The organism is uncultured Ruegeria sp., from assembly GCF_947497005.1.
GTDB lineage: Bacteria > Pseudomonadota > Alphaproteobacteria > Rhodobacterales > Rhodobacteraceae > Ruegeria.
On record NZ_CANMFF010000008.1, the window covers coordinates 1 to 111,294 of the forward strand.

Genomic DNA, 111,294 nt, shown 5'->3' on the forward strand with positions numbered 1-111,294 from the left:
TTTCGCATTCGTTTGCTCCTTCGAAAAGTTGAGCAAACTCTACATCAGAGCGAGGGAAGTTTCGGGGGGCAGGTCAGGCGGTGGAAACTTCAGCCTACGGGCAGTGATGGATTTGATTGATTCACCTGATTGGCTCTCCTTGTCGGGGTCAACCTCAGGATGGGAATTCGGAGAGATTCTCGATGAACTGGGTATCGGGATAGATGCATATGGACGTTTGAGTGGTGAGTTTAACGTTTCGGGCAGTACCGCGTCTGGCAAAGCGTTTGTGAATTCCATGCGCGGCAATGCTTCTTTGTCGATGTCACAAGGCTATGTCAGCACTAGCCTTCTGGAGTTGGCAGGGCTTGGTATTTTCCCTTGGCTGTTTTCAGAGGAACTCCGTCAAGGTTACACGGACATAACATGCGTTGTGGCACCAATTAACATCGATGTCGGCCGGGTAAGCTCAGATTCTATCGTGGTTGAAACGGGTTCTGTTCAATTGGTGGCCAAGGGCCAAGTGGATTGGGTCAAAGATACTATTGCGATCAGGGCAGAACCTCGTCGAGTTGGCAAACCGTTATCCCGTAGCGCGTGGCCGTTTGATGTGGTTGGCCAACTTTCGTCACCGAAGTTCAAGTTGGATGTGGGTGGATCCAGAAACAAGGCTCCGGAAGGCGCTGATGCGATGCCAGCAGACAGGCAACCGTGCGTGCCAGACATCAATCAACTGCAATAGTCGGTCACGACCTAGTTCTTGAGTGGTTCCGGCTGTGCCGACTGACATGCCAAAACGGCCTCGATGGCTTTAGAGGATCCACTCAGATCGAGTTCTACTTCGGTTCCACTTTCACCACTTATCGTGACGCTTTGGCGTTTCCCGAATTCGGTTACAAACGCAGGGTTGTCGAAAAAGGCATACCCCCCGGGGACGCCATTCTTAAAAACACCTACGGCTTCGCCTTCAAACTTTGCGTCACCAAAATCGAAGTTCACGATGCCGGTCGACCCGTCCTCAATCTGAACCCAGGTCGGATTGTAAGCGGCGAAGAAGCCGCCAGCCTGATTGGGTGCGACGCCAATCTCAACTGTCATGTCGCCTTCGAATAGCTTCCAAGCGAGACAGCCATTTCCTTTCTCAGGATCGATTAAAATTGTCCAGTCGCCGGACTCACCCCACCGCTCCATACCAGCAGCAAGAGCGGCACCCGCGAAAAGCACTATTGCGGTCAGCAACCATTTGTTCATCCGACACCTCAATCTAAACCGAGGTTTCAAAACTCGGCCTGGCAATCACTGAAGAATAGTAAAACAATTTCAATTGTACGGGGAAAAATTTAACTTTACAGAGTAACTTAGCACCCATGTTGCTGGAATGAAGCGTTCTTTTCCGCGTCTCGACGAGCATCAGTGACTTCGGTTTTTGCGGTGCACCCGTTCATCAAACTTAAATGCCGGCGATTTTGTTTCCCAGCTTCATCGCAGGATTGCGAATTTTTTAGAGAGTTTTTCTTCTGCCCGCTTCAGATGATTTGAGTTCAAACGTCACGAGAACATTGCTTGTCGAAATTTTTCCCAACCTATCAGATCATCCTTGAAGTCTCGTCCATATGCATAGTCACTGAAGGGATGTTGTTGGGAGAATACTAATGAAACCTTGGATAGCCATCGTTCATGTTTGTTTTGCGCTGGCGCTCGCGGCTTGTGCACCCAAGGTCCGTACTTACGAAAAATCTGTAACTCATGCACAACAACCGCAATTGAACAGTACCCTTGGTCGAGCGGCGAGCAGGCTCGGGAACCCCAAGGATGGACGGTCAGGGGTCAAATTGATCAGCGACGGCGAGCAAGCGCTTGTCTCAAGGCTTGTGTTGGCGGCAGAAGCCGAACAAACGATTGATGCACAGTACTATCTCTTGCACAACGACCCTACCGGTCACCTTTTCGCAGCAAGTCTACTGCAAGCCGCAGATCGGGGCGTACGTATCCGGCTTCTTCTGGATGACATGGATACATCCAGTTATGACGCGATGACAGCTGCGTTGGACCATCATGAAAACATTGAAATCCGCCTTTTTAATCCGTTCTGGAGAGACCAGAGGCTGCTTTTTGCAGGTTTGACTGATTTCAAACGCATCAACCGCAGAATGCATAACAAGTCCATGACTGCGGACAATGTGTTTACAATTGTGGGAGGGCGCAACATCGGAGCCGAGTATTTCCTTGCGAGAGAGGAAATGAACTATGCGGACCTGGATGTTCTTGCCGCCGGACCAGTGGTGAGTGAAGTTTCCCAAAGCTTTGACGCGTATTGGAACAGTGAGTTTGCTGTGCCAGCACGTGCGGTCGTTGGTGAACCAGAAGACTTTAGCTTAACCGAAGCACGACAACGGCTTACTGAACTCGTTGAGGAGGCAAAAAAAACGCAATATGGAGAGGCACTTAGAAAGTCCGCCAAAGAAAATTTCTCCGATGGCGCTTTGACACTTGATTGGGTTTCGGCACGATTGTACGCAGATCCACCTTCAAAAGCCGCAGGCAAAGAAAATCCAGATCCCATTCTCGCTTCTCAATTGTTGCCATATTTTGAGAATGCCAAAAGCGAAGTGAATATCGTCTCTGCATATTTTGTGCCGCGTAATAATGGAGTCAAGTGGATGACAGCGCTGGAAAACCGCGGGGTCGATATCAAAGTTGTCACCAATTCCCTTGCCTCAAATGACGTTGCGCCGGTCTATGCGCATTACGCAAAGAAGCGCAGAGCATTACTTCGCGGGGGCGTTGAACTCTACGAGCTACGTCCTGACGCCTATCAAGTTCAACGCCGCGGCATAAACTGGGCCCACTCACGCTCTGGTTTGCATTCCAAAGCGTTCGCAATCGATGACCGTTACCTGTTCGTCGGATCGTTCAACTGGGATCCACGGTCAGTAATCATTAACACCGAAATGGGCATTCTCGTCGACTCTCCGACATTAACCACGCACACCATGAGTGCACTGGATCAGGCGCTACCCGCATATACCTACAGTGTGACGCTGGAGGATGCAGGCCAACTCAAGTGGAGAACGCGAAATGCGGATGGCACTATCAAAGAGTATGACACCGAACCGACTGGCTCGACCTGGGATCACATCGTTTCAGGGTTTCTGAGTATATTGCCGATTGGCTCGCAATTATAGTGCCGGTGGATCAATCGGATCAAACCAATCGAAATCGATACCAAGATTTTCTTGTTATCGTGGAACAACACGTGGCTACTATGGATTTCACCTACTCGCTGCTTGCGCCAGTTTTCCGTCCCATTCCTCAGTGGGAATCTTGGGACTTGGCGGGTCGGCCATGTAAGACGGTGTCATAATTTGCGTACCGTTCTCGTTGAACACTTCCACGATGTTTTGGTGTAGATCAGACAGAATCTTAGGCAAACACGATCCCCGAGACGTGTATGCGTTAATTTAGTAATTGATTGCGTAGTCGGCCAACTGTGTCCAAAGCACAAAAGGTTCCGGGCTTTTTCTCAATCCCTGTGTGCGATGAGCCGCCTCTATCATCATTGCTGTAATTTTTTTGGCGGCTCCTTGTACCCGATCCCGACCGTTGTGTGAACGACAAGGCCTCGACCATCGACTTGCCGCAATAGCAAAGTCACTGGCACGGCAACCCGATTGTTTCCGCCCACTCGTCGGTCGACAAGTTGCTTGTGATTAGTTGGGGATGTTCTGGCGTCGTTAATTTGCCAACCGATCAAGACCCGCTTCTTGTTATTGCCAATTACAGCGCACTGGCCAATGACAACAATCGGTGTTGCGGAGCGGGTCTTGTTATCTTCTGTCAGCCCTTCGGCTTGTGGATCCCGGAATTCAGAGGGATACGCCACCGCCGAAACTCTCAAACCCGTTTGTTGTTTCGGTTACATCCGCCTCGAAGTGGGCGATCAAGGGCATTACCAAGGGCTCGATATGCTTGTTCCATACGGGTCCTTTGTAGAAACTATCTTTGATCCTGTCTCGTTCCTCGAGCGACGAGAATGCCCGCATCCAGTGGACTTTGTCTGGATTGTCCAGATCCCGCAAAGGGCCAAAGACCAGCATCCCAGCGTCGCGCAATGCAACACGGTTCTCTTGTTCAAAGAACTCGATAAACTCCTCGCGACGTCCGGGTTTTAGTGTGTAGCGGCGAACTTCGATAATCATGCGTGTAACCTGTTTGCTTAGAGTATTCTCTTGGGTGAAGCCTGTTGAGACTAATCCTTGCCGTGCCACCTAACGTATCCTTGTTTGATGCAAGAAGCATGGAACACTCCGACTGATGGAAATGTGGCGCCACAGATCAACTGCCAACCGTCAGATCATCTAAAGTTCCACCGTCGCGCAGGAAGTCGCTCCAAACCCAGGCCATACGGTCCACAAACCAAATCTTGCCGCCCGAGATCACTACTATGCCGAGGCACGTGAAACCTAAGTCGAATGCCCACAGACCATATGCAAATGGCAATAGACCAACGCCGCTGGCAATGGCGACCGTATTTGCGACGCGCTTATGATGTTCCGCAACTTTGTCGCGGTGCCGCAGCCAGACACGCTCGCCAAGAACACCCTGTGCGGACCAACTGTCGAAAGACTCCGGCCGCGAAAAAGCGCGTGGGTTGATCCATATCCAGACAAGAACGATGCCGACCGCAAGCCACGCCCAATAATCAATCCATGCTCTGCTCCAGATTGCAAACGCCAGAAGAGGCAGGGGTGTCAACACACGGGTCCAAACGGACCAAGGGTTTGCATGTCGCAGCCAAACCTCGTCCTTCATGCCCATAAGGCGTTCTGAAAATCGAGCTATGTCCATCTTTGCAACTCCTGGATCCACCTCTCCGAAAATAGGAGGGGTAGGATTGATTGAAGTGTATGACGACGCTGGGCCGCTCGTCAGTTGGTAGGCGTCTGGTTTCTTATTTGAACCAGGGCTTCAGCCCAGGCATTGGGTTGGTCGTACATCACCATATGGGCAGCGCCGTCGATACGGGTAAAACTCTTCGCTGGAGCCTTCAGGTGTTCGTAATATTCCTGTGCCAGATCGGCTGGCGTGTTCTGGTCTTCTGCTCCGGTTATGAAGTGGACCGGTAGATCCAGGACTGGGTGCGAGGTGAAGAGGTCGTATACACCAACAATCTCAGGCTGTTCAATTGCTGTGCTCGATAGCTCAAGGCCGCGGGGATAGTTATTAACCTGTGCGTCCGTGTAGTAGGGGCTCTGCCCTTCTAGCACATAAGAGAGATAGCGATCCCATAGCCCTTCGGTGTTAAAGTCTCCTGCACCGTATTCTGCCAAAACTTCACGCTGAACAGTGAGATCTGCCTCGTCCAATGAATCGAATGGCTCAATTGCCTTGAGCTTCCGCTGAGTTTCAACATCACCACGAACTTTCGCCTGATCCAATACCCACTCAAAACCCATGTTCATACTGCGCACCCACGCGACACGCTCAGACGTTGGGATGAACGCGTGATAGGGAGAACTATCCTCTGCGATAGTCATGAAACCCAGCGCGCTGCCCCACGAATGACCGCTCAGAAATATTTTCTCTTGCCTGAAGCGGTCGCGTAGGAGGTTGGTGAGTTGAAGCGTATCCGCCACCAACTTGGATGGCGTGATGTCCTCTATCGTGAGTTCGTCGTTGAATGAACTTCCGGCTCCACGTTGATCCCAATGGACAACGACAAAGTTCTCTTCCAACAAGGGCGTGTGGAACAGATCGACCCAGGGCATCACGGCACCACCCGGACCCCCGTGCAAAAATAGCAGGACCGGTTGGGACAAATCACAAGTGCGAATAAGTATCGTTTGCTCAATCCCGCCAAGAACAACTATTTCCTGTGAAACGAAGCTTCCGAAACACTCTATAGCTGCAACAACTTCGCCGCTGCGCGTCACGGTAATTTCTTGACGATCCTGGGCAAATGACCACCCGGCAAAATTGGCGGCACAGAATGTCAACAGTAAGAGACGGCGTTGAAACTTGAATGAGTACATTGTTCGCTGTCCATTGGATTAATGCATTGTGGTGGCGTCTCGAATTCGGTTGCGACCTGAACTCAATATCTCAGATAGAGATTGGGCTCGCGCTAGCCATATTCTGGGAGACCAATATCGCGACACATGTGATTAGATAGGAATGCCAGCTTGCCATGTTTGGGCAAACGCGGGGAAACAGGACCGCCCATGAACGCCGGGCGTTTCGAGACCACAAAAGAAAGATAGCCGAGCCAAGCTTTTACTTTAAGTGGTCTTAGGTGTAGCCGCTCATTCATTAAAGTCGATACTTTAGTCACCTGGCGCCTCGTCGAAATTTGAAGGTGGTAGAAAAATGGGGAACCGTTTGAAGTCCCCCGCCATTTTCGAAATCTCGAATGGCTACAGCTAGAACTTGTAGGACACCCGAAGCGCGACAGAGTCAGCCGTGATATCATCACCAGACGTGTCGTACGTGTCTCGTAGGTATTCAAGACCAACCAGAACCCTGTCCGTCGCGCGATAGGTCACGCCAATACCAGCAGAATAGCCGTCTTCGCTCTTGGATCCGCCATCAATGTTTGCGTAACCAATCACGCCATAAAGGTATGTCCGGCCAATTACATGCCCACCTTTGAACTTCAGGCGTACAGTATCGACTTTCTCAGCTTTCCCTCCGGACTCAACTTCAGCGCCCGCGTCATAAGTAAGTTCACCACCAATTACGTAACCGTCAAAATCGTGAAGGTAACCGGCATGGAGACCCAGGGTTGCATTTCCGTTTTTGTTGTTGCCCTCGGAGACATCGATTGTGGATAGCTGCAAGCCCGCATTGAAACCGGTCCAGCTTTCATTTGCCCAGGACAAATTCGGCATCATGGCTGCCAGTGTGATCATCGTGATAGTTTTCATTTAAAAGGTCCGTTCTCTTGATTGTACGGAAAGACCATCTGGTCGCTGGGCATGCATGATGCGCCAGCGGGAGTGATATTCCGTTAGTGGGGGTATTGGAATTAACGCTTTCCGGTTTCCGTCCAGCGGTGATCCAAAGTCGTGATTACAGGATGGGTTTTGGCTTGCTAGTCATTTGAAGCAGTTTCCCTGATTGGTCATATCGGGCAGTCACCAGCACCCGGCGCGCATGTGCTACCTCCAGCGGGCCACCAACTACTTCCCAAAGCCCAAAGGTAAAAAGATCCAGTGTTCCGTGGCCTGCCGCACGGACAAGGTTTGGTTTTGTCCTGGGCTCAACATCATAGATGGCCACCCAGTCTCCATTGGCTTGTTGCCGCAATTCGTCGGGTGAGCCTAACTGGCGTTCAACATTGAACCGGGTGGCCTCCTGGCTAACGACGCTTAAATCAGGACCATCTCTGCCTGTCGCTGCCATGTTGGCGGCACATCCGCTCAGAGCGGCACCAAAGATGAGCGCGACGAACCCTGAACGTACAAACTGACCAGAGCTGTCAATGCGTTGCATTGCAAACCTTCGAACTCGACCTGCCTCAAAAGAAACTGGGTTCTTCTGCCCTATTGATTTATCGGATTTTTTCATAGCCATTCCATATCCTGATTGAATTTCGAGTTGCTTTGGGGGCTTCCGCTTCAGGCAATTTGTGATCAGAATCCCGAGCAATTCGCGAATACCCGCCAGGCGAGACATTCGACGCAACTCGGATGGTGAAGTAATTCCAAAGACAAGAGCATTCATGACATTCGATCCTGCATCGTGAGCACAACTCAACCGGGTCCGCAAAGCACCACCGCTTGCGGAATTAGGCTGCGTAAACGCATCGTTAAATTCGGGTTGGCAGGTGAATTACATTGCTCTGCCAGGTGAGTCGGGGTACAAACCGACCATGGGTCTGTATTTGCAGACCGCCGGTCGGTTTGCAAGAGGGAATTGTATGAAATCTACGAAGCGAAAGAACATGCCACCCGAAGAACGGCGTGCTCAGCTGCTGGGATGCGCGCAGATGTTGTTCTTTTCCAAAGGTTTCGAGGATACGACCATACAAGATGTGCTGGATATGGCGAGCGTCTCAAAGGGCGGGTTTTACCATCACTTCAAATCTAAAGACGAGTTGTTGTTCGGCGTATTGGACGGAATGGCAGAAGGTGTCTTTTCGCAGATGGCTGTTGTTGCCTCTGATGGGACCTCCTCTGCGCTCGACCTGCTACACAGCTTTATCCACCTGCGAGCCAACTACCTACGTGAACATGACTACCCTGGTCAGGTTGAATTTTTCCGGGTCATGAATCAGGACAAAAACATGGTTCTGCTTGAACAGTTCAAGCGCAGGGTCAGAACCGGTGCCATGCCTGTACTGGTCAGGATCATTCAGAAAGGCTGTGATGAGGGCACGTTTACCGTTGCGGATGTTGATACTGCCGCAGAACTCATTTTGTTCCTAAGCACCTTTATTGATCTCGCGCTGTTGCGCGCGATTGAGGCACGGGGAACTGAAACAGCCGATCATGCCGCAGAGAAATTGCAGGCGGCAATCGACATGCAGTTTCTCACACTCGATAGAGTTTTAGGCCTACCTGACGGGACAACGAATTTCGGTTGGCCGGAAGCGGTAGACGTTACAATGGCAACTCAGCCTCCACTGCCTCCTTCGTCCAATTGATGCAGCTCATAAATTGACCAGACAGGCACCAGACCCATGGCAACAGTAATTCTTCTGAATGGCGTTGGGAGCGTTGGTAAAGGCTCCATTGCAAAAGCACTTCAGAACATATCCACGCAAGCGTTTTTGCATGTTGAAATGGATGCATTCCTAGCGATGCTGCCAAGTCGGCTTGAGGGCCAGCCAGACGGGTTGAGCTTTGAAGAGAGTGTCGATGCAGGGAGGGTGACAACCTTTGCCAAAACCGGGCCCGTTGCTAAGCGTGCACTATCCGGAATGCGCCGGTCAGTTGCCGCGATGGCAAGTGTCGGGAACAACCTGATCGTGGACGAAGTGTTATTTGGAAACACGGAGTCTGGGTCAGCGAGCGCAGTGTCTGAATATCGGACCTTACTGGAGCCATATGATTTTTACATGGTTGGAATTTTTGCACCGCTGGAAACCCTTGAGGAAAGGGAACGAAATCGCGGAGACCGAAAGATCGGGTTATCCAGATGGCAATTCGAGCGCGTCCATGAAGGTATGACTTATGATCTGTCTATCAACACCGCAAATACATCCCCGCAAGCATGCGCCGAATTGATAAAAGCAGGCTTAAGTTTGTGATTTCCGCAGGTGTGCCTTTGGTCGCACTGAACACGTCAATACAACCATCTGTGCGTCTGATCATCTGCCCTACGCTTGTCCACTCCAATATCTCTAAACGTGTGGTTGGAAATGACGAACGCACTTCGCGCCGTACCGAATGTCTCTAAATTGGCGCCAGGACGGAGACACATGTCCTGGAAGTTACCCTGATGAGCGTTGACAGCTTTACTCGAAATTTTGGACGGAACTGCCTTATTTTTCCGACGCAAACTTACACACTCATCAGCGATAACATTTCGGGCCGTTACAGATCAGTGTTGCCTGAAGCTGACCAATCCTAAGGGCGCTTGCGCCAACAACCCTCACAACCATTTTGACCACCAAAAGCGCACGACGACACGTCGTGCCAAGACAAGAAAGAAGAAGACATGAGAAACACATCAGTAATGATCGCATCGGTCGTAGCTGTAATGATCGCGCCCAGTATCGCGACGGCAGATGACGATTGGGCCGGGGTATACGCGGGCATTCATTTTGGCGCTGCCGACGGTGACCTTTCAAGTGGCTCAGCCAAGTTAAGTGACCATTCAGCCGTCTATGGGTTGCAACTCGGCTACAACTATAGCCTGGCAAACAACTGGATTGTCGGTAGCGAACTTAGTTATAGCGCCGCTGAATTTTCTGCATTTGGTCCCTCAAAAGACATGGACACGACGCGCTTGAAATTCAAAGCGGGTTACGGCGTGGGCGCAGCCATGTTTTATGGTGTTCTGGGCTACTCGAACATTGATCTTGATGGCAAGAACGAAAGCGGTGTGACTTACGGCCTTGGTGTCGGCTACAAAGCCACAGAGAACCTCGTTCTTAACGCTGAACTTCTCCGGGACAGCTTTGATTTTGAGTCATCGGGTGCGAACGTGGATGTAGATGTAACCACGCTCCTTCTCGGTGTGTCTTATCAATTCTAACCTTGATCCCGTTAGGGTCTTCGAGACCGATATCAATTTAGATGTGGGCGCCTGCAATGGAGATCGTTTCGTTGCAGGCATCCCCTCTAGCCGGCCACCGGCAATGCAAGTGCGATACTCGCGGCCAGAAGGAATTTCGCTGTGGAACCAAGTTCGATTATTCTATTTCCCGGACTCATTGCCAGTACTTGCATCTTAGGTGGAGCAATTTACTCCGGCCTTGCGCGCATCGCCGATGCTCTCAATAGCAAGAACCCGAAGCGGATCAAAAATGTCGAAGACGGGAATGCTCAATAGCTGGGTTGGTTGAATTCAAACATTATCCTTCCCGTAAGAGCGGTGATCGCCGAACAGAGCGATGTAGCCATATCGCAAACTACCAAACACGCTAGTTCGATCCTAAAAAGTGCACTGCCGTCTCAATCAAAGCGTCTGTGCCTACGACTATGCCGTCAGCATCAAATTCAACAAAAATACCGGGTCGGATTCCGATATCCTCAAACGCCTCACCTTGAGCGGATATATATTCCTGGTAGGACAGTCCAAGCAACCAACCGTTCGGCAGCGTAAACTCCAGCACATCGGACAATCCGCCAGACGATCTTGTCCCCATGATCGTGGTTTCCGGACGCTCACGCATGATCAGAGTGAATATCTCAGCTGCACTTCCGGTCATTTCGCTGTCAAAACAACAATTGGTTGCGCGAGATTGGGGCCTTGAGCCGGGTGAACTGTGACCAGAAATGGTTCGGAAAACCCTTCCTGTTGCCACGATCATTTACTAAATGCGGATACCGGGGTTTGCAGGAAATACTCTGCAATCGCCACCGCTACGCTGTCTGAACCACCAGGGTTAAACGCTGGAAAGAGGTCATGGGCCTCATCTCAGAACGTCATGTTGCAGATATGAGCATGGAAGCTTCTCGCGCAGAGGGTGAGAAGACTACTGCTGCACGGTATCTTCTGGACAAGGTGGACTTTGAGTACCTGCCGCGCACCCTCCGAAACGAAATGCCGGAGCATATTAAGCAACTCACAACCTGGAGCAATCAGTTCGCCCGACTGCCCTCACTTGATGAGTTGAACGAGCTTCGTGCAGTTTCCCAAAGGTTCCCTCATTGCAACTTCGTCTTCGAGGGGATGGCCCATGATATCGAGTACCGGTGGAGCATCGGATCTGACATTCTTCATATCCAACCCACCCTACTGGTTGGCGAGCCCGGCGTCGGCAAAACAGCCTTTGCAATGGCAGCCTGTAAAGCTCTCGACCTTTACGTGCAGAGCGCAAATGTCGGTGGAAAATTGGAGAACCATCTGTTCGGTCTCTCCGTCGGATGGAGTTCTGCGCATGCGGGGATCGTCACGGAGGCTGTCGCAACGGCACGCGTCCTTAACCCAATGATCATCCTCGACGAAATCGACAAGACGCACGCGAGCCGCAACGGAGATATCACCGGCGAACTTCTTGCGTTGCTCGAGCCCTCTGAGGCCAGACGATATCGAGAGAAGTACTTAGCTGCTGATGTGGATGCCTCACATGTGAGCTGGATTTTGACGGCAAATGATTTGAGTGGCGTACCCGCCCCTCTTCTCAGCCGTTGCACAATCTATGAAGTCTCGCCTCCGACACCGGAGCAACTGCCTGCGATCATTCAAAGTCTGGTGAGTGAATTCGCCGATGAGTTTGGGTTAAGGCCCGAGTTCTTTCGGCTGGATCTGGGCGATGTTGAAGCTTTGGTGGGCACATACCAGCGGCACAAATCAGTGCGGGTTTTGAGACGGCTGGTGCGCGGCCTTCTGCATCAGAAAACCAAAAACCACGCATGGAACTAGTGCGGGCCCGCGAAGGCCCAAGCGTGCGGACACACCAAAATAGGAAAGACGAAAATGCTAAGAGTTGTTGTTTATGTAAATCGTACCCCAATCGCAGAAGCTCGGGCAGGAAACATGTCCGGGCTTGCGGATATTTCTGACTTCAAGGTCCGAGTATTCGAAGATGAAGCCCCACATCTCGACATCCCGGCTCAGGATGTCACCGGGTGGATTAAGAGTCACACACGCCGCAGCAGCGTTTGGTATCTGGTTCGAAAAATCGCCGAGTTGGCTGTACGGGAGATTGAAGCAACGTCTGACATTGAGCAGGACGTGTCGCCAAATGACACCCAGAAAAACGAGCAATGAAGAGTACCGGAGCCGGTCTCCCGTCCTTCTGCACCATCGCAAACTACTCGCGCTGGAAGACGAGCTTGTTTGCAGAATTAGAGCCTCTCCTGAAGAAGCGCTCGCACGCCCGAGAACTGGCTTTCTGAGGGCGATGAAGTATTATGCAAGGTGAGCCAATTGCCCGAAAGCGTCAGATACAGAGGGGAATGGGAATGTCGGAAGAAGGTCCCAATGAGACTACCGAAGAATTCGAGAAACGCTGCGAGGTAGACGCCATCACGGTGGCCTTTCTCCTACTCAAAGCAGCTCAATTCGCCTCAGAGGATGGGTTAACGCGGAAAAGCATGAGCGCTGATGAGTGGAGCAAACTCGCCCCAAAGCAGCTCTAGCAAGGGTCAGTGCCACCGTTTTCTGAAATGTGCGCTATAGGCCGCTACCAGCCCGAACCGGACGTTCGCTACCAAGCTTTGCAGGTTCCGAGATGCGCAACAAATCGGTCCTTAACAGACTGGCACGAGTTTAAAGCTAGGGCCGTTTGCGGACATTCTATCTGCCCGCAAACTCAACTAGTACTCTTCGGCTATATAGGCACCGTCTTTCGAAAGTTTGGAATTCATGAAGTCCTCTTTCATCATGTGAGCTTTCATGGCCGGTAGGCCAATGGCTTTCAAGCCGATGATTGCTGCGTAGATCAAAGTCGCTGAGGCAAGGGCATCCAAGAACCACCCGATAGGTGTCGCAGCAACACCAAGTTGCTCTGGCAGCGTTGCAAGTGCCGGTATCGTCCAAAACCCGGTCAAGCCATGTAGAACCAGCGCGATCCAAAACCCGGCACAGTACGGGCAATGCCATTGTTCATAGAGTGAACTTAGCGGCCGGGGCAGCGCCGCAATGAAGCGGTTGAACCACGTTCCCCATTCAGGGAGTTTCTCCCAGATCAAGATGTGGATGGCCGTCGCCATTAGGACTAGTTCGAACGTCATATTTCAGTTTCCTTATTATGTTAGTCAGTCTGACTTACTTTAAGCTGCAAAACGCTTGTCAGACCGGTTTCCAATGCTGCCCTACTGCGATTTCAATCGCTCTGACGTCATCTTCGGACAGTTCCTCAAGCAGCGCCTTCGCTGCTGCTTCATAGATCTGCTCGCCAGAAGACAGTAGGTTTTGACCTTGTTCAGTTAGCATTATGTGTTGAGCGCGGGCGTCGTACTGACAAGGGAAACGCACGACTAACCCACGCTCCTCAAGCTTCAAGACCATCGCACTGGCTGATGCTTTTCGAACACCCATATCATCGACAACATCTTGAAGATGTTGCCCATGATCATCTTTGCCCGTTTTTTTGGCTTCCTGATCCTTTATCGCGCGAAGATACTCGTATTCGCTGTGGGTCATCCCCAGATGCCCGCCTGCTTTCGCCCACTGTCTGTGGCCTTGTCTGTGCGCCAGTTCGATCAGCCTTGCCAACTTCATGCTACCATCCTATTTAGTCAGTCACTCTAACTAACCTGTATGCGCGCGAAGTCAATAGTGCTTCCGCAACTTTGCAAGTAATCAAATCGAGGTAGACCCTTTGGAACAGACAAGGAAATTTGAGACCACGCGCTTGCGAGTTCAAAGCTGGTCAGAGACAGTGAGCAATGGTGAACAACGACGCCAATTGACTGATAAACTTAAGAACGTTCTAACACCTGCTGTTTTGCAACATCTGCCTGAACCGTTGCAGATTCATGATACCGGTTCCTCGATAAAGGACTGGATAAACGAACGGGCTGCCGAGAGCGAGGTATTGACGGTTCGAGATCGAGCTGATGATAGCCTTTTGGGTCTTCTGATCTTAGCTGAATTTTTAGAACCCGAAACGCTTAAGACAGTTCATCTGGGGTATCTTTTTTGCGAACGCGCCTGGGGGAAAGGCTATGCGACCGAACTGATTTCGGGTCTCATCACATGGTACAGGGCCGACGGCCAATCGGTGCAGCTTTATGGCGGTGTTGAAACGGGCAACCCAGCTTCTGCCAGAGTATTGAAAAAAAATGGATTTGAGCTGGAAGAAGGGTTGTCAAATTCAACAACAGAGATGTTGGGCCTGTATATACCGTACAACTTCGACAAGCTTTATCGGTCAACGCGCAATGCACTTGGAGAACCCACTCAAGTCTTTGTCGACTTTTTCAAACAATACTCTGGCAAACCACTGCGCGTGTTGGACATTGGCTGCGGTCAAGGCCGTGACGCGTTGTTCATTGCCCGATTGGGTCACAGCGTTGTAGGTGTTGACATCTCTCCCAATGGCATTCGTGATTTGCTTGAAGCAGCACGTCACGAGAATTTAAGTGTTGAGGGCATCGTCGAAGACATAAGGATCTTTGTTCCCGAAGATAAGTTCGACGTATTGCTCATAGATCGCACCTTGCACATGTTGTTGGAAAAAGATCGGCTGGAGGTGCTTAACCGATTGATCGGTAGCGTGTCCGATGAAGGTTGGGTCCTGATCTCGGACGAGCCATCGAATATGCAGGGATTCAAAGACGTTTTTGCTTCAAGCAACGTTGTTTGGGAAATAGTGATTGATAAACCTGAAACCCTGTTTGTTCGACGGCCTATTCAAAAAGAAAGATCCTGATGACTTCCTTTTCAATGAGGTTGACGTCCGTTGCCATGCCGCAAAAAGGCTAAGAAGAGTCAAAGTTGTCTTTCTCAGCAATCAGTTCGGTTGGCTGGTGGCAGCCCGAAGCAGACTTTCAAATCGAGGCTTTGCAATTCCACCTTTGCGGATATACCGGCCTAATGCGGATGCAGCGTAGATTATGACTTCGGCGGGCGCCCCGGACGTACAAGCAATACGACAACAATACGCAAATCCCCGAACAGGACTCTCGCAGTATGTCTAAGCGCCCAAATCCAATCCGACCGACTGCCGCGCCGGTGAACGCAAAACTATGGTTTGTGTAGACAACTTTGCAAATGTTTATTTTTAAATCACACCTGTTGCCCCCTCCGCGGGAGGACGGTCAGCTGGCACTTAGTGTCAGGTGTCAAGCCAGATTTTGTCTATGTGAATTTCAAAAGTCGGATGCATGCCCATGTCCTTCACATACAGCCGATTGTGATTGTAAAGTGAACGCCAATACGGCTGTGTCACGACCCCTTCCTCCAGCATAATTTCCTCCAATTCGGTCATGATGCCCCGGCGTGTGTCCGAGTTCGGAGTAGCCAGGGCAATCGCCAAAAGGCGGTCGAACTCGGCATTGTTGAAGCCCGTTTCGTTCCAGGCTTCTCCAGACCGATATGCAAGCGCGAAGATTTGAACGCCAAGCGGGCGCATGTTCCAGTTAGTAGAACTGAATGGGAACTTTGCCCAATCATTCCAGAAAGACGCGCCCGGAATGACGGTGCGCTTGACTTTGATACCCGCGTCTCGCAATTGCGCTGCCATGGCATCGGTTGTGTTCTTGCGCCAGTCGTCGTCAATCGAGATCAACTCATGCTCAAAGTCTTCCATCCCACACTCTTTGAGAAGCGCCATTGCTCCTGCCGGGTCATAAGGCAACCGGTCCACTTCGGCATATTCAGGATGGATCGGGCAGACATGATGGTTCTGAGCGGGGATACCCAGCCCATTGACACCGAGTTCCAACAAGACCGCGTTATCTACCGCCATAGATAGCGCGCGCCGGACGCGTGGGTCAGAATAAGGTCGCTTTCCCTCCACTTCAGCGAGTTGATTGGGCCGGATGACAATGGTTGCCGCCGTTACCGCTTCGTTCTGCTCCAGGTCCAGCCCGGTCAGCAAGGCGACGAAATCACCACTGGATTCAAAATTCGCGTCAATTTCTTCGGATTCATAGCTTGATAAGAGGACCGCCGGATCTGTTCCTACATCGATGTATTCGATCCGATCCAAATAAGCCCCGTTGCCTTCGTTCCACCATCTGTGCCCCTCTTTACGAACCAGTACCGCCTTCACTCCAACCTCGTGGCTTTCAAGGGTGTAGGGGCCTGTGCCCATCGGGGAACGGAACGGATCCACGTTTCCTTCGCTGGGATGTACGATTGCCGCCGGATAATCGGCCATACCAGCGATCAACGTAATATCCGGTTTGGGCAGGTTCAGGCGAACCGTCAAATTGTCGACGACCTCAATGACCCCAACAGCAGCGACACCGGTATCAGGGTCAATAAGTGTGCCAAACCGGCCTGCCATCGAGTTGCCTTCAGCATCCTGTTCGCACCAGCGGGCAATGTTGTAGGCGATGTGATCGGCAATCAGCGCATCACCGTTGTGCCAGGTCACGCCTGGACGCACATTCAGAATGTAAGTTATTGCGTCTTCGCTGATTTCCCAGCTTTCCAAAAGCATCGGTTCGAATGTGAACGCATGTGTGTAGCGCACAAGGTATTCCAACCAGCCACGACTGATGTTGGCCAGCGGGCTGCCATCATAGGAACGTGGGTCCTTTCCAGCGCTCACAATCATCCCGATCCGGAGCGTTCCTCCGATCCTGGGCACTTCCGATGCTTGCGCTGGAGCACACATGCCCAACATCCCATAGGCGGTTGATGTTGTGGCACCGAATGTTGTCGCAATGGCCAAAAACTCACGTCGGCTGGCAGCGTCTTTTTTGCACCCTTCTTCCAAAGCGGATTCTTCGATGCGTGTTGGCAGAGTGTCGCTACCTGATGTATAGAATTTCATAATCTCCTCACGTGAATGACGAGCATTGTAGACGATAATCAGAACTTTTTGGGGACTTGAAGTTCGTTTCGCATTCGAAATGAACCACTAATCTGTGAATGCGCGATGATAAGGCTTGCTTGAGTAGGTGCACCGCGTAACGGGGTTACGAAGATTTGACACTCGCGATTACTGACCTTCATATTCAGTACGGCGCCAGACAGTATAGGCGCGAACACGGGAAAATTTCGGCATTTTCGGATCCGCCCCAGATACCAACACATTCTCTTCATGCATTCCATGAACTTATTCGGCGGAAGCCCGTTCGGGCCTCCATTGCCTTTTGAATAGTTGGCATCAAAAACCGGCTATGATGTTGTTATAGGACACCGGTACAAACAGGTATTTGATCCGTTTTTGGGATGCAAAGTTGATCGCGCGGCTGGTGTCCATGTCGGGCGTTGCAGCACTGCGAAGGCAAAGGTGGAAAGTCGTACCCACGGCTTCAACAATCCGCGCATCTCCGTGACTAAGTTGGGTTTGCATGCTTCGCACGTAGTAGCCATCAGGATTTGGCATCACATCATCTAATGCGGCAACTTCGTTTATATGGTCCTGCCCACAAAGCTCGCTTATCATCGACTCAGCATGGGCAGTGCTGGTTAGTATGCACAGTGCAATTATTGGTGCAGAAATGTTCATTGTGTTAACCTCCAAGTGTATTGTGGCCCACCCAATGCGACGACCTATCGAATTGAACGGGGCAGCCAGTAGGAACAATTGGACATGTCAGCTGGTGAATTGTCCCGAAACGGGTCCGAAATTGAGACGAAATCACAACCGATAATCTTTCTCGGAGATTTCATATTTGACCCTGAATTGCTGGGACTGTCCGATGCATCCGGAGCGCCCGTCGACCTTCGCAGCCAAAGTCTTGCGGTGTTGTGTCTTTTGGCTGCTCAGGCTGGGAGGGTCGTAAGCAAGGACAACCTGATTGACTCAGTCTGGGGCGATACTTTTGTTACTGATGACAGTCTTGTTCAATGCATCTCTGACATTCGCCGCGCCATTTGTGATCGGGATCACAAGGTAATCCAGACCCTGCCACGACGCGGCTATCGGCTCAACTCGGGCCGCGCGACGCCACATCTTCCAGCCCTTGCCCTGCCCGATCTTGCGGGACGCCGGGCGATTGCGGTCCTGCCATTCACTAACTTGAACGACAATCAGGAGCAGACGTTTTTTGCCGAGGGAATAAGCGAAGACCTAATTGCGCGCTTGTCGATGGTACGGACGCTGACAGTTTTGGCAGTGCCATCACGTTATACGTTTGGCGGAGAATTCATCCGCGCCGAGAACGCGGACACGGAATTTGAGCCCGAGTTCCTGATCAAGGGCACAGTACGGCGGGCGGGTGACAAGGTTCGGGTGACGGTTCAACTGTTGGACAACAGCAACGGAGCCATTGTTCTGTCGAGGCGCTATGACCGGCGTGTGTACGACATCTTCGAAATTCAGGACGATCTGGTCGGTGAAATTATCGCGGAAACCCAGGTCGCGCTTACCGATGGCGAGGTTGCGCACTTGGCCGTTCGGCAGACGCGAAGTGTTCAGGCTTGGGAGTATTTTCATCAAGGCTTGCTGGAACACATCAAATACAGGCCCGAGTCTTTTCAGACAGCCCGTCGCATGTATCGCAGGGCGCTGGACATTGACCCAGATTATTTTGATGCGATGGTCGCTGACGCCTGGGCACTTTGGATGGAGGCGCGCTCGTTGATTGATGCCAGCCAGATTGACGCTCTGCGCGAATGCAGGGTTCTGGTTGATGCGCTGATCTCGCGATGGCCGAACCGTCCTGACGCCCTTCACCTGGATGCTGTGCTTTTGATGATGGAGGGCGAGCATGAGGCAGCTGAAAAGCGGGCCGATCAAGGGCGTAAGGCGGGTCGAAGCTATTTGTGGGGATATGCAATTGTGCATATCTACGGCGGAAGCGTAAAAAAGGCGACGGAGCTTTTTGCGGAACTTATCAACTCGTCGCTCGTGCTCAACAATGACGCGCTGTATTGTTATGCTCAATGTCTGACCCTGATGGGTGAATACGAACAAGCGATTATATTGGCCGAGGAATATCGGTTGCGGGTGCCCGCGACGGTTTACGGCTATACTTTATTGGCCACGGCTCAAGGCATGGCTGGCCAATCCAAACTGGCTGCCGAAACAGTTGCAGCCATGCGCCAGACCCATCCGAGATTCACTCTCGCAATGTTTCGTCAGCACGAACCGTATCGCGACGCCGAAATCCTGAAACGCATTACTGACCTGCTGCGAAAAGCAGGCATTCCGGATTGACTTTATTAGATTTCTTGTTGCTGCGCCGGATGTATTCCTAACAATGGGTAGTGTTCATTTGCCACCATTAGTGGTCTCCCCATCTTATGTAATGTTCTTGGATTTCGGCTAACACTATTGAGCTGCAACCCTTTCCTCCGCGCAACGAATGGAAGAACGACAACGGAAAGTTCTAGCGGGTTTTGAGAAGACAGACGCGTCTCTTTCAGCGGCGAAAAGAGATATTCTTAGCCTGCCCGAAAGCAATCCTATGTGAACTCTAGCCAAAATTGTGCTTTGCCCCGATCTCGAGAACTACAAAGTCCAGTTGTGAATGTCCGCTTCGGGCTGGAAGCAGCAGTCCTCAAGCTTCACGGGGGCCACGACCATGGCATTGGGCCAACCAAAATTTGCACTGTGCGAAATTAGCTTTGAATTCGAAAATCAGTAGGTGGCTATTGCGCCCAACGCTTTGGGCCAAAGATGCAAATCTTTAGGCGAAACGCAAAACTATGGGCGCCCCTACAAAACAGTCAGAAATCCAGATTTTCGACACTCAGAGCGTTTTTCTGGATGAATTCCCGGCGCGGTTCCACGACGTCGCCCATCAGTTTGGTGAACAGGTCGTCGGCCTCAACCATGTCATCCACCCGCACCTGCAACAGCGTACGGGCATCTGGGTCGAGCGTCGTTTCCCACAACTGGTCAGGGTTCATCTCGCCCAAGCCTTTGTAGCGTTGCAGGGAAAGACCTTTTTCGCCTTCTTCCAGAATGGCGCGATGCAGATCCAGCGGGCCGTGGATCAACTGGGAACGATCACGTCGGATCAATGTAGCCGGTGTGTTATAGACCTCTTGCAAGCTCTGCGTGAAACTGCCGGTCTTGCGGGCCTCACCCGAGCGTAACATGGGGCCATCCAGCGTGCGGACTTCTTCGACACCGCGCAGGATGCGGGCAAGACGAATACCATGGTCCTGTGTGATCCGACCCTGCCAGCCGCGCTCGTATTCCAGTGCAATCAGATCGAGACGGGCGGCAACTTTGTCGGCCACGCCTTGTAGATCGGCGTCAACAGCGCCAGGTACAAAGGCACCGGCAACGGCTGCTTGTTCCAGAATGTGGCGCGGGTAATGAGTCGGGAAGGCATCCAAAACACGTTTCAGTTGCCGTGCTTCGTCGACAATGCGGGTCAGGTCCTGACCTATGATCTCTTCCCCGGAACCAAGCTTCAGCACAGCCCCCTCGACACCCTGGTTGATCAGGTAATCATCCAGTGCGGCCTGATCTTTCAGATACACCTCGGATTTACCGCGCGATACTTTGTAGAGCGGTGGTTGCGCGATGTAGAGGTATCCACCCTCGATCAACTCCGGCATCTGGCGATAGAAGAAGGTCAGCAGCAGCGTTCGGATATGCGCGCCATCCACGTCCGCATCAGTCATGATGACGATCTTGTGGTAGCGTAGCTTTTCGACGTTGAACTCATCCCGGCCAATGCCCGTACCCAACGCCATCACGAGGTTACCGATTTCCTGCGATGACAACATCCGGTCAAACCGCGCGCGCTCAACGTTCAGGATCTTTCCTCGCAGCGGCAGGACCGCTTGCGTCAGGCGATCCCGACCTGTTTGGGCTGAACCGCCAGCCGAGTCCCCCTCGACAAGGAAAACTTCGGTCTTGGATGGGTCTTTTTCCGAACAATCTTTCAGCTTGCCAGCCAGATAATTCACATCCATTGCCGTCTTGCGGCGGGTCAGTTCGCGCGCCTTGCGTGCGGCTTCACGGGCCAGAGCGGCCTCGATGATCTTGCCGACGATCGCTTTGGCCTCGTTCGGGTTTTCCTCGAACCACTCGGCCAGTTTTTCGTTCATCAAGCCTTCAACCGCCGGTCGCACTTCGGACGAGACCAACTTGTCCTTGGTTTGAGAGGAGAATTTTGGGTCTGGCACTTTTACAGACAGCACACAGGTCAGACCTTCGCGCGCGTCGTCTCCGGTAAAGCTGATCTTTTCCTTCTTTGCAATCCCACTGGATTGCGCGTAGTTGTTGATCGTCCGTGTCAGAGCACCCCGGAAACCGGCCACATGAGCCCCGCCATCCCGCTGCGGGATGTTGTTGGTGAAGGGCAGAACCGTTTCATGGTAGCTGTCATTCCACCACATCGCGATTTCGACACCGATATCGTCGCGTTCGCCTTTGATATAGATCGGCTCGGGCATTGCCGGGGTCTTGGACCGGTCGAGGTATTTGACGAATTCCTTGACGCCGCCCTCATAAAACAGCTCGGTTTCCAGCCGTTCCGCAGGACGTTCGTCGATCAGGATGATCCGCACGCCCGAATTCAGGAAGGCCAGCTCGCGCAAGCGCTTCTCGAGCGTCTCAAACGAGTATTCGAGGTTCGAGAACGTGTTGGTCGAGGCCAGAAAACGCACTTCGGTTCCCGTACGGTCACCGCACTCACCGACCACTTTCAGATGCTCCGCCGTCTCGCCGCCCTCAAAGCGTGCGACATGCTCCTTGCCAGCGCGCCAGATACGTAGCTCCAGCCAATCCGACAGTGCGTTCACGACCGAAACACCCACACCGTGAAGGCCGCCCGACACTTTGTAGGAATTGCTGTCGAACTTACCGCCAGCGTGCAGCTGAGTCATGATGACTTCAGCGGCCGAGACGCCTTCTTCAGGGTGAATATCGACAGGAATTCCACGCCCGTTATCGCTGACCGAGACGCTCGAATCCGCGTGGATTTTCACAGTCACATGGTCTGCGTGATCAGCCAGAGCCTCATCGATCCCATTATCGACAACCTCATACACCATATGGTGCAGACCCGAGCCGTCATCCGTGTCTCCGATATACATGCCGGGGCGCTTACGAACGGCTTCCAAGCCTTTGAGAACTTTAATGGAATCAGCGCCGTATTCTTGAGGAGCCTGTGCGTCTTCGGACATTCAGTCAGTACCTATATTATTTTGGTAACTTATACGTTTTCTTGTGGGGATTGTCACGCGATCCCCCAATATTTTGTGTTTGTATGAGTCGTTTTTTACCCGCCGGGACCCGGCTCATAACCGGTCGATATCAGACGCAATATCCGCAGCAATTTCCAGCGCATTGACATCCTTGCGTTCCGCCGACAATCGCAGCCCAAGAATGTCCGACTGATACCGCGCTGCCAGCCGATCCGGATCATGTTCGGACCGGATATCACCGGCATCCTGAGCGCTGCGAAACAGTTCAGCAAAACATGCCTTCATTTCCGCCATGTGACGCGCTGCCTGATCCGCGAGTTCATGATCCTTCGCCTGCAACTCGGCATATGTCTTTGCCAACATGCAGGCTTTCGTCGGGTTCTCGATGGCCTCGATCACCAAGCGGGGCTGCGCTTTCAGCGCCTCTTTCGGGCCCAGATTCTCCGCCAGCGCCTTTATGCGTGCGACACCCTCATTCGCATAACTCTCCAGCGTCAGTGCATAGAGCGCATCCTTCGACCCGAAAGCCGCGTAAAAACTGCCGGGTTTCAGTTTCAGTTCCCGCTCCAGATCCTTCAGAGATGTACCGGCCCAGCCTTGGCGCCAGAAGATATCCCTCGCCTTCGCGATCAATGCTTCACGATCATATGCGGGTTTACGTGGCATCAGCATCACCAATTCTTGAACGTTCACTCAAATATATACTTGAGCGATCACTCAAGAAACCCTAAATACGACTCATCGCGCCAGAAACAGGAGTTCCGACATGGCCAATTTCCCGTCTCATCACCTCGAGTCCGCACCCGAAGGATCCAAACCTCTGCTGGAAAAGTCGCAGACCGCCTTTGGCCGGTTGCCCGGTCTGCACAAGGTGATGGCCGAAAGTCCGCAGCACCTGGAAGGTTATCAGGTCCTGCACGGCCTGTTCCTGCAGACCGATTTCGACAATGACGAAAAAACCGTTGTCTGGCAGACCATCAACGTGGAAAACGAATGTCACTATTGCGTGCCTGCGCACACTGGAATTGCCAAAATGATGAAGGTCTCGGATGAGATCTCCGAGGCCCTGCGCAACGAAACTCCGCTGCCCTCAGCCAAGCTTGAGGCGTTGCGCACGTTTACCTTGCAAGTGATGGAAACACGCGGCAACCCGACCGAGGAACAGCTGCAGGCGTTCTTTGACGCGGGCTATTCGCACCGTGCCGTTCTGGACGTGATACTGGGTCTGGCACAGAAAACCATGTCAAACTACGTCAACCACATGGCCCAAACGCCGGTCGATGAGGTCATGCGCGGCTTCCTGTGGGAACGTAAAGTCAACGAACCAGCCTAAGTGACTACGACCGAGCCCCCATCGCCTTCTGTAACGATCAGCGTCTGGGCCCGGTCACCCAACTCTGCAAACAGTTCAGGCCCGGTGCCCGTCATCCAGGCCTGAGCCCCTAACGCACAAATCTCGTCATAAAGTGCTGCGCGTCGACCCGCGTCCAAATGGGCGGCCACCTCATCCAGCAATACAATCGGTGGCGCATCCACCATCGCGGCCAAAGCTCGGGCATTTGACAGGATCAGCGAGACCAACAACGCTTTCTGCTCACCGGTCGAGCAATCCTTGGCCGGAACACCTTTAGCTGTAAACACGCCATTCAGATCCGACCGATGCGGCCCAACTAAAGTCCGGCCCGCCGCCAAGTCTCTGAACCGGCTTTCGCTCAGAGCTTCGCGCAGGTCGTCGACCGTCTCGGGCATCGCACCTTCAGCTTGCACCAATTCCAACTCGGCAGACGGAAAAGCCGTCTCCGCCTGATCTTGCGCTGCCCGCAGATGCGTCAACGCTTCAAGCCGCGCGGCATGGATACGGTGCCCCATCTCGGCCAACTGAGCCTCGAGCGCGGCGTACCAATGCGCATCCCGCACTTGCTCTTTCAGCAATCGGTTACGCTCGCGCATCGCTTTTTCGTAAGTCAGCGATGCCTCTGCGTGAGATGGGTAAAAACTTAGCGCAATGCGATCAAGAAACCGCCGCCGGCCTTCCGCGCCTTCAATCCACAGGCGGTCCATGGATGGCACCAGCCAGACCACCCGTGCAAGTTTTCCCAGATCGATTTGTGTTGCTGATTTGCCATCGATCCTAACTTGGCGCGCGGCGCCGCCCTCTGACCAAGTTTCGATTTCGAAATTCTGCCCCTGCGATCGCAAAAGCCCGGACAGTTTCCAGCCCAATGCCTCGGGCCGTCGCGTCATCTCAGCCGCACTCGCACGCCGCATCCCACGACCGGGTGAAAACAAAGACACCGCTTCCAGAATATTGGTCTTTCCGGCCCCATTCGGGCCGTGAATGGCCACCGGCCGCCCCTCCAGAGACAAGCGCGCCAGCTTATGAGACCGAAAATGCGAGACCGTAAGCTCGGTCAGGGCCAATCCCATGACCCCTCCCTTCGTCTTCTCTTAAATACTCCTGCCGGAGGCATCGTGAACCAGCGCGATCAGACACGCATCGGCATGACAACATAGACCGCGCTTAGATCATTGCCTTCGCGCATCAAGGTCGGATCACCGGCTGAATTGAACATGAATACAGCGTTCTCACGATCCACTTGCGAGGCGATCTCCAGCAGATATTTGGCGTTGAAACCGATCTCCAGCCGCTCATCACCATAGGCGACAGCCAGTTCTTCCTCGGCCGCACCACTATCCGGTGCGTTGACGGACAGGATTAGCTTGTCGCCATCCAACTGCAGCTTCACCGCACGCGACCGCTCGGACGACACAGTCGCCACCCGGTCCACAGCCTGCGCGAACTCGGCAGCATCCACTTCCAGCTTGCGGGTATTTCCTTGCGGGATAACGCGTGTGTAGTCAGGGAAGGTGCCATCAATGACCTTCGACGTCAGCGTGATATCCGGCGTGGCAAAGCGGACCTTGGTTTCGCTGACTGACACGGCGATATCCATTTCATCGTCATCCAGCAGCTTGCGCAGCTCGCCCACGGTTTTGCGCGGCACGATCACACCCGGCATTTCCGCCGCACCGTCTGGCAGGTCGGCATCGATCCGAGCGAGACGGTGACCATCGGTGGCCACGCAACGCAACACTTTGCCGCCTTCGGACCCTTCGGCCACATGCATGTATACACCGTTCAGATAGTACCGTGTCTCTTCTGTTGAGATCGCAAATTTCGACTTGTCGAACAACCGACGCAGCAGAGCCGCTGATGCCGTGAAATTCGATTGATACTCAGAGGATGCCATGACAGGAAAATCCTCTTTCGGTAGCGTCGCCAGCGAGAAATTCGACCGCCCCGCCTCAACCGTCAGACGGCCCGCAGCGCTGTCAGCGGTCAGCGTGACCAACGCACCGTCCGGCAGTTTGCGCACGATTTCATGCAAGGTGGTCGCCGCAACTGTGGTCGCCCCGGCTTTCTCGACCTGCGCCGGAGCCTTGTCGACCACTTCAATGTCCAGATCGGTGGCGCGGAACTGCGCCACATCGCCTTCCGCCTCGATCAGAACATTTGCAAGTATGGGAATGGTATTGCGACGTTCCACAACGGATTGGGCCTGCGAAACGGCCTTGAGAAGGGTGCCGCGTTCGATGCTGATCTTCATACCCTCAGTTCCTCTGACTTGCGTACCGACATGGGCGGGACTGGCACGTTAGCGGTTCCACCCTGAGGTACAAGGATTTTTTACGGATTTCTGGGTTGGATTGCCCTCAGCGTCAAGGGCAGCGTGCCCGACAAGCTTCAGTTCTGGTCTAACCGTGGATTAATGCGCACAAGAAAACGCCCTGGGCGCTAGAACCCGGGGCATTTTCTTGCAATGCCTGCGCAGATCAGGCTTCTAGCGACCGGCGCAGCATTTCCACATCTTCAGCGATCTGACCGTCTGTCAGCTTCAGCTCTTCAATGCGTTTGACGCCGTGCATGACTGTCGTGTGATCGCGCCCACCAAAACGGCGGCCAATCTCGGGCAGGGACCGGCTGGTCAACTGCTTGCACAGATACATCGCCACCTGACGCGGACGCGCATAAGAGCGCAGGCGCTTGGGACCAATGATGTCGGACAAACGAATATTGTAATAGTCGGATACTTTCCGCTGGATCTCTTCGACCGTGATCTTGCGCTCAGACGCGCGCAGCACGTCCGCCAGACAATCCTGTGTCAACTCCATGTCGATCTCACGCCCAACCAGCGAAGCGAAGGCAAAGAGGCGGGTCAATGCACCTTCCAAAACCCGGACATTGGTCGAGATACGATGGGCCAGGAATTCCAGAACGCCGTCTGCAATGGTCAAGTCAGGATAGGTCGAGCTGTATTGCTGCACTTTGTTCTGCAGGATGCCCAAGCGCAATTCGTAATCGGTCGGATGCAGGTCGACCACCAGGCCACATTGCAGGCGGGATTTGACACGATCTTCCAAATCCTTGATCTCGCCCGGGGCGCGGTCGGCCGAGATGATGATCTGCTTGTTCTGATCCACCAGCGCGTTGAACGTGTGGAAAAACTCTTCCTGCGTGGAATCCTTGCCGGCGATGAACTGCACGTCATCAACCATCAAAACGTCAACCGAACGAAACAGGTGTTTGAAATCCATCATCCTGCGCTCGCGCAGAGCCTGCACGAACCGGTACATGAACTGTTCCGCCGAAAGGTACAGAACATTCAATTCCGGATGCTTGGTTTTAAGCTCCCATGCGATGGCGTGCATAAGGTGGGTCTTACCCAGACCAACGCCTCCATACAGAACCAGCGGATTGAAGGTCACCGGGCCACCTTCGGACACACGACGTGCAGCCGCATGGGCCAGTTCATTGGGTTTTCCGACCACAAAGCTGTCAAAGGTAAAACGGGAATCCAGTGGCGCGGCCTGCAACGACTCCAAAGCGTCCTGCGCTGTGTCCGCGACCGGCGCAATGACAGGCGCAGGCTGTGTCTCGGGCACTGCCTTGGCTACAGGTTTCGGGCGAACAGGCGAGTTCGCAGCAACGCGGAAATCCAAGCGCTGCACAGTTTCACCTGCAGTGTTCAGTTCGTACAATATGAGGTCCGCAAAATTTTGACTGACGTAGTTGCCCATAAAATTGGTCGGCACGGAGAAAACCGCCACGCCATCCTGCAGCTCTTTAAATTCCAAAGGCTCAATCCAGGTGGTGTAATTGTTCCGACCGATGGCCTTTAGCAATTTGTTACGCAGTAGTCCCCATTTCTCTTGTGTCATTCAGCGCCTCACGCATCCCATTCTTATTGACCAGTCGGCCTTATTCATACGAAGCCGGTTGCCCGGACATGCATTCACGCGCAAAGGTATCCCTGCGCCAAACCGGACGGTCTGGCGGGATTGTCCCGGAAAGCTCGTACACCCTCGGATTTGGCACTCAGAAATATCTAAGCGCCCCGAAAACCGGGTTGCACAATGCAATCTCAATTTTTAGACAGGGCCGAGATCACCGGGAAAACCCGGGCACCACGGCAGATCGGCAGCCTGGCTCATGCCAGTCGTCGACGATTGTCCCCAGATCGTTCTGATGCCCGTCAGTTCAATCGGGTAAACAGCCTGTCCCCCCAAGCGAGTGAATCGCTGACATCAGTGGTAGCAATTCGAAGCGGGGCGCGGCAATGAAACTCTGATATTGACTCGGTTCTTTGGTCGAAAGAATCTCTCGTTCTCGTGAAGGCGCGGTTTTCTGGCAACACGAATAAAGGCGCCGCAACGCGCGACGCCTTTCAGAATAGTTCAGACTTGCTGACGTGACCTTAGGTCACCCAAAAGCCTTAGCCCAGTGCTTTGACGCGCGCTGACAGGCGCGACATTTTACGGGCTGCTGTGTTCTTGTGGAAGACACCCTTGGTGACGCCGCGCATCAGCTCGGGCTGAGCTACACGCAGGGCCGTGGTCGCTGCGTCCTTGTCGCCGGAAGCAATCGCTTCTTCGACCTTACGCAAATAGGTGCGGATGCGCGAACGACGCGCTTTGTTGATTGCAAAACGCTTGTCGTTCTGACGAGCGCGTTTTTTTGCCTGAGGCGAGTTTGCCATGTGATTCTGACCTTCGTTCGGTACGGTTATCTAATGTTGCGCGCCACGGATATATCCGCACCGGATCGGAAATCACGAGTGTGAGTCGGGCCAAGCGGGCCGCACGCGCATGTATGACGGCGTTCTTTAGTCAAGTTTTCAAGATTTGCCAAGTCGATTCTTGGAACCAGAGTCAGCAACAAAAAAGGCGGGCAAAAGCCCGCCCGTCTTTGATGGTGTCCTGCGCGCTACTTGTCGCGGAATTGCGCCGCACGCTTTTCAAGGAACGCTGCCATACCCTCTTTCTGGTCTTCGGTTGCGAACATCGAGTGAAACACCCGACGCTCGAAAAGCATCCCTTCGCTCAGCGGAAGTTCATAGCTGCGGTTCACCGCTTCCTTCGCAGCAATCGCGGTCAGTTGTGACTTTTCAGCAATTTTCTGCGCCGCGCCCACAGCTTCTTCAATCAGCTTCTTGGCAGGTACAACCCGGCTGACAAGGCCCGCTCGTTCAGCTTCGTCTGCGTCCATGAAACGCCCGGTCAGGTTCATGTCCATCGATTTGGACTTGCCGACAAACCGGGTCAGACGCTGACTTCCGCCCAGCCCGGCAATAACGCCCAGATTGATCTCGGGCTGGCCAAACTTGGCAGTGTCCGCCGCGATGATGAAATCGCTCAGCATGGCAAGTTCGCACCCGCCGCCCAATGCATAGCCTGCAACAGCAGCGATGATCGGCTTGCGGATCGCGGTGACACGATCATTCGCGTCGGCAAACAAGTTGATGTTGTAGACGTCGACAAAGCTCATTTCGGACATCTCCTTGATGTCCGCGCCCGCAGCAAAGGCTTTGTCCGATCCGGTGATCACGACGCAACGTACCTTGTCATTGCTGTCTGCATCTTCCAGTGCGGTGCACAGCTCACCCAGCAACTGGGTGTTCAGCGCGTTCATCGCATCCGGTCGGTTGAGTCTGATAAGTGCGACGTGGTCTTCGATTTCGACGATGATCGTCTCAAAAGCCATGAGAAGAAAGCTTCCGGTTGTTCCGTTCAAGTACGATTCCTTACCACGCGAAAAACTTGGATCAAGCTATCTTTGGCATTGCGCACAATAGAAGGATGAGCGACCGGACTGGGTGATTCTATTGATAGGCGCCCCGCATCCTTCGGTTCGGCAGGCCTCACCCTCGCGGCCATAGACATCAAAGCTATGTTGAAAATATCCAAGTTCTCCATCGGCTTGGCGGAAATCCCGCAGTGAGGACCCGCCGGCTTCGATGGCGTCCTGCAACACCTGCCGGATGATCGGAACGAGCGCCGCGACGCGGGCTGCAGAAATTTGCCCGGCTTTGCGGCGTGGCGACACCTTGCCGCGATAAAGCGCTTCGCAAACATAGATATTGCCCAAACCGGCAACGATTCCCTGATCCAACAGGGCTGATTTGACCGGCGTGTTCTTACCCTTGAACGCCTCGATCAGGTGCTGCTCGTGGAAATCGTTACTAAGAGGTTCAGGCCCCAAGACAGATAGCAGCTTGTGTTCCTCGGCTGTGGCCGTGGGCAGCAGGTCCATCGCTCCGAACCGGCGCGGATCGTTGAACGTTACCCGCGCCCCGTTGGCCATATGAAAGACCACATGGTCGTGTTTTTGCGCAGCAGGGTGGTCGTGCGCGAATTGCCCTAACGGGTCGCCTGACACAGTCATCCGCCCGGACATTCCCAGATGGATCAGCAGCGTCTCGCCACCGCTCAGATCGGCCAAGATGTATTTCGACCGCCGCCGCAACCGATCCACCCGCTGTCCCTTTAGACGCTCGGCCATACGATCTGGAAAAGGCCAGCGCAGGTCAGGGCGATTCACATCCGCCCGTTCTATCACACTCCCTTCCATTGCAGGGCTCAGGCCGCGTCTTACTGTCTCGACCTCGGGCAATTCGGGCATTACACGGCTCCTAATTCAAAGGGCCGCATTGTGCCCCGGTTCCAGAGCCCTATAACAGAGACGAAATCTGACAAACGGCAAGGCAAATGTCCGACAACAGCGACAAGACCACTCATTTCGGGTTTGAAACCGTACGCGAATCCGACAAGGCCGGGCGCGTGCAGGGCGTTTTCAACTCGGTCGCCTCGAAATATGACGTGATGAACGATGTGATGTCGATGGGCATCCACCGGGTCTGGAAAGACGCGATGATGGACTGGCTGGCCCCGCGCCCAGGCCAACGTCTGCTGGACGTCGCGGGCGGCACCGGCGACATCTCGTTCCGGTTCCTCAAGCGCGCAGGCTATGGTCACGCAACAGTTCTGGATTTGACCGAACCGATGCTGGTCGAAGGCCGGCAGCGCGCCGAGGCAGATCAGATGTCGGACAGCCTGAACTGGGTGGTCGGCGATGCCATGTCCCTGCCCTTCGAGGATAACACCTTCGACGTTTACACAATCTCATTCGGCATCCGAAACGTCACCCGCCCGCAAGAAGCCCTGAACGAAGCCTTTCGCGTGCTGAAACCCGGCGGCCGCCTGATGGTGCTGGAGTTCAGTCAGCTACCCAATGACGGGTTGCAGAAACTTTACGATCTTTATAGTTTCAACGTCATTCCGCGCATGGGTAAACTGATCGCGGGCGATTATGACAGCTACCAGTATCTGGTGGAATCAATCCGAAATTTCCCGGATCAGGAGACGTTCCTGAACATGGTTCGGTCCGCTGGTTTTGAGAACGCCAAATACCGAAACCTGAGCATGGGAATCGCCGCGCTGCATTCCGGTTGGAAAATCTGACATATGCGTGGCCCACATAATATCATCCGCCTGATCCGAACAGGCGCCACGCTCGAGCGCACAGGCGCCATGAATGTGGTTCTTGATGCGTTCGAAGCCCCGCGCGCCGTACGTATTCTGGCCCATATGTTAGGCAAACCCTTTCAATGGCTTGGCTACAAGGGCGACCCCGAGATGCCCCCCGCGACGCGTGCGCTAACGGCACTAGGCCCTGCCTATATCAAGTTCGGGCAGGTACTTTCGACACGCCCCGACGTGGTTGGAAATGAACTGGCCGAGCAACTGCGCGTTCTGCAGGACAAGCTGCCCCCCTTCTCCAAAGCAGAGGCCATGGCCGAGGTCGAGAAAGAGCTGGGCCAACCGATCTCAGAGATGTTCAGCGAATTCAGCGAGCCGATTGCTGCAGCCTCGATTGCGCAAGTTCACAAGGCCAAGCTGACCAGTACAGGCGAGGATGTTGCTGTCAAAGTCCTGCGCCCGGGTATCGAGCGCGCTTTCCGCAAAGATGTCGACGCGTTCTATTTCGCTGCCCGCATGGTGCAACTTTGCGCCCCGGGAGCGCGCCGCCTGCGCCCGATGGAAGTGATCGAGCATTTCGACGGTGTGGTGCGCGGCGAACTGGATCTGCGTCTGGAAAGCGCCGCCGCATCAGAATATGCCGCCAATACCAAGGACGACGCGGGGTTCTGGCTGCCTCCTGTTGTTTGGTCACTGTCCGCGCGCCGCGTTATGACACTTAGCTGGGCAGATGGTATCGCACTGGGTGACAATGATGCACTGGATGCCGCAGGTCACAACCGAAATGACCTAGCCGAACGTGTGCTGCGCCTGTTCCTGCTTCATGCCCTGCGCGACGGCTATTTTCACGCCGACATGCACCAGGGCAACCTGAAGGTGGCCGCGAATGGAGATATCATTGCCTATGACTACGGCATCATGGGCCACATCAACGAATACACCCGCCGGGTCTATGCCGAGATTCTCTTTGGCTTCATCCGCCGCGACTATAAACGTGTGGCCGAGGTGCATTTCGAAGCCGGCTACGTTCCCGCTAATCAGGACGTGGACGAATTTGCCCGCGCCCTGCGCGCAGTGGGTGAACCTATTTTCGGCATGGACGCCACGCATATTTCCATGGGGCGGCTGCTGAGCTATTTGTTCGAAGTGACCGAACGGTTCGGGATGGAGACACGAACCGAACTGATCCTGTTGCAACGTACCATGGTTGTCGTCGAAGGCGTGGCTCGCTCATTGGATCCCCATATGAACATCTGGGAAGTCGCGCACCCGGTGGTCGAAGACTACATCAAACAGTCCATCGGGCCCCGTGCAGCCCTTCGGGATTTCGGGAAAACCGCTATGGTTCTCGCCCGCTTCGGTCCGCGCCTGCCCGCATTGGTAGAAAACGCCCTGATCGCTCAAACCCAAAAAGACGATCAACAGGCCTCCGGCATCTCAGACAAGTTTCTTCCGGTCGCCATTGGTGCCGCCGCAGGCATAGGCGCCACACTGCTGATCATGGCGCTCGGCTGACGTCAGCCCACCTGCTTCATCTGGCTGAAAATACCTTCGAGGGGAATCGCGCCTGCGGCGTGATGGGGGGCTGACAGCCCCCCGCCCGGTTCCAAATCAAAGCCGCTCGATGGCTATGGCAATCCCCTGTCCACCGCCGATACACATAGTGATCAGCCCTTTGGACCCACCCGTTCGCTCCAGTTCATACAACGTCTTCAGCGTTATGATCGCACCGGTTGCCCCGACCGGGTGACCCAAGGCAATTGCACCACCATTGGGATTCACCTTGGTCGCGTCCAGCCCAAGTTCCTGATTGACGGCCAGAGCCTGCGCGGCGAAGGCTTCGTTGCTTTCGATCACATCGAAATCACCGGCTGACAGACCCGTTTTCTTGAACAGGTTTTGCACGGCCGGAACGGGTCCGATGCCCATTACTTCAGGTCGCACCCCTGCATGCGCATAACCAATGACACGTGCCTTGGGTTTCAGCCCTGCCTTCTCGGCGGCCTCTGCGGTCGCCAGCACCATGGCCGCTGCACCGTCATTGATGCCCGATGCATTCCCCGCCGTTACGCGCCCGTCTTTTTTGAACACCGGGCGCAAACCAGCCAGCACGTCGGCAGTCGTGGCCTTGGGATGCTCATCAATTTTGAAATCGACCATATCGCGCTTCACTTTGACTTGCACCGGCGCGATCTGGCTTTCAAAGTACCCTGCCTCGATTGCAGCCGCCGCACGGGTCTGGCTGGTCAGTGCAAACTCATCCATTTGTTCGCGGCTGATCTGATGTTCGTCCGCAACGTTCTCTGCCGTGACACCCATATGTCCTGTGCCGAAGGGGCAATTCAGCGCGCCCAGCATCATGTCCAGCGAAGTGACATCGCCCATCTTCGCACCCCAGCGCGCCTGAGGGACGATATAGGGGCTGCGCGACATGCTCTCTGCTCCTCCCGCCACAGCAAACTCGGCATCACCAAGCATCAACGACTGTACCGCCGAAACGATCGCCTGAGCACCTGAACCACACAGACGGTTCACGTTCATCGCCGGTGTTCCATTGGGAATACCCGCCTGCATCGCGGCCACCCGGGACAGATACATATCGCGTGGTTCGGTGTTGATCACATGACCAAATACAACGTGGCCGACCTGCGCCCCTTCAACACCCGAACGCTCAAGGGCCGCTTCTGTTGCTACAGTTGCCAGATCAATCGGCGCAGAGGACGCCAAAGCGCCGCCAAACGTGCCGATGGCGGTGCGCGCACCGTCCAGAATCACTATATCAGTCATGTTTTCTCCTCCAAACTTCGCGCGCATTATGCACTTGCAGCATGATCTTCATATTAGACTCACTGTCACGCTCGGAATTGACATTACGTTGCGCAACACGCATGGATTCCGTCATGACGGAAAACACAGACGATATCCTGAACCTTCTGCCCGCCCGTTTGAAAGAGGCGCGCCGGGCCAAGGGCCTATCCCTTGAGGCGGTCGCCAATCTCAGCGGCGTCTCCCGGTCCATGGTCAGTCAGATCGAGCGCGGCGAAAGCAGCCCGACGATTTCGACCCTGTGGAACCTGACACGTGCTTTGCAGGTCGATTTTGCCGGTCTTTTGGAAGGTACAAAGGCCAACGACCAAATCGAAGTGCTCAGAAATACCGAAGTACCCAGCATCGACAATATGGGGCTGAACTGTCGCATACGTATTCTATCCCCACCGGAAGAGGCCGGGGGGCATGAGGTTTACGAGATTGAGTTCGATGAGGATGGAGCTTTGAACAGCCAACCCCATGCGCGAGGAGCACGCGAACAGCTGACTGTGCTTGAGGGCGCGGTCAAAGTCACCTCAGGCACGGCGGTAACCGAATTGAACCAGGGAGACACCGCTCGGTATGCCGCGGACATAGCGCATTCCATATCGGCCAGTGGTCCGGCCCGCGTTTTCCTGATTGTAAAGAACGCCTGAAATCAGCCAAATTCCGCCTTTACGGAAATTTTTCCTTCATACTGTAATTCCCCTATTTGGGAATTTCATCCGCTATGTTAGATGTGCGACTCAGTTGAACGGAGGTCGCCATGGCAGATGCATTCCTGTCCCATATCACGGACACACTCGCGCAGATCGATTACGAAGGTCTTTATAAACGCGAGCGAATGATCACCTCGCCTCAGGGCGGTGAGATTACTGTAGGTGGCAAACAGGTGATCAACCTTTGCGCCAACAACTACTTGGGTCTGGCCGATCACCCCGCGCTGATCGAGGCCGCAACGAACGCAATGGGTCCGAAAGGGTTCGGCATGGCGTCGGTCCGGTTCATCTGCGGTACGCAGGACATACATCGCGAGTTGGAACAGCGTCTTGCCAACTTTCTGAACAAGGACGACGCGATCCTGTTTGCCGCCTGTTTCGATGCCAATGGCGGGCTCTTTGAACCTTTGTTAGGCCCTGAAGACGCCATCATTTCGGATAGTCTGAACCACGCCTCGATCATTGATGGTGTCCGGCTGTGCAAGGCCAAGCGATATCGCTATCTGAACAATGACATGAATGATCTCGAAGCCTGGTTGAAACAGGCGCGCGAGGATGGCGCGCGGCATATCATGATTGCGACCGACGGCGTATTTTCGATGGACGGCTATCTGGCCAATCTGCCGAAAGTCCGAGAATTGGCTGACCAGTATGATGCAATTGTCATGGTCGATGACTGCCATGCCACCGGCTTTATGGGGCCAAACGGAGCAGGCACGCCGGATCATTTCGGCGTCGACGTTGAAATTCTGACGGGAACTTTGGGCAAGGCACTTGGGGGGGCAATCGGCGGTTATATCGCCGGGCCGCAGCCAGTGATCGACCTGCTGCGGCAGCGGGCGCGGCCCTATCTGTTCTCAAATTCGCTGCCGCCCTCCATCGTCGCCGCCGGGCTGGAAGCGATCCGCCTGGTCGAAGAAGGCGACATGCTGCGCGCCCAGTTGTTCGGGAACGCCAAATACTGGCGCGCCGGGTTGGAAAAGCTGGGCTTTGACCTGCTGCCCGGTGAACACCCGATCATCCCGGTGATGCTGGGCGAGGCTGCTCTGGCGCAGGAAATGGCGTCACGATTGTTCGACGAAGGCGTGTACGTTTCGGGTTTCTTCTTCCCGGTTGTCCCACGCGGGCAAGCGCGGATCAGAACGCAGATGAATGCGGCGCTCACAAAGGATGAACTGGACCGTGCCTTGGCGGCCTTTGGCAAGGTTGGCAAGGAACTAGGGGTCATCGAATGATCCTGCCATCCGTCATAGACGCAATCGGCGACACCCCAATGGTCGAGCTGTCGCGTCTGTGTGCGCGGCTAAACCTGAACGGGCGTATCGTCGCCAAGCTGGATTATTTGCTGCCCGGCTTTTCAAAAAAAGACCGTGCGGCAAAGTCCATCATCGAAGCGGCCCGTGCAGACGGTACGTTGTCTGAGGGGCAAACCGTGGTTGAGCTGACCTCGGGGAATATGGGCACAGGACTGGCGATTGTCTGCGGCATTCTTGGGCACCCTTTCATCGCGGTCATGAGCGCCGGAAACTCGGTCGAACGTGCGCGCATGATGCGGGCCTTGGGGGCTGAAGTTGTCATTGTGCCCCAAGCCCCCGGCAGCAAACCCGGCGAAGTCTCGGGCGCTGATCTTGAACTGGTCGATGCCGAAGCGAAACGGATCACTGCAGCACGAAATGCGTTTCGTGCCGATCAATTTGGTCATTCGGGGAACCCCAAGGCCCATGAAACCGGAACCGGTCCGGAAATCTGGGCGCAATCCGAAGGGACAGTCACCGCGTTTTGCGACTTTGTCGGGTCTGGCGGCACATTGGCCGGGGCCGCAGGTTTCCTGAATCGGCATGGCGTGCGGTGTTATGTCGTTGAACCCGAAGGTGTACGCGCCTTGGCCGGTGAAGCGGTATCGAACCCAGATCACCCCATTCAGGGCGGGGGCTACGCCATGCCGGATCTGGAGCATCTGAAGGATACCTTGTTGGCTGGGCACCTCGCCGTTTCTGGAGAGACCGCGAGAGATTGCTCTTTGCTTCTGGCTCGCACCGAGGGGATATTCGCCGGCTATTCGGCAGGTGCGAACCTTGCCGCAGCAATTGAACTGCTTCGCGGCCCCGAAGAAGGCGGCTGCATCGCAATCGTCATGTGTGACAGCGGCTTGAAATACCTGTCGACCGATTTGTGGGAGTGATCAAATGCGACCCAACACAATGAAAGCACTGGAGAAATCCAAGCCCGAGGAAGGGCTGTGGATGGTGCAGGCTCCGGTCCCCGAAATCGACCCGGATGAGGTCCTGATCCGCATCAACAAGACCGGTATCTGCGGTACCGACATCCATATCTGGAACTGGGACGATTGGGCCTCTCACACCGTTCCGGTCCCGATGATCACCGGGCATGAGTTTGCCGGAGAAATCGTCGAGATCGGGCGCAACGTAACAGGGTTGGAAGTCGGCCAGCGGTGTTCCGGCGAGGGCCACCTGATCACGACCGACAGCCGTCAGAGCCGCGCGGGCAAGTTCCATCTGGACCCCGGCACGCGCGGCATTGGAGTGAACGAACAAGGCGCATTTGCCCAGTTCCTGAAACTGCCCGCTTTCAACGTTGTCCCCTTGCCCGACGATATACCGGATGAGATCGGAGCCATCCTCGACCCGCTGGGCAACGCTGTTCACACCGCCCTCAGCTTTGATTTGTTGGGTGAGGATGTTCTGATCACCGGCGCGGGTCCCATCGGCATCATGGCCGCAGCTGTGGCTCGCCATGCCGGAGCTCGAAACGTGGTAATCACGGATATTAATGCCGACCGCCTGAAGTTGGCAGAACATGTGGTGCCTTCAGTACGCACCGTTGATGTGTCAAAAGACGATTTGCATGACGTCATCGCCGAGCTTGGCATGAAAGAGGGCTTTGACGTCGGGCTTGAGATGTCCGGCTCTCAGGCCGCGCTGGACCAGATGGTCGAGGCGCTGGTGATGGGAGGAAAGATCGCGCTGCTGGGGATTCCTCCTGGCAAATCTCCGGTCGATTGGTCGCGTATCGTATTCAAAGCAATCACGATCAAGGGTGTCTATGGCCGCGAGATGTTCGAGACGTGGTACAAGATGATCGCGATGCTTCAAAACGGGCTGGATGTGTCCCGAGTGATCACGCACCATTTTTCTATTGATGATTTCGCTGAGGGGTTTTCAGCAATGAAATCAGGCCTGTCGGGCAAGGTTGTTCTGGATTGGACCTAACAGTTACAACCACAGCCCCTAGACAGGTGCAGGACTTGTATTAGGGAGGCATGAGATGGGCGAGGACAAGGACAATCGTCTGTTGCAACGAGGTGTAGAAGACACCCTGGTCACCGATTTTGCTGAAACACATCGCAACAGCTATGGCGACTTTCTGCAGCTCAAGACACTGCTGAACCTGCAAAAGACGTTTCAGGATCCGGCGCAACCTGATGAGATGCTGTTCATCATCATCCATCAGGTCAGTGAACTGTGGTTGAAGCTGATGCACCATCAACTGGTCGAGGTGCGCCGATTCCTTCAACAGGATGAATTCGGCCCTGTCATGAAGAACCTCGACCGAATCAAGGCGATCCAACGTCAGTTGATTGCGGCATGGGAAACCCTGCTGACCATGACGCCGGCCGACTATATGACCTTTCGGAAAGCCCTCGGCAGCTCTTCAGGGTTTCAAAGTTACGGGTACAGGCAGATCGAGTTCATTCTCGGGAACAAGGATGCCTCGACCCTGAAAGTCCACGAGCATGACCCTGAGGTGATGGAGACACTGAACGCCGCCCTGACCAAACCGTCGCTTTATGACGAGGTGCTGCACATGCTGGACCGCCAAGGCTTTGCCGTACCGCAAGACCTGATCGAGCGAGACTATGCACACCCTTATTCAGGCGATCCGCGTGTGGTGAAAATCTGGGTCGAGGTGTTCAGAGATACTGAGAAATACTGGGATCTGTACGCGTTGGCCGAGAAACTTATGGACGTGGAATCGCTGTTCCAGCGTTGGCGCTTTGATCATGCTACTGCTGTAGAACGCGTCATCGGGATGCAACCGGGCACCGGGGGGTCCAGCGGCGTTGCCTTCTTGCGCAAAGCTCTGGAATTGCGGTTCTTTCACGATCTTTACGACGTACGCACCGAGTTGATGTACAGCGGACGGGGTTGATCATGCAGTATCGCGGGTTTTCACAGGCAGAGCTTGAACAGGAATACTCCCCAAGTTCGATGATCGGTGGCGATCTGACACCCTACCTGGCCGCCTACGAATCGCTGAGTACCGAAGCGCGGGACAGGTTATCGGTGCAGGAGCATCTGGCCTATGGCGAGGGCCCGGCGCAGGTTCTGGACTTTTTCCCTGCCCCGGGGCGCGGTGCGCCTTTGCATGTGTTCATCCATGGCGGGTATTGGCAGGCGCTCAGCCAACGCGAGTCGGCAATGATGGCACCGTCCGTGATTGAAACCGAGCAATCCTTTGCGACACTGAACTACACGCTGGCACCGATGGCACGGCTGGATCAGATGGTGGATGAATGTCGTCAGGCGCTGCTTTGGCTGGCATCTCAGGCCGAGGCGTTGGGATTTGATCCTTCACGGGTCACACTGTCCGGGCACAGTGCGGGCGCGCATCTGGCAGCGATGGTGATGGCCAATTCATCCGGTGCACTGGCGCGATCAGGGTTGCGGATACGCGACGTGATCTTGATCAGCGGCGTCTACGATCTGGAGCCAATCAGCCTGACATCGGCCAACGAGCCGCTAAAACTGAGCCCGGTTGAAATCCACGATCTGTCACCGATTCTGCAGGTGCCCCGACCCGGACCTCGATACCGGGTGACGGTTGCCGAAAACGATACATCCGAGTTTATCCGCCAGAGTCGTGATTACGCGGAGCGGTTGCGCAAATCAGGACACGCGGTCAGTTTCGATCTGCAGCGCGGGACACATCATTTCGACATCATCCTTCATGCTGCGACTTTCGCAGCGAATGGCGCAGTTTAAGCTGGCATCCTGATCGCTGTCGCACAAAAGAAAACAGCGACCCATCAGGCCGCTGTCCTTCATTTCTATGTATGACCGGATTAATCCAGCGTACGCGTGACCTCTTCGCGCTCGAAGATTTCGATCACGTCGCCTGCGCGAATGTCGTCGTAGTTCTCGAACGCCATACCGCATTCCTGACCCGACTGAACTTCGGCCACTTCGTCCTTGAAGCGTTTCAGCGTCTTCAGCGTGCCTTCGTGGATCACCACGTTGTCGCGCAACAGGCGGACACCGGCGGAACGGCGCGCCACGCCTTCGGTAACCAGACAGCCCGCGACCTTGCCGACGCCGGTAACCTTGAAGACTTCGCGAATCTCGGCGTAACCGATGAACTTCTCGCGGATCTCGGCGCTCAGCAGACCCGATGCGGCGGCTTTCACGTCATCGACCAGATCGTAGATCACCGAATAATATCGGATCTCGACACCTTTCTGGTTCGCGGTGTTCCGCGCCGACGCATTGGCACGCACGTTGAAGCCCAGGATCGGCGCACCGGAGGCTTCGGCCAGGCCAACATCCGTTTCGGTGATCGCACCCACGCCCGAATGCAGCACGCGCACGCGCACCTCATCGTTGCCGATCTTCTCCATCGCCTGAACGATGGCCTCAGCCGAGCCTTGAACGTCTGCTTTCATCAGAATTGGCAGTTCGTTGACGTTCTCGTCTTCCTTGGCCTTCTGCATCAGCTGCTCAAGGGTGGTTGCGGCGCCAGCGGCGGCGCGTTTGTCCTTGGCGGCCTGTTCGCGGTATTCCGCGATCTCACGGGCTTGCGCTTCGGTCTCGGTGACGTTCAGAACGTCGCCAGCCTCGGGCGTGCCGTTCAAACCCAGAACCTCAACCGGTACCGACGGGCCAGCTTCCTTGACGCGCTCACCCTTGTCGTTGATCAGCGCGCGGACTTTACCGTACTGCTCACCCACAACGAAGATATCACCTTGGCGCAGCGTGCCATTCTGAACCAGAACGGTGGCAACAGGGCCGCGACCCACGTCCAGCTGCGCTTCGATCACCGCACCTTGGGCGGCGCGATTCGGGTTGGCTTTCAGCTCCAGAATCTCAGATTGCAGCGCGATGGCTTCCAGCAGTTCGTCCAGACCCTGACCGGTAATGGCAGAGACTTCGACGTCCTGAACCTCACCCGACATTTTCTCAACGATGACTTCATGCTGAAGCAGATCGGTACGAACTTTATCTGGGTTCGCATCGGGTTTGTCGACCTTGTTGATCGCCACGATCATCGGCACTTCGGCCGCCTTGGCATGGTTGATCGCCTCGATCGTCTGCGGCATTACCGCGTCATCGGCGGCAACGACCAGAACCACGATATCCGTGACCTGAGCCCCGCGCGAACGCATCGAGGTAAAGGCCGCGTGGCCCGGTGTGTCCAGGAAAGACAGCGTGGTGCCGCTATCGGTTTTGACCTGATAGGCACCAATGTGCTGGGTGATGCCCCCAGCCTCACCTGCCACCACCCGCGCATCGCGGATCGCATCCAGCAGCGAGGTTTTGCCGTGGTCAACGTGACCCATGATGGTGATGACCGGCGGGCGCGGCTTCAGATCAGAATCGTCGTCTTCGACCTCTTTGATGACGTCCTCGACATCCGAATCAGAGACACGGGTTACCTTGTGGCCAAATTCTTCGATGATCAGCTCAGCCGTGTCAGCATCGATGGTCTGGTTCTGCGTTACCATCATGCCCATGTTCATCAGCGATTTGACAACATCGGCCACGCGCTCAGCCATACGGTTCGCCAACTCGGAGACCGTAATAGCCTCGGGCAACTGAACGTCGCGAATAACCTTTTCCCGCTCGACCGAGCCACCCATGGCTTTCTGGCGAGCACGCTCCTGCTTGCGCTTCATCGCCGCCATCGAACGATGACGATTGCCTTCACCACCGGTAGCCTGACCCAGTGTCAGCTTGCCGGACCGACGGTTGTCATCACGGCCCTTACCACGATTACCGCGTTGCTCACGCTCGCGATCGTTTTTCCGAGGCGTTGCAGCCGGTGCGGGCTTGTTGGCCGGGCTGCGGGGTGCAGCGGCCTTGGGCTCTGCCGGGGCGGCAGGCACAGCAGCGCGTTGGGCAGCAATTTCAGCCTCTTTGCGCTTGCGTTCTTCTTCTTCGGCCTTGGCGCGGGCACGTTCTTCGGCCTCACGCTGTTCGCGCTCCTTGGCTTCCTGTTCCGCGCGGCGGCGGGCACGTTCCTCTTCACGCGCTTTTTCGGCAGCCTCGCGGGCGGCGGCCTCTTCGACCTCGCGCGCTTTGGCGGCTTGCAACGCCTTCATACGGCGCGCCATTTCCGCGTCGGAAATGCCTGCAGGACGACGCGACGGATCACCCGAGGGAGCAGCACCGCCACCTGGCTTGCTGGCGCCCGGCTTGGGAACCACCACGCGCTTGCGTTTGGTCTCCACCACGACATTCTTGGTACGTCCGTGGCTGAAACTCTGTTTCACATTTCCGGGGCGTGCCCCGCCACGAAGACCCAATGTCTTTTTGCCGTCACTATCGCTCATAAAGCTTCTTACCCTTCCGTGCGGCCCTTGCCGCCGTCATCCGTTTCGCGCAAGCCACGCAGGCGCTGCGCTTCCTCTACAACACGTTTGGCGAGTCCGCCAGAGGCCAAGGCCGCATGAATCACCGTTTGGCGACCAAATGCCTGCCCTAATTCGTCTGCCGTCAGCCATCCGATGTATTTTCCAAAGTGCGGCGTGCTGAGTTTGGACTTGCCGCGCCCCGATCCATCAGCTGCCTGAATCAGCACTTGTGCCTCTTCCCGGTCCAGCCACGTCTTGACCTTTTCATACCCGGCGACCGCGTCACCGGACTTGCGCGCCAGGCTGAGCAACTCAATCACACGGCGTGCAATCTGTTTTTCAACCTCTTCGCTCAGGTCCTTTGGCACACTGACTTGAGCCTTGAACCCACGCGCAAACAGTTTCTTGCCAACGGCCTTGTCCAGTGCGACGCGATCCGCCGCCACATAGACCCCGCGTCCCGGCAGTTTCGCTGCGACATCGGGAAAGACCTGACCATTCGGCCCCGTCACAAAACGGATCAACCCATATTTGGGCTGGACCTCGCCCGTGGCGATGCACTTACGCTCTGGTCCGTCGGACCGGTCTTTATGGACGCCACCACGACTCATATGCGTTACCCGAGACCTGAGATCAGGCCTCGACCTCCTCGTCAGCTGCGTCGCCTTCGATGTTTTCTTCCGCCTGCTCCAGCTCAGCCGGGTCAACCCAACCCAGCAGGATGCGTGCGGTCATGACCATGTCCTGCGCCTCTTCCAGCGTGATGCCAAAAGGTTCAAGTACTCCGTCATCCTTGATGCGTTCGCCATCGACCGTTGTCCAGCCACCAGCCAGTTCCCAGTCGGCGCAGGTCGCGAAGTCTTCGAGCGTTTTCACGTCATCCTTGGCCAGCGCCTCTACCATCTGGGGTGTGAGGCCTTCGAATTCAATAAGGCTATCCTCGGCGCCCAGCGCACGGGCAGCATCCAAAGCTGCCTTGGCCTGAGCTTCCAGGAACTCACGCGCACGCGTCTGCAATTCCTGCGCAGTACCTTCGTCGACGCCGTCGATCACCAACAGCTCTTCCAGCTCGACATAGGCAACTTCTTCGAGGTTGGTGAACCCTTCGGACACCAGCAGCTGTGCAAAAAATTCGTCCAGATCCAGGCTTTCCATGAACAGGCTGGTACGGGCTTCGAATTCTTTCTGACGGCGTGCCGATTCTTCGGCTTCGGTCATGATGTCGATGTCCAGATTGGTCAGCTGGCTGGCCAGACGCACGTTCTGACCGCGGCGACCAATTGCCAGCGACAGCTGCTCTTCTGGAACAACAACTTCGATTTTACCGGCTTCTTCGTCCAAAACCACCTTGGAGACCTCAGCAGGCTGCAGCGCGTTCACCAGGAAAGTTGGCTGATCTTCGTTCCAGGGGATGATGTCGATTTTCTCGCCCTGCAGCTCGTTTACAACGGCCTGCACGCGGCTGCCGCGCATACCAACGCAGGCCCCGACGGGATCGATCGATCCGTCATAGGAAATCACAGCGATTTTGGCGCGCGAACCAGGATCACGGGCCACTGCCTTGACCTCGATGATGCCGTCATAGATTTCGGGTACTTCCATCTTGAACAATTCAGCCATGAATTCCGGCGCGGTGCGTGACAGGAATATCTGGTGGCCACGCACTTCGCGGCGGACTTCCTTGATATAGGCACGTACGCGGTCATTCGGGCGGTAGCTTTCGCGACCAATCTTGTCGTTTCGACGCAGAACGGCTTCGGCCCCGCCCAGATCGACGATGACGTTGCCGAACTCTTCGCGTTTCACGGCACCGTTGATGATAGTCCCCGCACGATCCTTGAAATCCTCATACTGACGATCCCGTTCGGCTTCGCGAACCTTCTGAAGGATTACCTGCTTGGCCGATTGTGCCGCGATGCGGCCCATTTCGACCGGGGGGACTTCTTCGACATAGACGTTTCCGACCTCGGGCGCTTCCATGTACTGACGCGCCTGCTCGACGGTCATCTCGGCCTGATAATTCTCCAGTTCTTCATCCTCGACCACGGTGCGGACGCGGGTGAAAGTCGCCTTGCCGGTCTTGCGGTCGATCGACACGCGGATGTCCATCTCGGCGCCGTAACGGCTCTTGGCGGCACGTGCGAGCGATTCCTCCATCGCTTCGACGACCAGACCGGGGTCGATCATCTTTTCGCGGGCCACGGCCTCGGCGGTCTGCAGCAGCTCCAGCTGGTTGGCTGAGGTGATTGCCATCAGTTCGTCTCCTCTTCGGACCCTTCGGTCTCAATCTCGTCGAAAGCGTTTTCGTTCAGGGCACCGGCGTCTTTGCGCTGGCGCAGCATTTCCTTGATCAGGTCGTCGGTCAGGACCAGCTTGGCATCGCTCAGCCAGTCGAACCGCAGACCAATCGTGATCGTTTCATCACCCTCGGGGATGTTGATCAGAACCTCATCCCCTTCGATCCCGGCCAGCTCACCCTTAAAACGGCGGCGACCGTCGATCAGCTCTGCGGTTTCAATCTTGGCTTCGTACCCTTCAAAAGTCTCAAAATCCTTGAGCCGGGTCAGAGGCCGGTCGATACCGGGGCTGGACACCTCAAGCGTATAGGTGTCAAGAATCGGGTCCTCGACATCCAGTGTCGCGCTGACCGCGTTCGAGATTTCTGCGCAACCATCCACTTCAATGCCACCATCTGGCTTGTCCGCCATGATCTGCAGCGTGGTCAGCTTGCCACTCATCAGGCGGATGCGGACGAGCTCGTAGCCCAGATCCTCGATCACTGGTGTGATGATCTCAGCCAGTCGCCGGTCAATGGCAGCTTTTGCAATCAGGTCGTTTGTCATCTGGCACTCTACCCTGTCTGACGGGCACAAAAAAACGGGCGCGCGGCCCGTCAAATTTTCCGGTGGAGCCTTGGACCAGAAGTCCAACGCGCCGCTGTTGAAACTGCATATACGCAGGATGATCCGAGTCTGCAACCCCCGGCGGGATTCGCATTCGGTATTTAAACCATCCACCACCGTTCAGCGATACGGCCATCGTCCAGCGCAGTGTTCCCGGCAATCTGGCGCGGCATCCCAACAGCACCCGTTACGGCAAGGGCCATTTCAACTTCGCAGGGGTGGAAACGGACACCGCGCGTGCCTCGCATCCCGGTCTGATCCGGAAGCGCGGCGACATCGACATAACCGTCCCGCAACGCTTCGGCGCGGACGCCTGCATCGGGAATCACGATAACCTCGACCGTGTCGGCCCATCCGGCCTGACCATCCTTATAATGCCCTTCAACCCGGCGGCCCAGAAAATGTCGCCCGTCCTCAGCACGTTCGACACAATAGCAGCCGGTGCCATTGGCAGCGTGCAATGGCGATACGCTCTGGCCCGAGAGTGTGATGACAAACCGATTGTCAGCCAACAGGAAAGGCAGCCCCGGGTTCGCTTCGGCCAATTCCAGTTGCAGTCGGTTAGGGGCCAGAGCCTCGGCCCGCCCGACTTCGGCCAAAACGGCCATTACATCGGCAATGTGCATGGGTGTCCCATCGTGGAACACAGCATCATCGCGCAGATCAAAGCTCCAGACCCGTGCATCGGCATCGGTTTGCCAGCCTGTTGCAAGCTCACCGCGCAGTGTACCGTCTGGTGCGATCTCGGTCAGGGTGTCGAAAACGGCCCCGCGAGCCACCTGTTCAAGACTGTCATCGCGCGGAACGGCCAGACGCAACGTACCGCCTTTTTTTGGCGTATCGGCAAGGGATGCACCTGTCGCCGCCAGAAGTGCGGCAGCGGCACCAGAGGCAAACAGGGCACGGCGATCGATGCGGGTCATTCCGAGCCCTCCGCCACGCGATCCATGATGCGGATCAGTTCCGCGCTGATACCCGGTTCAGAAAGCGCGTGGCCTGCCTGACGTACCATCTTGAGTTCGGCGTTCGGCCAGCGCTCGGCCAGGGACCAGGCGGCCTGGGGTGGGCAAATCATGTCGTATCGCCCCTGCACAATATGGCCGGGGATATGAGCGATCAGGTCCATCTGATCCAGAATCTGCCCATCCTTCTCCAGGAACGCCTTATTGAAGAAATAGTGATTCTCGAGCCGCGCGAATGTACGCGCGTATTCGCCCGGACTTTCACCAACCGAACCATTGGTGTGGATCGAGGCCAGTGCATTTTCCCAATGCGACCATGCGCGCGCATACAGGGTCTCGGTCGCGCGGTCGCCCGAAAACAGACGTTTGTTGTAGCCGGTGATCGCATCTTTCAACTCTGCCTCGGGCAGCAGAGAGGTGAACTTCTGCCATTGCTCGGGCCAGAACCGCCCGGCACCGCCGCCATAAAACCAATCAAGCTCTGCCTGAGTCGCCAGAAACACACCCCGCAGCACCAACCGGCTGACCCGGTCAGGATGCGACTGCGCATAGATCAGCGCCAGAGTCGCACCCCAGCTGCCGCCAAAGACGATCCAGTCTTCGATCTCGAACAAATTACGCAACCGTTCAATGTCGGCCACCAAATCCCACGTCGTATTCTTTTCAACCGAAGCCGTAGGTCGGGATCGACCGCACCCGCGCTGATCGAACAGAATCACTCTGTACGCTTGCGGGTCGAAGTACCGTCGCATGGCGGGGCTGCAACCACCGCCCGGACCGCCATGCAGGATAAGCACAGGAATACCTTCGGGATTGCCGCATTGTTCCACATAAATACGGTGTCCATCGCTCATATCGACCATGCGCTGATCGAACGGGTCGATCGGCGGGTACAGATATTGAACTGCGCGCTTTTGGTCCGGGTACTTGTCCATTATGGCCCTATATAGTCCTTAAGCGTAAAAGAGCACACGGAGACAGGAATGCAAGCGCATCCGAACACGGTCGACCCGTCCGAGATCGCAAAATTCGAAGCGATGGCCGCGGAATGGTGGGATCCTCACGGGAAATTCAAACCTTTGCACATGCTTAATCCGTGCCGTCTGGATTATATCACGCAGCAGATCGCCGGAGAATTCGATCGCGACTTAAAGTCGCCGAAACCGTTTCAAGGCCTGCGCCTGTTGGATATCGGCTGCGGCGGCGGCTTGTTGAGCGAACCGATGGCCCGCCTGGGCGCCGAGGTTGTAGGTGCGGATGCCGCCGAGGGGAATCTGCCCGTTGCCCGCATTCATGCTGAACAATCCAGAATCGAAATCGACTATCGTCACACCACAGCTGAAGACATGGCGGTGGCAGGCGAGCAATTCGACGTGGTTCTCAACATGGAAGTAGTTGAACACGTGGCCGACCCCTCGGGCTTCCTGACTGCATCGCAACACTTGCTGAAACCGGGCGGGTTGCTGATCTGCTCGACCATTAACCGCAACCCCAAATCTTATGCGATGGCCATCTTCGGGGCCGAAGTGGTCATGCGCTGGCTGCCACGTGGTACGCATGAGTGGAACAAGTTCATCACCCCCGATGAGTTGTTTGAACTGCTGCGTCAGGCCAGTCTGGAACCCGTGGACCGCAAGGGGTTCGTTTTCAACCCGATCCTGTGGAACTGGTCGATCTCGGACCGGGATTTGAGCGTGAATTATGTGACGGCGAGTGTGAAGCCGGGGTGAGGTAAGAAGAGTTTTTGCGGCGATCCATAGGAAGTTGTGCTTGTGTTGATTGTTTCAAAAACCGATCCTACGCTGATCAATGCAAAGCGGTGAATTCAAAAAGGGAAAGCCCGGTTTTCAGGGAACAAAGCTTGGGCGCTTGAGGATAGATTTTTTGTGGTTCGATTTGCAAACTACGAACTGCGACGAGCAATGCTTTTTAGTGTAGCAATTTCTGTTATTACCTTATTCAATACAACATCAGCTGGAGCGCAAGTATCCGAAAAAACGAAAGGTTTATTTGGGCATAAGTATGAAGGGGTTCCTCTCGCTGGTTATTTAGGTGATCCGAAAGTTTCCGAGATGGCCTTGGAGATTTTAGTTCGGTACTTGGCTTCGAATTCGGACAAAGATGGCACAAAAAGGGCAAGTCTTCTGTCCACCTTTATCCATCATGAGATAGTTTCTAATGGTAGGTTTGTGAATCCAAGTGGAGTGGATCTGCCGGAGGCGACGATAGAACTATTGGCGCCGCACAAATTCTTGGACGAGGAGTGCAACGTCCTGAGAATGTATTCTGAGACCAAGGAAGAAGCAGGTGAGTATCTCGTATTTCTGGTTTACGGTGGCGAAACCGAGGATGTGAAGGATATAGAATCCTGTCTTCTTCTTGCGGCGGCAGTTGCAGCCGGAGTTTATTCGGACGATTTTCCAGATGCGCAGAATAGCGATAAGAGGCTGTTCCTAGATGCAGCGATCTTGGGAAACTGACAAAACTGCAGACAGGAGTTCAGATGCATATTTAGCGGCGAATATCGCAACGCTCTCCACGCCAACTAAACTAAGGTGCTAAGCCCCTACTCTCCCTCCAACTGCAACCGCAAATCCCGCAGCACGGGCAAGGTACTGCGCACCCGCTCCAGCCCCAGCTCTCCGACCACGCGGTTGATCAGCGGGGCAATCGACGAAATCGCCTGATCCCGCGCGCGGCGGCCGGCGGGGCTGATCGCGACCATCTTGCGTCGGGCGTCGTCCCAATCGGGACGGATGTGAATGTATCCGGCCCATTCCAACTTGGCCAAAGTGTTGGTCATCGCGCCTCGGGTCACATGGAACGTGTTGGCCAATTGCGCCGGGCTGCGCTCATCGCCCACGAACACCAGATGGTTCAGCACCGAGAAATGCGAGATTTCCATGCCCTTGGGCAGCACCCGGCTCAGCCGGTTCCGCAATAGCTGGTCTGCGGTCAGGATTTCGCTGAACAGCGTGACCGCCAGGGCATTTTTCTCGTCAGTCATGGTCCGGTTCTGGATCAGGGCCCGTCGAAACGACAGATATGTGTCAACGAGGGTACGCGACTGCGCGCCTCTGTCACAGAACTATCATCCAAATCGAAAATGTGAATGCCTGGATCGGTACCTGCGTCGATCAGCACCTCTCCCCACGGGGTGATAACCATGCTGTGGCCATGGGTATATCGCGTCTTTCCACGTGCTTTGGGGTGTTCCCCGGTCTGCGCAGGGGCCAATACCCAACACCCGGTCTCAATCGCCCGAGCCCGCAACAGCGATTCCCAATGCGCAGCACCCGTGACTGGTGAAAACGCCGCCGGAACAGTCAGAATTCGCGCACCCGACTGCGCCAAAGCGGCGTGCAGGTACGGGAAACGGATGTCATAACAGATGGTCAGCCCAACCTTGCCAAACTCCGTTTCAGCAATGACAGCTTTCTCGCCCGGGCGGTAATTCTTGGATTCGCGGAACGTTTCCGTTTCGGTAACCTGCACGTCGAACATGTGGATCTTGTCATAACGCGCCACGATCTGACCCTGCGGATCTATCATGAAACACCGATTGGCAAAGCGCCCATCAGGGTCGTGGGTCTTGATGCCCAAAGACCCAATCAGCAGCCACACGTCCAGCGCAGCGGCCTGTTCACGCAGGCCGGTCAAAGTAGCATCGTCTTCTTCGTGCTGCAAAACCTCGCGTTGTCGCGACGTGCTGTTGGAAACGCAATTCGTCACTTCCGGCGTCAAGATAAAGCGTGCGCCTTGTTCGGCCGCTTCGGCCATCATGGCGCGCACCATATCCAGGTTTTTAGTCGGATCGTCCGACGAGGTGATCTGCAGCAGCGCGGTCTTCATCAGGCCGCGAGAAGGCGGTCAAGTTTACCCTGCCGTTCCAGCTCATAAAGTTCGTCACAACCGCCAACATGCTGAGTGCCGATGAAAATCTGAGGCACGGTGCGTTTGCCACCTGCGCGCTGGATCATCTCGGGCTTGCGCTTGGGATGCATCAGAACGTCAACTTCCTTGAACTCAACGCCTTTCTGCTTCAGCAGGCGTTTGGCCGCGTGGCAAAAGCCGCAGAGCGGCGAGGTATAGATTTCTACGGGCTTCATTTTCCGTTCCCTTTGGATTTCGTGCAATTCTGGGCGAATTAGGCATCCTTGGCAACGCGCGCCAGTGCCAACACGAAAATATGATTTGCCCCTGCGGCCTGACATGCACGCGTACAGGCCGCCAGTGTTGCGCCGGATGTCATTACGTCATCCACCAACAAGATGTTCCGGCCCTGCAAATATTGGCCGCGCCGGGGATGAATGCAAATTGCGCCTTCCAGCACTTTACGCCTCTCTTGTGCTGTTTTCCCGTCCAACACCGGGGTTCGTCGTTTTCGAAACAACAGATCCGGCACGCACTGTAATCCGGTTTCCCGCCCCAGATCTTGAGCCAACAGAGCCGACTGGTTGTAGCGCCGTTTAAGCAGGCGCGACCAATGCAGCGGCACCGGAGCAATCACCATTCCGGGTCGCAAAAGCTCGTGCCCGGTCTGAGCCATCCACCGCGCTGCGGGACGGGACAGTTCGGGCCGGTCGCCATGTTTCAATGCCAGGATCAGCGATCGCGCCTTCCCGTCATACAGCAGCGCGGCGCGGCCCGCCTGCCAGGGTGGCGGGGCTTTCAGGCAATCATCACACTCAATCCGAAACCTGTCGATGGCACCGATCACCGGCACGCCGCAGCTTTCGCATACCGTGCCGCCGATGAAAGGCGTTTCACGCCAACAGGCCCCGCACAGGCCGAAATCGGATTCGGTCAACTCTCCGCAACCCAAGCAGCGCGGCGGATAGATCAACGCAAGAGCGGTTTGAATCCACTGCGCGATACGATACTTGCGACCTATGAAACTGCCCGAGTCCACCGCACCCTCACTGTTCGACCGCAAGGCCGTTCTACTTCACCGCGCCCGCGCGCAGGATGACGCTTTGTTCCTGCACCGCACTGCCCTGGACGAAGTTCAGGATCGGCTCTCCATGGTTAACAAAGCCTTTACGGCGCCTGCGGTTGTGACGCCTTTCCCACAGCTCTGGACGGATTCTTTTTCCAACGCCGCGATCATTGCAGATGACGATGTGCTCGCGCTGCAACCCGGCACGCATGATCTGGTGATTCACGCGATGGCGCTGCATTGCGCCAATGATCCGGTGGGACAGCTGATCCAGTGCCGCAGAGCTTTGAAACCAGACGGGCTGTTGCTGGTGGTGAGCCTGGGCGGTGAGACCTTGCATGAATTGCGCGCAGCATTGGGCCAGGCCGAAATCGAGGTCGCCGGTGGTCTCAGCCCCCGTATCGCGCCTATGGCCGAGCTGCGCGATTTGGGTGGTCTGTTACAACGGGCCGGTCTGGCCTTGCCCGTGGCCGATGCCGTTCCGCTGACGGCAGAATACCGAGACATATGGCACCTGATGCGCGATCTGCGGGACATGGGCGAGACCAATGCCTTGTCTGCTCGGGTCAAACACCCGACCAAACGCACTGTGTTTGAAGCCGCCCAGCGGATCTATGCGGATCATTTCACTGCAGATTCCAGTCGCCTGGCTGCTACGTTCGAATTGATCTGTCTGACCGGGTGGTCCCCGGACGATAGCCAGCCCAAGCCGCTGCGCCCAGGATCGGCGCAAATGCGGTTGGCGGATGCTTTGCACACGAAAGAGGGCAAACTGCCCGATTGACGCGCGATCAAATCCCCTTATTTCAGGCCGGAACACTAGAAATTCAGGAAGCCTCAAATGCTCGATGCCACTCGTCCCGCACACGCTCCTACGGATCATCCTAAGGTCAGGGTGGGTCGTGTTGGCATTCTGCTCGCCAATCTGGGCACCCCGGATGATTACTCATACTGGCCGATGCGCCGCTATCTGAACGAGTTTTTGTCAGATCAGCGCGTCATCGACTATCCGAAATGGAAATGGCAGCCGATTCTGCAGGGAATCATCCTGAGCAAGCGGCCCTTCAGTTCCGGCGAGGCCTACAAATCGATCTGGAATCATGAAAAAGACGAAAGCCCGCTGATGACAATCACCAAGGACCAGACCGCTAGGCTGAGCGAGGCAATGCAGGCGCGTTACGGCGATCAGGTGATGGTCGATTTCTGTATGCGCTATGGCAATCCTTCGACCAAATCCAAAGTGCGCGAAATGGTGGCGGCAGGTTGTGAGCGCATTCTGTTCTTCCCACTTTACCCACAATATGCAGGCGCGACGACGGCCACAGCTAACGACCAGTTCTTCCGCGCATTGATGGAGGAAGCGTGGCAGCCCGCAGCCCGCACAGTTCCCGCCTATTTCGACGAACCCGCCTATATAGACGCGTTGGCCCAGTCAGTTGAGCGTGCTTATGCGGCGATGGAGACCAAACCGGACATACTGGTGTGTTCCTACCACGGGATGCCCGAGCGGTATTTGCAGCAGGGTGATCCGTACCATTGTCAGTGCGCCAAAACGACCCGGCTACTGAAAGAACGGCTGGGCTGGTCGGATGATCAACTGGTGTCGACTTTCCAGTCGCGATTCGGCCCTGAAGAATGGCTAAAGCCCTACACGGTGGAACACGTGGCAAATCTGGCGAAGCAGGGAAAAAAGACCGTCGCCGTCATTGCGCCGGCTTTCTCGGCCGACTGCATCGAAACGCTGGAAGAGATCAACGAAGAGATCAAGGAAAGCTTCGAAGGGGCAGGTGGTGAATCCTTCACCTACATCCCTTGCCTCAACGACGACCCGGTTCATATTGCCGCCTTGGGGAAGGTTATCGAGGATAATTTGCGTGGCTGGCTGGACTGATCCGCACAACCTTATTCAAAGTAAAAAAGGCGGTGGATTGCTCCACCGCCTTTTTCATGAAATCCGTGTCGAATTAGCTTGCAGCAACAGCAGCAGCAACAACGACCAGCAGGATCAGCGGCAGCAGGATACCCTGCGACGAACCCTGTGTTTCTTCAACAACAACCGGTGCTTCAACAATCGGCTCTTCCAGGTTGCCCGCATATGCGGTCGAAGCAGCAGCGGTCAGAGCTGCGGCGAGAACGAGTTTTTTCATATTAACCTCCAGAATCTGCACGATTCCAATGCCCGGAACCGCACATCTAAGACTTACCTCGTGGTTTTTTCTAATCAGCAATGGCCCGGGAATGCAATTGCAACTTGGTAACTAAGCGGGTTCTCACACAAAAATGTCGTCAAATTAGCAACACTTGCGTGCCGACCTTCGCCATCGAGAACAACTCGGAGATGTCTTCGTTAAACAGGCCGATGCAGCCATTGGACGACCGGCGCCCGATTTTGCGTGTATCGTGGGTTCCATGAATGCGGTAATATTTCCAGCTCAGGTATAAAGCATGTGTTCCCAACGGGTTATCCGGGCCTGGAGGAATATAGTCAGGCCATTCCGGATTTCGCTTTTTCATTGACGGTGTCGGAGACCAGCTGGGGCCTTCGACCTTGCGGATCACGCTGGTACGCCCGCGGCGGGTCAGTTCCTCGGTCAGCGGAACCGATGACGGGTAGAGTTTGTATATTGTTTGATCATCTGACCAGTAATGCAGCGCGCGCGATACGGTATCGACCAGAATCGCGCCGTTATTTGTATTCGAGAAGTATGGCTGCCAATCCAGCGCCCGGAACCCTGATACGTTCCGGCGCACGGATGGCTCGGCCTCGGGCGCAGGGCGCAATGGGTCCCCGGGAATGTATTGTGCCAGCGCAGGTGTCGCCAGTGTGGCAGAGGCCGCCGCCAGAAATCCCCTTCGGGTGGACAAGTGAATTCGCTTTTCGACCATGACAACGGGTCCTGTGTTTTGGATAAAGTCTGAAATTTGTGACATTCTATTGCCAGAATGCTTCAGTCGCAAATCAAACCGGCAGATTCACGCAAGTTCCGGCTATTGCGCGTTTGCTCAGAGCTGTCAGGCGCGCTATGCCGTGTGTTGACACAATAATCAGGTCGATCATGACGCGTATCGTTTCTTTACTCTTGATTTGCTTTGTCGCGCTTGCGGCATGTACGGACACTGGCCCCACAACATTTGGTGCCGATGGTCGCCCATTGCCAACAGTTTATAAAATCCGCGGCAACCCGGAAAAACTGCAGTTCCGCATGCTTGATTCGGTCAATGCCCTGCGGCAGGCGCAAGGCTTGCAGGCTGTGCAGCTAAACGCGCAGCTGAACGCTGCAGCAGCGACTCACTCAAAGGATATGGCCCGACAGAACCGACCCTGGCACTTTGGATCAGACGGTTCGTCCCCGATCGATCGTGCTGCACGGGTTGGCTATTTCGGCACATTCCTGGGGGAAGCCATTTCCGAGACCTACGAAACCGAAACCGAAACCCTCGCCGCGTGGATGCAGGAACCCGGGCCGCGAAACGTCATTATGGACGCCAAGGCAACTCAAATGGGATTCGCCTGGCATCAGGAAGGTGGCGGAAAAATCTGGTGGACGCTGGAAATGGGCACCGGAGGCTGATCCGTAGACAGAAAAGAAAAAAGGCCCCCGAAAATCGGGGGCCTTTTTTCTGTACAGTTTATGCAGCTTGCATGGATTGAGCTTCGGTCAGGATCGCATAGAGCTTGACCGGATCGGGGTTCGCCCGAAGTTTTGTACACACCGACGTATCCCGCAATGTGCGGGACACAAGGGCCAGTGCCTTAAGGTGATCAACCCCAGCCTCTTCCGGTGCAAACAACGCAAAGGCAATGTCCACAGGCTGACGATCAACCGATCCGAAATCGATAGGTTTTTCCAGCATGACGAACACCCCCGAGACCGAAACAAGCTCGGGCATTCGTGCGTGCGGCAGCGCTACGCCATGCCCGACACCGGTTGGACCCAGGCTTTCCCGTTCCAGCAGGCTGTCAACAACTGCCTGAGGGTCAAGACCCAGAGTTGCAGCGGCCACATCGCCGATTTCCTGAAACAGCCGCTTCTTGCTGGAAGCGGCGGACAATACACGTACTGCTTCGGGCTTCAGTATGCTCGAAAGCTCCATGATCACGCTCCATGGCACGGCACCCGCCTCGGCGGGTGCGGCCCCGTATCCTTGCCTGTTAAGGATCAATCCAGCCGATGTTACCGTCTTCGCGACGATACACGACATTCAATCCATCCTTGTTCTCATTTCTGAACACCAGCACCGGGGCGCCGGCAAGTTCCATTTGCATTACGGCTTCACCTACACTCAAAGATGGAATTTTTGTTTCCATCTCAGCCACAATCATAGGCTGCAGCGATTCGGGTTCATCAGCCGCGTCCGATTCGTCAGAGGCGAGGATATAAGAGGACGCCCCGAAGAGTTCAACCGGCTCGGACCGATCCTTATGGTGGTCCTTCAGACGACGCTTATAGCGACGCAGTTGTGTTTCCATTTTGTCGCAGCATGCCTCAAACGCCGCATAAATTTCGGTTGCATGCGCCTTGGCCTGGGCGGTCAGCCCGGTGGACAGGTGCACCGTTGTTTCGCATACATATTCATGCGCTGAACGGGAAAAGACGACGTTGGCGTCGGTAGGCCGCTGGGCATATTTGCCTACAACCTCGCCCAGCTCGGTCTGCACGTGTGTTTGCAGCGCCGCGCCGATGTCGATCTGTTTTCCGCTGATTTGGTAACGCATGTGATCTCCTTCACAATTCACACCCATTCTGACGTCACGGAACGCGACGAACTTGTTTTTATCGGGTGGGGGGTCGGGACAGTTTCCGCGGTTGCCTTGATACCAGCCCTTCAACGAAGGGACATCGATCTCCAGACTGAAACCGGGTAAATGCCATAGTCCAATTGAGGCAAGAGACGACGGAAGAGTCAATCAAAACAGGTGTGTATATACGCGATTTCCGTCATGCATCCGGCGCAGATCAGCACAAGCCTATGAAATACGGAAGTTTTCGCCAAGATAGACGCGGCGCACATTCTCGTTCTCGACAACTTCATCAGGTGTGCCGGACATCAGAACCTGCCCGTCATGCAGAATGTAGGCACGGTCGACAATTTCCAGCGTTTCCCGGACGTTATGGTCGGTAATAAGAACCCCGATCCCACGTTTTTTCAGATCAGCAACCAGATGCCGGATATCACCGACACTGATCGGATCAACGCCCGCAAACGGTTCATCCAGCAGCAAGTATTTCGGGTCTGCGGCCAAACACCGCGCAATCTCGACCCGGCGACGTTCACCGCCAGAAAGGGCAAGGGCGGGCGCGCGGCGCAGATGTTCGATCGAGAAATCCGACAACAGCTCTTCCAGCCGCTCTTTCCGCCTGTGGGCATGAGATACAGTGATATCCAATACTGCGGCGATATTGTCCTCGACGCTCATGCCGCGAAAGATCGACATCTCTTGCGGCAAATAACCAATGCCCATTCGCGCACGGCGATACATCGGCAGAGTCGTTACGTTCTGGCCGTCAATCGTGACTTTACCCGCTTCTGGGAAAACAAGCCCGGCCACGGAATAAAATGTCGTGGTCTTTCCTGATCCGTTTGGTCCCAACAGGGCTACAACTTCGGACCGGTCCAATGTCATCGTGACATCCCGGATTACCGTTTTTTTCCGGTAGGACTTTCGCAGCTTCTCGATACGCAGCCCAGAGCTGCCTTCGGCCACTGACAGGTTAGGACGCGCCATCAATTGTTTCCCTGCTGCAGGATTGTTTTGACCCGTCCGGTCATGGTTGCGGTGCCCGTTGTCAGATTGGCATTCATCTGGTCACCGCTGATGATGCTGGGGCCTTGCGTCAGCAGGACATTGCCTTTCATGACGATCACACCGGAATCGATCGTGTATTCCGCCCAGTCGCCTTCTGCCGCGTCCGGTGGGCTGACCAGAACCACATTTTCGGTGGCTTCCATCCGCTCGATGGCCGAGCGTTTCTCGTTGTAGATCACCAGAACCCGCTCGGCAGTCAGCCGCATTTCACCCTGTATTACGATGACATTTCCGAGGAATTCGGCAGAGCCATCCTCTTGGTTGACGTTCAGCGTTTCGGATGTCACCTCGACCGGAAGGCTCGGATCGGCATTCGCAGATCCGAAAGCCACCTGCGCCTCCTGCGCAGTCGCGGTTACGGCACCTGCGATCAGAGCGAGGCACAAAGGAACAAATCGAAAATTGAACACAGGTTATCTCTCTGCTTTTTCAGGCTCGTATACCAGCTTCACACCATCTGTAAAAACAATATGGACCGGTCCGTCCTTTTTTTCAGTCCCAAAGGTCATACGTCCGGCGGAAAAGTTGCCGATTGGCCCGATTCCGTTGACCTGCCCCGGTGTATCGCCCCGGATTTCGTCCAGAGATGTGTTGAGCAGATCCGTTGTGACCTGAAGGCCGTCGGCAGTGGTTATCACCACATCTCCGACAAATGTCGCTGTACCTTTATCAGGGCGGATCAATCCGGAATTGGAATCCAGGAAAATCGTTCCACCGCTGAGAAGACCCAGACGGCCTCTGAACTCAGAAGCCGTCGGAGTCGAATCGTCGCCGCCCTGTTTGGCTTGCGTGGCTTCGATGTGCACATCTTCGCCCTTGCGGGTCGTTCCACGATAATTCGGTTGCGTGACCACCTGCTCTGCCAACCGTTCATCAATGTCTTTTTCTGCGAACGGCACTGAAACATTGGTTTCGATGCTGCGGGACAGAAGGAACACAGTGGACAGCATCAAAATCGCCGCCAGCGGCAACAGTACCTTCAGGAACTGTACCATACGGGAATAGCGATCCACTTCAGCCACCTCCTCAGCCTAGTCCGACCCGCAGGCAGTCGTGGATGTGCAGCAGCCCCTGGGCCTGTTCGGCTGCATCCGGATCAACGACAAAGAGCGAGGTGATCTTGCGGTCATTCATGATCGCCACTGCTTCCTCCGCCATTGCGCCAGGCGCAATTGTGGTCGGATTCTCGGTCATGACCTGCTCAGTCGTTTTGTCCAATAGGCCATCCATGTTTCGACGCAAGTCCCCGTCGGTTACAATTCCCAGCAGCCGCCCAGCATCATCCGTTACGCCGACGACACCGAAACTCTTTTGGCTCATAACCAAAAGGGCTTCGCTCATGGGGGTTCCAGTGAGCACCACAGGCATGTCGGAGTGCATAAGGTCACTTACTTTGCTGAGCCGCGCGCCCAGCTTGCCGCCGGGGTGATACGCGCGAAAATCTTCGGGCTTGAAATCGCGATACTTCATCAGCGCAATCGCAAGGGCGTCGCCCATTGCCAGCGTCAACGTAGTCGAGATGGACGGCACCATGCCAAAACCGCAGGCCTCGCCCATCGACGGGATCAGCAAATGCACATCCGCCTGTTTCATCAGCGTGCTTTCCGGTTTGCTGGACAGACCGATCAGCGGTATCCTAAATCGTCGGGTAAACGCGAGCAGGTTGGCCAGTTCGGGCGCCTCGCCTGAGTTGGAGATTGCCAGAACCACATCACCTTTGGATACCATGCCCAGATCGCCATGGCTCGCCTCGGCCGGGTGGACGAAATAGGCGGGTGTGCCGGTACTTGCCAGGGTGGCAGCAATCTTGTGGCCGATATGACCGGACTTGCCGATGCCGCTGATGATGATGCGCCCGGTGGCTCGCAGGATCAGTTGCACAGCCTCGGCAAAGTGTTCATCCATACTGTCGGCCAACACGTCCAGAGCACGGGCTTCATCGATGATGACCTGACGGGCGGTTCTCAGAAATGCTTCGGTATCGGTCATGAGTGCGCAAATATATCCGTTTCGGGCCAACCAGCGAGATCCAGCTTCGCACGCATCGGCAGGAAGTCAAAACAGGCCTGTGCCATCTCGGTTCGACCCTCGCGAGCCAGCCGCTTGTTCAACTCGTCCCGCAGGCGATGCAGATAGAGAACGTCCGAGGCCGCATAATCCAATTGAGCATCCGTCAGGGATTCAGCGCCCCAATCGCTCATCTGTTGTTGTTTCGAGATATCGACGCCAATTAGTTCCTGACACAGATTCTTGAGCCCGTGCCGATCAGTGTAGGTGCGCACCAATCGGCTGGCAATCTTGGTGCAGTAAACCGGTGCAGCCAGCGCTCCAAAGCAGTGAAACATGGCCGCGATGTCAAAACGCCCAAAATGGAACAGCTTCAGCACGTCGGGGTTTTCAAGCATGGCGCACAGGTTCGGAGCCTCTGTCTGACCCTTTTCGACCTGAACGATATGGCTGTGACCGTCACCGCCCGACATCTGGATCACGCACAGGCGGTCGCGATGCGGGTTCAACCCCATGGTTTCACAGTCAATGGCCACAACAGGGCCCAGATCCAGCCCGTCCGGCAGATCGTTTTTGTACAAGTGGTTCGCCACGCGACTATTCCTTTGTGCGATATCGTCCCCGAGATAGGCGGTTTGGCCCGTAAACTCAACGCCGTCCAAATATGGCGGGCCAATCAGCGCCGGGCACTTGACTATATCCTCATGGGGGGGATAGGGATAAAACATGTCAAACCACACCCACGAGTCACATCCGCATATCACCGCTCGGCTAAAACGGGCCCACGGGCATCTGGCCAAGGTCATTGCCATGCTGGAGGGGCAGGCCTCCTGTTCGGACGTCGCCCAACAACTGTTTGCTGTTGAAAAAGCCGTCACCAATGCCAAACGCGCTCTGATTCACGATCACATCGACCATTGCCTGTCCACCGACGGTGATGGCAGCGGGATCGAAGATTTCAAGGCGATTACAAAGTATCTCTGAGCCATGCTGAACATTCTGAAAAACCGAACCTACCGCCACCTGTTCGCCGCACAGATCGTCGCCCTGACCGGAACCGGGCTGGCCACGGTTGCGCTGGGGCTGCTCGCCTTTGATCTGGCCGGGGATGCTGCGGGTCTGGTTTTGGGCACAGCACTGACGATCAAGATGGTGGCTTACGTCACAGTTGCCCCGCTCGCTGCCGCTTTTGCCGAGCGGCTGGACCGCCGAAAAATGCTGATCGTGCTGGACCTGATCCGCGCTGTGGTGGCCCTGTGCCTGCCTTTCGTGACCGAAATCTGGCAGGTTTACGTGCTGATCTTCGTGCTGCAATCGGCCTCGGCCGGGTTCACACCCGCCTTTCAGGCAACAATCCCAGATGTATTACCTGATGAAGGCGAATACACACGCGCTTTGTCCCTTTCACGTCTGGCTTACGACATGGAAAGCCTGCTGAGCCCGATGTTCGCCGCCGCATTGTTGCTGCTGGTCAGCTTCAACAACCTGTTTTTGGGTACGGCACTGGGATTCGTTGCTTCCGCACTTTTGGTGGTTTCGGTCGTACTGCCTTCACCCAAGCCAAGCAAACCCCGTGGCATATATGACCGCACCACACGTGGCATTCGTATCTATCTGAAAACACCCCGGTTGCGCGGGTTGCTTGCGCTCAGCTGGAGCGCGGCCGCGCTGAGCTCGATGGTGATCGTCAATACCGTGGTCATCGTGCGCGCCAATCTGGGCCTGTCGGAAAGCGCCGTGGCCATTGCCCTGGCGGGGTTTGGAGGTGGTTCGATGCTGGCGGCGTTTACCTTACCCCGCCTTCTGGATCGGATCGAAGACCGTCGGGTTATGGTCGCAGGGGCCGTTTTTGCCACCGGTTCCATGGCTTTGGCCGCAATATTGACCGCTACCGTTCCTCTGTCGCTGGGCCTTCTGACCGTGTTTTGGGCGTTTACCGGTTTCGGGTACTCTACCACGCTCACACCCTCGGGGCGTCTTTTGACCCGATCAGCCCATCCCGAGGATCGCCCTGCCGTTTTCGCCGCGCAGTTTACCCTGTCGCACGGATGCTGGCTGGTGCTTTACCCACTTGCAGGGTGGCTGATGACGGTGTTCGGATCGACTGTCGCGCTCAGCAGTATGGCGATATTGTCCGTTGTGGGTGTGATTGGCGCGATCAGCTTGTGGCCACGCCTCGATCAGGACTCTGTTGTCCACGATCACCCCGACCTGCCGCCCGATCACCCGCATCTGGCCGGATCGGGCACCCACGCGCATCCGATCATCATCGACGATCTGCACCCGCGCATCCCGCGTGAGCCTTGAGCAGGGGCTTCAATCTGATCTAAACCCGGACTTACCAAAAACCGGAGCCCCAATGGACCAGCTTGACCGTCGTATCATCGCCGCCCTGCAAGCCAATGCACGCGCCTCGACCACTCAGATTGCGGCCACACTCGGAGTGGCCCGGACAACGGTGCATGAGCGAATGAACCGGATGGAGCAGCGTGGCGTGATCGAGGGGTATTCCGTGTGCCTCGGATCCACGGAAGACATACCCAAGGTGCAGGTCATCGTCATGCTCGAGGTGCAGCAGAAGGAAACCACCCGGATCATCAAGCGGCTTGAGGCTTACCCGGAGGTCAAGCTATGCCTGTCGATCAACGGAGAGTTCGACCTGATGCTCTCGGCCGAAGCACCCCGGCTGGAAGATCTGGACATTCTTGTCGACGAACTGGCGAAGATCCCAGGCGTTCTGCGCACCAATACCAGCGTTGTCTTCGGGCGCAGGATCGACCGAAACTGAAGCGGCGATAACTCTCTGTAAACCGATCATTGGCTAGCTTGGCTGGGACAGATCAGAATCCCGGACCGGCAGAATGCCAATTCAAAAGAACCCGATTGTTCTCATATTCCTGCATGTGCTGTTGGCGCAGGCAGGGTTTGCCATGCAAGACGCCAGAACGGATGACCTGTGCGATCAGGCTGCGCGCCGCGCCGCTCTGTCCGAAGGAGTGCCTTTGAACGTTCTGCGCGCCATCACACGTGTGGAGACCGGACGCGCACTGGACGGTCGATTGCAGCCCTGGCCCTGGACTATCAATGCCGAAGGTCAGGGATACTGGTTCACGTCTGAGGTCGAGGCCAAGACCTACGTGTTCAAAATCTTCAAAGCGGGCACACGCAGCTTTGATGTGGGCTGTTTTCAGATCAACTATCGCTGGCATGGCAAGGCATTCCGCTCGATCGACGCGATGTTCGATCCGGATGAAAACGCGACCTACGCCGCCCAATTCCTGAAAGACCTGCACGCCGAGCTTGGCTCGTGGCCTGCCGCCGCCGGGGCTTATCATTCCCGCACCACGTCTTTGGCCGAAGCTTACAAAGGGCGGTTTCAAACGGTGCTGGCACAGCTTGAAGGCTCCCCGCAACCCCGGATTGCGGCCATGCCCCGCGACCCCTTCACCGGGGCCGGAACCCCTTTGATCCCAATACAGACGAACTCGCCCCACACCGGCGCATTGGGGTCTTTGATGCCAACCAAGGGCGCTGCAACCGCGTTCATCGCCTTCAACTAGGAGCTTTGCGTGCCCAAGATCGACATCCGGTCCCTGTTTTCGCCAACTGTCCTGTTGGCTCTGGCGCTGATGACAGTCATCGTCATGATGATCCTGCCCATGCCCGCCTGGGTGTTGGACGTGGGGCTGGCCACCTCCTTTGCTCTGGCCATCTTGATTTTCACACTAACCCTGTTCATCGAACGTCCACTGGATTTCTCGTCCTTCCCGACGATCCTGCTGGCATCTCTCATGTTGCGGCTGTCGCTGAACGTGTCCTCGACAAAACTGATCATCGGACAAGGGCATACCGGCCCTAACGCGGCAGGCGATGTCATTGAAGGATTCGCCAATTTCGTCATGGGCGGAAGCATCTTTCTGGGTCTTGTGGTGTTCGGTGTACTGCTGATTGTGAACTTTATGGTCATCACCAAAGGCGCGGCCCGGATGGCTGAGGTTGGCGCGCGTTTTGCCCTGGACGGGATGCCGGGCAAACAGCTCGCTATCGACAGCGACATGTCCGCCGGGGCTATCGACCACCAGCAAGCCAAGGAACGGCGCGAACGCGTGCAGCAGGAGACGACTTTTTTCGGCTCACTGGATGGTGCGTCGAAATTTGTAAAAGGCGATGCCGTTGCCGGGCTTCTGATCACTCTGCTGAACCTTGTGATGGGTCTGATCATGGGCGTGATTGTACACGGAATGCCCGTAGTTGCAGCATTCGAAACCTATGCGATCCTGACCGTGGGCGACGGGCTGGTGTCGCAGATTCCTGCGGTGATCATCTCGATCGCCTCTGCTTTGTTGCTGGCGCGCGGCGGAACGCAAGGGGCCACGGACAACGCCATCTTTTCTCAACTCGGCCGCCACCCCGCGGCACTGTCTACCGTCGCCGTGCTGATGGTTCTGTTCGCGCTGGTGCCCGGCCTGCCGTTTCTGCCATTCATCCTCGGCGCAGCCGTACTGGGATATGCGGCCTACAGTGTTCATCGAAAACAGCGAGATGCAGAGGCATCAACGCAACTGCCCCCGACCGAAACCGATACGCCGATGTCTCAAGCCATCGGAGATATTCTGGACCTGGATGATGTCCATCTGGAATTCGCCCCCGACCTGGTCAGCATGGTCCTGAACCCTGGCACGGGGCTGGATGCCCGTATCGCCAATATGCGCACCTATGTGGCGTCAACCTTCGGCCTGATCCTGCCTGAAATCCGACTGACAGACCGCGCCGACCTGCCAACCGGAACCTATGTTATCAAGGTTCAGGGCGTCGAACAGGCGCGCGGTGTCCTGAACCCCGATCTGATCCTGGCGCTGGTGCAGGACGGGTTTGACCTGCTGCCGGACGGCAATGACGTGACCGAGCCGGTCTATGGTGCGCCTGCACGATGGATTCTACCCAAAGATCAGGAGGACGCAGCGCTGAGCGGCGCCACCATCGTCTCACCCCCGGAAATTCTGGCCACCCATCTGCTCGAGATCATCAAACAGAACTTCTCGCGCCTGCTCACACTGAAATCCCTGCGCCGTCTTCTGTCCGAGATGACCCGCCTGAGCGATCCGGTGCGTGCCGAAGCCAACCGCAAACTGCTGGATGAACTGATCCCCGACAAGGTGCCCATCGATACCTTGCATGCGGTGTTGCGCCTGCTTCTGGATGAACGTGTGTCGATCCGAAACATGGCCCTGATCCTGGAAAGCGTAGCCGAAGCCCGGCTGACCACAACGCAACCCGAAGGCATTTGCGAGCTGGTGCGCCAGCGCCTTGGATTCCAACTGGTCGCTGACATGAAGCGCGAGGATGGCTCGATCCCTCTGATCCAGCTGGCCCCAGAATGGGAGGATACGTTTGCCAACTATCAAATCGACGCGCCAAATGCCGGGCTGGATGTCGCACTCCCGCCGAACCTGTTCAACAAACTGGCCGACGGCGTGGTCAGCAGCGTCGCCAGATCCGCCGACAGCGGACTGTTTCCGGCTGTTGTGACCTCGACCCGACGGCGGCGGTTGCTGCGAACGATCATGTACGCCCGCGGCATATCCAATCCGGTTCTGTCGTTCGAAGAAATCGGGCTGGAAGCCAAACCCGCTCTGGTCGGAACGGTCCCTGCGTGATTGCTTTGCCGCCAGAGCTGCTGTCACAGCTGTCCGATGCCCTCTGGCAGGCCTTTGTCGTGTTTCTCAGGGTCTCTGCCCTTGTCTCTCTGCAGCCTGCATTTGGTGAGCGCAGCATTCCGACACGGATCAAGCTTGGCATTTCCGTTGCGTTTACCCTGGTCGTCCTGCCCGCAATTCCTCCTGTCAGATTTAATCCCGAATTGTGGACGATGATCCGCCTGGTCGCGAGCGAAGTTCTGATCGGGCTTGTCCTGGGGATCGGGCTGCGTCTGTTTGTGCTGGCTTTGCAAACCGCGGGATCCATCGCAGCTCAATCCACATCTTTGTCCCAACTTCTGGGCGGGGCGGCTGCTGATCCGGTCCCCGCCATGGGATATCTGCTGACACTGGCAGGGCTGACACTCGCCGTGACCATGGGCCTGCATGTGCGTGCCGCTCAGCTCTTGATCCAGAGTTACACCCTGTTTCCGGCAGGGTTGTCCCCCGACGCCCCCGACTTGTCCCGCTGGGGCGTACAGCAGGTCGCGCGCAGTTTTGAACTGGCTTTTGCGCTTGCAACGCCGTTCGTTATCGCGTCGCTGATCTATAACCTTGCGCTTGGGGTAATCAACCGGGCCATGCCGCAACTGATGGTGGCCTTTGTCGGCGCCCCAGCAATTACCTTTGCCGGGCTGTTTCTTCTGTTTGCTGGCACACCTCTTATTCTGTCTGTCTGGTCTGACGCTCTGATAGCCTTTTTCACAAACCCGTTCGGAGCGCGACCATGAGCGGCGCCGATGACGACAGCGACAAATCATATGAACCGACGCCGCAAAAGCTGCAAAAAGCACGTGACAAAGGTGAGGTGCCCAAATCCAACGACCTTTCGGTTGTGGCCGCGTATACCGGGCTAGTCATCGCTCTGCTGGCAGCCGGGCAGTACACGACACAGCAACTGGGATCCGTTTTTATGGTCCTGATCGATCAGTCCGACGAGATCGCGACCCTCCTTGCAAATGGGCCGGCAACCGCTCCTGTTGCCGGGATTCTAAAAGGTTCCCTGCTGCCCGTAGCGTTGCTGTTCTGTCTCCCTGCCACAGCTGTTCTGTTGAACCTGATCGCCCAGCGCGCCCTGATCTTCGCACCCAACAAGCTGAAACCGAAACTCTCTCGAATCTCGCTTGTTTCGAATGCCAAGAACAAGTTTGGACGCGGCGGTCTGTTTGAGTTTGCCAAGAGCGCGGTCAAACTGGTGATTTATGGCACCTGTCTTGCGCTTTTTCTCAACGCGAATCTGACCGATATTCTGTCTGCCAGCGCAGCCCCGGCAAAGACGTCTGTTTTGCTGATGATGAACCTGCTGTTTCGCTTTCTGTTCATTGTGATCGTGATAGCCCTGATCATCGGGGTTGTTGATTTCCTTTGGCAATACGCCGAACACATGCGCAAGAACCGAATGTCGCGCAAGGAAATTCAGGATGAAACCAAGGATGCAGAAGGCGACCCTCATATGAAACAACACCGCCGCCAACGCGCACAGGAGATAGCTACAAATCAAATGATGGCAGACGTTCCCGGCGCAGACGTTGTGATCGTAAACCCAACCCATTTCGCCGTTGCTTTGAAATGGTCGAAAGCCGCAGGCAGCGCACCAGTTTGCGTCGCCAAAGGGGTGGACGAAATCGCCGCTGCCATCCGCTCTGCCGCTAGAGAAGCCGGTGTGCCGATCCACTCAAACCCTCCAACAGCACGCGCGCTTCATGCGACCGTGGATATCGGTCAGGAGATTGCCGAAGAACACTACCGGCCCGTCGCCGCCGCCATCCGGTTTTCAGATGCGATGCGAAAGCGTGCGAAGGAACAATTTCGATGAAACGTACTCAGTTACCCGACTTGGAAAGAGTGACTGACGCCGCATTTCAGAAGCAGTTTCAAACCTTGCGTCCGATCCTTGAGGCCGAGGCACGAATACAACAACAACTGGCCAGATTGGATAGGCAGCTCAACCAGACGCGCGAAGACAGCGGCAAGACCGAAGGGTATCAGGTTTCAGGGACCGACATTCTCTGGAATAGCTGGGAATCCGCCACGCGCCGGCAGTTGAATCTTCAGCTCGCACAAACACGCGCTCTGAAACTGGCCGGGCTTGATGCGGTTCGCACTGCGTTTGGGCGAAAACAGGCTGTCGAAACCTTGCTTGTAAAGATTCAGAAAGAACACCGTCGCGCAGCCGCCAGAAAACAAATCGGGCAATAGCTTGACTAGTCAGACAATTCGGACCAATCAGCATCAGCTGTCTTGTCGGTTGACACTCATGATCAACACTTTTGACACGTCTTCACCAAAGTCCTTGCGCGCCACTTCCAGCAAGGATTTTCGCAAGACATCCAGGTTTCTGGATTCAGTGAAAATCCCGTCAAATCCACCCGTGTTCGCATGATCAAAAAGAACCTGAAGAAAGCCGTCCCTTAGTTTGGGCTCGTTCGCGTAGAACATTTCTGTAATGGCAGAGTTTGCCTCAAGACTCAGTGCCAAAGTGACCATAGCCTCTATCCGGTCGTCTTTGACGACGGGGACAACAAAATGCTTGGTCATTTTCAGGTACCCAAAACCCTCTTCCTCACCTTTCTTCCTAGATTTTTCAGATTTTTTACCAGATTCTTTTTCTTGTCCTGCCGCTTCTTTTTCGTATGCACCATCTTCAGCCTTCTCCGCAGGTGCAAAAACCAGGCCGACACCTATGCCTGAACCCAGACCAACTATCAGAAATATCACCGGTATCAGTTTTGCGACCACAATCTCACCTCAGAATGGCAAAAGTGAATCAAGGACTTGCTGTCCGTATCGAGGTTGCTGAACATCCGTTATCTGCCCTCTGCCGCCGTATGATACGCGTGCCGACGCAATTTTGTCGTAGGTGATTTCGTTTTGCCGCGAGATATCCTGTGGGCGGACATATCCCGCCACCAAAAGCTCACGTAACTCGAAATTGACTCGCAATTCCTGCGACCCCGATATCGAAAGAACCCCGTTCGGCAGCACATCCAGCACTGTCGCGGCAACACGCAGCGTCAGTTTTTCGTTTCGTCTGACCGATCCCCGCCCAGCGCTGGAGGAATCCGCTTCGATCGATACGGCTTCGTCCAGCGATGCGCCCTCGGGTAAGTTTTTCTGCACCCGTTGCGGCAAACCGAAGAGGCCGGGAACGTCAAGGTTCTCTGATCCGGATCTGGATCGTCTGGTGTTGTTCGAAATCTCGGCTTCTTCGTCCAGTTCAATGACAACGGTCAGGATGTCACCTTTCTTGATCGCACGCTGATCACCCAGCAATGAGTGCTGGCCGCCACTCCATAAAGAGGATCGGTCAACGTTGCGTTGGGGTTGCGTGTGCAGGGGCAAACCCGGCCACAGCATTGCAACCTGCTCTGGGGAATCCTCGTTCGGTGTGAAATTTGGCGGCTTGCCCAGGTGATCCAACCGGCCACATGCAGACAGGGTGAAAGCTGTGAGGAGGAGGGTTTTTGGCAGTTCGTACATCACTTTACCTCAACTTGACCATCTCGGCGAATTCGGCCCGATACCGTTGTTCGGGACGAAAGGTTCATGACCCGAATGCGATCGCCGGCGGCACCACGCCCCAACGCCCGGCCCTCTGTGGTGATCGACAAAGGTTGGCTACTGAACACCAGAACAACCAGATCGTTGCGATCTACGATGGCTGGCGGCCCGACATCGGTGTCACGAATTGGACGACCGGGGTAAAGCGCCACCCGAGCCTCTTGACCAATCAAAAGATCCGGATCGGTAACCGCACCGGCTATATCCGTTGGTTTCAACTCGAGATCGACCACAGAAATGATTTCCTTGGCCCGGATCGTGCGGGTCGAAACCACAATGTCTGCCTGCACGGCAATTGGGGCAACTAGCGTCAGAGAAAGAACAAGACGTCGCATCACCGCACCTGCGTTGTCGCACTCATCATCTGGTCCACGGCCGAGATGACTTTGGCATTCATCTCGTAACCGCGCTGGGCTTCGATCAGCTCTGTAACCTCGCGTACTGCATCGACCGAACTGTCCTCCAGATATCCTTGCCGCAAAGTCCCCAGACCATCTTCGCCCGGCGTTCCCAGAACCGGAGCACCAGAGGCTTCGGTTTCCTTGAACAGATTGCCTCCGATGGCCTCCAGCCCCTTGGCGTTCGAGAAACTGGCAAGTGCAAACTCGCCAAGCAGCTGCCCTTCGGGAGAATCGTCGAAATACGCGTAAACCTCACCCGACGCATTGATCGAAATCGACCGCGCGTCGTCGGGAACGGTGATTTCAGGTGAAACCGCAAACCCGTCGGACGTGACGATCAACCCTTCAGCCGAGCGTTTCAGGCTGCCGTCGCGTGTGTATGCAGGCTGCCCGCTGGGCTGGGTCACCTCAAGATATCCACGACCTTCGATCGCCACATCCAGATCGCTGCCGGTGGCCGACAAAGCGCCTTGTTCCAATTGCACTGTCACTGCGGCGGGCCGCACGCCCAGGCCCAGTTGAATACCCGTGGGCAGAACCGTTCCGTCCGATGCGTTCACAGCCCCGGCCCGCGCCATCTGCTGGTAATGCAGGTCGGCGAATTCGGCCCGCCGGGCGTTGTAGCCGGTGGTGTTCATATTCGCCAGGTTGTTCGAGATCGTCTCGACCCGCATCTGTTGCGCAGTCATTCCGGTGGCCGCAATCTTAAGGGCTCGCATGTCTAACTCTCCTTATCCAAATCACCGCATCAGCGCCTTGAGCGCCCCGCGCATGCGTTCGTCTTCGCTCTCAAGAAAACTCTGCCCAAGCTCATAGGCACGCTGGATTTCCACCAAGCGAGTCACCTGCTGAATAGCGTTGACGTTTGAACCTTCGAGAAAGCGATGCAAAACAACTGGCTCATCAACCGGGTCTATTGCGCCATCGGCGCGAAAAAGTGTGCTTCCTTCACGCACAAGGGCCTGCGTGTTGGTGACATTGAAAACACCCAACTGGCCCAACAATTGACCATCGACACTCAGCGTCCCGTCGCTGCCGACATCAATCGATGCTGCGTCAGGCGGGATGAAAACCGGGGCGCCGTTGGCATACAATACGCGAGCCCCATCCATCGTGACCAGATCACCTTGAGCATTCGGAGAAAAGCTGCCAGCCCGCGTAAGCCGGTCGCCATCCGGGGTTTCAACCATGAAGAACCCGTCGCCTTCGATAGCGAAATCAAACTGCCCATCGGTTTCGGTAAGCACACCCTGTCGCAGCGATGTATTTCGCGCCTCGGCCCGGACCATCGACAGCGAAGAGTTGTTCGGCATGTCCTGGATGAACTCTGAAAACACCAGGCCTTGCTGGCGATAGCCGGTCGTGTTGGCATTGGCGATGTTATTCGCCACCAGACGCATTTCGTTCATCAGCCCGGACTGGCGGGACAGGGTAACATAGGCAGTGTCCATCAGCGACCTCCTGCAATCAATGGAACAAGCGTTCCGGTGAAAAAGGTGACGAGTGTTTGAGTCATGAATCCCATCGAAATCCAGAACACGACGACGATGGCGATCAGTTTGGGAACAAAGGTCAGCGTCATTTCCTGAATTGACGTCAGCGCCTGAAACAGCCCGACAATCAGGCCCGATACCAGAGCAACGGCCAGGATCGGGACGGATGTGATGACCGCAATCCACAACGCCTGGCGCACGATGTCGTAGAAAAGACCTTCGCTCAGCATCGCGTCAGACCGGCATCCGCAGGATTTCCTGATAGGCCTCGACCACTTTGTTGCGGACGATAACGGCCGTTTCGACCGCCAGTTCTGTCTGGGCCAGCGCCTGCACCAGAGCATGTGGATCGGCTTGCCCGACCATTGCGGTCTGAGACATCTGCTCGCTGTGCTTCAGCGTGGCGGCAAAGTCCTGAAAGCTTGCCTTCAGCCCCTGCGCCATCCCGCTGTGATCAGGGTCAGCCTGGGTTGCGGAGCGAGCGCCGGCATAATTCTGCGCGGCGGTCAGGGTTCGGATATCCATTCTGGCTGTCCTTTATTTTCTGAGCAGTTCCATCAGCGACGACGACATCTGCCGGGTCTGATCAAACATTTTGAGATTGGCTTCGTAGCTTCGCTGCGCCTCACGCGCGTCGGCGATTTCGATCATCAGATCGACATTCGATCCCTGATAGTGACCACTGGCATCCGCCATCGGGTGTCCGGGATCGTAGATTCTGCTCAGGTCGCGCCGATCAAGCGTTACGCGACCGGCCTGAACCATATCGCGGCCGTCCTTCTGAACGGTTTCGAATGGCACCGTCTTGCGGCGATAACCGGGCGTGTCCGCGTTCGAGATATTCTCGGACACATGACGCAACCGGGTTGCCTGGGCACGCAGGGCTCTGGCTGATGCTGTGAGAGAGTTGGAAAAGTCGCTCATCCTCGGTCCTCCTATCCACGACCCAGGCTGGTGCGCAAAACACTCATCGAGGATTTGTAGATCGCCAGCGCGCGGTCATGCTGTCGTTTGACTTCGACCGATTTCAGCATCTCTTCCTCAAGGGATACACCGTTGCCGTTGGGATCACCTGATGGAACGGCCTCGTGCTCTGCCCAGAGACGTGCACCGGCATTGCCATGAAGATGACCTTGCCGAGTGGCCGCCATAGCCACGTCCCGCCCGGAGGTTTCAAAAGCTTTCTGAAAGGCCTCGATATCGCGCGGTTGGTAACCCGGCGTATCCGCATTGGCCATGTTGCGCGCAATGACGGCCTGCCGTTTTCCGGCATGGGTTGCCATTGCGTGCGCTGTCTTAAAGACGTTCAGGTCATAGAACATCGGGGCTTCTCCCTCGATCAATTTCAATCAAGGCTTAACCCCGATTCCTTTAGAAACCGTTTTCAGAACACAGTTGGAGAACCCACGATGTCCGATCTCGACCCGATGATTCTGAAACATGAATTCGACAGGATGACTGCGGTCCGGCATGTAGGCCTTGTCAGTAGCGTCGTGCAGGGGCTGGTCGAGATCAGTGGTCTGAACGAACACGCGCGAATCGGAGATTTGCTGACATTGCAGCGGCGCGCGGGGGCCGATCTTGCTGGCGAAGTGCTGCAAGTCGGTGCGGACCATATCCATATGATACCGGGCGCGGCGCCCGATGGCGTCAGACTGGGAGACCGTGTGTATCTTGACCCCTCGTCGAATTTCGCGCCCGGCATGCACTGGCTTGGGCGGGTCATCGATCCGTTTGGCAAACCGTTGGACAGCAATCCGCTGCTGAACGGATCGCATGATCGCGATATCATGCAGGCCCCTCCCCCAGCTGTGGCGCGTAAGCCGCTGGGAGAACGGATGGTCACTGGATTATCCGTTCTCAACACAATGCTGCCGATTGTGCGCGGTCAACGCGTGGGATTGTTTTCAGGATCGGGTGTGGGAAAATCTACGCTACTGTCGACACTGGCGCGTTCCATGCAGGCCGACGTGGTTGTGGTGGCTCTGATTGGTGAACGTGGGCGCGAAGTGAATGAGTTTGTCGCCCACGCCATTGGCCCGGAAGCCATGAAACGCACAATCGTTGTGGCCGCCACGTCTGATCAGTCGGCATTGACACGCAGGCGGTGCGCGTGGTCGGCCATGTCAGCGGCAGAATTCCTGCGCGATCAGGGGCTGAGTGTTCTGTTTCTGGCCGATTCGGTAACCCGCTTTGCTGAAGCGCACCGTGAAATTGCCGTTGCAATGGGGGAATCTCCGTCGCTCAGAGGGTATCCAGCCTCGGTCACACCCTTGATTGCCAATCTGTGTGAACGCGCAGGCCCCGGCACGCAGGAGCAAGGTGATATCACCGCCGTGTTCAGCGTTCTGGTCGCGGGCTCGGACATGGATGAGCCCATCGCCGACATCCTGCGCGGTGTTTTGGACGGGCATATCGTACTAAGCCGCGACATTGCCGAACGCGGGCGTTTCCCGGCCATCGACCTCAGTAAATCCGTATCACGCAGCCTGCCAGAAGCTGCGTCTGAGGCTGAGAATCAGATGATCAAGGAAACCCGCAAACTTGTCGGCAGCTACGAACAGTCCGAAGTGATGATCAAAGCCGGGTTATACGCGGAAGGATCAGATCCGCTCTTAGATCAGGCAGTGCGCATTTATCAGGAGTTGGACTCGTTTTTCGGAAAACCCGATTCCGAGGGGATCAGAACCAGTTTTGACCGCCTGTCCCTGATTCTGCGGCGCGCCTCGGCCGGGTTGCCTCGTTAGGGGAACTCTGAACAGTTTTAAGTATTAAGGCCGCCTTAAGACCCGCGCTGCTACTCAGGTAGTTGGGTGATAAAAAGGTGGTGGAGATGGGTGCGCAATCCAATGCGGCGCCAATCATCATCAAGAAGAAGCGTGTATCAGGTGGTGATGGCCACCACGGTGGCGCGTGGAAAGTCGCATATGCCGACTTTGTTACGGCCATGATGGCCTTCTTCATGTTGATGTGGCTGCTAAACGCAACAACTGAACAGCAACGCAAGGGGCTGGCGGATTATTTCGCACCAACAATCCCGTTAAGCCCGGAATCCGGTGGCGGTGACGGGGCATTTGGTGGCGACAGCATGCTGTCTGAAGAGATATTTCTGCGCGACGGTGTTGGAGCTACCAATACGCACCCGACCGAAGAACGTCAGGCGCGTGGTTCAATCGGTATGGATGCCGATGGCGGCGGCAAAGGTGACACCGAAGATTTCACCACACTCGAGGCGCAGCTTTTAGGCCGAAGCGGCGAAAGCGAAGTGTCGGACAAGTTGCTCAAGCATATTGTCACACGGGTCACCGACGAAGGGCTTGTGGTTGAACTATTCGACACTGATGACCAGCCACTGTTCGAATCGGGTTCCGAAACACCAACGCGGATCATGCGGACGCTTGCCCTGATCATTGCCCTGTCTTCGGATCTGGTTACAAATCCGATTGCCGTCGAAGGCCATGTCAGCGCGTCTCCGGTCGTGCAGGTTCGCAATACGGCTTGGGATCTGTCTACGACACGCGCGCAAACACTGCGCCAGCTGCTGCAGGACAAGGGTGTGATGGCAAAGCGTATGGATCGTGTCACCGGCCACGCCGACCGGGAACTGTTCGCCGCCAATCCGATGGCCGCGCGGAACAATAGAATCGAAGTGATTTTTCTGCGCCGACCCTAAAGGATAAAACGCATTTTACATGTTAGCGCGCTGTTAAGGGGCAGCGCGTTACCTGTTGCATCAAAGATTGACGCAACAGAAGGGCGCACCGATGACCATTTCCTCTTCATTGAATGCCGGTGTGGCGGCGTTGAAGGCCAACGCCAACAGGCTGGCCACGATTTCCGATAACATCGCGAACTCTTCGACCTACGGATACAAACGGGTCGAGACAGATTTTCATTCGATGGTCACGTCGGGCCAGGGTGGCAGCTACTCGGCCGGCGGTGTGCGCACGACAAGCCAACGCATGATTGATCAGCGCGGGTCTCTGGTGACGACCAGCAACTCCACCGATTTGGCAGTACGCGGGCGTGGCATGCTGCCTGTACGCTCCAGCTCGCAGATCGGCACCAATTCAAACGAGATGCTACTGACCACAACAGGATCCTTCCGGACCAACGAAGAAGGGTACCTTGTCACCGAATCCGGCCTGGTTCTTCTGGGATGGCGCGCTGCGGCAGATGGTTCCATTCCGTCTGTTCCGCGCGACACACCCGCCGCGCTTGAACCCATTCAGCTGAGCGTCAATCAATTGTCCGGTGCCCCGACGACACAGATGAACCTGCGTATGAACTTGCCCGCCACGGCAACAGACGCAGGCGCGCCCGGGGACATTCAACCTTTGTCGGTCGAATATTTTAACAACCTCGGCAAGTCCGAAAGCGTCGACATCGAACTGATCCCAACAGTTCCTGCAACCGGCAGCAGCAATGAATGGACCATGGTTCTGCGCGATTCGGCATCTGGCGGCGCAATCATAGGGGAATACACGCTGACTTTTACCGACAATCGGACGGCCGGTGGCACCCTGTCCAGCGTCACGCCTGTTTCCGGAGGAGCCTATGATCCGGCAACAGGCAGCGTCATGGTCAACGTTGCCGGCGGCCCGATGGAGGTCAACATTGGCCTGATTGGCGATGCTGATGGCATAACTCAGCTCTCTGACACGTTCGCACCGGTTTCAATCACCCGCGACGGCTCTGCGGTTGGCACGATGACCAGCGTTCAGGTGGATGAAAATGGCTATGTCTACGCATTCTACGACACGGGCGTCAGTCGTCGGATGTTTCAGATCCCGCTGGCGGATGTCCCCAATCCCAACGGCTTGACCGCACTGGACAGCCAGACTTACGCGCCATCCCGAGAGAGCGGGACATTTTTCCTTTGGAATGCAGGCGAAGGCCCGACCGGAGATCTTGTTTCCTTCGCACGCGAAGAATCCACCACGGATGTGGCGACCGAGCTGACGTCCCTGATCCAGACACAGCGCGCATATTCTTCCAGCGCCACAGTCATCCAGACGGTGGACGAGATGCTTCAGGAAACCACGAACCTGAAACGCTGATCCGAACGTTGATCAAAGCAAAGGAGCGGCCTTATGAATATGTCGACAGCACTGAACAACGCATTGGGTGGTTTGACGGCAGCAAGTCGCGGGGCTGCTGTGGTTTCAGGGAATATCGCAAATGCTCTGACACCCGGTTACGCGCGCCGGTCACTTGAACTTACAACCAGCTCCAGTTCGGGAAACGGTGTGCGCACTGTAGGAGTAACCCGGCATCAAGACCCTGTTCTGACCGCCAACATGCGGTCCTCTGACGCTGAACTTGCCTTTCAATCGTCCATGTCAGAATTCCACACGCAGTTTGAAAAGCTCGTGGGGTCGGTGGACGGCTCGCCTTCGATCGCGACCCGGCTTTCATCTCTGGAAGGCAGCTTCATCACAGCAGCCAGCCTGCCCGATTCGATCGAAAGACTTGATCAGGTGGCGCGCGCGGCCCGCGATCTGACGAATGAATTGAATGCAGCTTCCGAAGGTGTGAGCAAGGCACGGTCTGATGCTGATCGAAAGATAGGGGCTCAGGTTCAAAGCTTGAATCAGACGTTGCAAGACATCCAGGATCTGAACGCCAAGATTCCCGCCATTCAGAATTCCGGCGGTGACATCGGGTCCCTTCTGGATCAGCGCCAAGTCCTGATTGATCAGGTTAATGCCCTGATACCCGTCAACGTCGTTCCTCGCGCCAATGACCAGGTGTCCTTGTATTCGGACGGCGGGTTGATCTTGCTGGAAGGCAAAGCTTCCGAATTCACCTTTTCCATTACGGGTGAAACCAAGCCTCATATGACTATAGCAAATGGGTTATTGTCCGGGCTTGAAATGAACGGCAATCCGGTTCGAACCAGTGGCGGCAACGCGCAGATTCGCGGCGGTGCCCTAATGGCCCAGTTCGCCATTCGTGACGAGTTGGCCGTTGAGGCTCAGGTTCAGCTGGATACCATCGCACGTGATTTGGTCGAGCGGTTTGAGACTCCGGGGCTGGATCCGACTGCTCTTGCCTCCGATCCCGGTCTCTTTACCGATGATGGCAATCGCTTTGATCCGACTGCATTTGTCGGGTTGGCCTCGCGTATTTCACTCAATTCGGTCGTGGATCCCGACAATGGCGGAAACAGCTGGAAATTGCGCTCGGGTCTTGCCTCTGTAACCCCGGGTGATCCCGGCCAGGCCTCTCAGCTTCGCGCATTCGGGGCTGTCCTGAGTGACGCACGTGCTGTTCCGGGCGGGCTGTTCGGCACCGGAAACATGCGGGCGGCCGAATTGACCGAGGCGTTGCTATCAAAAACCGGGGCGCAGGCACATGCGGCAGATCAGCGAAAAACATTCGCCAACACCGCCCAACAGCAAATGGTTCAGATCGAGGCCGAGCAGGGTGTTGATTCGGATCAGGAACTGCAAAGGCTTATGCAGATCGAACAGACGTATGTGGCGAACGCACGCGTTATCTCGGTCGTTGATGAACTTATGGAAACTCTTCTGAGGTTGTGACCATGAACTTGACTTCTATCGGCGATCTGGCACGGGGGCTGACCTTGCGAACCCGCGCCACGGATATCAAAACACAGATCGAAACTCTTTCTTACGAATTGTCTACTGGGCAGGTGCAGGACATATCCGGGCGGCTTGGCGGGGATTATTCGCAGATTCTGGACCTCGACCGAAGCTTGGCAAGGCTTGACGCATTTGGCATCGCGACATCCGAAGCGACTCTGTTCACGGATGCCATGCAACTAGGCCTTACGACCTTCGGAGATTCGGTTGCGGACATGACCGCATCTCTGCTCGCTTATGGAACTGCAAATCAACCTATTAACCACGAACAGGCCTCGGTTCAGGCAAAAAACGAACTGGATACGATGATTTCAGCGCTGAACTCGCGCGTGGGTGGGCGCAGCCTGTTTTCCGGAACGGCCACGGATGTATCGCCGTTGCCTTCATCGGATACAGTTCTGACAGCGCTGAAAACCCAGCTCACGGGGCACGCAACCCTTGCAGACATCCGGCTGGCTGCAGACACCTGGTTCAATGATCCAACCGGGTTTGACGCCGTGATCTATCAGGGGTCGAATAATACGCTCGCCCCGATGCAAATCTCAGAAAATGAAAGTGTTGCACTGCCGATCACTGCAACTGATCCGGCGTTCAAAGCCGCACTCAGGGATGTTGCGGTGGCCGCTTTGGCAACAGACAGCGCCTTGGCAATATCGCCGGACCAACGCACCGCCTTGTTCACGCAGTTGGGTGCCGATCTGGCCAACGCACAGGACGCCACGGTCAAACTTCGGGCGGGAGTCGGCGCGGCAGAAGCCCGCATCGAAGAAGCCGCCACGCGCAATTCAGCGGCCCGTACCAGCCTCGAATTCAGCCGGAATGAGCTGATCGCAGCCGATCCCTATGAAACCGCAGCGAAACTGCAAACGGTGCAGTTTCAATTGGAAAGCCTGTATTCCGTAACCGTTCGAAATGCGAACTTGTCTTTGGTGAATTTTCTGAGATGAGAGCGCTGATATTTGCCTTTCTCCTCCTCCCGGGCATGGCTTGGGCAGGCGCGATTCGCCTCAAGGATTTGGTGGATTTTGACGGTGTACGAGGCAATGATCTGGTCGGTTATGGTCTGGTCGTAGGTTTGAATGGAACCGGCGACGGATTGCGCAACGCGCCCTTCACCGAAGAAATCATGTCCAACATCCTCGAACGTCTGGGCGTCAACGTAACCGGCGAGGATTTTCGCCCCAAGAACGTGGCCGCTGTTTTGGTAACAGCAACCCTGCCTCCCTTCGCCAGGGTCGGTGGCCAAATTGACGTGACGGTCTCAGCCATAGGCGATTCCAACAGCTTGCTCGGTGGGACGCTGATCATGACACCCCTGAACGCCGCTGATGGGCAAATCTATGCTGTTGCTCAAGGCACAATACTTGCAGGCGGCGTGTCCGCCGAGGGCGAAGCGGCTTCGGTTGTTCGCGGAGTGCCGACCGCAGGTGTCATCCCGTCCGGCGCAAGGGTCGAGAGGGAGATTGATTTCGATCTGTCTACGCTGACCCAAGTGCGCCTCGCCCTGCGGGAACCGGATTTTACCACAGCCGCCCGCATTGAATCCGCAATAAACACTGAATTCAACAGGGCCGTGGCGATCATGCGGGATTCCGGTACGGTTGAACTCAGCATTACTGCGACCCAGGCCGTTTCCACAGCCCACGCCCTGGGGCGAATCGAAAACATCCTGGTCGAGCCCGAGACAAAGGCGCGTGTAGTTGTAGACCAACGCTCCGGCACAATTGTCATGGGGCAAGAGGTCCGCATTTCACGGGTTGCGGTATCGCAGGGAAATTTGACCCTGACAGTTCAGGAAGCGCCTATTGCGGTACAACCAAACCCATTCGCCCGTGGGGAAACAGTTATTGTCCCCCGCACCATAACCGGGATCGAGGAAGATGAAGGTACGGGTCTTGCCGAAATCCCCGAGGCCACAACACTTTCAGAAGTGGTCGCTGGCCTGAACGCGTTGGGCGTTTCGCCGCAGGACATGATCGACATTCTGAAAACGATCAAAGCGGCAGGGGCACTACACGCCGAGTTTATTGTCAGGTGACTGCCAATCAGAGTTGATACGGCAGGAAGGCGCGCTGTCATACAGCACGCCTTTGGACGATAAACCTATTTTGATTTCCAGCTGTCCAACCAACGACGAAAACGATTGCGACGCTCTTCAATCGCATCACCAGCGGCGTAAATACCGTCTTCCACGTTTTCGATCATCGGATCAATCCGGGCTTGCCGGAACCTGCGCCAACGGACCCAAATAGCCCAGACAAACGCAGCAAAGATCGTCAGGAAGATGATATTGAACCAGGGAATGACCCGAACATCAGGCCCTTCTACATCTTTGATGAAGATGGCGTTGGGAAAAATCGACATAAACTCATTGCGCCAACCATAATGGGTCACGACCACCCATTTCGGGTTTTCCTTGGTCGATTTCGCGTCGTTGGCCTCGGTATAGAGATTCGCCGTGTCGAATTTGAAGTAAGGGGGCCACCCCCAACCGGTATCCTCATTTCGGTATACGATGGGTTTTCCGTTGGCCCGCACCGCCTGAATGAACTGCACATCCCGGTTGGACAGGCTGGTGGATTGATCTTCGGGCTCGGACCAGAAGATCCGCGTCCAGTCGTTCAGATCCTGCCGTTCTTCATAGGTGTTGACGATGCGCACAATGTCATGCTGTGGCAGCGAATATTGCAGGAACGCCGCAATTGTGCCCCAGAATATGATGATGAACACCCATTTTACATAGGCCATGCCTAAACCCTCACATGTAATTCACAATGTAGATCATCGCGCCAATCGCCACCCAAGGCACTATATAAACACCCAGGATCAGTTTGCGCCGGAACGAATTGTCATACACGTGCAATCCGCGTTCCACAAAAGCGTCCTTGTTGCCCGTCTTGCCTTTTTCATCCCACCAGGTTTCCAGTTTGCGGCGGCGCATCCCGCGCGAATAGAAAGACAGCGCAAAATAGATAATCGTCTGGATCACCAGCAAGATCAGCAAAAGGCGCAACAATCCGAACATATCAGCCTTTCCTCACCGAACCCCATGGACCGACCCGAGCGATTACGTCATCGCTGACCCGATCGTCGCCGCTCATATCCGGCTCATGCCCGAACAGCGCGGCGCGGGCACCTTGCTTGTCCACCTGATACTCGCGCACAAGGAAATCGGCAACATAGGCTTTTTTGCTCTCGGGCCATCTGGAATACGTGCTGTAGAACAGCTCCTTGTGGCAGATGAACATCTGGCGCGGGTCCAGCGGGGCCAGTTCGGCCAGTAACATGTTTACCAGATCACGGTTCGGCGTATTCGCGGCGCGTAACGTATAGAAATAGGCCGGATGGTCCGAAGTGATACGCGGCCACGGCCCCCCGTCACTCGCCCAGCGCAGCAGTTGCGCCAGACCGTGATAGGCATCAGGCAGGCGATCCGAGTGGTTTCGCGCCAGCCGCCGCATGTCGCTGCGGTCCAACCCGGTCAGGTCGACATCCGCATCCGCCGCCGCGTCAACGGTCAGGAAATCCATCTTCTGTTGCAGGATCGCGGCGGCATCCACGCCGCGCGCCTTGACGATCGGTTCGACCAGATCGTTGTAATCCAGAAACTTGGCGATTTGGTTCCGCTGTGACGGATCAAACGTGTACTTGATCGGCAGGTCGTCGGGCTTTTCACCCATGCAAATCGCGGCTGGGTGATCCAGATCGGGAAACAGGTACAGCCCGCCGAAATGCGCCGTCCAGAAATTGCGCTGCTCGAACGCTGTGTGACGCAGGCGGACGGGGTTTCGGGTGACGTCTCCGGTTTCCTTGGCCGTTTCGATCATCCTGGCGATCAGCACATCGTCGAACCAGGCGTCTTCTTCCGTCTTGAACTGTTCGACCATGCCCGCCAGTTGCAGTGCCTTGCGCAGGGTACCGCCTGCTGTGTCGGCCTCGATCTCAATCTTGCGCAGGTTCAGCAGATCGCGCGGCGTGCTGAGTTTGATGACCGAGTTCACCAGCTCTCCAGCCACCGCATCGGTAGCGGTCAGGGCGAACAGCTGTGCCTCGTTCATCTCGATGAATTCGCGCAGAATATCGCGCGAGGTCGAGAATTTGACGTTCAGCAGAGGTGCGCGTTTCTGCTCGGTCGTCAGCAGGATGAACTGCCGGTTGACCCCGTTGGGGTTGAGGTAAAGCTCATCCTCCAGCTCAATCCCCATCTCCGGCGAATAGCCCGAGATATCGATATGGAAATCCGAAAGCTGAGTGGTCTTGCCCGCCAGATGCTGCAGCGCGCGGTTATACCGCTCGACCAGAGCCGGGCTGGAGATGTGGACGAGATTGCCGAACATCAGGCCTTTTTTGATGAGGCGGATCATGCTGGATCACCGAATCGGAACTGCAGCCTCATACCCAGGCCGAGTGCAAACACGTAGGGCAATGCGAATAAGACCAGGAAAGCGGAATACCAAACTTCAGAGCCGAAAATTTGTTTCGGGTCATAATAGTTCCAAAACCATCCGAGTCCCAGAAACAAGGGGATAAGACCGACAAATGGACCTACACAAACACTGAGGGAAAACCAAACAAGGAACCTAAGCGCGAACAGCTTGCCTTCTGGCACGGGTAGATTTCTGCGAACGGCGAAGCTCGCCGTCCAACAAGCGAAGGGCACTCCTATCAACAGGATAGCAATGAGCTGCGCAGCTTCCGTCACCCATTCCCCTCCAGATACCGCCGCTTGGCCTCTTCCATCCGGCCCATCTCACGCACCGCGTTTTCGATGGCGACCTCGTCGCTCTTGTCGGCATAGCGGAACTCGCTGTCGGCGTAGCGGTTTATCTCCTGGATCACCATCTCGACCGTGATCGGCTGGCGCAGGTCCTCGATCATGGCTTTCTTGGTGTCGTAGTCGCGGAACAGGAACAGGTCGGGGTTTTCCATCCATTCATCGGGCAGTTCGAAATCCATCGCGCGGACCTTGACCGCGTCGGTGATGTTTTTGATCGCGCGGCCGGTGAACCGCTCATCCGCTTGTTGGATCGCCTTGAGGTAGGTGCCCATCTTGGCAATCGTGTCCATCTGGCCGATATCGCCGGACACCCGGTCATAGACCTGCAACAAAGCGTCCTCATGCGGGCGGGAATGGCTTTCGAAACTGGCGGCGACGGCCTTTTTGATTTCCTGCGCTGCATAGGCTTCGTGCTCGCCCAGCGGGATGTCGTGGTTGCGGCCCATCAGCAGGTGCAGGATGTCGATGTAATCCTCGCGCGTTTGCGGCCCGTCCACCAGGAACCGTGCACCCGCCCGCTGGCGTAGGGCGTCGTCCACATTCTCAGGGTAGTTCGAGAACATGCCAAAGGTGCAATTGCCGCGCACAACGGTGTTGGCGCCCGCAAAGCTCTCCATCAGCACGGCGGTGATTTCCAGTTGCCCGGCTGACGACTGCCGGTCGCCGCGTTTGCCCGCCAGTTGGTCGATATCGTCGATGGTGCCGAAGCCGATGACCGAGGGGTCGATGATCGTGTTGATGAAGGCCTTAGCGTTCTGACCGGATTTGCCCTGATAGCTGTCGATATTGTCGGTGCTCAGGTTCTGATAACGGAACGGATAGCCTGCGTTCTGGCAATAGTCGTTGATCAGCCCGGCCATCATCTGGATCAGGGTGGTCTTGCCGGTACCCGGTTTGCCGTCGCCCATGAAGGTAAAGATGAACCCGCCGAGCTCGGCAAACGGGTTCAGGCGGCGGTCAAAGTCATAGGCCATCACCATCTTTGCCAGCTTCATCGCCTGATATTTGGCGATGTGGTTGCCGACCACTTCGTTCGGTTTCTTGAACGTCATGGTCAGGGTGGTGGATTTCGCCTTGGATGCTGGCTCAAAACCCCGGATCGTCAGATCATCCGCCTCGATATGCCAGGCAGCGTTCTGAAACGGGGCCAGATGACTGGCAGACTGGGCGCGCAGGGCGGCCTTCTCCATCAGTTGTTCGGCATAGCCGCTGGTGGCCGCGATCAGGTGTGCATCATCGGGGGCATGTTTGGCCAGCGTCTGGTCCAGTTCCCAAAGCGCGCCGTGCAGGGCGAGTTGACCATTGTCGGTCAGAACCTCTTCGATTTCGTCAACATCAGCAGTGGTTTCACCCAGATGCGAAGACATCAGATAAGCCAGCGCATTGCCGAACACGTGAGAGGTAATCAAAGCTTCGGCGGTCAGCAGTTCCGAAAACTCGGTCTTGCGTGCAGCGGGCAAATCCCCGGCCAGATTGGCTCGTTTCAGATCGGCCAGTGGCGTCTGCTCCGCATAAGCCTCGGCAAGCGCCAGAGCAATCGCAATGGCCCGGCGAATGGCCTGCTGCGTGGTGGCCTGCGGCGGCGAAACCAGCGCATCGCCATCATCCGAAGCCTCGATCCGTTCGACCAGATGCACCCCATCGGTGCGTACGGTTCGACGTGTCACCAGACCCGGCGTTGTCGACCGAAACCGTCGCCCGGTTGATACGCCCGGAGAGCGTTCAACGGTGGCTTCAACAGCCTTGGCAATCCGTGGCGCATGCTCGAAACCGTTCAGCAGGGCAGTCGCTGCCGGATAATGCTTGCGAATATCGTCTTCGCGCAATTCCATCTGATCTGACGTCAAACTCATTTCATAAACCGCTCTTGCTTCATCTTTTTAAAAATACTCCCGCCGGAGGCGTGAATCTCAATATCTCAACACTTGTCCGGCCTTGCTGACGACGAACTTGCGCACATCGGCAAACCCCGGCGGGTTGCGTTCGGCCAGCACCTGGAACGGACGTTGCGGCAGGATGATCGACCGCTGGGTGCGCGTGGCCCCGGTCTCGGCCCCCTGCCCGCCGAACGGGTCCAGTGCGAAAACCTCGCGCTCGACGGTGGAAAACCACCCGGCGCGTTCTTCAATCACCTCTTCGCTTTGCAGCTCTTCGGTGGTCCAGGCCAGCGCCCAATCCTGACCTTGCGGCGATTGCGCATCTTCCAACACCTGCCGAAGGGGTCCTGATTGCTCGGTAAAGGCCGAAGAATACATCGGCCCCACATGGATGCGGCGCATATGTTTGGGGTGCAGGTCATCGAAATCCTGATCGAAGCCTTTGGCGATGGTCACAAGTTTCAGACCACCCAAGCTCTGCGCCATCAGATGCGCCTGCACTTCGGGCCAGCGGCGCTGATCTTTGGGCAGGGCGGTTTTGCCGCTGTCCTCCAGCTGCATCATGTAGATCACCGGTAGGTTGATCTGACTGTCATAGACCGCCCAGTGGATCATAAACTGCCGCCGCTCGCCCTCATTTCCGATCCAGTGACATTCGGGATCGTTGCGGGCCCAGAACAGCTCTCCTTTCAGCAATTCCTCGTAATAGAGCCTTTGGGACAGCGCGAATTGCAGCTTGGTTGGGATTTCGCGGTCGCCGATGATCGTCCGCACCATGTCGGTTTTCAGGTCGTCTTCCGAGGGCATATTCGCCAGATGCACCTGCGCCTGCTGCGCGTCATTGGCCATGGTCAGCAACTCAGCCGCCACCGGAAACCCACTGTCGCGCTTGTCCATGGCGAGGCTGCCAAAGAATCGCCCCGTATCGCGCCCGACCAGCAGATATTTCATGGACAGCGCGCGGAAAGTGTAGAGCAGCCCCGAAAGGTAGCGCGACACGATCCGCACCTCTTGTTTTGAGATCGCGCCCTCCGCCTCCATCGTCGCAGCCACGCGCAGAAGGTGGACGGTGATCACCTCGAATTTGCGGAAGTAGCGGCGCGAGGCGAAAGTGTCGGTCAGGCCGACATGGTCTTGGGTGGGGTCACTCATAAACGGTTCCCAAACCTATCGAAATGCCATGGACGATTTTTCTTTTCGATTTTCAGCATTTCTTCTTTGAGCATCCTTAGCGAATACAGAAGTAGCCAAAAGCTACCGAGTACAACGGATAAGCCCACTAGCTGGAAGAGGAAATCGTATTCACCCAAAAACCTTTGAGTTACGAAAAATACGAAAAGCATCGCTCCAACTATGCACCCGAACATCGCTAGCAGCTTGAGGAGCAGAATGAATACGTCTTTCGTCACGTCAAATCTCGCTGACTAGCTCAACCCCCGTACAAATTCTTATCATGCTTCTCGACAATCGAGGCAAACCGGCGGGCAAAGCGCTCATCCGCCTTGGCCTTCTTCTCCAGCACGTCGCGGGCAAAGACCATGTGATCCTCATGTGCCTCGAGCATGTCGGCCATCTTCTGGTTGGTCGCGGTGCCGATGGCGGCCATGGCGGTTTGCGCCTCTTGGTCGGTCTGAACGCCGATCTCGTTGATGCGGTGGGCCACGTCCTGCTGCTGTGCGGTTTTCAGCGATTTGGTCAGCGCGTCATACAGCACCACGCGCTGTTGCGTGTCTGTCTGCAGCTTGTTAATCAGCACCATCTGCGTCGCCGCCTGGTTCTGCAGGGAATCGACCCAAGTCTTGCCCTTTTCGATATAGCGCTCCAGCGTCTGCGACTTGGCCAACTTGACCTGCTCTTCCTGAACTTTGGCGTTGTATTGCTTGTTCAGCTCGGCCAATTCAGTCTCTAACTGAGTGCGCGCGGCGGCGTCCTGTTCGACGCTGATCTTGTTTTCCAGCGTGATGATCGTCGGGTCCATGCCCTGAATCTCAGACCGCAGTGCCTCCAGTTCGGCCACAGTCGCCTCACGGTCGTCCAGCGTGACGGTCAGGTTCTCTTCGACTTTGACGCGCTGTTCTTCCAGCACCGACAACTGCCCCTCAAGCAGCTTCACGATCACGTCGGATTTGGCGATCAGGTCCTGCAGCTTGTCATCGATATTGGCGGTGCGCATACGTTCCTGCCGCATCGATTCAGATTTGCCTTTGGAAAAGATGCCGACAAAGCTCTCCCATCCGGATTTCGAGCGCATCTCGTCAAAATCCTTGGAAAAGGCGCTGGTGACGTCGTCCAGACCCATGATCAACTCAGCGATGTTGGCATTCATCACCTCGGTATGGGCGTGCACGTCTTCGAGCGTGGCGTTTTCGATGTCGATATCCGCTTCGGCCGTGCCGATCTTGGCCCGCGCCGCATCGATGCGTGAGGTCAGCCCTTCAATTTGCGACTGGCTTTCACGTACTTTGGTTTGCGTTTCCTTAATAAGCGCTTCGAATTGCTGGTTCGACATCTCTGCTGTCCTCTTTTTCTTTAATTACCCAATAAGATAGGGAATGTTACGGCCATTTACATCCCTTTGGGCCCAAAAATCAGGGGAACTTTGGCAAACTCACGACGGAAAGGAAAGGTACGTGGTTGCACCCTGACTTAGAACTTGGCGCTGCGGCCAAGTTGCAACGCCGGCGCCCGAAAAAATTTGATCAAAACTGGAATGATCAGCCTAACTCAGTGGCCATAGACAAAGCAGGCAACACCTGTTTGTGTGCGCCCAACTCAATTTCTGCGCGGAGGAAGATCATGCTGGATGCATCGACCGATTTGAAATCAATCCTGAAGAACCCCGAACTGCTTGCTACCAAGGCCTATATCGGCGGTCAGTGGGTAGACGGTGACAATGGTACGTTCAAAGTGACCAACCCGGCGCGTGGCGATGTGATCGCCGAGGTTGCCGATGTCAGCCGCGCTCAAGTGGCCGGAGCAATCGCACAAGCCGAAGCCGCGCAGAAGGAATGGGCCAAACTGACCGGCAAGGAACGCGCGGTGATCCTGCGGCGCTGGTTCGATCTGATGATGGAAAACGCGGAAGACCTGGGTAAAATCCTGACCGCTGAGCAGGGCAAGCCGCTGGCAGAGGCCGTCGGCGAGATCGGCTATGGCGCGTCTTTCATTGAGTTTTTTGGGGAAGAGGCCAAGCGTGTCTACGGCGAGACCATCCCGGGCCATCAGCGTGACAAACGGATCATGGTGCTAAAACAGCCCATTGGTGTGGCGGCCTCGATCACGCCTTGGAACTTCCCGAATGCTATGATCACCCGTAAGGCAGGACCAGCGCTGGCCGCGGGCTGTGCCTTTGTTGCGCGTCCAGCCGCAGAAACCCCTCTTTCTGCGCTGGTTCTGGCGCTACTGGCAGAACAGGCCGGCGTTCCCGCAGGCGTGTTCAACGTTGTGCCTTCGTCCCGGGCCAGCGAGATCGGCAAGGAGTTCTGCGAAAACCCCGGTGTGCGCAAGCTGACCTTTACCGGTTCTACTGAAGTGGGCCGCATTTTGCTGCGCCAGGCTGCCGATCAGGTCATGAAATGCTCGATGGAACTGGGCGGCAACGCGCCGTTCATCGTGTTTGACGATGCCGATCTGGATGCGGCGATCGAAGGCGCGATGCTGTGCAAATTCCGCAACAACGGCCAGACCTGTGTTTGCGCCAACCGCATCTATGTACAAGCCGGTGTTTATGACGCATTCGCTGCCAAGCTGAAAGCGGCGGTCGAAGCACTGGAAATCGGCGACGGCTTGACCGAAGGCACCACAACGGGTCCGCTGATTAATGCAGATGCGGTCGCCAAAGTCGAAGAGCATATCAAGGACGTGACCGAAAAAGGCGGAGCGGTTCTGACCGGAGGCCTGCCGCATGATCTAGGCGGTACGTTCTTCCAGCCGACCATCGTAACCGGTGTGACACAGGATATGATGGTGGCGCAGGACGAGACTTTTGGTCCGCTGGCCCCACTGTTCAAGTTTGAAGATGAAGATGACGTAATCGCGATGGCCAACGACACGATCTTTGGTCTGGCATCGTATTTCTATGCCAAGGACCTGAGCCGCGTCTACAAGGTAGCCGAGGCGCTGGAATACGGCATCGTTGGCGTGAACACCGGCATCATCTCGACCGAGCTGGGCCCATTTGGCGGCGTCAAGCAATCCGGTCTGGGCCGCGAAGGCAGCCATCACGGCATGGAAGACTATCTGGAGATGAAATACGTCTGCCTGTCGGTCTGATCTTAAAAGGCCCCGGCGCTACATGCCGGGGCCGTTCAGTTGTGACAGGACTGCAAACAGACCGCCATATTCTGGCAATGACCCGCGTTCATCCGCCTTTCATCCAAATTTAAAAAGGACAACAACCGTTGTCATTGCGCTTTGTTTGCCTGACTTCTGCCAAATTACGTCCTTCCTTATCGTCAGAAACATCGCCGAAGGGGTCGATACCAGCCGTGAGACCTCGACCGAGATCATCGCGACGATCGATGGCCTGACACTGATCTACACCGAAAGCCAGTCTGGCCGCCTGCATGAGCCCGGCGCGGTGAATTGGATCGAAGACACCCAATACGCCACTGCCAACGAAGGCGGATCGCGCGATTGGGTGATCTGCCATAAGGACGGCACCGAAATTGACGAGAACGGTGCCGGTTTCGAGAAAGCCATCATCCAGATCGGCCACTACTCCGACAAACGCACGGACAGCAAAGGCGTTGAGCCAGAAAGTTTGACCGAGGCGATTTTAATGGCACCCCGATGATTGTTGCTGGTGCCGAGCGCGCCTTGGGCGAGACGCTTGTAATGACCGACAATGACGGCGTCGACGATGTCCCGGACGAGGTGGTGTTCTGATCCATCGGCTCTGTGAGGATGAGAACAGGCCCTAACGCTGGCGTTATTAAGGCCTCACACAAAGATGCGCGGAACCTTTCGCGCGCACCGAACGCATCCCGTGCAACTTTGATTTTCGATTCAGTGTCGACCCTTCTGGCTTGACGTCCCGATCTTACAACCATAGAGAGGCGGCTTTCGCAAATTCATCGGGAGCTTCTGGTATGGCGTCTTATGGCCCTGTATTAGGCATTGATTTCGGCACCTCAAACTCTGCAGCCGGTTATCTGGTGGATGGCAGCCCGCAACTTGTCGAGGTGGAGCCCGGGCAACAAACTCTTCCCACTACTTTTTTCTTCGATTTTGAATCGCGCAAGACATTGATGGGCGAGCCTGCAAATGCTGCGCTGCTGAACGGGGCAGAGGGTCGGTTCATGCGTGCCCTGAAACGGGTATTGGGCACCAGCCTGATGCACGAAAAACGCCAGATCCTGAATGAACGCGTTACCTTCGTCGATGTCATCTCACGCTTTCTGGCCCGGATCAAAGCACAGGCGGAGGCGCAGGCAGGATGTGCCATCGACCGTGTTCTATCGGGCCGCCCGGTGGTGTTTCACGGTATGGGCGATACGCGGGAAAACCAGGCAGAGGCCGACTTGCGATCCTGCTATTTGGCCGCCGGGTTCAAACAGGTGGACTTCATGCCTGAACCTGTCGCAGCAGCGATTTCAAGCGGTGCATTGGATCGCCCCGATCAGATCGGACTGATTGTGGATATCGGCGGCGGAACTTCGGATTTTTCCCTTTTTCGGTCAAACGATGATCAAATCGGGATTCTGGCAAATCACGGCGTAAGGATCGGCGGCACGGATTTTGATCGGTCGATCAGTGTGGATCAGGTGATGCCACTTCTGGGCAAGGGGACAGAGCTGCGCAAGGTAATTGGTGGCGGGACCACGCCCACTCCGGTCGCGATCTTCAGCGATCTAGCCACGTGGGAGAAGATACCTTTCCTCTACACCGCCCAGAACCGCCGCTTGGCGGATGAGATGGCGCGGTTGGCACAGGAACCTGAAAAACTGACACGTCTGGCAACAGTTCTGCGGGATGAGCTGGGCCACGACATGGCCTTCGCGGTGGAACAGGGCAAGATTGCTGCCAATACGCAGAAGGCCAATGCCGCCATCCTTCTGGATCAGATCGAACGCAACCTGTCGGTCCCAGTTCGAATGGAAGACCTCGACTCGATCCTTACGCCACATGCCCGCACGCTGAGCGATGGGGTTGCGGAAACCCTGCGCCTTGCAGGCCTTGCGGCGGATCAGGTTGATTGCGTTGTATATGTTGGCGGATCCAGCCTGATGTCTACGGTCACCGATACGATGAAGGCTGTCTTTCCCAACGCACAACACCGGTTTTCCGAGGTCTTCACAGCCGTCGCCGACGGTCTGGCGATTGCGGCCAACAGGCCCTGAATGTACAACGCCCCGCGTCTGGAGGAACGCGGGGCGTGTGATGCGACAGTCCGGGAGGAGGAGACTGCCGCAGGAGTTTCAGAAGCCTCAGTTCACGGCTTTAGCGTCAACCACGTCCTTCTCGATGGCCTTGGCCGAGGTGATCTCGATCCGGCGCGGTTTCAGGGCTTCTGGAACTTCGCGCTTCAGTTCGATGTTCAGCATTCCGTTTTCGTGGCTCGCGCCGGTGATGCGGACATGGTCTGCCAGCGCAAACCGACGCTCGAACGCGCGGGTGGCGATGCCACGATGCAGATAGCTGCGTTCCTTGTCTTCGGCGGCTTTTTTGCCAGCCACGACCAGCGAATTCTCTTTCACTTCGACAGTCAGGTCATTTTCAGAAAAACCGGCAACTGCTACCGAAATCCGGTAAGTGTCGACGTCGGTTTTTTCAATGTTGTAAGGCGGATAGCTGGGCTGAGCCACATCATTGGTCAGAACGCGGTCCATCATGTCGGCGATCTGGTCGAAACCAATGGTTGCGCGGTGCAGCGGTGCAAAATCAAATGTACGCATGTGTCGTATCCTCATCCTTGAGCGATTCACGATTTATGCCCTCCAACTGGACGGGCGATTAAAGGTACCGGACCCCATTGTGGCGATCCGATATACATCACATGGGCAGCGATCTAACCGAGTTCAACCCCCGCCAGAACTGATGAATTTCGCACCGGACCCGTACTTACCGGAACCAACCTGCAATCGGCGGATCGAAGCCTTGGGCTGCGGCGCGTCGCGCCGCATGATGGCCTTGAGCTCGGCGACAATCCCGTCAAGCTCCATGCCAAACCCCACCTTTCTTTGACCGTTTGTGCCAACCGCCGAAACCACCGACAGGATCTGCCAACGCGAACCGTTTTTCGCCAGAATGGCGGATCCGGAAGACCCGAACGTGATATCGCAATCAAAGGTGATCAAGCCCTGCCTGCGGTCGATGATTCGGCACGACCGTTCCCGCGTGATCGCCTCGGACCGTCCTCGCCCGTACGAAGCAATACTGATCTCGTTGCCCGGAACGCGCCCGCTGTGCAGCGCAAAAGGGTCGGCGACGGAATAGGGGATCGACTCATCCAGCCGCATCAGAGCCACATCCATCTGAACGCCTTCGTGCGAAAGCGGGTTGTGCGAACCATAGCTGGGATGAACGGCGATTTGCGCAACCTGCCGTTCGGCCAATGCGTTACCGTTGCTGAGGCCCGCGCGAAAGGTGATGTCTTCAGGCCTATATGGTTTTCCCGTTCGCCGGTCCACAGCGCAGTGTGCAGCCGTCAGAACCACATCCTGAGCGATTAAAGTGCCGGTGCAATAAGAACCGTCGCCGACATCCAGACGTCCGATAGCTTCCCAACCATAGAGATCATCCCGGTCCGTCAGCTTTCGCTTGTTGGCTTGCCCAAAAGACGCTGTCGCCAGAACACTCAGGCCCAAAATCAGGCTCCAGAAAACTCTATTCATGGCCGAATAAACCTTGCGCCTATGTTCTTGCCCGATCCTGATCCGGACGATGACAGCCCGAATCCACGCCCGGCAGATAGTTCGTCGCGCAGCAGCTGCAGCGAATGTTCAACCGAAGTGCCAATCGCAACGCTCTGTCCATCCATGCTGGCCTTGGCCGCCACAACAGACACAATCTGGGGACGCGTGCCAGCGAAAGAGAAAACCGGTGCCCCCGATGATCCGAAATCGACGTCACAGGACATGACCATGATTCCTTCTTGCCGGTTCATGACTGAACAGACCTGTTGCAATGACGGTGCCTCGGACCGGTCATGTGCATAAGACACAACGCCCACCTCTGAGCCTCGTCGGGGCTGATCCCCGGATTCAAACGGAATGACGGCTGTGTTTCGGATCGGCTGCCAAAGCTCGATCAATGCAACGTCTGCATTCATCCGGTCTGCCGAGGAATCGGCGTTGAATTGGTAATCGGGATGGACAACGGCCTGCCTGGCCGTCCGATATGCCAAAGCGCGTCCTAACCGCCACCCGGCCAGAAACTCGATATCGGTCGGATTAATCTGTTGCCCGGACACTTTGTCGAACAGGCAATGCGCCGCAGTCAGAACATGCGTCGGTGAAACCAATGTTCCGGTACAAAACCCTTTGCCGGCAATATCCAGCCGCCCAACAGCCATCCACTTGCGCCCGGAATCCGAAGTTTCCAGACTTTCCAGTCCGGAGTCTTGTGCTGTGGCCGCCATCGGCAAGACACAGAGCACAATCGCCTTGATCCAGTTGCGCACGCGGTTCTCCGGGATTCACACTGACCTATTTCTCCTATGCGCCTCGTTGGGCGAAAATAGGGCGATTAAGCTCTAAGGGAAATTCCTGAGGAAATGATGCGAGTTAGCATCAACGTGGATCACCGAAGAATGAGAACCTGATCCTCTGTCCGCTGCAACGCTTGCGGCTTTGGTCCACCCGTCGCCCAGTCCAACAGCTCTACAGTGTGAACAACCGGCAGATTCGTACCGGAACCGATCTGCATCATGCACCCGATATTGCCTGCCGCGATAATGTCAGGCTTCTTTGCTTCCAGTGTCCGAACCTTGCGCAGTTTCAACTGGCCCGAGATTTCCGGCTGCATCAGGTTATAAGTCCCCGCACTGCCACAGCACAAATGGCTGTCGGCGGGCTCGACCACCTTGAACCCGGCTCGTTTCAGCGCGTCTTTTGGATAGGTCTTGATCTTCTGACCATGCTGCAGAGAACAGGCTGCGTGATAAGCAATAGTGAGGCCCTGATCGCGACCTTCGGGCAAATTCAGCTGCGTGACCAGTTCACTGATATCCATTGCAATGTCCGAAACGCGCGCCGCATCCTTGGCGAGCGGATCGTTACGGAACATATGTCCGTAATCCTTGACCGTCGTCCCACAACCAGACGTATTTATGACAATGGCGTCCAATCCACCACCGTCCATTTCGCGATTCCAGGCTCTAATATTGGCTATTGCGGCTGTATGGCTGTCCTGCACCTTTCCCATGTGATGGGTCAAAGCTCCGCAACAGCCTGCACCTTCCGCCACCACGACCTCACATCCCAACCGGGTCAGAAGGCGGATCGTGGCGTCATTGATATCGGTATTCAGTGCCTTTTGCGCACATCCTGTCATCAGGGCCACCCGCTTTTGCCGCGCACCTTTGGGTGCAAAGCTCTGCGGATCATCGTTACGGCTGACCGGCGGGATATGCTTGGGCGCCATATCCAGCATAGCCCGCAAACGGGCATCGGGCATCAGAAACCGGAACGGACGGCCCAGCTTGGCCCCGATAAGGGCCCAACGGAACCGCATCGGATAGGGCAGAATCTTCGCCAGAATCCAGCGCAATATACGATCCGTCAGAGGGCGTTTGTAATGCGCCTCGATGTATTCTCGCGCGTGATCCACGAGATGCATGTAATGCACGCCCGACGGGCATGTGGTCATACAGGCCAGACAGGACAGGCAGCGATCAATATGCTTGACCGTCTTTTCGTCCGGCACACGCTCGTTTTCCAGCATATCCTTGATCAGATAGATGCGCCCGCGCGGGCTGTCCAACTCATCGCCAAGCACCTGATAGGTGGGGCAAGTGGCCGTACAAAATCCGCAATGTACGCAATTGCGCAAAATCTCGTTTGAGCGCCGGATTGCCGGGTCTTGCAGTTGTTTTTCAGTGAATGTCGTCTGCATTGCCCTATCCCATCATCCCCGGATTAAACAAACCATGAGGATCAAATTTCGTGCGTAAGCCTTTTGTTAGAGCCGATACTGCGGCCGGCTCCGGTTGAAATCGACCCAATCTCATGATCGTTGCAATGTCGGAACGCACCAGGGTCGCGTGACCTGAAAATTCGCCAAGTTGAGCTCGCACATCAGTGCCATTTGGCACCCGCAACCAAACAAGCCCGCCCCCCCAATCAAACAGCGTTTGATTAGCCTCGACACGCGCCGTTACTTCAGCCGCATCGCCGGGTTTGACTGACAACCGCCATATATCTCCATCCTGCCCCCGAAATGGATGAACGTCTCGGATCCCGGTCCAAAGCGCGGCGGCATCTTCTTCTTCCGTTACCTCACCAAAACCTGCCAGTTCCGCAGTCAATCGATGGATCCGATACGCAACCGAATCTGCGAAACCCTCAACCCTAAGCATGGCTTTTTTGCCAACTGGATCGTACGCGGCCCCAGTCACTTCGAAGGGTGACTTCAACGCGGTGGACAGAACCTGTACCGCGCTACTAGCGTCCTGAGCATCGACAGACAGGGTTGCCATACTTTCCGGCTTGGGCAGCACCTTCAGCGACACCTCTGTCAACACACCTAACGTACCCCAGGACCCACTCATCAGTTTGACCAGATCATAGCCGGTGACATTTTTCATCACGCGGCCACCATTCTTGACAACTTGCCCGCGCCCGTCGACGAAACGCACGCCCAACAAGAAATCCCGGCATGCGCCGACCTGAATCCGCCGCGGGCCCGAGATGTTGGCCGCCACGACGCCGCCGATCGTTGGTTCGCCCCGAGTATCAAGCAATCTGCGGTGATCCATCGGCTCAAACGCCAGTTGCTGGCCTTCTGCGTCCAGCGCGGCCTCAACCTCTGCCAATGGCGTCCCCGCCTTGGCCACGAGGGTTAGAGCCCCCGGTTCATAAAGCGAAATGCCATGCAGTGCCCCTGTTTCAATCCTAGCTTCGGGACCCGAGATTCCGCGCGTACCGCCACCGACTATACAAACAGGGTCTTTCAACCCGGCCACCAGGTCAGCTAGTTCGGATTCTGTTTCAGGTTTCATGACTTTTCTCTTTATTAGAGCCTGTTTTTTGGGAGATCTACGCGTCACGACGTGTTTCAGAAACGTCCAGCGGAAACACTTTGGCGGGGTTCAGAAGCCATTTGGGATCAAACACATCCTTGACCGCCATCTGCGCCTCAAGATCGGCAGGGGCATATTGATGTGACATGAGATCCCTCTTTTCGATGCCCACGCCGTGTTCTCCGGTCAGGCAGCCGCCTTCGTCCACGCAGAGCTTCAGAATTTCGGCCCCGAATGCCTCGCATTTTTCCAGATCGCCGGGTTTGTTGGCATCGAACAGGATCAGTGGATGCATGTTCCCATCACCCGCGTGAAAAACGTTCCCAACCGGCAGCCCGAACTCCTCACTCAGTTCACCGATCCTGCGCAACACAGTTGGTAGTGCAGATACCGGGATCGTACCGTCGAGGCACATATAGTCGTTCAATTGCCCCATGGCGCCGAATGCAGACTTGCGACCCAACCAGATTTTGGCGCTTTCCTCGGCCGACTGACTTTCACGCAACTCGACCGGGTTGTGGCGCTTGGCAATCTCGATGATTTTCGACAGTTGGTAGTCGATTTCGGCTTCCGAGCCTTCCACTTCGACAATCAGCAGCGCATGGCAATCGGGATACCCGGCATGGGCAAAGTTTTCGCAGGCCTTGATGCACAACGTGTCCATGAACTCGATCGCTACCGGCAAAATGCCCGACTTGATAATGTCAGAGACACATTGACCCGCGACTTCGTTGTCGTCGAACCCCATAAGAACCGGTCGCGCGCCCTCGGGTTTGCGCAGAATGCGCAGTGTGGCCTCAGTCACCACACCCAACTGACCCTCTGATCCGCAGATGACACCCAACAAGTCCAGACCGGGCGCATCCAGATGGGCACCGCCGATCTCGACGACATTGCCGTCCATCATCACCATCGTCACGCCCATTAGATTGTTCGTGGTCACGCCATATTTCAGGCAATGGGCACCGCCAGAGTTCATTGCGATATTGCCTGCAATGGCGCAGGCCAGTTGGGAGGAAGGATCAGGGGCGTAAAAAAATTCTTCTTCCTCGACCGCACCGGTAACACTCAGATTGGTGCGTCCGGTCTGAACCCTGATGAAACGGTTGTCATAGTCGACCTCCAGCACGTCGTTCATCCGCGCAACGCCTAGGATTACGCAATCGGCTGTCGGCAAAGCCCCACCAGCCAGCGAAGTACCGGCACCGCGCGGAACGACCGGCACTCCTTCCTCGTGGCATATTCGCAAAACGCCCGAGACTTCCTGCGTGCTAGACGGCAGCACGGCCAACATCGGAGGGCATTTGTAGGCCGTCAGCGCATCGCACTCATAGGCTCGCGTTTCAGCCGGATCATGGATGATTGCATCCATTGGCAGGACACTCGACAGCCGCGCGACGACCGCGTTTTTACGGCTCAGTACATCCGGGCTTGGCTTTGGCATCTCCATGGCGGCGCCTCCTTTTGGTAAAATAATATTACCAATTTGATGGTATGGCAAGTTCTGACCTCCGGTCTTACTGTCGCGCCCATGACCTGGATCGAACGTGCCTCTCTGTTTGCCCCTCTGGACTACGCCTCACTGGCGTTGCTGCTGGTTGCCTGGCTTTGGATTGGGTGGAAGATCGAACATCCGTCGCCACAGAAACGATCCGTCGCCCTTATGATGGATGATTACCGACGCGACTGGATGCATGAGATGGTAACACGCCAACCACGCGTGTTCGACGCACAGGTCGTGGCCGCCATGCGGCAGGGCAGCACCTTTTTTGCCTCAACCACGATGATTGCCATCGGCGGTGGTTTGGCCTTGCTGGGCAATACCGAGCGGTTAGCAGGTGTCGCCAGCGACCTAGCCATAGGCAGTGCTCCGGCGATGGTTTGGGAAATCAAGATACTTGTCGTCGTCCTGCTGCTGGCCAACGCGTTTCTGAAATATGTCTGGGCGCATCGTCTCTTTGGCTATTGCGCGGTATTGATGGCCTCGGTTCCGAACGACCCTGAAGATCCTCAAGCCTTGCCCCGGGCCGGTCAGGCAGCCGAAATCTGTATCACCGCCGCCCGCAGCTTCAACCGTGGTCTCCGCGCTACCTATTTCGCTCTTGCTTCGCTGGCGTGGTTTCTTGGACCGATCGCGTTGATGATGGGCACAATGATAACTTTCGGTGTCTTGTATCGTCGCGAGTTTGCCTCGCATTCCCGTGCAGTCCTCATGGCCCAAAACTCAAACACAGAGACGTGATCCCCATGCTTCGCCGTAAACCTTACGTTCAAACCATGCGATATGTGATTCTCAGTGCCTTTCTGGCCGTCCCTGCCCTTGCCGACCCGCCAACAATCGAACAGGTCCACGCCAGCACCAACGGCGATGCGTGGCGGTTTGATGTGACGATCCGACATCCAGATACAGGCTGGGACCACTATGCCGACGGCTGGCGCGTTCTGGACATGGACGGAAATGAGCTGGGAATGCGTTTGCTGCACCATCCTCACGAGACTGAGCAACCCTTTACGCGCTCGCTTGGTGGCGTTGTTATTCCTGAAAGTGTCACGCAGGTACAGGTTCAGGCGCGGTGCAATGTGGATGGTTGGAACGAAGACACCACATTGGTCAAATTGGACTGACAGTCAGAAAATACCCATAGACAGACCAGCACCGAGCGCTGCTCCGATCTCACGGCACTGATCCAGCTGAGCTCGCGGGATGGTCTTTTCGGCCAATATTGCCTCGGGTGTTTGCGCATGTGTGCAGATAATCAGCGGCAACTGGACCTCTTTCAGCCGCCAGCCGGTGGCAATCCGGGCAATCTGGCGGGCGGCGTTCTCTCCGTCTGATCCGGCGCAAATCATCTGTGCGTAAGGTCGACCCTCAATCTTTCCCAGCACCGGGTAATAGCAGCGGTCAAAGAACTCTTTCATCAGACCTGAAATCGCCGCCAGATTCTCTGGCGCGCAGAAGATGTAGCCATCGGCGGCCAGTACATCTTCCGGTCTGGCCTGATCCGCGGGTACGAGTTTCGTGTCAGTTTCACCTCGCGCCACTTCCGCCGCTGCTTCGGCCATTTGCCGGGCACCGCCTGTGCGCGAGTGATAAACGATCAGAAGCTGCGCCATATCAGACCCGGTGATAGGGGCCGCCTGACAGAATGGTCGCGGCCCGATAGAGTTGCTCGGCCAACATCACACGGACCAGCATGTGGGGCCAGACCATCGATCCGAATGAAATGGAAAAATCAGCCTCAGCGCGCAGATCTGGGTCTATTCCGTCTGCTCCGCCGATGATCAGGGCCAGATCCTGCCGTCCTGCGTCCCGCCAGCCTCCCAGTTTCTTGGAAAAATCAGGCGAGGACATCACTCGTCCTCGCTCGTCCAACGTGCAAATCACGGCACCTTTGGGTATGGCCTTGCGCAGCAGCACTGCTTCGGCCGCCATGCCAGCGTTTTTCTTGCCTTCAACCTCGATCACCTTCGCAGGTCCAAGGCCCAGCGCGCGGCCGGTCCGGTCGAACCGGGTCAGATAATCGTCAAGCAGGGTCTTCTCCGGTCCGGCGCGCAATCGCCCGACCGCAACTATGCTGATACGCATATCTCTCTCGCCTCCGGCCCTTTAATGCAGGCCGGGATGGCGCCTCAGTTCGCCGAGGCGCTACCGCCCTGAGGCAGCCACATCTTTTCCAGCTGATAGAATTCACGCACTTCGGGGCGGAAGATATGGACGATCACGTCGCCCGTATCGATCAGCACCCAGTCGCCGGCATCTTTGCCTTCGACCTTCGAGGTGAAACCGAATTCCTGCTTGATGCGATCCGTCAGCTTTTCTGCCATGGCCGAGACCTGACGTGTCGAACGCCCGGATGCAATGACCATGTGATCCGCAACAGACGACTTGCCCTGCAGGTTGATCTGCACGACGTCTTCGGCCTTGTCGTCGGAAAGTGAGGAAAGGATACGCTCAAGCAGCTTGTCGCTGATTGACTGAGAGTGGGCCATCAAGCTGGCCCGGTCATCGGCGGGCAAACCCGCCTGAGTATGTAGAGACAGAACATAGTCCTCCTTTGCTGCGCGCCGTGAAACCCCGGCGCCGGGGTACTAATAAGGTAACAAGGGGATTGCAACATTTCAATGAAAGCGCATCTGACCCTGCACAAGGATGATCACTCTTCGGCGATCTGTTGCACGAATGCGTTTTCTGACAAAACCCGAACCTCGCGCTGTGGGAAGGGGATTGAGATGCCTTCGTCTTTGAATGCATCCCATAGTGCGAGGTAAACGTTACCCCGGATATTGGTCAGGCCCTTGGTCGGGTCGCTGATCCAGAATCGCAGCACGTAATCCACGCTGCTGTCACCAAAGCCCGTGATATGGCAAACTGGTTCATGCTTGCCGCCACTGAGCACTCGGTTCACCGCCTTCACTGCCCGGATCGCCGTTGCGCGTACCTTGTGAGGGTCATCCTCATAGCTGGTTCCGAAATCCAGATCCAACCGCACGAACTTATCGGAATGCGACCAATTCACCACCTGGTTGGTGATCAGATCCTCGTTCGGGATCAGGTATTCGCGCCCGTCCCGCGTCACGACTGAGACATACCGCGCACCCAGCGCGTTAATCCAGCCGAACGTATCGCCCAACGAAATCACATCGCCCGGTTTGATCGAACGGTCCATCAGGATGATGATCCCGGAAATCAGGTTTGAAACCACCTTTTGCAGGCCAAACCCGATGCCCACACCAATTGCACCGGACAACAGCGCGATGCCGGTCAGATCGAATCCCAGCGTTCGGATGGCGGCCAGAAAAACCGCGCCATACAGCAGAACCTGAATTCCCTTGGCCAACAGCACCTGCATGGACGGGGTGATGTCATCATTGCCCTGCAATCCGCGCTCGGCCGCGCGGGTACCAATCCGGGCCAGCGTCAACAGGATGCCAATCAGAAGAATGGCTTTGAGAATGCCGAGCACCGAAATGTGCAGATCCCCGATGGAAATCGCGACACCGTCAAGGAATTCGGCCACGTCATCCGTCAGATTCAGCGCAATAAGCGTTGCATAGACCCACATTGCCCACTTGAACAACCGTCGCAGCGTCCGATTGCGGACCAGTCTTGCGACCAGTGAAATAGCCAGCCAGGCCGTTGCCAGCGTAGCAATTATCCCAATTAGATAGCTGCGCGAAGGCCAGGTGACATGCAGCATGATCTGATACAAGAACCAGGACAGCAGAACAAAATAGACCAGTGTCAGCCGCTGCATCAACTGCACCATGATGCGAAGCCGCCATTTCGGCCATCCGGTCCGGGCGCGTGTCCAGTCATTCCATCGCGGCTGCGTCAGAACTTTCAGAAGGAACGCCAGCGCCCATAGGAAAAGGATGATGACCAGCTGGTACTGCCGCCAGCCTGGCGTGACGACCAGCTCGACCAGTTCTGCAACTTGCGAGGAAAAGCCCGCGACCATGTTGTTATAGAGGTCCGACAGCGAGCTGGGGAGCAGGTCTTGGTTCATACAGGTCTCCTGCCCTCCAGCTTGGACAGCAACGCCGGGCGATGCAAGCCTGACACAGGTTTTGAACCTTGATTGCAGCAGAGACGCGGTATATCTGAACCGCATGAGACTCAAAGTGGCCCAACTTCAGAATCTGGAAGATCGCGCACGTTTGCGCGAACGGTTCTATGGGGCCGCCCGCACGGTCCTGGCACGCCTACCTGTCGCCTGAGCCAACTCGCCAGCTATTTCTCATTACATACGGGAGAGGACCGATGTCCCCCAAAACACTCTATGACAAGATCTGGGATGCCCATGTCGCGCACGAAGCCGATGATGGCACCTGCCTGCTTTATATCGACCGCCATCTGGTGCACGAGGTTACCAGCCCGCAAGCCTTCGAAGGGCTTCGTATGGCAGGCAGGCCGGTGCGCGCCCCGGAAAAGACCATCGCGGTGCCGGATCACAACGTGCCTACCACGGCGGATCGTGTGAACGGGATCGAAAACCCCGAATCGCGCATTCAGGTCGAAGCGCTGGACAAGAACGCCAAGGATTTCGGCATTCACTATTACCCGGTACATGACGTGCGTCAGGGCATCGTGCACATCGTCGGCCCGGAACAGGGCTGGACCCTGCCCGGCATGACCGTGGTTTGTGGCGACAGCCACACGGCCACGCATGGTGCGTTTGGCGCGCTGGCGCATGGCATTGGTACGTCCGAGGTCGAGCATGTTCTGGCCACGCAGACGCTGATTCAGAAGAAATCCAAGAACATGAAGGTCGAGATTACCGGTAAACTGCAGCCGGGCGTGACCGCCAAGGACATTACTCTGGCCGTGATTGGTGAGACCGGTACTGCCGGCGGCACCGGCTATGTCATCGAATATTGCGGTGAAGCGATCCGTGATCTGTCGATGGAAGGCCGCATGACCGTCTGCAACATGGCGATCGAAGGCGGCGCACGCGCAGGTCTGATCGCTCCGGATGAGACCACCTATGAATATGTCAAAGGCCGTCCGCATGCACCTAAGGGCGCGCAGTGGGAAGCCGCTCTGAACTGGTGGAAAACGCTTTACACCGACGAAGACGCACATTTCGACAAGGTCATCACCCTGCGCGGCGAAGACATCGCACCCGTCGTCACATGGGGCACCAGCCCCGAGGACGTGCTGCCAATCACCGCGACAGTGCCTCAGCCCGAAGACTTCGAAGGCGGCAAGGTTGAAGCAGCCCGCCGTTCCATCGAATACATGGGTCTGGAAGCCGGTCAAAAGCTGAGCGATGTGGAAATCGACACTGTCTTCATCGGTTCCTGCACCAACGGTCGGATCGAAGACCTGCGTGCTGCAGCTGAGATTTTGAAAGGCAAGAAGATCAAAGACGGTATGCGCGCCATGGTCGTGCCGGGATCAGGCCTGGTTCGCGCTCAGGCCGAGGAAGAAGGTCTTGCCGAAATTTTCAAAGAGGCCGGTTTTGAATGGCGTCTGGCCGGGTGCTCGATGTGTCTGGCGATGAACCCCGATCAGTTGCAGCCGGGCGAGCGCTGTGCCGCGACCTCAAACCGCAACTTCGAAGGCCGTCAGGGCCGGGGTGGGCGAACCCATCTGCTGAGCCCGGCGATGGCTGCCGCGGCGGCAATCACAGGACGGCTGACAGACGTTCGTGAAATGATGTAAGGTGCCCTCATATCTAGATATTTGAGGAATTGAAGACATGAGTGACTGGATCAAATGGCTTTTGCTGGGACTTCTGTCCATAGCGTTTGGCGTCTTTGCCCTGGGTAATGCTGTGGCGGCGTCGCTGGCCGTGACCGTAGTGACCGGGGCATTGCTGCTGGTTTCTGGCGCATTCCAGATCGTCGGCGGGTTCACCGTTGAAGGCGCCGGCAATAAAATCCTGTCACTCATCATGGGTGCGGTCATGCTGTTTCTTGGCTGGTCTTTTCTGGATCACCCACTGCAAGGCACGCTGACGCTGGCGACCGTGATGTTGATTCTGTTCATGGCAGGCGGCATCGCCCGGATCATTCTGTCGTTTCAGATGAAAGGAACGCAGTTTTTCTGGCCCACGCTGATCTCGGGCATCTTGTCGATCATATTGGCCGGTATCATCTGGTCTTATGCAGCGGCAGAACCGACAGCCTTGCTGAGTTTGCTGGGCATCCTGCTGGGCATCGAGATGCTGTTCAACGGGTTCGGCTTGGTCTTTATGGCGCTGTTCGTCAAAAACGCACCCAAAGGTGAAACACAACAGACGTAATCGCGGGGCATGGGCGCGGCCCTCTCCCGCAGGAGTGTAGACATGGAAAAGTTTGACAAAGTCCACGGGGTGGCCGCCCCAATGCCACTGATCAATATCGACACCGATATGATCATCCCGAAGGTACACCTGAAAACCATCAAACGGTCCGGCCTTGGCGTCGTGCTGTTTGATGAGATGCGGTACCATGACCACGGTGGCGAAAACGAAGAGTTCGTGCTGAACAAGCCCGCCTACCGCAATACCGAGATTCTGGTGGCTGGTGACAATTTCGGCTGCGGCTCATCGCGCGAACACGCGCCATGGGCGATCAAGGATTTCGGCATCAAGGTCGTGATCTCGACCAGCTTTGCCGACATCTTCTTCAACAACTGCTTCAAGAACGGCATCCTGCCGATCGTGGTCGAAGAAGAACATCATGCGGTTCTGATGGAAGATGCGCATAAAGGTGAAAACGCCCGCATGACAGTGCATCTGGAAGATCAGCAGATCACCACTTCGGATGGCGTCGTCATCGAGTTCCACGTCGACCCGCATCGCAAACATTGCCTGCTGAACGGACTGGACGATATCGGCCTGACGATGGAAAAAGATCATCACATCGACAAATTTGAAGATCACGCCAGTCAGGCCCGTCCCTGGGTGTGATTCTGGGGGCGATTCTGTGGACACTCAACCTAACGGGGTCGCTGTGGCGACCCCGTTCTCGTTCTTGGGGTTGATTTTTGCAAAACCACAACATGTAGGTCTCACTTTGAGATACACGTCGGATTTGCGTCTGAAATGATGCAATCCCGCACCAGTTGCGCCATCTTTTTGCCCGAAATCACGTGTTTTCTGCACCCTGACTTGAGCGAAATGCCGCTTATCGTCCATGTTGGCGCTAAAGAGGCATCCGTCAGAATAAACGAGGCAAAGAGCACAAGTTGGAATTAAGTCGGCAAAGATCGGCTGATCCGGTTTGAAAAAGGGTTCGGATAGTGATTGCGCGCACAACTGGGGCGGCGATACGTGGAATACTTGTGGCACTGATGGTGCTGACACCCGCGTTGTACCTGCCTGTAACATCGACGAACGGGACCGAGATACTGGTCTTCCTCGCGATCCTCGCGTTCATCCTTACGTTTGCCGAATACAACTCTGCTTTCCCCAGTTTTATCGAATTTCGTGACGCACCGCCGGTAAACCGCCTGCGTTTCGTCGGCCTGATGTCGATGGTCACCTTCCTGACGCTGATCTGCAAAAACGCGTATGAGCCCAGTGACCTGACCACGTTTGCCTATGCAGTCGGTCTGGCTGCCGCAAATGTCGTGGACTTTCCCTATTCTCCGGTCCGGTTGATTGTGCTGATGGTACCGGCGGACGCCGGCCAGCCTTTGATCGAACTGGTCCGGATTTCAGCCAGCGTGGCTTATGTCGCGGCTTTGGTCACCATCGCCACCTTCGCTTACGCAGTCAAAGTCAAGGGCTGGCCCACGGGCAACGGTGCCTTCAACGTGTGGACCAATCTGCCTCTTTTTGATCCCACCAAGGGCGGTGATGTTGTCACCCGCCTGCAACGAGATGGCCGTCTGAATATCTGCATTGGTGTCCTGCTACCCTTCCTCATTCCGGCCGTCATCAAGCTGATGAGCAGCGTAGCCGCTCCGATCTCGCTCAGTAACCCGCAGACATTGATCTGGACCATGAGTGCCTGGGCGTTCCTGCCCGCCAGTATGATCATGCGTGGCATGGCGACCCTGCGGATCGCGGGTTTGATCGTGGAAAAACGCCGCGCCTATTCAACAAGCGAGACGACACAAGCCGCATGATCCGTGCCCTTGCTCTGCTAATGCTGCCTTTTGCGGCGCAGGCAGAAGTTGTGCGCATCGCTACCTACAACACTGAACTCAGCAGAAATGGCCCAGGTCTTTTGCTGCGTGACATCCAGCGAGATGATGAACAGGTTTTAGCAATCGTCGATGTCATTGCAGCCTCGCGCCCTGACATCATCGCCCTTCAAGGCATCGACTGGGATTTGGAACGGGCAGCGGTAAACGCCCTGACCGGGAAACTGCGCGATGCGGGTTTGGATTACGTCTATCACTTTTCGGCACAACCAAATGCAGGTCAGCAAACATCGCTGGATTTGGATGGTGATGGCCGATCACAAGGGCCCGGCGACGCGCAAGGCTGGGGAAAGTTCACCGGCCAGGGCGGGCTGGCGGTTCTGTCTCGTTTCGAAATCATGGCCGAAGACGTTCAGGACTATTCCAATCTGTTATGGCAGGACCTGCCGGGGGCTACTTTGCCCAGTGTTGATGGCCGCCCATTCCCCTCTGATGCCGCGCAAAAGATACAACGTCTGTCCTCGACCGCGCATTGGGTGATCCCAATTGAAACCCCGCTTGGACGGCTCAATCTGATGACCTTCCACGCTGCGCCACCGGTTTTCGACGGGCCAGAGGATCGCAACGGTCTGCGTAACCGGGACGAGATTCGCTTTTGGTCTGTTTTGCTGAACGGCGACCTGGGACAAGTTCCCAACGGTCCCCTCGTGATTGCCGGGGACGCCAATCTCGATCCAAAACACGGCGAAGGCCATAAACAGGCCATTCACACTCTTCGGACACTCTCGCTTTTGCAGGACCCGATGCCTATGGATCCGTCTGGGTCAACTGCAACCGTCGCGTGGAAGGCGACCGGAGAGATGCGCGTTGATTACGTGTTTCCGTCCAGCGATCTTCGCGTCTCGGGCGCCGGTGTCATATGGCCCGAGGAAGGCGACAAGCTTTACGACAGTGCCCAACGTGCCAGCCGACACCGTCTGGTCTGGGTTGACGTAACCCTACCCTAGAACCTCGCCCATATGCTCTGTTGTGCACGATGAATCTGAAAACTGGGGCGGAATTGCCGAACACAAGGCATCATCCAATTCGGTCTGAGAAACCTGTCCCAGCAATTCGTTAATATATCCGCCATCCAGCTTATGTGGCACTTGCCAGAGGTATCGCATCTCAAGCAAGTGTGGGGCCATGCGCCAAAATGAGCGGGCCAGATACAATGGCCACCATTTCATACGCTGTACCGAAACCGACCTGCCAGTGACCAGCGAAAGAGACTGCGCAATCTGCGCCCCGGTCAATGTGTATCCCTGGAATGGAACATCGCAGAATCGGGGCAAGTCTTGCCGTATCTCAGCCAATGCAACGGCAAAACGGGCCAAATCCGGCAGATAAGCCCAGGCATGCAGCGCCTCCGGGTCACCGGGATAGATCAATTGACCGTGGGACAGGTGTTTGATCATCACTTGGTCGAACCAGTTACCCGAAGGCTTAGTATCAATGAAATCCCCTGCCCGCAGGATGATGGTTCGCACGGTCGATGCGCGATAGGCTTCTTCCATCTCGATCCGGATCCGGCCTAACGGGTTGGTTGCCTGATGTGGTGTCCCACCTGCCCATGGGCCCGGCGTATCCTCGCCAAATACGTAGACATTGCCTGGCACTATCACGGTCGCATCCGTGTTTGACGCGACTTCTATCACACGCCGTGTCAGCACAGGAACATCGCGCGCCCAATCAGGATAGGGCGGGTTCCATCCGTTCACGATGACATCCGCTCCACGCGCTCCCTGTGCAAACGTATCGGTACTACGGTCGAATTCTTTTACATCCCAGCCTGCTTTTCGAAAAGCCAATGCTGCATTGCGCCCAAAACGACCCGATGCGCCTAGTACCAGTGCTGTTTGTGCCATGGCTACCTCCTGTCTGAGGTCAATCTATCCATTCATCTCATGCAAGGAATTGCCGTAAATTGCAGAACGTGTATTCATATCTGAATGGATAAAGCACTTACACATGCAGATTGGTCACTGATCCAAAGCTTTCTGGCCGTGGCCGAAACAGGTTCACTATCCTCTGCGGCCCGACATCTGGATCGCAGCCAACCTACATTGGGGCGACAGGTGCAAAGCCTAGAGGACGAACTGGGCGTGTCCCTGTTCGATCGACACGCGCGTGGGTTGAGGCTGAGCGAGGCTGGCGCAGAGCTTCTGCCAATGGCCCAGCAGATGCACAGCGCAATGACAGCCTTCAGCCTGGCTGCGGCGGGGCAGTCGCAGCAGCTTGAGGGCTCGGTACGCATTACTGCATCGGTTTTTGCGTCGCACCATCTGCTGCCACCGATCCTGGCGGACATCCGAAGACAGGAACCCACCATTCAGCTTGAACTGGTCGCCACCGACACCACCGAGAATTTGCTCTATCGCGAGGCGGATATTGCCGTACGCATGTATCGCCCCGCGCAGATGGACATTATTTCACGGTACCTCGGTGATGTGCCGCTGTGTTTTTGTGCGGCCAGGTCCTATCTGGATCGAATGGGGCGCCCTAAAACGCCGGAAGAGATATTTACACATGACCTTGTGGGGTTTGACGCCAATCAGGAAATCATCAAGGCAATGCGCGAAAAAGGATGGCCCGCCAACCGCGACAGCTTTACCACCCGCTGCGATCTGCAAAGCGCTTATTGGGAACTGATCCGGGCAGGGTGTGGCATTGGCTTCAGTCAGGTCCAGGTCGCCGAAGCTGATCCTGATGTGGAAATCCTGCCGCTGGATGTTGAAATCCCGATTCTACCGGTTTGGCTGGCCGCACCGCAGGCCATGCGCCAGACCCCGCGTATCCGCAGGGTCTGGGATTTGCTGGCTGAAGGGCTCAAAGCCAGTCTCTGACGGTCAAAGTGGTCCGGTATAAGTTCCACGCGCGGGGTAGTTATTGCCCAATGTAAATTTCAGACCTCCGACGATATCTGCAGTAGACGGACGCCCGAACGGCGTGGTCTGCTGCCACGCGTAGTACAACGTCTGGTCGGACGCGATGTAGAAATGGCCGGGTTCCGCAAACAGGTCCGGCTCGGTGCTGCCGTCGCGCTTGGACGAGATGTTCAGACCCCAATCATCCCGCGCCTCAGACAGTGGCAGGCTGTGACCCACGCGCAGGCGCGACACTCCGGCTTTCTCGGCGGTTTCGGCGGCGCGTTCGGCGGTATCCGTGGTGATCATGATGACCTCGACACCCAGCGCGGCAAAGTCGTCCAGCGCTGCCTCGACCTCGGTCATCTGCCTGATGCAGATCGGGCAATGCAGCCCGCGATATTGAATCACCAGTGTTCCGTTTTCGCCCTTGTCCGCCTCAATATCGAAGCTGCCATGCGCCACAGTTTCGATTTTCAGCGCAGGAACCGGATTTCCAGGTGTCAGCATGTGTTCTCCTCGTGTTTTGAAGGGTTCGTCTCATTGACCCGATGCTGTGCAGACGCTAGGCCCTGTGCAACAAAACGCAAGGAGACCCTTCATGTCCAACCCCTCGCTCCTCATCCTGCCCGGAGATGGAATTGGCCCGGAAGTTATGGCCGAAGTGCGCAGAATCATCGATTGGTACGGCACCAATCGCGGTCTTCAATTTGACGTGAGCGAGGACCTGGTCGGCGGCGCAGCCTATGATGCCCACGGCAAGCCTTTGTCCGATGAGACCATGGCCAAGGCACAAGAGGTGGATGCGGTTCTGCTGGGCGCTGTTGGCGGCCCGAAATACGATGATCTGGATTTCAGCCTGAAGCCCGAGCGCGGCCTGCTGCGCCTGCGCAAGGAAATGGACCTGTATTCGAACCTGCGCCCAGCCCAGTGCTTTGACGCGCTGGCCGACTTCTCGTCGCTGAAGAAAGACATCGTTGCTGGTCTGGATATCATGATCGTGCGCGAGCTGACATCGGGCGTCTATTTCGGCGAGCCGCGCGGTATCTTCGAGGAAGGCAATGAGCGTGTGGGCATCAATACCCAGCGCTACACCGAATCCGAGATCGAACGCGCCGCGCGCTCGGCTTTTGAACTGGCGATGCGCCGGAATAAAAAGCTGTGCTCGATGGAAAAAGCCAACGTGATGGAATCGGGCATCCTCTGGCGCGAGGTGGTCAATCGCGTTGCAGCGGACTACCCCGAAGTTGAGCTGAGCCATATGTACGCAGACAACGGTGCGATGCAGTTGGTCCGCGCCCCCAAGCAGTTTGACGTCATCCTGACGGATAACCTGTTTGGCGACATCCTGTCCGACTGCGCCGCCATGTTGACCGGCTCGCTGGGTATGCTGCCTTCAGCCAGCCTGGGCGCTCCGATGGCAAATGGCCGTCCCAAGGCGATGTACGAGCCGGTCCACGGCTCGGCACCCGATATCTCTGGTCAGGGTAAGGCCAACCCAATCGCCTGCGTTCTCAGCTTTGCTATGGCGCTGCGCTACAGCTTTGATCAGGGCGAAGAAGCGGATCGTCTGGAAGCTGCGATCGAGAAAGTTCTGGCCGATGGCGTACGCACCGGAGACCTGCTGGCGGATGAGGGCGTTCAGCCTGTCTCGACCAGTGAAATGGGCGATGCGATTCTCGCAGCTTTGGACGCAAGCGTCTAAAACGCAAAAAACTTGAATGACAAAAGGCGGTGCCCAGCGCACCGCCTTTCTTAGTCAGTTACCGCCAAAGATATTTTTCAGCAGATTATTGATGTCCTCGGCAAAGCCACCCTGTCTGCGGCGTGGTTTTGGTTGTGCCACCTGAACAGGCGGCTCGGGGATCATCATCGGCAATGGGGTTGGTGTCATCCCCTCGGTCACACGCAGCATGGTTTCCTTCCAAATCTCGGCGGGCAACCCGCCTCCGGTCACGCCAGACAGCGGCGTGTTGTCGTCATACCCCATCCAGACACCGGTCACGTAGTCAGCGGTAAAGCCGATAAACCACGCATCGCGTGCGGCCTGGGTCGTACCGGTCTTGCCCGCCACCTGCCAGCCCGGCAGTTTGGCCCGCCCGCCCGTGCCTTCAGACACCACACGCTCCATCATCCAGGTCAGTTGTTTTGCAGCCACGTCATTGATCACCCTCTCACCAATACCGGTCGTCGTGACCATGACAGGCGTGTCATCTCCCAACAGCTTCAGTTCGGTCAAACCATAAGGTTCAACCTGTGACCCGCCATTCAGGATGCCGGCATAGGCCCCGGTCATTTCGATCAACGTGCTTTCTGATGCACCAAGCGCCAGCGCCGGGCCCTGTGCAAGATCGCTGGCAATTCCAAAGCCGCTGGCGATCGTCCGAACATTGTCCAGGCCAGAAATCTCGGCCACTTTGACAGCGGGAATGTTCAGTGAATTTTTGAGCGCATCCGCCAGCGTCACCCGCCCATAGTACTTGTTGGTATAGTTCTTGGGACACCACTGGCCTGACCCCGGGATGTTCACGCAGTAAGGTTCGTCCATCACCGTATCATAGGGTGAATACCCCAGCTCCAAGGCCGTTGCATAAACAAACGGCTTGAACGACGACCCCGTTTGCCGCAGCGCCTGAGTGGCGCGGTTGAATGCACCCGACACTCGTGTCTTGCGACCACCAACCATGGCGCGCACGGCACCATCCGCAGACATCACGACGATGGCGGCCTGTGCCTTTGACCCTTCGCGGACCTTTTCCTGAAAAATAAACTGCAGCGCTTCTTCGGCAGAGGTCTGGATGCGCTGGTCCATCGTGGTTCGGATCACGACATCCTCGGTCGTGTTGCGGGTAAAGAACTCGGGTCCGCTGGCCATGACCCAGTCCGCAAAATAGCCACCCGCCCGCGCAGCCGCCGCATCCGAAAGTTGGGCCGGTCTGGCGCGCGCCTCGCTGGCCTGCGCGGAGGTCAAATAGCCTTGATCCTCCATCAAACCGATCACAAGGCGTGCCCGATCCTGCGAGCGTTGCAGGCTGTTTGTCGGTGCGTATCGCGTGGGCGCAACCAACAAACCGGCCAGCATCGCGGCCTCTGCCGGCGACACTTCGGCCGCGGATTTGCCAAAGTACCGCTGGCTGGCGGCCTCGAACCCGCGCGCACCAGCACCGAGGAAGGCGCGGTTCAGGTAAATCGTCAGAACCTCGTCCTTGGAGTATTTCACCTCCATCGCGATCGCATAGGTGGCCTCTTTGGCTTTCCGCCACAGCGAGCCTTGACGGCAATCGGCTTCATAGGCAGCTTCGGATTCCCATTCAGTCGGATCGTAAGGCACTCCCAGACACAACAGTTTGGCCGTCTGCTGCGTGATAGTGGACCCGCCATGCCCGGACAAAGGTCCACGTCCTTCGCTCAGATTGATGCGCACCGCACTCGCAACACCGCGTGGGCTGACACCGAAATGTCGATAAAACCGTTTGTCCTCGGTCGCGATGACGGCGTTCTTCAGATGCGGTGACACGGTATCGGCCGTGATCACACCGCCAAACTGATCGCCGCGCCATGCAAACACCTTGCCCTCTCGATCCAGCAAGGTGACCGACCCGCGCGCGCGCCCGTCCAGTAAGGCATTCACGTCAGGCAAGGAGGTATAGACGATACCCACTGCCAACGCGATCAGCATGGCGACAATTGCCCCGACCCGCCAGGTCAGACCCCAGACCAGACGCCAGATCCAACGGAAAAAGCGCCGGAAGATGCCGCCGCTCTTGCCTCCTGACCTCTTGCGTGTTGTTTTGCGTGTGGTCGTCTTGCGCGCGGTCGATTTCTTGCCTGCCGGGCGCTTTGACGCCGACGGTTTACGCCCCTTGGACGGGTACCTTTTATCCGCAACCAATCTCGGCTTGCGGCGCTTGGACTCAGTCATGCTCAAACTCTGCCCGATTTTACTTTTGCGCCACCATACCCCGGCGATCTGAGTATGTAGAGGTCCGAATTTCCGTAAATTCCCCTCATAGAAATGCCTAAATTTTAATCCCTCACGATGAATCGTGCAAAAATTGTGCAACTTTGCGCCATTTTACCGTCCGTTTACGCCCCAAGACCGTTTCTTACTGCGCCTCGGCGCGCTTTTTTCTGCAGGTGCAAACAAACCGGCCCCGCCGGAAAACCAAAGGGGAAAGACGTGAAACTGATCATTGCGACAATCAAGCCGTTCAAGCTGGAGGAGGTGCGCGAGGCACTGACCGAGGTCGGCGTGCGCGGCATGATGGTGACCGAAATCAAGGGCTTCGGCTCGCAATCCGGTCACACCGAAATCTATCGCGGAGCCGAATACGCCGT

Annotated in this window: 118 protein-coding genes (1 of these 118 only partly in view); 51 read left to right on the forward strand and 67 right to left on the reverse strand. The window is 56.1% G+C overall.

The features are described from left to right. Positions 1-721 (forward strand): AsmA-like C-terminal region-containing protein (locus tag Q0816_RS12450; RefSeq protein ID WP_298850926.1); only part of this gene is annotated, 721 nt, incomplete at its 5' end. An 11-nt stretch (positions 722-732) separates the two neighbouring features. Here Q0816_RS12450 and Q0816_RS12455 read toward each other — a convergent pair. Continuing rightward, positions 733-1,230, reverse strand: a complete 498-nt coding sequence (locus tag Q0816_RS12455; protein ID WP_298850928.1) for a hypothetical protein — start codon at positions 1,228-1,230, stop codon at positions 733-735. A 401-nt stretch (positions 1,231-1,631) separates the two neighbouring features. On the opposite strand from Q0816_RS12455, the gene Q0816_RS12460 reads away from it, so the two are divergent. Then, on the forward strand, positions 1,632-3,164 hold the full coding sequence (locus Q0816_RS12460) for a phospholipase D family protein (protein WP_298850930.1): 1,533 nt from the start codon (positions 1,632-1,634) through the stop codon (positions 3,162-3,164). A gap of 681 nt (positions 3,165-3,845) precedes the next feature. Here Q0816_RS12460 and Q0816_RS12465 read toward each other — a convergent pair. The 5 genes from Q0816_RS12465 to Q0816_RS12485 all read right to left on the reverse strand — a co-directional run bounded on the left by Q0816_RS12465 (position 3,846) and on the right by Q0816_RS12485 (position 7,701). Next, complete coding sequence (locus Q0816_RS12465; RefSeq protein WP_298850933.1) at positions 3,846-4,178, reverse strand: NIPSNAP family protein; 333 nt, start codon at positions 4,176-4,178, stop codon at positions 3,846-3,848. A gap of 136 nt (positions 4,179-4,314) precedes the next feature. Beyond that, on the reverse strand, positions 4,315-4,827 hold the full coding sequence (locus Q0816_RS12470; protein WP_298850934.1) for a DUF6653 family protein: 513 nt from the start codon (positions 4,825-4,827) through the stop codon (positions 4,315-4,317). Between the two features lie 80 nt (positions 4,828-4,907). Next, complete coding sequence (locus Q0816_RS12475) at positions 4,908-6,011, reverse strand: alpha/beta hydrolase (protein ID WP_298850937.1); 1,104 nt, start codon at positions 6,009-6,011, stop codon at positions 4,908-4,910. A gap of 387 nt (positions 6,012-6,398) precedes the next feature. After that, the gene (locus Q0816_RS12480; protein ID WP_298850939.1) at positions 6,399-6,902 is read right to left on the reverse strand and encodes an outer membrane beta-barrel protein; all 504 of its coding nucleotides are present in this window, start codon (positions 6,900-6,902) and stop codon (positions 6,399-6,401) included. Between the two features lie 145 nt (positions 6,903-7,047). After that, complete coding sequence (locus Q0816_RS12485; protein WP_298850940.1) at positions 7,048-7,701, reverse strand: hypothetical protein; 654 nt, start codon at positions 7,699-7,701, stop codon at positions 7,048-7,050. Positions 7,702-7,897: 196 nt separating this feature from the next. Here Q0816_RS12485 and Q0816_RS12490 point away from each other — a divergent pair, with 196 nt between their 5' ends. The 3 genes from Q0816_RS12490 to Q0816_RS12500 all read left to right on the forward strand — a co-directional run bounded on the left by Q0816_RS12490 (position 7,898) and on the right by Q0816_RS12500 (position 10,179). Beyond that, the gene (locus tag Q0816_RS12490) at positions 7,898-8,623 is read left to right on the forward strand and encodes a TetR/AcrR family transcriptional regulator (RefSeq protein WP_298850942.1); all 726 of its coding nucleotides are present in this window, start codon (positions 7,898-7,900) and stop codon (positions 8,621-8,623) included. 36 nt (positions 8,624-8,659) lie between these two features. Further along, entirely contained in the window at positions 8,660-9,229 is a 570-nt protein-coding gene (locus Q0816_RS12495; protein ID WP_298850944.1) for a hypothetical protein, read from the forward strand. A gap of 410 nt (positions 9,230-9,639) precedes the next feature. Then, positions 9,640-10,179: an outer membrane beta-barrel protein gene (locus Q0816_RS12500; protein WP_298850946.1), complete on the forward strand. Its 540-nt coding sequence runs from the start codon at positions 9,640-9,642 to the stop codon at positions 10,177-10,179. A gap of 388 nt (positions 10,180-10,567) precedes the next feature. On the opposite strand, the gene Q0816_RS12505 is transcribed toward Q0816_RS12500, so the two are convergent. Further along, on the reverse strand, positions 10,568-10,855 hold the full coding sequence (locus Q0816_RS12505; RefSeq protein WP_298850948.1) for a S41 family peptidase: 288 nt from the start codon (positions 10,853-10,855) through the stop codon (positions 10,568-10,570). Between the two features lie 197 nt (positions 10,856-11,052). Between Q0816_RS12505 and Q0816_RS12510 the strand changes: the two genes are divergently transcribed. Further along, positions 11,053-12,012, forward strand: coding sequence for an AAA family ATPase (locus Q0816_RS12510; protein ID WP_298850950.1), 960 nt, complete (start codon positions 11,053-11,055; stop codon positions 12,010-12,012). A 54-nt stretch (positions 12,013-12,066) separates the two neighbouring features. Beyond that, complete coding sequence (locus Q0816_RS12515) at positions 12,067-12,360, forward strand: hypothetical protein (protein WP_298850953.1); 294 nt, start codon at positions 12,067-12,069, stop codon at positions 12,358-12,360. A 548-nt stretch (positions 12,361-12,908) separates the two neighbouring features. Here Q0816_RS12515 and Q0816_RS12520 read toward each other — a convergent pair. Next, on the reverse strand, positions 12,909-13,325 hold the full coding sequence (locus Q0816_RS12520) for a hypothetical protein (protein WP_298850954.1): 417 nt from the start codon (positions 13,323-13,325) through the stop codon (positions 12,909-12,911). Positions 13,326-13,383: 58 nt separating this feature from the next. Then, a complete protein-coding gene (locus Q0816_RS12525) occupies positions 13,384-13,815 on the reverse strand; it encodes a MarR family winged helix-turn-helix transcriptional regulator (RefSeq protein ID WP_298850956.1) in 432 nt (143 codons plus the stop codon). A 100-nt stretch (positions 13,816-13,915) separates the two neighbouring features. Between Q0816_RS12525 and Q0816_RS12530 the strand changes: the two genes are divergently transcribed. Continuing rightward, entirely contained in the window at positions 13,916-14,968 is a 1,053-nt protein-coding gene (locus Q0816_RS12530; protein WP_298850959.1) for a bifunctional GNAT family N-acetyltransferase/class I SAM-dependent methyltransferase, read from the forward strand. A 405-nt stretch (positions 14,969-15,373) separates the two neighbouring features. On the opposite strand, the gene Q0816_RS12535 is transcribed toward Q0816_RS12530, so the two are convergent. Next, entirely contained in the window at positions 15,374-17,041 is a 1,668-nt protein-coding gene (locus tag Q0816_RS12535) for an ABC transporter substrate-binding protein (protein WP_298850960.1), read from the reverse strand. Between the two features lie 336 nt (positions 17,042-17,377). Next, complete coding sequence (locus Q0816_RS12540; RefSeq protein ID WP_298850961.1) at positions 17,378-17,722, reverse strand: hypothetical protein; 345 nt, start codon at positions 17,720-17,722, stop codon at positions 17,378-17,380. Between the two features lie 84 nt (positions 17,723-17,806). Here Q0816_RS12540 and Q0816_RS12545 point away from each other — a divergent pair, with 84 nt between their 5' ends. After that, the gene (locus tag Q0816_RS12545; RefSeq protein WP_298850962.1) at positions 17,807-19,375 is read left to right on the forward strand and encodes a winged helix-turn-helix domain-containing protein; all 1,569 of its coding nucleotides are present in this window, start codon (positions 17,807-17,809) and stop codon (positions 19,373-19,375) included. Between the two features lie 512 nt (positions 19,376-19,887). Here Q0816_RS12545 and gyrB read toward each other — a convergent pair. After that, positions 19,888-22,305, reverse strand: a complete 2,418-nt coding sequence (gene gyrB, locus Q0816_RS12550; RefSeq protein ID WP_298850965.1) for a DNA topoisomerase (ATP-hydrolyzing) subunit B — start codon at positions 22,303-22,305, stop codon at positions 19,888-19,890. 114 nt (positions 22,306-22,419) lie between these two features. After that, positions 22,420-22,992 (reverse strand): TetR/AcrR family transcriptional regulator, encoded by a 573-nt coding sequence (locus tag Q0816_RS12555; protein ID WP_298850966.1) that lies wholly within the window; start codon positions 22,990-22,992, stop codon positions 22,420-22,422. Positions 22,993-23,092: 100 nt separating this feature from the next. On the opposite strand from Q0816_RS12555, the gene Q0816_RS12560 reads away from it, so the two are divergent. Continuing rightward, a complete protein-coding gene (locus Q0816_RS12560) occupies positions 23,093-23,659 on the forward strand; it encodes a carboxymuconolactone decarboxylase family protein (protein WP_298850967.1) in 567 nt (188 codons plus the stop codon). Here the strand turns inward: Q0816_RS12560 and recF are convergent. The 6 genes from recF to mutM form a co-directional block, all read right to left on the reverse strand. After that, the gene (gene recF / locus Q0816_RS12565; protein WP_298850970.1) at positions 23,656-24,753 is read right to left on the reverse strand and encodes a DNA replication/repair protein RecF; all 1,098 of its coding nucleotides are present in this window, start codon (positions 24,751-24,753) and stop codon (positions 23,656-23,658) included. The two genes, Q0816_RS12560 and recF, sit on opposite strands and share 4 nt — an antisense overlap. Before the next feature lie 59 nt (positions 24,754-24,812). Beyond that, the gene (dnaN, locus tag Q0816_RS12570) at positions 24,813-25,934 is read right to left on the reverse strand and encodes a DNA polymerase III subunit beta (RefSeq protein ID WP_298850972.1); all 1,122 of its coding nucleotides are present in this window, start codon (positions 25,932-25,934) and stop codon (positions 24,813-24,815) included. A gap of 226 nt (positions 25,935-26,160) precedes the next feature. Further along, positions 26,161-27,546, reverse strand: a complete 1,386-nt coding sequence (dnaA, locus tag Q0816_RS12575) for a chromosomal replication initiator protein DnaA (protein ID WP_298850973.1) — start codon at positions 27,544-27,546, stop codon at positions 26,161-26,163. A 554-nt stretch (positions 27,547-28,100) separates the two neighbouring features. Further along, entirely contained in the window at positions 28,101-28,364 is a 264-nt protein-coding gene (rpsT, locus tag Q0816_RS12580; protein WP_298850975.1) for a 30S ribosomal protein S20, read from the reverse strand. Positions 28,365-28,591: 227 nt separating this feature from the next. Next, positions 28,592-29,368, reverse strand: a complete 777-nt coding sequence (locus tag Q0816_RS12585; RefSeq protein ID WP_298851469.1) for an enoyl-CoA hydratase — start codon at positions 29,366-29,368, stop codon at positions 28,592-28,594. 66 nt (positions 29,369-29,434) lie between these two features. Continuing rightward, complete coding sequence (gene mutM, locus Q0816_RS12590; protein WP_298850977.1) at positions 29,435-30,286, reverse strand: bifunctional DNA-formamidopyrimidine glycosylase/DNA-(apurinic or apyrimidinic site) lyase; 852 nt, start codon at positions 30,284-30,286, stop codon at positions 29,435-29,437. Between the two features lie 86 nt (positions 30,287-30,372). Here mutM and ubiE point away from each other — a divergent pair, with 86 nt between their 5' ends. Together ubiE and ubiB are read left to right on the forward strand one after the other, a co-directional pair. Then, the gene (gene ubiE, locus Q0816_RS12595; RefSeq protein WP_298850979.1) at positions 30,373-31,125 is read left to right on the forward strand and encodes a bifunctional demethylmenaquinone methyltransferase/2-methoxy-6-polyprenyl-1,4-benzoquinol methylase UbiE; all 753 of its coding nucleotides are present in this window, start codon (positions 30,373-30,375) and stop codon (positions 31,123-31,125) included. A 3-nt stretch (positions 31,126-31,128) separates the two neighbouring features. After that, a complete protein-coding gene (gene ubiB / locus Q0816_RS12600) occupies positions 31,129-32,658 on the forward strand; it encodes a 2-polyprenylphenol 6-hydroxylase (protein ID WP_298850981.1) in 1,530 nt (509 codons plus the stop codon). 96 nt (positions 32,659-32,754) lie between these two features. Here ubiB and Q0816_RS12605 read toward each other — a convergent pair whose 3' ends face one another. Next, positions 32,755-33,930: an acetyl-CoA C-acyltransferase family protein gene (locus Q0816_RS12605; protein WP_298850983.1), complete on the reverse strand. Its 1,176-nt coding sequence runs from the start codon at positions 33,928-33,930 to the stop codon at positions 32,755-32,757. Positions 33,931-34,043: 113 nt separating this feature from the next. Here Q0816_RS12605 and Q0816_RS12610 point away from each other — a divergent pair, with 113 nt between their 5' ends. The 6 genes from Q0816_RS12610 (at position 34,044) to Q0816_RS12635 (ending at position 39,673) form a co-directional block, all read left to right on the forward strand. Then, on the forward strand, positions 34,044-34,607 hold the full coding sequence (locus Q0816_RS12610; protein WP_298850985.1) for an XRE family transcriptional regulator: 564 nt from the start codon (positions 34,044-34,046) through the stop codon (positions 34,605-34,607). A gap of 110 nt (positions 34,608-34,717) precedes the next feature. Further along, positions 34,718-35,905 (forward strand): glycine C-acetyltransferase, encoded by a 1,188-nt coding sequence (locus tag Q0816_RS12615; protein WP_298850988.1) that lies wholly within the window; start codon positions 34,718-34,720, stop codon positions 35,903-35,905. Next, the gene (locus tag Q0816_RS12620) at positions 35,902-36,852 is read left to right on the forward strand and encodes a PLP-dependent cysteine synthase family protein (RefSeq protein ID WP_298850991.1); all 951 of its coding nucleotides are present in this window, start codon (positions 35,902-35,904) and stop codon (positions 36,850-36,852) included. Before Q0816_RS12615 ends, Q0816_RS12620 begins: the two co-directional genes overlap by 4 nt. A 19-nt stretch (positions 36,853-36,871) precedes the next feature. Then, positions 36,872-37,900, forward strand: coding sequence for an L-threonine 3-dehydrogenase (tdh, locus tag Q0816_RS12625; protein WP_298851471.1), 1,029 nt, complete (start codon positions 36,872-36,874; stop codon positions 37,898-37,900). Positions 37,901-37,955: 55 nt separating this feature from the next. Continuing rightward, positions 37,956-38,840 carry a tryptophan 2,3-dioxygenase family protein gene (locus tag Q0816_RS12630; protein ID WP_298850994.1) on the forward strand — a complete coding sequence of 295 codons (885 nt, stop codon included), beginning with the start codon at positions 37,956-37,958 and terminating at the stop codon, positions 38,838-38,840. Positions 38,841-38,842: 2 nt separating this feature from the next. Further along, entirely contained in the window at positions 38,843-39,673 is an 831-nt protein-coding gene (locus Q0816_RS12635; RefSeq protein ID WP_298850996.1) for an alpha/beta hydrolase, read from the forward strand. 80 nt (positions 39,674-39,753) lie between these two features. On the opposite strand, the gene infB is transcribed toward Q0816_RS12635, so the two are convergent. The 6 genes from infB to pip all read right to left on the reverse strand — a co-directional run bounded on the left by infB (position 39,754) and on the right by pip (position 47,058). Continuing rightward, positions 39,754-42,237, reverse strand: a complete 2,484-nt coding sequence (gene infB / locus Q0816_RS12640) for a translation initiation factor IF-2 (RefSeq protein WP_298850999.1) — start codon at positions 42,235-42,237, stop codon at positions 39,754-39,756. A gap of 8 nt (positions 42,238-42,245) precedes the next feature. After that, the gene (locus Q0816_RS12645; protein WP_298851001.1) at positions 42,246-42,869 is read right to left on the reverse strand and encodes an RNA-binding protein; all 624 of its coding nucleotides are present in this window, start codon (positions 42,867-42,869) and stop codon (positions 42,246-42,248) included. A 22-nt stretch (positions 42,870-42,891) separates the two neighbouring features. Beyond that, positions 42,892-44,511 carry a transcription termination factor NusA gene (gene nusA, locus Q0816_RS12650; RefSeq protein ID WP_298851003.1) on the reverse strand — a complete coding sequence of 540 codons (1,620 nt, stop codon included), beginning with the start codon at positions 44,509-44,511 and terminating at the stop codon, positions 42,892-42,894. Further along, on the reverse strand, positions 44,511-45,101 hold the full coding sequence (rimP, locus tag Q0816_RS12655; protein ID WP_298851005.1) for a ribosome maturation factor RimP: 591 nt from the start codon (positions 45,099-45,101) through the stop codon (positions 44,511-44,513). The genes nusA and rimP overlap by 1 nt, the downstream gene beginning before the upstream one ends. 161 nt (positions 45,102-45,262) lie before the next feature. Continuing rightward, complete coding sequence (locus Q0816_RS12660; RefSeq protein WP_298851008.1) at positions 45,263-46,084, reverse strand: ABC transporter substrate-binding protein; 822 nt, start codon at positions 46,082-46,084, stop codon at positions 45,263-45,265. Beyond that, on the reverse strand, positions 46,081-47,058 hold the full coding sequence (gene pip, locus Q0816_RS12665) for a prolyl aminopeptidase (RefSeq protein ID WP_298851009.1): 978 nt from the start codon (positions 47,056-47,058) through the stop codon (positions 46,081-46,083). Before pip ends, Q0816_RS12660 begins: the two co-directional genes overlap by 4 nt. 48 nt (positions 47,059-47,106) lie before the next feature. Here pip and ubiG point away from each other — a divergent pair, with 48 nt between their 5' ends. Then, a complete protein-coding gene (ubiG, locus tag Q0816_RS12670) occupies positions 47,107-47,853 on the forward strand; it encodes a bifunctional 2-polyprenyl-6-hydroxyphenol methylase/3-demethylubiquinol 3-O-methyltransferase UbiG (protein ID WP_298851010.1) in 747 nt (248 codons plus the stop codon). A 156-nt stretch (positions 47,854-48,009) separates the two neighbouring features. Next, positions 48,010-48,603: a hypothetical protein gene (locus Q0816_RS12675; RefSeq protein ID WP_298851011.1), complete on the forward strand. Its 594-nt coding sequence runs from the start codon at positions 48,010-48,012 to the stop codon at positions 48,601-48,603. An 86-nt stretch (positions 48,604-48,689) separates the two neighbouring features. Here Q0816_RS12675 and Q0816_RS12680 read toward each other — a convergent pair whose 3' ends face one another. Genes Q0816_RS12680 through Q0816_RS12695 form a run of 4 tightly spaced genes read right to left on the reverse strand, consistent with a single transcriptional unit; the run spans position 48,690 to position 50,999 of the window. Next, on the reverse strand, positions 48,690-49,130 hold the full coding sequence (locus tag Q0816_RS12680) for a MarR family transcriptional regulator (RefSeq protein WP_010442526.1): 441 nt from the start codon (positions 49,128-49,130) through the stop codon (positions 48,690-48,692). Positions 49,131-49,144: 14 nt separating this feature from the next. Continuing rightward, on the reverse strand, positions 49,145-49,975 hold the full coding sequence (locus tag Q0816_RS12685; protein WP_298851016.1) for a carbon-nitrogen hydrolase family protein: 831 nt from the start codon (positions 49,973-49,975) through the stop codon (positions 49,145-49,147). Next, a complete protein-coding gene (gene grxC / locus Q0816_RS12690) occupies positions 49,975-50,232 on the reverse strand; it encodes a glutaredoxin 3 (RefSeq protein WP_298851018.1) in 258 nt (85 codons plus the stop codon). Before grxC ends, Q0816_RS12685 begins: the two co-directional genes overlap by 1 nt. 38 nt (positions 50,233-50,270) lie before the next feature. Beyond that, positions 50,271-50,999, reverse strand: a complete 729-nt coding sequence (locus Q0816_RS12695) for a ComF family protein (RefSeq protein WP_298851472.1) — start codon at positions 50,997-50,999, stop codon at positions 50,271-50,273. Positions 51,000-51,015: 16 nt separating this feature from the next. Between Q0816_RS12695 and Q0816_RS12700 the strand changes: the two genes are divergently transcribed. Next, a complete protein-coding gene (locus Q0816_RS12700) occupies positions 51,016-51,846 on the forward strand; it encodes a methyltransferase domain-containing protein (RefSeq protein WP_298851020.1) in 831 nt (276 codons plus the stop codon). 57 nt (positions 51,847-51,903) lie between these two features. Beyond that, positions 51,904-52,953 carry a ferrochelatase gene (gene hemH / locus Q0816_RS12705; protein ID WP_298851022.1) on the forward strand — a complete coding sequence of 350 codons (1,050 nt, stop codon included), beginning with the start codon at positions 51,904-51,906 and terminating at the stop codon, positions 52,951-52,953. Positions 52,954-53,026: 73 nt separating this feature from the next. Here the strand turns inward: hemH and Q0816_RS12710 are convergent, their stop codons facing one another. Beyond that, on the reverse strand, positions 53,027-53,209 hold the full coding sequence (locus tag Q0816_RS12710) for a hypothetical protein (protein ID WP_085823694.1): 183 nt from the start codon (positions 53,207-53,209) through the stop codon (positions 53,027-53,029). A gap of 139 nt (positions 53,210-53,348) precedes the next feature. Beyond that, entirely contained in the window at positions 53,349-53,948 is a 600-nt protein-coding gene (locus Q0816_RS12715) for a L,D-transpeptidase (RefSeq protein WP_298851029.1), read from the reverse strand. A 170-nt stretch (positions 53,949-54,118) separates the two neighbouring features. Here Q0816_RS12715 and Q0816_RS12720 point away from each other — a divergent pair, with 170 nt between their 5' ends. Next, positions 54,119-54,634 (forward strand): CAP domain-containing protein, encoded by a 516-nt coding sequence (locus Q0816_RS12720; RefSeq protein WP_298851031.1) that lies wholly within the window; start codon positions 54,119-54,121, stop codon positions 54,632-54,634. A 58-nt stretch (positions 54,635-54,692) separates the two neighbouring features. Here the strand turns inward: Q0816_RS12720 and Q0816_RS12725 are convergent, their stop codons facing one another. The 7 genes from Q0816_RS12725 to Q0816_RS12755 form a co-directional block, all read right to left on the reverse strand. Beyond that, positions 54,693-55,157 (reverse strand): PTS sugar transporter subunit IIA, encoded by a 465-nt coding sequence (locus tag Q0816_RS12725; RefSeq protein ID WP_298851474.1) that lies wholly within the window; start codon positions 55,155-55,157, stop codon positions 54,693-54,695. 58 nt (positions 55,158-55,215) lie between these two features. Beyond that, a complete protein-coding gene (gene raiA, locus Q0816_RS12730; RefSeq protein WP_152459767.1) occupies positions 55,216-55,779 on the reverse strand; it encodes a ribosome-associated translation inhibitor RaiA in 564 nt (187 codons plus the stop codon). A 252-nt stretch (positions 55,780-56,031) separates the two neighbouring features. Beyond that, positions 56,032-56,790, reverse strand: coding sequence for an LPS export ABC transporter ATP-binding protein (gene lptB / locus Q0816_RS12735; RefSeq protein WP_298851037.1), 759 nt, complete (start codon positions 56,788-56,790; stop codon positions 56,032-56,034). Next, positions 56,790-57,281: an LptA/OstA family protein gene (locus Q0816_RS12740; RefSeq protein WP_298851039.1), complete on the reverse strand. Its 492-nt coding sequence runs from the start codon at positions 57,279-57,281 to the stop codon at positions 56,790-56,792. Before Q0816_RS12740 ends, lptB begins: the two co-directional genes overlap by 1 nt. Positions 57,282-57,284: 3 nt before the next feature. Then, the gene (locus Q0816_RS12745; RefSeq protein ID WP_298851041.1) at positions 57,285-57,884 is read right to left on the reverse strand and encodes a hypothetical protein; all 600 of its coding nucleotides are present in this window, start codon (positions 57,882-57,884) and stop codon (positions 57,285-57,287) included. A 13-nt stretch (positions 57,885-57,897) separates the two neighbouring features. Continuing rightward, a complete protein-coding gene (locus Q0816_RS12750; RefSeq protein WP_298851042.1) occupies positions 57,898-58,860 on the reverse strand; it encodes a KpsF/GutQ family sugar-phosphate isomerase in 963 nt (320 codons plus the stop codon). Continuing rightward, entirely contained in the window at positions 58,857-59,471 is a 615-nt protein-coding gene (locus Q0816_RS12755; protein ID WP_298851044.1) for a ribonuclease D, read from the reverse strand. Before Q0816_RS12755 ends, Q0816_RS12750 begins: the two co-directional genes overlap by 4 nt. A gap of 133 nt (positions 59,472-59,604) precedes the next feature. On the opposite strand from Q0816_RS12755, the gene Q0816_RS12760 reads away from it, so the two are divergent. From Q0816_RS12760 to Q0816_RS12795, 8 genes are all read left to right on the forward strand, one after another. Then, positions 59,605-59,862, forward strand: a complete 258-nt coding sequence (locus tag Q0816_RS12760; RefSeq protein WP_298851046.1) for a metal-sensing transcriptional repressor — start codon at positions 59,605-59,607, stop codon at positions 59,860-59,862. A gap of 3 nt (positions 59,863-59,865) precedes the next feature. Then, positions 59,866-61,185 carry an MFS transporter gene (locus Q0816_RS12765; protein WP_298851048.1) on the forward strand — a complete coding sequence of 440 codons (1,320 nt, stop codon included), beginning with the start codon at positions 59,866-59,868 and terminating at the stop codon, positions 61,183-61,185. 52 nt (positions 61,186-61,237) lie between these two features. Next, positions 61,238-61,666, forward strand: a complete 429-nt coding sequence (locus tag Q0816_RS12770; protein ID WP_298851050.1) for an Lrp/AsnC family transcriptional regulator — start codon at positions 61,238-61,240, stop codon at positions 61,664-61,666. Between the two features lie 142 nt (positions 61,667-61,808). Continuing rightward, complete coding sequence (locus Q0816_RS12775; RefSeq protein WP_298851477.1) at positions 61,809-62,438, forward strand: transglycosylase SLT domain-containing protein; 630 nt, start codon at positions 61,809-61,811, stop codon at positions 62,436-62,438. Between the two features lie 9 nt (positions 62,439-62,447). Then, a complete protein-coding gene (gene flhA, locus Q0816_RS12780; RefSeq protein WP_298851052.1) occupies positions 62,448-64,535 on the forward strand; it encodes a flagellar biosynthesis protein FlhA in 2,088 nt (695 codons plus the stop codon). Next, a complete protein-coding gene (locus tag Q0816_RS12785; protein ID WP_298851054.1) occupies positions 64,532-65,305 on the forward strand; it encodes a flagellar biosynthetic protein FliR in 774 nt (257 codons plus the stop codon). The genes flhA and Q0816_RS12785 overlap by 4 nt, the downstream gene beginning before the upstream one ends. Beyond that, on the forward strand, positions 65,302-66,390 hold the full coding sequence (flhB, locus tag Q0816_RS12790) for a flagellar type III secretion system protein FlhB (protein ID WP_298851056.1): 1,089 nt from the start codon (positions 65,302-65,304) through the stop codon (positions 66,388-66,390). Before Q0816_RS12785 ends, flhB begins: the two co-directional genes overlap by 4 nt. Continuing rightward, the gene (locus tag Q0816_RS12795) at positions 66,387-66,773 is read left to right on the forward strand and encodes a hypothetical protein (RefSeq protein WP_298851058.1); all 387 of its coding nucleotides are present in this window, start codon (positions 66,387-66,389) and stop codon (positions 66,771-66,773) included. Before flhB ends, Q0816_RS12795 begins: the two co-directional genes overlap by 4 nt. A gap of 33 nt (positions 66,774-66,806) precedes the next feature. Here Q0816_RS12795 and Q0816_RS12800 read toward each other — a convergent pair whose 3' ends face one another. From Q0816_RS12800 to Q0816_RS12840, 9 genes are read right to left on the reverse strand one after another with little or no spacing between them, the layout of a single operon-like run. Further along, positions 66,807-67,313: a flagellar basal body-associated protein FliL gene (locus tag Q0816_RS12800; RefSeq protein ID WP_298851060.1), complete on the reverse strand. Its 507-nt coding sequence runs from the start codon at positions 67,311-67,313 to the stop codon at positions 66,807-66,809. 9 nt (positions 67,314-67,322) lie between these two features. Further along, positions 67,323-68,054, reverse strand: a complete 732-nt coding sequence (flgH, locus tag Q0816_RS12805; RefSeq protein ID WP_298851062.1) for a flagellar basal body L-ring protein FlgH — start codon at positions 68,052-68,054, stop codon at positions 67,323-67,325. Then, positions 68,054-68,470 carry a flagellar basal body P-ring formation chaperone FlgA gene (gene flgA, locus Q0816_RS12810; protein ID WP_298851064.1) on the reverse strand — a complete coding sequence of 139 codons (417 nt, stop codon included), beginning with the start codon at positions 68,468-68,470 and terminating at the stop codon, positions 68,054-68,056. Before flgA ends, flgH begins: the two co-directional genes overlap by 1 nt. Beyond that, positions 68,470-69,255, reverse strand: a complete 786-nt coding sequence (gene flgG, locus Q0816_RS12815) for a flagellar basal-body rod protein FlgG (RefSeq protein ID WP_298851066.1) — start codon at positions 69,253-69,255, stop codon at positions 68,470-68,472. Before flgG ends, flgA begins: the two co-directional genes overlap by 1 nt. 21 nt (positions 69,256-69,276) lie before the next feature. Beyond that, the gene (locus tag Q0816_RS12820; RefSeq protein WP_298851069.1) at positions 69,277-69,987 is read right to left on the reverse strand and encodes a flagellar hook-basal body complex protein; all 711 of its coding nucleotides are present in this window, start codon (positions 69,985-69,987) and stop codon (positions 69,277-69,279) included. Continuing rightward, complete coding sequence (locus Q0816_RS12825) at positions 69,987-70,259, reverse strand: flagellar biosynthetic protein FliQ (RefSeq protein ID WP_152459750.1); 273 nt, start codon at positions 70,257-70,259, stop codon at positions 69,987-69,989. The genes Q0816_RS12820 and Q0816_RS12825 overlap by 1 nt, the downstream gene beginning before the upstream one ends. Before the next feature lie 4 nt (positions 70,260-70,263). Continuing rightward, on the reverse strand, positions 70,264-70,554 hold the full coding sequence (gene fliE / locus Q0816_RS12830; protein ID WP_298851074.1) for a flagellar hook-basal body complex protein FliE: 291 nt from the start codon (positions 70,552-70,554) through the stop codon (positions 70,264-70,266). A gap of 12 nt (positions 70,555-70,566) precedes the next feature. Further along, positions 70,567-70,953: a flagellar basal body rod protein FlgC gene (gene flgC, locus Q0816_RS12835; protein WP_298851076.1), complete on the reverse strand. Its 387-nt coding sequence runs from the start codon at positions 70,951-70,953 to the stop codon at positions 70,567-70,569. Positions 70,954-70,964: 11 nt separating this feature from the next. Then, positions 70,965-71,351, reverse strand: a complete 387-nt coding sequence (locus Q0816_RS12840; protein WP_298851079.1) for a FlgB family protein — start codon at positions 71,349-71,351, stop codon at positions 70,965-70,967. A gap of 105 nt (positions 71,352-71,456) precedes the next feature. On the opposite strand from Q0816_RS12840, the gene Q0816_RS12845 reads away from it, so the two are divergent. From Q0816_RS12845 to Q0816_RS12870, 6 genes are all read left to right on the forward strand, one after another. Next, positions 71,457-72,776 carry a FliI/YscN family ATPase gene (locus Q0816_RS12845; protein ID WP_298851479.1) on the forward strand — a complete coding sequence of 440 codons (1,320 nt, stop codon included), beginning with the start codon at positions 71,457-71,459 and terminating at the stop codon, positions 72,774-72,776. A gap of 86 nt (positions 72,777-72,862) precedes the next feature. Next, positions 72,863-73,702 carry a flagellar motor protein MotB gene (locus tag Q0816_RS12850; RefSeq protein ID WP_298851081.1) on the forward strand — a complete coding sequence of 280 codons (840 nt, stop codon included), beginning with the start codon at positions 72,863-72,865 and terminating at the stop codon, positions 73,700-73,702. Positions 73,703-73,793: 91 nt separating this feature from the next. Next, complete coding sequence (locus Q0816_RS12855; protein WP_298851082.1) at positions 73,794-75,089, forward strand: flagellar hook protein FlgE; 1,296 nt, start codon at positions 73,794-73,796, stop codon at positions 75,087-75,089. A 33-nt stretch (positions 75,090-75,122) separates the two neighbouring features. After that, a complete protein-coding gene (gene flgK, locus Q0816_RS12860) occupies positions 75,123-76,574 on the forward strand; it encodes a flagellar hook-associated protein FlgK (protein ID WP_298851084.1) in 1,452 nt (483 codons plus the stop codon). A gap of 2 nt (positions 76,575-76,576) precedes the next feature. Next, the gene (locus tag Q0816_RS12865) at positions 76,577-77,584 is read left to right on the forward strand and encodes a flagellin (protein WP_298851086.1); all 1,008 of its coding nucleotides are present in this window, start codon (positions 76,577-76,579) and stop codon (positions 77,582-77,584) included. Then, complete coding sequence (locus Q0816_RS12870) at positions 77,581-78,675, forward strand: flagellar basal body P-ring protein FlgI (RefSeq protein WP_298851088.1); 1,095 nt, start codon at positions 77,581-77,583, stop codon at positions 78,673-78,675. The genes Q0816_RS12865 and Q0816_RS12870 overlap by 4 nt, the downstream gene beginning before the upstream one ends. A 65-nt stretch (positions 78,676-78,740) precedes the next feature. On the opposite strand, the gene Q0816_RS12875 is transcribed toward Q0816_RS12870, so the two are convergent. The 6 genes from Q0816_RS12875 to Q0816_RS12900 all read right to left on the reverse strand — a co-directional run bounded on the left by Q0816_RS12875 (position 78,741) and on the right by Q0816_RS12900 (position 85,800). After that, positions 78,741-79,385: a DUF1523 family protein gene (locus tag Q0816_RS12875; RefSeq protein WP_298851089.1), complete on the reverse strand. Its 645-nt coding sequence runs from the start codon at positions 79,383-79,385 to the stop codon at positions 78,741-78,743. 10 nt (positions 79,386-79,395) lie between these two features. After that, positions 79,396-79,662, reverse strand: coding sequence for a hypothetical protein (locus Q0816_RS12880; RefSeq protein ID WP_298851091.1), 267 nt, complete (start codon positions 79,660-79,662; stop codon positions 79,396-79,398). A gap of 1 nt (position 79,663) precedes the next feature. Continuing rightward, positions 79,664-81,001 (reverse strand): DUF6638 family protein, encoded by a 1,338-nt coding sequence (locus Q0816_RS12885; RefSeq protein ID WP_298851093.1) that lies wholly within the window; start codon positions 80,999-81,001, stop codon positions 79,664-79,666. 334 nt (positions 81,002-81,335) lie between these two features. Beyond that, positions 81,336-83,267 (reverse strand): ATP-binding protein, encoded by a 1,932-nt coding sequence (locus Q0816_RS12890; protein WP_298851095.1) that lies wholly within the window; start codon positions 83,265-83,267, stop codon positions 81,336-81,338. A gap of 57 nt (positions 83,268-83,324) precedes the next feature. After that, positions 83,325-84,443: a hypothetical protein gene (locus Q0816_RS12895; RefSeq protein ID WP_298851098.1), complete on the reverse strand. Its 1,119-nt coding sequence runs from the start codon at positions 84,441-84,443 to the stop codon at positions 83,325-83,327. 277 nt (positions 84,444-84,720) lie between these two features. Next, positions 84,721-85,800, reverse strand: a complete 1,080-nt coding sequence (locus tag Q0816_RS12900) for a hypothetical protein (RefSeq protein WP_298851100.1) — start codon at positions 85,798-85,800, stop codon at positions 84,721-84,723. 287 nt (positions 85,801-86,087) lie between these two features. Here Q0816_RS12900 and Q0816_RS12905 point away from each other — a divergent pair, with 287 nt between their 5' ends. From Q0816_RS12905 to Q0816_RS12915, 3 genes are all read left to right on the forward strand, one after another. Continuing rightward, positions 86,088-87,563 carry an NAD-dependent succinate-semialdehyde dehydrogenase gene (locus Q0816_RS12905; RefSeq protein WP_298851102.1) on the forward strand — a complete coding sequence of 492 codons (1,476 nt, stop codon included), beginning with the start codon at positions 86,088-86,090 and terminating at the stop codon, positions 87,561-87,563. A 145-nt stretch (positions 87,564-87,708) separates the two neighbouring features. Next, positions 87,709-88,086: a hypothetical protein gene (locus tag Q0816_RS12910; protein ID WP_298851106.1), complete on the forward strand. Its 378-nt coding sequence runs from the start codon at positions 87,709-87,711 to the stop codon at positions 88,084-88,086. 295 nt (positions 88,087-88,381) lie between these two features. Next, complete coding sequence (locus Q0816_RS12915; RefSeq protein WP_298851108.1) at positions 88,382-89,632, forward strand: Hsp70 family protein; 1,251 nt, start codon at positions 88,382-88,384, stop codon at positions 89,630-89,632. A gap of 87 nt (positions 89,633-89,719) precedes the next feature. Here the strand turns inward: Q0816_RS12915 and Q0816_RS12920 are convergent, their stop codons facing one another. From Q0816_RS12920 to Q0816_RS12945, 6 genes are all read right to left on the reverse strand, one after another. After that, entirely contained in the window at positions 89,720-90,187 is a 468-nt protein-coding gene (locus tag Q0816_RS12920; protein WP_298851110.1) for an Hsp20 family protein, read from the reverse strand. A gap of 123 nt (positions 90,188-90,310) precedes the next feature. Then, entirely contained in the window at positions 90,311-91,126 is an 816-nt protein-coding gene (locus Q0816_RS12925; protein WP_298851112.1) for a trypsin-like serine protease, read from the reverse strand. Continuing rightward, positions 91,123-91,914 (reverse strand): trypsin-like peptidase domain-containing protein, encoded by a 792-nt coding sequence (locus Q0816_RS12930; RefSeq protein WP_298851114.1) that lies wholly within the window; start codon positions 91,912-91,914, stop codon positions 91,123-91,125. The genes Q0816_RS12925 and Q0816_RS12930 overlap by 4 nt, the downstream gene beginning before the upstream one ends. Before the next feature lie 119 nt (positions 91,915-92,033). Continuing rightward, positions 92,034-93,347, reverse strand: a complete 1,314-nt coding sequence (gene glcF, locus Q0816_RS12935) for a glycolate oxidase subunit GlcF (protein WP_298851116.1) — start codon at positions 93,345-93,347, stop codon at positions 92,034-92,036. Positions 93,348-93,351: 4 nt separating this feature from the next. Next, positions 93,352-94,452, reverse strand: coding sequence for a glycolate oxidase subunit GlcE (gene glcE / locus Q0816_RS12940; protein WP_298851118.1), 1,101 nt, complete (start codon positions 94,450-94,452; stop codon positions 93,352-93,354). Positions 94,453-94,489: 37 nt separating this feature from the next. Beyond that, positions 94,490-95,923, reverse strand: a complete 1,434-nt coding sequence (locus Q0816_RS12945; RefSeq protein WP_298851120.1) for an FAD-linked oxidase C-terminal domain-containing protein — start codon at positions 95,921-95,923, stop codon at positions 94,490-94,492. 81 nt (positions 95,924-96,004) lie between these two features. Here Q0816_RS12945 and Q0816_RS12950 point away from each other — a divergent pair, with 81 nt between their 5' ends. Together Q0816_RS12950 and Q0816_RS12955 are read left to right on the forward strand one after the other, a co-directional pair. Further along, on the forward strand, positions 96,005-96,715 hold the full coding sequence (locus Q0816_RS12950) for a DUF599 domain-containing protein (RefSeq protein ID WP_298851122.1): 711 nt from the start codon (positions 96,005-96,007) through the stop codon (positions 96,713-96,715). Between the two features lie 35 nt (positions 96,716-96,750). Next, positions 96,751-97,098, forward strand: a complete 348-nt coding sequence (locus Q0816_RS12955) for a hypothetical protein (RefSeq protein ID WP_298851482.1) — start codon at positions 96,751-96,753, stop codon at positions 97,096-97,098. Positions 97,099-97,101: 3 nt separating this feature from the next. On the opposite strand, the gene Q0816_RS12960 is transcribed toward Q0816_RS12955, so the two are convergent. From Q0816_RS12960 to Q0816_RS12975, 4 genes are all read right to left on the reverse strand, one after another. Next, a complete protein-coding gene (locus Q0816_RS12960) occupies positions 97,102-97,587 on the reverse strand; it encodes a flavodoxin family protein (protein WP_298851124.1) in 486 nt (161 codons plus the stop codon). 1 nt (position 97,588) lies between these two features. Beyond that, positions 97,589-98,059, reverse strand: coding sequence for a 23S rRNA (pseudouridine(1915)-N(3))-methyltransferase RlmH (gene rlmH / locus Q0816_RS12965; protein WP_298851126.1), 471 nt, complete (start codon positions 98,057-98,059; stop codon positions 97,589-97,591). 44 nt (positions 98,060-98,103) lie between these two features. Beyond that, the gene (gene rsfS / locus Q0816_RS12970) at positions 98,104-98,463 is read right to left on the reverse strand and encodes a ribosome silencing factor (RefSeq protein WP_058276550.1); all 360 of its coding nucleotides are present in this window, start codon (positions 98,461-98,463) and stop codon (positions 98,104-98,106) included. A gap of 164 nt (positions 98,464-98,627) precedes the next feature. Further along, positions 98,628-99,980, reverse strand: a complete 1,353-nt coding sequence (locus tag Q0816_RS12975; RefSeq protein ID WP_298851136.1) for a mechanosensitive ion channel domain-containing protein — start codon at positions 99,978-99,980, stop codon at positions 98,628-98,630. Positions 99,981-100,095: 115 nt separating this feature from the next. Between Q0816_RS12975 and Q0816_RS12980 the strand changes: the two genes are divergently transcribed. The 6 genes from Q0816_RS12980 (at position 100,096) to Q0816_RS13005 (ending at position 105,057) form a co-directional block, all read left to right on the forward strand. Continuing rightward, positions 100,096-100,191, forward strand: coding sequence for an isopropylmalate isomerase (locus tag Q0816_RS12980; RefSeq protein ID WP_298851139.1), 96 nt, complete (start codon positions 100,096-100,098; stop codon positions 100,189-100,191). 43 nt (positions 100,192-100,234) lie between these two features. Further along, a complete protein-coding gene (leuC, locus tag Q0816_RS12985) occupies positions 100,235-101,638 on the forward strand; it encodes a 3-isopropylmalate dehydratase large subunit (protein ID WP_298851141.1) in 1,404 nt (467 codons plus the stop codon). Positions 101,639-101,675: 37 nt separating this feature from the next. Beyond that, positions 101,676-102,221 carry an HdeD family acid-resistance protein gene (locus Q0816_RS12990; RefSeq protein ID WP_298851144.1) on the forward strand — a complete coding sequence of 182 codons (546 nt, stop codon included), beginning with the start codon at positions 101,676-101,678 and terminating at the stop codon, positions 102,219-102,221. Positions 102,222-102,263: 42 nt separating this feature from the next. Next, positions 102,264-102,869, forward strand: coding sequence for a 3-isopropylmalate dehydratase small subunit (gene leuD / locus Q0816_RS12995; RefSeq protein WP_298851146.1), 606 nt, complete (start codon positions 102,264-102,266; stop codon positions 102,867-102,869). A gap of 332 nt (positions 102,870-103,201) precedes the next feature. Then, positions 103,202-104,032: a hypothetical protein gene (locus Q0816_RS13000; RefSeq protein WP_298851148.1), complete on the forward strand. Its 831-nt coding sequence runs from the start codon at positions 103,202-103,204 to the stop codon at positions 104,030-104,032. After that, positions 104,029-105,057 (forward strand): endonuclease/exonuclease/phosphatase family protein, encoded by a 1,029-nt coding sequence (locus tag Q0816_RS13005; protein ID WP_298851150.1) that lies wholly within the window; start codon positions 104,029-104,031, stop codon positions 105,055-105,057. The genes Q0816_RS13000 and Q0816_RS13005 overlap by 4 nt, the downstream gene beginning before the upstream one ends. Here Q0816_RS13005 and Q0816_RS13010 read toward each other — a convergent pair. Further along, entirely contained in the window at positions 105,049-105,957 is a 909-nt protein-coding gene (locus Q0816_RS13010) for an epimerase (RefSeq protein WP_298851152.1), read from the reverse strand. The two genes, Q0816_RS13005 and Q0816_RS13010, sit on opposite strands and share 9 nt — an antisense overlap. An 84-nt stretch (positions 105,958-106,041) precedes the next feature. Here Q0816_RS13010 and Q0816_RS13015 point away from each other — a divergent pair, with 84 nt between their 5' ends. Beyond that, entirely contained in the window at positions 106,042-106,935 is an 894-nt protein-coding gene (locus Q0816_RS13015) for a LysR family transcriptional regulator (protein ID WP_298851154.1), read from the forward strand. A gap of 3 nt (positions 106,936-106,938) precedes the next feature. Here the strand turns inward: Q0816_RS13015 and Q0816_RS13020 are convergent, their stop codons facing one another. Beyond that, a complete protein-coding gene (locus Q0816_RS13020; RefSeq protein ID WP_298851156.1) occupies positions 106,939-107,466 on the reverse strand; it encodes a redoxin domain-containing protein in 528 nt (175 codons plus the stop codon). Between the two features lie 91 nt (positions 107,467-107,557). Between Q0816_RS13020 and leuB the strand changes: the two genes are divergently transcribed. Beyond that, positions 107,558-108,661 (forward strand): 3-isopropylmalate dehydrogenase, encoded by a 1,104-nt coding sequence (gene leuB, locus Q0816_RS13025; RefSeq protein ID WP_298851158.1) that lies wholly within the window; start codon positions 107,558-107,560, stop codon positions 108,659-108,661. 54 nt (positions 108,662-108,715) lie between these two features. Here the strand turns inward: leuB and Q0816_RS13030 are convergent, their stop codons facing one another. Next, on the reverse strand, positions 108,716-110,878 hold the full coding sequence (locus tag Q0816_RS13030; protein ID WP_298851159.1) for a transglycosylase domain-containing protein: 2,163 nt from the start codon (positions 110,876-110,878) through the stop codon (positions 108,716-108,718). A gap of 258 nt (positions 110,879-111,136) precedes the next feature. On the opposite strand from Q0816_RS13030, the gene Q0816_RS13035 reads away from it, so the two are divergent. Then, on the forward strand, positions 111,137-111,294 hold the start of the coding sequence (locus tag Q0816_RS13035) for a P-II family nitrogen regulator (protein WP_298851161.1). Its footprint extends 181 nt past the window's final position; only the first 158 of its 339 coding nucleotides appear in the window; it begins with the start codon at positions 111,137-111,139; its stop codon lies beyond the right edge, outside the window.

What these genes read in the sequence shown, in the direction of transcription:
- Q0816_RS12455 (WP_298850928.1), bottom strand. Translation starts at nt 1,230, where the DNA reads ATGAACAAATGGTTGCTGACCGCAATAGTGCTTTTCGCGGGTGCCGCT.
- glcF (WP_298851116.1), bottom strand. Translation starts at nt 93,347, where the DNA reads ATGCAGACGACATTCACTGAAAAACAACTGCAAGACCCGGCAATCCGG.
- Q0816_RS12685 (WP_298851016.1), bottom strand. Translation starts at nt 49,975, where the DNA reads ATGAAGACCGCGCTGCTGCAGATCACCTCGTCGGACGATCCGACTAAA.
- Q0816_RS12560 (WP_298850967.1), top strand. Translation starts at nt 23,093, where the DNA reads ATGGCCAATTTCCCGTCTCATCACCTCGAGTCCGCACCCGAAGGATCC.
- ubiG (WP_298851010.1), top strand. Translation starts at nt 47,107, where the DNA reads ATGCAAGCGCATCCGAACACGGTCGACCCGTCCGAGATCGCAAAATTC.
- dnaA (WP_298850973.1), bottom strand. Translation starts at nt 27,546, where the DNA reads ATGACACAAGAGAAATGGGGACTACTGCGTAACAAATTGCTAAAGGCC.
- flgC (WP_298851076.1), bottom strand. Translation starts at nt 70,953, where the DNA reads ATGAGCGACTTTTCCAACTCTCTCACAGCATCAGCCAGAGCCCTGCGT.
- Q0816_RS12700 (WP_298851020.1), top strand. Translation starts at nt 51,016, where the DNA reads ATGAAACTGCCCGAGTCCACCGCACCCTCACTGTTCGACCGCAAGGCC.
- Q0816_RS12750 (WP_298851042.1), bottom strand. Translation starts at nt 58,860, where the DNA reads ATGACCGATACCGAAGCATTTCTGAGAACCGCCCGTCAGGTCATCATC.
- rsfS (WP_058276550.1), bottom strand. Translation starts at nt 98,463, where the DNA reads ATGGCCCACTCTCAGTCAATCAGCGACAAGCTGCTTGAGCGTATCCTT.
- Q0816_RS12920 (WP_298851110.1), bottom strand. Translation starts at nt 90,187, where the DNA reads ATGCGTACATTTGATTTTGCACCGCTGCACCGCGCAACCATTGGTTTC.
- grxC (WP_298851018.1), bottom strand. Translation starts at nt 50,232, where the DNA reads ATGAAGCCCGTAGAAATCTATACCTCGCCGCTCTGCGGCTTTTGCCAC.
- Q0816_RS12635 (WP_298850996.1), top strand. Translation starts at nt 38,843, where the DNA reads ATGCAGTATCGCGGGTTTTCACAGGCAGAGCTTGAACAGGAATACTCC.
- Q0816_RS12510 (WP_298850950.1), top strand. Translation starts at nt 11,053, where the DNA reads ATGGGCCTCATCTCAGAACGTCATGTTGCAGATATGAGCATGGAAGCT.
- Q0816_RS12475 (WP_298850937.1), bottom strand. Translation starts at nt 6,011, where the DNA reads ATGTACTCATTCAAGTTTCAACGCCGTCTCTTACTGTTGACATTCTGT.
- Q0816_RS12875 (WP_298851089.1), bottom strand. Translation starts at nt 79,385, where the DNA reads ATGGCCTATGTAAAATGGGTGTTCATCATCATATTCTGGGGCACAATT.
- leuC (WP_298851141.1), top strand. Translation starts at nt 100,235, where the DNA reads ATGTCCCCCAAAACACTCTATGACAAGATCTGGGATGCCCATGTCGCG.
- Q0816_RS12775 (WP_298851477.1), top strand. Translation starts at nt 61,809, where the DNA reads ATGCAAGACGCCAGAACGGATGACCTGTGCGATCAGGCTGCGCGCCGC.
- Q0816_RS12680 (WP_010442526.1), bottom strand. Translation starts at nt 49,130, where the DNA reads ATGACTGACGAGAAAAATGCCCTGGCGGTCACGCTGTTCAGCGAAATC.
- Q0816_RS12865 (WP_298851086.1), top strand. Translation starts at nt 76,577, where the DNA reads ATGAACTTGACTTCTATCGGCGATCTGGCACGGGGGCTGACCTTGCGA.
- Q0816_RS12975 (WP_298851136.1), bottom strand. Translation starts at nt 99,980, where the DNA reads ATGAACCAAGACCTGCTCCCCAGCTCGCTGTCGGACCTCTATAACAAC.
- Q0816_RS12885 (WP_298851093.1), bottom strand. Translation starts at nt 81,001, where the DNA reads ATGATCCGCCTCATCAAAAAAGGCCTGATGTTCGGCAATCTCGTCCAC.
- Q0816_RS12465 (WP_298850933.1), bottom strand. Translation starts at nt 4,178, where the DNA reads ATGATTATCGAAGTTCGCCGCTACACACTAAAACCCGGACGTCGCGAG.
- Q0816_RS12480 (WP_298850939.1), bottom strand. Translation starts at nt 6,902, where the DNA reads ATGAAAACTATCACGATGATCACACTGGCAGCCATGATGCCGAATTTG.
- flgG (WP_298851066.1), bottom strand. Translation starts at nt 69,255, where the DNA reads ATGCGAGCCCTTAAGATTGCGGCCACCGGAATGACTGCGCAACAGATG.
- dnaN (WP_298850972.1), bottom strand. Translation starts at nt 25,934, where the DNA reads ATGAAGATCAGCATCGAACGCGGCACCCTTCTCAAGGCCGTTTCGCAG.
- ubiB (WP_298850981.1), top strand. Translation starts at nt 31,129, where the DNA reads ATGCGTGGCCCACATAATATCATCCGCCTGATCCGAACAGGCGCCACG.
- Q0816_RS12825 (WP_152459750.1), bottom strand. Translation starts at nt 70,259, where the DNA reads ATGCTGAGCGAAGGTCTTTTCTACGACATCGTGCGCCAGGCGTTGTGG.
- Q0816_RS12505 (WP_298850948.1), bottom strand. Translation starts at nt 10,855, where the DNA reads ATGACCGGAAGTGCAGCTGAGATATTCACTCTGATCATGCGTGAGCGT.
- Q0816_RS12950 (WP_298851122.1), top strand. Translation starts at nt 96,005, where the DNA reads ATGACCTGGATCGAACGTGCCTCTCTGTTTGCCCCTCTGGACTACGCC.
- Q0816_RS12490 (WP_298850942.1), top strand. Translation starts at nt 7,898, where the DNA reads ATGAAATCTACGAAGCGAAAGAACATGCCACCCGAAGAACGGCGTGCT.
- Q0816_RS12895 (WP_298851098.1), bottom strand. Translation starts at nt 84,443, where the DNA reads ATGAGTGACCCCACCCAAGACCATGTCGGCCTGACCGACACTTTCGCC.
- rpsT (WP_298850975.1), bottom strand. Translation starts at nt 28,364, where the DNA reads ATGGCAAACTCGCCTCAGGCAAAAAAACGCGCTCGTCAGAACGACAAG.
- Q0816_RS12855 (WP_298851082.1), top strand. Translation starts at nt 73,794, where the DNA reads ATGACCATTTCCTCTTCATTGAATGCCGGTGTGGCGGCGTTGAAGGCC.
- Q0816_RS12905 (WP_298851102.1), top strand. Translation starts at nt 86,088, where the DNA reads ATGCTGGATGCATCGACCGATTTGAAATCAATCCTGAAGAACCCCGAA.
- Q0816_RS12555 (WP_298850966.1), bottom strand. Translation starts at nt 22,992, where the DNA reads ATGCCACGTAAACCCGCATATGATCGTGAAGCATTGATCGCGAAGGCG.
- leuD (WP_298851146.1), top strand. Translation starts at nt 102,264, where the DNA reads ATGGAAAAGTTTGACAAAGTCCACGGGGTGGCCGCCCCAATGCCACTG.
- mutM (WP_298850977.1), bottom strand. Translation starts at nt 30,286, where the DNA reads ATGCCCGAATTGCCCGAGGTCGAGACAGTAAGACGCGGCCTGAGCCCT.
- nusA (WP_298851003.1), bottom strand. Translation starts at nt 44,511, where the DNA reads ATGGCAATCACCTCAGCCAACCAGCTGGAGCTGCTGCAGACCGCCGAG.
- rlmH (WP_298851126.1), bottom strand. Translation starts at nt 98,059, where the DNA reads ATGCGTATCAGCATAGTTGCGGTCGGGCGATTGCGCGCCGGACCGGAG.
- pip (WP_298851009.1), bottom strand. Translation starts at nt 47,058, where the DNA reads ATGGACAAGTACCCGGACCAAAAGCGCGCAGTTCAATATCTGTACCCG.
- Q0816_RS13020 (WP_298851156.1), bottom strand. Translation starts at nt 107,466, where the DNA reads ATGCTGACACCTGGAAATCCGGTTCCTGCGCTGAAAATCGAAACTGTG.
- Q0816_RS12870 (WP_298851088.1), top strand. Translation starts at nt 77,581, where the DNA reads ATGAGAGCGCTGATATTTGCCTTTCTCCTCCTCCCGGGCATGGCTTGG.
- Q0816_RS12990 (WP_298851144.1), top strand. Translation starts at nt 101,676, where the DNA reads ATGAGTGACTGGATCAAATGGCTTTTGCTGGGACTTCTGTCCATAGCG.
- flgK (WP_298851084.1), top strand. Translation starts at nt 75,123, where the DNA reads ATGAATATGTCGACAGCACTGAACAACGCATTGGGTGGTTTGACGGCA.
- Q0816_RS12470 (WP_298850934.1), bottom strand. Translation starts at nt 4,827, where the DNA reads ATGGACATAGCTCGATTTTCAGAACGCCTTATGGGCATGAAGGACGAG.
- Q0816_RS13015 (WP_298851154.1), top strand. Translation starts at nt 106,042, where the DNA reads ATGGATAAAGCACTTACACATGCAGATTGGTCACTGATCCAAAGCTTT.
- Q0816_RS12520 (WP_298850954.1), bottom strand. Translation starts at nt 13,325, where the DNA reads ATGACGTTCGAACTAGTCCTAATGGCGACGGCCATCCACATCTTGATC.
- Q0816_RS12500 (WP_298850946.1), top strand. Translation starts at nt 9,640, where the DNA reads ATGAGAAACACATCAGTAATGATCGCATCGGTCGTAGCTGTAATGATC.
- raiA (WP_152459767.1), bottom strand. Translation starts at nt 55,779, where the DNA reads ATGCGTTACCAAATCAGCGGAAAACAGATCGACATCGGCGCGGCGCTG.
- flhB (WP_298851056.1), top strand. Translation starts at nt 65,302, where the DNA reads ATGAGCGGCGCCGATGACGACAGCGACAAATCATATGAACCGACGCCG.
- Q0816_RS12945 (WP_298851120.1), bottom strand. Translation starts at nt 95,923, where the DNA reads ATGGAGATGCCAAAGCCAAGCCCGGATGTACTGAGCCGTAAAAACGCG.
- Q0816_RS12840 (WP_298851079.1), bottom strand. Translation starts at nt 71,351, where the DNA reads ATGTTCTATGACCTGAACGTCTTTAAGACAGCGCACGCAATGGCAACC.
- gyrB (WP_298850965.1), bottom strand. Translation starts at nt 22,305, where the DNA reads ATGTCCGAAGACGCACAGGCTCCTCAAGAATACGGCGCTGATTCCATT.
- infB (WP_298850999.1), bottom strand. Translation starts at nt 42,237, where the DNA reads ATGAGCGATAGTGACGGCAAAAAGACATTGGGTCTTCGTGGCGGGGCA.
- Q0816_RS12585 (WP_298851469.1), bottom strand. Translation starts at nt 29,368, where the DNA reads ATGGCTTTTGAGACGATCATCGTCGAAATCGAAGACCACGTCGCACTT.
- flgH (WP_298851062.1), bottom strand. Translation starts at nt 68,054, where the DNA reads ATGTACGAACTGCCAAAAACCCTCCTCCTCACAGCTTTCACCCTGTCT.
- glcE (WP_298851118.1), bottom strand. Translation starts at nt 94,452, where the DNA reads ATGAAACCTGAAACAGAATCCGAACTAGCTGACCTGGTGGCCGGGTTG.
- Q0816_RS13030 (WP_298851159.1), bottom strand. Translation starts at nt 110,878, where the DNA reads ATGACTGAGTCCAAGCGCCGCAAGCCGAGATTGGTTGCGGATAAAAGG.
- Q0816_RS12515 (WP_298850953.1), top strand. Translation starts at nt 12,067, where the DNA reads ATGCTAAGAGTTGTTGTTTATGTAAATCGTACCCCAATCGCAGAAGCT.
- Q0816_RS12715 (WP_298851029.1), bottom strand. Translation starts at nt 53,948, where the DNA reads ATGGTCGAAAAGCGAATTCACTTGTCCACCCGAAGGGGATTTCTGGCG.
- Q0816_RS12900 (WP_298851100.1), bottom strand. Translation starts at nt 85,800, where the DNA reads ATGTCGAACCAGCAATTCGAAGCGCTTATTAAGGAAACGCAAACCAAA.
- Q0816_RS12890 (WP_298851095.1), bottom strand. Translation starts at nt 83,267, where the DNA reads ATGAGTTTGACGTCAGATCAGATGGAATTGCGCGAAGACGATATTCGC.
- Q0816_RS12535 (WP_298850960.1), bottom strand. Translation starts at nt 17,041, where the DNA reads ATGAAATTCTATACATCAGGTAGCGACACTCTGCCAACACGCATCGAA.
- Q0816_RS12955 (WP_298851482.1), top strand. Translation starts at nt 96,751, where the DNA reads ATGCGATATGTGATTCTCAGTGCCTTTCTGGCCGTCCCTGCCCTTGCC.
- Q0816_RS12760 (WP_298851046.1), top strand. Translation starts at nt 59,605, where the DNA reads ATGTCAAACCACACCCACGAGTCACATCCGCATATCACCGCTCGGCTA.
- Q0816_RS12770 (WP_298851050.1), top strand. Translation starts at nt 61,238, where the DNA reads ATGGACCAGCTTGACCGTCGTATCATCGCCGCCCTGCAAGCCAATGCA.
- lptB (WP_298851037.1), bottom strand. Translation starts at nt 56,790, where the DNA reads ATGGCGCGTCCTAACCTGTCAGTGGCCGAAGGCAGCTCTGGGCTGCGT.
- Q0816_RS12765 (WP_298851048.1), top strand. Translation starts at nt 59,866, where the DNA reads ATGCTGAACATTCTGAAAAACCGAACCTACCGCCACCTGTTCGCCGCA.
- Q0816_RS12485 (WP_298850940.1), bottom strand. Translation starts at nt 7,701, where the DNA reads ATGAATGCTCTTGTCTTTGGAATTACTTCACCATCCGAGTTGCGTCGA.
- Q0816_RS12960 (WP_298851124.1), bottom strand. Translation starts at nt 97,587, where the DNA reads ATGGCGCAGCTTCTGATCGTTTATCACTCGCGCACAGGCGGTGCCCGG.
- Q0816_RS12525 (WP_298850956.1), bottom strand. Translation starts at nt 13,815, where the DNA reads ATGAAGTTGGCAAGGCTGATCGAACTGGCGCACAGACAAGGCCACAGA.
- Q0816_RS12820 (WP_298851069.1), bottom strand. Translation starts at nt 69,987, where the DNA reads ATGGACACTGCCTATGTTACCCTGTCCCGCCAGTCCGGGCTGATGAAC.
- hemH (WP_298851022.1), top strand. Translation starts at nt 51,904, where the DNA reads ATGCTCGATGCCACTCGTCCCGCACACGCTCCTACGGATCATCCTAAG.
- Q0816_RS12615 (WP_298850988.1), top strand. Translation starts at nt 34,718, where the DNA reads ATGGCAGATGCATTCCTGTCCCATATCACGGACACACTCGCGCAGATC.
- Q0816_RS12795 (WP_298851058.1), top strand. Translation starts at nt 66,387, where the DNA reads ATGAAACGTACTCAGTTACCCGACTTGGAAAGAGTGACTGACGCCGCA.
- Q0816_RS12495 (WP_298850944.1), top strand. Translation starts at nt 8,660, where the DNA reads ATGGCAACAGTAATTCTTCTGAATGGCGTTGGGAGCGTTGGTAAAGGC.
- Q0816_RS12915 (WP_298851108.1), top strand. Translation starts at nt 88,382, where the DNA reads ATGGCGTCTTATGGCCCTGTATTAGGCATTGATTTCGGCACCTCAAAC.
- Q0816_RS12460 (WP_298850930.1), top strand. Translation starts at nt 1,632, where the DNA reads ATGAAACCTTGGATAGCCATCGTTCATGTTTGTTTTGCGCTGGCGCTC.
- flgA (WP_298851064.1), bottom strand. Translation starts at nt 68,470, where the DNA reads ATGCGACGTCTTGTTCTTTCTCTGACGCTAGTTGCCCCAATTGCCGTG.
- leuB (WP_298851158.1), top strand. Translation starts at nt 107,558, where the DNA reads ATGTCCAACCCCTCGCTCCTCATCCTGCCCGGAGATGGAATTGGCCCG.
- rimP (WP_298851005.1), bottom strand. Translation starts at nt 45,101, where the DNA reads ATGACAAACGACCTGATTGCAAAAGCTGCCATTGACCGGCGACTGGCT.
- Q0816_RS12720 (WP_298851031.1), top strand. Translation starts at nt 54,119, where the DNA reads ATGACGCGTATCGTTTCTTTACTCTTGATTTGCTTTGTCGCGCTTGCG.
- Q0816_RS12725 (WP_298851474.1), bottom strand. Translation starts at nt 55,157, where the DNA reads ATGGAGCTTTCGAGCATACTGAAGCCCGAAGCAGTACGTGTATTGTCC.
- Q0816_RS13005 (WP_298851150.1), top strand. Translation starts at nt 104,029, where the DNA reads ATGATCCGTGCCCTTGCTCTGCTAATGCTGCCTTTTGCGGCGCAGGCA.
- Q0816_RS12620 (WP_298850991.1), top strand. Translation starts at nt 35,902, where the DNA reads ATGATCCTGCCATCCGTCATAGACGCAATCGGCGACACCCCAATGGTC.
- recF (WP_298850970.1), bottom strand. Translation starts at nt 24,753, where the DNA reads ATGGGATTGGCCCTGACCGAGCTTACGGTCTCGCATTTTCGGTCTCAT.
- Q0816_RS12845 (WP_298851479.1), top strand. Translation starts at nt 71,457, where the DNA reads ATGATTCTGAAACATGAATTCGACAGGATGACTGCGGTCCGGCATGTA.
- Q0816_RS12605 (WP_298850983.1), bottom strand. Translation starts at nt 33,930, where the DNA reads ATGACTGATATAGTGATTCTGGACGGTGCGCGCACCGCCATCGGCACG.
- Q0816_RS12540 (WP_298850961.1), bottom strand. Translation starts at nt 17,722, where the DNA reads ATGAACATTTCTGCACCAATAATTGCACTGTGCATACTAACCAGCACT.
- Q0816_RS12630 (WP_298850994.1), top strand. Translation starts at nt 37,956, where the DNA reads ATGGGCGAGGACAAGGACAATCGTCTGTTGCAACGAGGTGTAGAAGAC.
- Q0816_RS12710 (WP_085823694.1), bottom strand. Translation starts at nt 53,209, where the DNA reads ATGAAAAAACTCGTTCTCGCCGCAGCTCTGACCGCTGCTGCTTCGACC.
- Q0816_RS12880 (WP_298851091.1), bottom strand. Translation starts at nt 79,662, where the DNA reads ATGTTCGGATTGTTGCGCCTTTTGCTGATCTTGCTGGTGATCCAGACG.
- ubiE (WP_298850979.1), top strand. Translation starts at nt 30,373, where the DNA reads ATGTCCGACAACAGCGACAAGACCACTCATTTCGGGTTTGAAACCGTA.
- Q0816_RS12645 (WP_298851001.1), bottom strand. Translation starts at nt 42,869, where the DNA reads ATGAGTCGTGGTGGCGTCCATAAAGACCGGTCCGACGGACCAGAGCGT.
- Q0816_RS12610 (WP_298850985.1), top strand. Translation starts at nt 34,044, where the DNA reads ATGACGGAAAACACAGACGATATCCTGAACCTTCTGCCCGCCCGTTTG.
- Q0816_RS12545 (WP_298850962.1), top strand. Translation starts at nt 17,807, where the DNA reads ATGTCAGCTGGTGAATTGTCCCGAAACGGGTCCGAAATTGAGACGAAA.
- Q0816_RS13010 (WP_298851152.1), bottom strand. Translation starts at nt 105,957, where the DNA reads ATGGCACAAACAGCACTGGTACTAGGCGCATCGGGTCGTTTTGGGCGC.
- Q0816_RS12660 (WP_298851008.1), bottom strand. Translation starts at nt 46,084, where the DNA reads ATGACCCGCATCGATCGCCGTGCCCTGTTTGCCTCTGGTGCCGCTGCC.
- Q0816_RS12850 (WP_298851081.1), top strand. Translation starts at nt 72,863, where the DNA reads ATGGGTGCGCAATCCAATGCGGCGCCAATCATCATCAAGAAGAAGCGT.
- fliE (WP_298851074.1), bottom strand. Translation starts at nt 70,554, where the DNA reads ATGGATATCCGAACCCTGACCGCCGCGCAGAATTATGCCGGCGCTCGC.
- Q0816_RS12925 (WP_298851112.1), bottom strand. Translation starts at nt 91,126, where the DNA reads ATGAATAGAGTTTTCTGGAGCCTGATTTTGGGCCTGAGTGTTCTGGCG.
- tdh (WP_298851471.1), top strand. Translation starts at nt 36,872, where the DNA reads ATGAAAGCACTGGAGAAATCCAAGCCCGAGGAAGGGCTGTGGATGGTG.